Raw genomic sequence first — 115,343 nt, 5'->3', positions numbered from 1 at the left:
TCCGACCGCGCCAGTGGCCTGCACATCGCGCAGCAGTGCGATCGCCCGCAGGAACTCCGGATCCGCCTCCCGTGTCATCCCTGCAGCCGTTGAGCGATTGCGCACGCCGTTGAGCGATTCCACCGTCATGCCCAACAGAAAGTCCGCCGCGTAGCCGCTCTGGAGCAGGAAGAAGATGTTCTTGGGATCGATCGGCTCGAGCAACCCGCGCAGGAATTTCTGCCCGGTTGTCGGTGTATACGTGATGGTGGGCCGGTCCGTATAAACGCCTTGTACTCCCGCCGCAAGGAAATTGCCTTGCACCGCTCTCTCCGTCGAAAGGGTGCCGTTCACCGATACACCGGTTTGCAGCGAGTAACCACTGACAACGGACGCCACGTCCACGAATACCGGCAGATCCAGATAGCGCAGCTTGACGATATTCAGCAGCGTTTGCTGTTTCCAGGAGTCGGCGATCGCCGCGCTATAGTCGAAGCGGTCCGCAACAATAGTTGTGGGACCGAGCGATGTGCAACCCGAAAGTAGCGCGCACACCGCGAGGCACACGCGAAAGTGCCGGGTGACCTGGCGAGCGGGGTCGCCAGAGCTACTGTCGGACCCCTTGTGACGTACCGAATCCATGGCTATCCGGGTTCCCAGCGTATTCGTTGATCAAATGCTGCTCGTCTTCCCAAATCGGAATCGGCTTCCATCCTGAGAGCCCCGTCGCTGCATGCGCCGGACCCGCCCATAATGCACTTGCACGGTGGTGGGATTCGAGGCGTGATCCCATCACAACGACGGCATGGGTGGCTTGCACCGCCGCGGCCTGCCTCACGGCGAGCACCGCACATGCAATTGCTTTTCAATGCCGCGTGTCGCCTTCCAAAATGAAATCGGTAAGCTGGTAGATCAGGCGCAAGTTTCCGAGGCTTCGAGCGCTACCCACGCACCGACGCTCGGGTAGCCACGCCTCCCTTGAACTCATAATCGAATCGGTCTACCGAGTAATTGATTCAGAACGCGACAATCTTGCCCAGAATTGCGAGGTAACGTCGACGTACTATCCTTATAGGCACCAGAAGAACATCCGCGATTCGCGCAACCTCGGTCACGAATGGTACGACTCGCTCATGGCTCAGCCTTGCAAGTCGCGAAACGAGAGTGGGCGTGCAGGCGGGGACGCCAACGACAGGAACAAGAACAGAGTTGTCAGCACCATGATCCATATCCGCCGCGAGCATGACGGGTGTTCCTGAGCGCAGTAGACCTACAATCTTCCTCGCGCTCGTTGCGCGTTCAATCATCTTTGCGACAAACCTGCCGTGTTGCCGCCTGGCGAGGTCGCACAGGCGTGTATTCGACATGTGTGTATACAAGGAGGCCGCAGGCTGGCGCATCGAGTAAAGGATGCACCGACCTCGATGGCCGCGAAGTTAAAGCCCATCGAAATGGCAAACGAGTCACGGACCCGGTGCAGTAGACCGAGCGGGCGCACGCAGCATCGACATGGCGTCGTTGAATACGTCTCACATATGATCACCGCTTTCAGACTAGTACATCTTGCAGCAAGTAGTCACGGGAAATTCGCATGATGACACCTTCTCGACCACAGCGATCATTGGCGCTCCTGGATCGGTCGGCACAGCATCGACCAGTAAGATCGCTAGCGATATCGCGCGGCGGAATGGAGACGAGCGTCCGTCACTCGACAACTCCACCGCTACGTCGAACTGTATTAATCACTCACTTGAGGTTGACCGCTGTGTGGAGAGGCGAATCGATCAACGCGGGCAGAATGAGTTGCTACGCCCTGATTCGGGGACAGCGATCGTCCATCGTTGAAGCGATTCATGAAGCGTCCGACGAAATCCCGCCGCTGGCGCTGTAACGTATTGCGCCAGGCGGCGGACCCCGCAATCGTGTTGGAGTCCCCGAAAAAAAATGACCGAAATCAAGAATCGCACCGAATAACGGTCTATGTTAACAAGAGAGGCAGAAGCGCAACGCTCACGCCTTCTGGGAGCCGACGCATCAATGCCCGGCACGTTTCACGAATCATTGCTCGATTGACCAGCCGGCTTGCCGGCGTGTAATTCGGTGGGAGGGGCAGATGCGGAATGAATGGCCGCCGCCCTGTTGCAATTGGCACGTTGCCTCTGGATATTCTAAGGCAAAGTACGGAGCGTTCGACCATGAACATCCCCGCGCAGGACCACGGAAATGTGGTGTCGGGAGTCGCGTCCGTTGTCCGGAGGCTCACGAACGCATTGGGTGCCCAACGCGGCGAGCAGGAACGGGGGCCTCCCGCGATGACTGACGGAGTCATCTCGCACGTGCCGGAGAGCGATTCAGCAGCGCGCGAAATCCCTGTTGCACGGCTGCGTGAACGCAGCGCGTCCCCACAGGAGACGATGCGCAGGAAGCAGTCTGGCGCGCAGGCACACAGGCGGCGCGCCGGAACGCGTTTTGGCCGGGCCAGGAGATTGACGGCCGCACTGGCCGGATACGTGCCATGGTCTGGCCGTCGCCTTCAAGGCGCGACTTTCGATCCTGCAGCAGCGGACTTGCTGCCATTGCTAAATTTGATGCCGGGTGCGGTAATCGTCGTCGATGACGATTTCAGGGTTGTCCTTGCCAATGAACCTGCGGTGACACTTTTCGGACATACGGCTTCGGAACTGAGTGACATGTCCTTCGTGCAGTTGTTTCCCCGGATGCCCGAAGACAGCGCGGGAGAGCGATCGGGCAGGTCTGAACCCGGCGCGCCGGATGACGGTCGAGCAGCCTCTTGTGGGCAACGAATGGCCATCGCAAGAAGCAAGGACGGCTCCGAACATACAGTCAGCGTGAAATGCACGCGGTACGGACCGGATGGCGCATCCGCGTGGATCGTGATGATCGCCGACCCGTGCTCGCAGGCGGCGGCCCGTCGGGATGACCAGCAACGTGTCCATTTTTCACGCGTGTCCGAGCTAGGCGACATGGCGGCCGCGCTGGCCCATGAGATCAACCAGCCGCTCACCGCGATCCTGAGCAACGCGCGAGCAGCACAACGATTTCTGGAGTCGACCCCGCAAGACCAGGTCGACTTGCGGGAAGCGTTGGCGGACATCGTGGCCGATAGCTGCCGGGCGACCGAAATCGTGCGCAAGCTGAGGCAGTTCGTCGGGGAGGCTCCCCCTGAAACGCAGCCGCTCGATATGGGAAACCTGGCGCGCGAGGTAGCGCACCTCATGCGTCGCGATGCGCTCGCGCGGGGTGTGCACCTGACGCTGGATATTGCCGGGCAGGTGCCGCTGGTGCACTGCGACAACATCCAGTTGCAACAGGTCTTGATCAACCTGCTGCGGAACGCATTCGATGCGGTAGAGGGATGCCGTGCCGAAGATCGCGTGGTGTCGGTGAAAGTCAGCGCCGCGCCGCAAGGAAAGGGGGTCAGCATTACGGTGAGCGATCGCGGCCCTGGCCTGAACACGGATCAGATCGGCGAGATATTCAAGCCGTTCTTCACGTCGAAGCCGCACGGGATGGGGCTCGGCCTGTCGATCAGCCGCATGATCGTCACCCGGCACGGTGGACACCTGTGGGCCGAAAGCAACAGCGATCGGGGCGCAACGTTTCACCTCCTGCTTCCATCTGCGAGCGCGGCTGCAGTATCCGAGCTGCGTCAATCATGATGAACGGGGTGGCTTCCGTAGTGTTCGTCGTCGATGATGATGAACACGTCCGTACTGCTTTTGCACGGGTCATTCGCTCAGCCGGGTATCGCGTGGAGACGTTCGGAAGCGCGGAGGCGTTTATCGAACGTGCCGATCTCGCCAGCTGCCCCGCCTGTCTACTGCTCGACCTGCAGCTTCCGGATCTGAGCGGACTGGAGTTGCAACATCAACTACATGCCGGGCTGCCCATCATTTTCATTTCGGGGCACGGAGACCTCCATGTGGCCGTCGATGCGATGAAAGCGGGGGCATTGGACTTTCTGTCAAAGCCGGTGAGCGACACCGTCCTGCTCGACGCGATCGAGCGGGCACTAGAGCAGGCACGCCAGATATTCGAATCCCGCGTGGAACTGGCGGACATCCAGAGCCGCATGGATCATCTCACGCCACGCGAACGCGAGGTGATGATGCTCGTGGTGGAAGGCCGTTTGAACAAGCAGGTTGCAAGCGCACTGGGTGCTGCGGAAAAGACGATCAAGATTCATCGCGCACGTGTGATGGAAAAGATGAAAGCCGGTTCGATTGTCGAGCTGGTTCGTCTTGCGGACAAGGCCAGCTCCGCCCCGCCGACGGACGCCGGCAGCTAGCCGGAGGCCTTGTCGAGCGTCCGACTTTCGCATGACCCGGCTCAGCGTGGTTTTATCTCGTTCGAGTCCTCGCCGGAGCGTCAAGTCGCGCCAGGAATGCTTTCGCGATCACCTGAAGCAGCCAGCAAACGCGTCGGCTCCAGGCAGGGCGGCGACACCCATTAGTCAGCGGGCCGGTGTCACCTTGAGACCATCGACTGCATTGCATTGGTACCGAGACAGCGCATCTTGCAGCCTCGCGTGCAGGTCATCGCACGCGGCGGGGCCGGTCGAGAAGCTGGAGAACGAGGCAGGCATAGAGGGTCACTGCGATAAAAAGCCCCATGCGGACCGCGAAGGCACTCTGGACATCCTTGCCGGCCACGCTGTCCTGAACGGACTGGCCGAGCAGGATAATCATCGTGACGAGGCTGTTCAGCCAGAAGCCGGGACGGTATCGCTTCGGACTGGTGGCATAGAGTTCGCGGGCCACCAGCAGCCCGAACAGCAACATCCAGAGGAAGAACATCCACAGATGCACAAAAAGCCTCAGGGCGAACCAGAATGCGATCGCCAGCAGGCCGCCAAGCAGCGTAGACCCAAGCAGCTCCCGTGCTGCACCGCGAGCCCTCGTGGTGCAGCTCTGTCTGCCGAGGCTGACCGACTTCATGATAACCGGCATATAGCTGGCTGGATCGGTCAGTGCCAACAGGAAGGCGGGCAGTACGACCAGAGTGGCGCGTAGTGCCACCCGGGCGGCCTCCTCATCCGGCAGGGCCTGGGCAGCCGGCCCTGCCGGATGACTGGCAGGTTCGGGAAACAGCCAGTGGCTAAAGGCCAGCACCAGTACGGCGAGCAGGAGTCCTTTCACGAGCGCCCCCACGACCGTGACGGCAAGCTGGAAATCAGCCGTGCCTGCTGCGGAAATCATGGTCAGTCCGGCCACCAGAAAAGTAGCGACCAGATTGTTGCCCCCGCGCAGACCGTAGCGAAACGCGAGGAAAAGAAACAGGCTGATCAGCAGCACGCCCGAAATCGCGTAGTAGCGCAGCAAGGGGATGAACAGCAGGCCGCAGCCCGTCGTCAACATCACGATCAGCGCGAGGCCCAGCCCGGCCTTGAGTGATAGGGGGCGGTTCAGCGAGGCGAGGAGAAAGACAGCGAACACCGGCGCCACTACGGGAATCGGCAGGTCCAGCGCGAAGCTGATCGCGAGGCACAGCGCAGTCCCGCAGGCAAGACGCAGTGCGCGCTGATCGAGAGCCTCACGCTCATTGGGCACGGACGCCATTAGTAGATGTAGGAAATCCAGCTCATCAGATGCAGGAACAGGCGGCCCGGGAAATTGAGCGGGTTGCCCGGACTGGGAAACGCCATGACTTCGGCCTGGCCGCCGACGCGGATACCGCGGAGCGTGGGCACCTCGCCTGGAGCAAACTCGACGATCACCGGGAAGCGTTGAGCGGGACGCAGCCAGTCGCGGCTATTCTGCACGGTCGGCAGACTGCCGGGCGGCGTGCTCTGACCGGCGCTGATACCGTACCCGACGCTGCGCACGCGACCTTCATATACCTCGCCCGGCAGGGCGTCCAGCGCAATAGCGACCGGCGTACCGGGCTCGATATGGCCCAGGTTGTTCTCGGTCATATCCGCACTCACCCACACATCGTGAATCGCGATCAACGTCATGACCGGGCTGCCCGCGGCGGCGAACTGGCCGACGTCGGTGCGCAGATCGGTGATCAATCCAGCCGAGCGTGCCCGTACCTGCGTATTGGCAAGGTCCAGTTCGGCCTTTTCCACGGCGGCCGCCGCGCTACGAAGCTGGGCGTTTTCTGCTTCACTGCCCCCCTGCTGTTCGCGCGCGCGCTCCACCTCCGCGCGGGCCGCGGCAACCTGACTGACAGCCTGTTCGTGCGTTGCTCGCGCTATCTCGAGCCGGCGCAGCGAAACAGTCCCCTCGTCTTCGCGGTACAGCCGTTCGAGTCGCTCACTATCCTGACGCGCCTTGACTTCATTCGCCATGGCGGCACGCAACGAGGCCTGCGCTGAATCGATACCTGCGGTGCTGGCTCCGATCTGACGCCGGGTCGATTCGAGGTCGGCCCGTGCGCGGTCAAGCGTGATCCGGTACTGCTGCGGATCCACTTCGAAGAGCGTGGCTCCAGCCTTTATTTCCTGATTGTTGTGCACGAGCACCCGGATGACCCGCCCCGAGACTTCGGTGGCCACCGGAACAACGTAGGCTTGCACCCTCGCCTGCTGCGTGTATGGGGTGAACCGGTCGGCCAGCAGGTACCAGACGAGGCTCACGCCGATCAGACAGACGACCCACTTCACCCCCTTCCCCGCCCGGTCGGCGGTGGGCGCGGGCTTCTCCGGCGGCGTGGCCGCAGGGGGTTGCGGGGTGTCACTCACCGGGACCTCCCTGCGGCGCGGCATGGCGGGTGGTAATGGACGGCGGGTCCGACTCGTTAAGCATGTCGCCCCAGTCGGTGCGCTGCTGCATCTGTCGACGGGTGTCAGGGTCGACCAGCGGCGCCCCGGTGTACCAGCCACCGCCGACGGCTGTGTACAGGGCGATCAGACTGCCCACCGCATTGCTGCGGTTCACCAGGTAGGCGTCCTGCTGCGAGGAGAGCGCACTCTGGGCATCCAGCACCCGCTGGAAGTCCGAATACCCCTCGCGGTAGATGGTGTTGGCGAGTGTCAGCGAGCGCCGCGCGGCCATTTCTGCGTCGTGCAGGATGCTATCGCGCTGCAGTGCCATGATGAGTCCAGTGGCGGCGTCGTCCGCCTCGCGCGCCGCCTCGCGCACGGTATTCTGGTATGCAACGATCAGTTCCTGCAGACGTGCGTCCTGAACCCTCACGTTGTTCACGATCCTGCCGTGGTCGAACAGGTTCCAGCTCACGCTGGGGCCGGCGAACAGCGCTAGCGTATTCGGCGCGCCCGCCGCTGACGATGCGGTCCAGGCAAGGGTGCCCAGGAGGGTCACCGAAGGGTAGAGATCGGCCTCGGCCACGCCGATCAGCGCCGACTGCGAAGCCACCTGCAGTTCCGCCGCGCGGACATCGGGGCGTCGCAGCAGTAGATTGGCGGGTACGTCCTGCAGCACCGCATGATCGACGAGTGGAATCACGCCTTCTTTCTCCGGCTGCTCCGCTAGTTCGGGGAGGGGTCCGGGTGGCCGGCCGATCAGCACGGACAGCGCATGCTGGGCGAGCACGATCTGGCTTTCGAATTCGGGAATGCTGGCGAGCGTGCCCAGATACTGCGTCTTGGCCTGCTGAAGATCCAGTTCATCACTTTCGCCGCTCTTGAACAGGCGCTCGGTGATCTCATAGCTGCGCTTTTGAAGCTTTGCGTTTTCCCGGGCGATGCGCAGACGCGCCTCGGCCGTGCGCAGCGTGAAGTAGGTGGTGGCGACCTGGGCGTGCAGCAGGACCAGCACATCGTCGTGGTTGGCCCTGGCCGCGAAATAACCGGCATCGGCTGACTCGATGGCGCGGCTGAAACGCCCCCAGAAATCAAGCTCCCATGCGAAGTCGAAGCCCACGCTGTATTGCAGGACGCCGCCGGAGCGCGGGCGGTCCCCACCGGATCGCTTGCGATCGCCGTACAGAACATCGGCATTGGCTTGCTGCACTTGGGGGTAGCTTCCGCTCAGGGCAATCCCAAGCTGGGCGCGCGCCTCCATCACACGCAGGCCGGCAATCCTTACGTCAGCGTTGTTGGCATCGGCCTCAGTAATCAGGCGCTCGAGGTTCTGATCCGAGAACACATGCCACCACTGCCGGATATCGGGTTGTGAGCCTTGCGTGGTGGCCTCCTCGACAGCCCGGCTGCTCCAGTGTTCGATCCACGCCTCGCGTTGCGGATGAAAGTCAGGTCCCACCCGCACGCAACCGCTGACACAGATTGCGCCAATCAGCAGCAAACGTTCGGGGCGGCGGGTAAAGAGCGACACGGGGCGAACCTTTCGGCATCACGGCTGCTATCGTTCTCGTGACCGATCTTCTTGCGGCACATCCTCAACCCATCGCCAGAACAGTTGATAACCAACTGCGAGTACCACTGGACCAATGAACAGCCCAATCACCCCACCCGTCACCATGCCGCCCAGTGCACCGATCAACACCACCGGCATGGGCACGGCGACGCCGCGACCCAGCAGCAACGGCTTGAGTACGTTGTCCGCGAGCCCTGCGATGAAGACATAGATGGAGAAGACGATCGTCGCCACGGTTACCCCCTCGGTAGCAATGACGAAGGCGATCACAGGGATGGTAATCAGCGTGGCCGGTAGCTGCATGATCCCAATCAACAACACGGCGAGCGCCAGCAGGCCAGCGGCAGGAATGCCCATCACCACGAAGGCAACGCCAACCAGCAGCATCTGGATGAACGCGATGCCGACGACGCCCTGGGCCACCGCGCGGATCGTGGCGGTGCACAATGCGGTGATCTTTGGACCGTTCTCCGGGCCCGAGATGCGCGATGCAATCTGCACCGCACTGCGACTGCCGGCCTCCCCGTAAGCCATGAAAATGCCGGCAATGATCAGGGCCATGAAGAATATCAAGAGCCCTGCGCCAACGCTCGTCACGGCCCCCAACAGCGCGACGCCGGCCTCCTTGAGCTGAGGGGCGTGCTTCTGCGCGAGACCGGTCAGATCGGTTGCGGCTTGCAGCCAGAAGTCATGCAGTCGTTGACCCAACAGCGGCCACGCGGCCACCGACTCGGCCGGCGGTGGAATGCGAAAGCTCCCGCTCTTCGCGATGGCCAACGCGCGCTCCGCCGAATCGACCACCGCGTCGCCCAGCAGCCAGGTCGGCACGAGGACAATGCCGAGCGCAACAATGACGATCAGCGTGGCGGCACGACCGTCGCTGTTGAGCACTCCGCCCCGGAGTCTGACCTGAAGCGGATAGAGGGTTACCGCCAGGATCAGGGACCAGACAATCAGGTTAAGAAACGGGTAAAAGATCTCGAAGCAGGAAATCGCCAAAACCGCAATCATGCCGGCGCGGATCAGCACATCGAGCAGCCCGTGCGAGAGAAGTCTTTCGGAAGTAGGCGTCGGCAACATCGAGTCTCTCCTTGCGGGTTGTCGCCAGGTATCGGCGCGGTATGCCCGCCGTTCCTTTTCTCTTCGGGTAACCTGGACACGATTTCACGCCCATGCCATCCAGACGCCGCCTGATCGCGCACCGCCATTCACTATCGTCGTCGGGCAACCACCTCGCAATAGGACTTTAGGCTGATGGCACCGCTCAGCCGTCCTGATCCAGCGTGCCCGAGGCTCAACCACAGGTGGGCAACGCTCGCGCAGATCGGTTCGGCAAGTCGAGCACGAGACTCTAAACTTCAAACCCGCTGTTGCCGAACCGGACACCCCGACAGTACAGGCAATTGAACTGGCCGTCGGCGTGCTCTTCCGCCACGCCAGCGCGCTGCTGGGCGCCCATTGGAAACCGCATAGTGTGCACTTTACGCATCCGGCGCCGGCTGATCTCACCTTCCATCGCCGGTTCTTCGGCTGTCCGATCACGTTCGAGACCGACTTCAACGGAATCGTTTGTGCGGCGGCGGACCTCGATTATCCGAATCCGAATGCCGACCCCGTGCTGGTCCGTTATGCGGAAAGTCTCGCCAATCCGCTAAACGTTACAACGGCAGATTCGATTGCGTTGGAGATGCGCAAGGCGATTTACCTGCTATCGCCCCTCAGTCAGGCCTCGATTGAACTGGTGGCGCGGCAGGTGAATCTGACGGTGCGCACCCTGCAGCGCCAGCCCGATTCCGCCGGTTCCAGTTTCTCGGGCATCGCTGAAGAAGTACGGCGTGACCTTGCCGTGCGCTACCTGCTCAATCCACGCTATCCGATCGGCCGGGTCGCCGCCCTGTTGGGCTACACCAACCAGGGGTCGTTTTCGGCCTGGTTCCAGGCGCGTTTTCATATGACGCCCCGTGACTGGCGCAGCCGCCACCGAAAGTGAAAATGTACGGGTTCGTGGTTGCATCTGCGACGATATAGTTGCGAAACCCAATCATATTCCAGGCCGTCAGGCCACAAAGCCGCGTTCGCGCGGCACATCGCAAGCCGGATTGCGACAGGTGAATTCACGGCGCGCGTCGATACTTTTTTGCGACGCAGCCTTGTTGCTCCTGGCAGGTACTTCGACCTTATCGATGAGATGGACTGAGCGGTCTCTCGTCACATCGCGGCGAGCGGAAATTCGGCGCCCCTGTTCATCCCGTTTTCGGCATCATGCCTGCCATGCGGTGCCTGACTGCGCCAGCCTCGTCCAAAGCTGCTGCCCCGAGCGGCGCTCGACACCCCTCCCGCCGTGGGAGGGGGCAAACGCGAACGCTCGCACTATTGTCTCGTATCAGGAGACAACACTTCCGCAATCCGCCGGCCACGCCGGCGCTTCAACGGCGTTGCCGCATCCACTCCGGCCTCGATTGCCAGGTATGACGGCAAAATTTTTCTACCACATCCTGGGGTCTCGCCGCGCAATTGACGCTGCGAGGAAGCAGCGCTTCCGAAACAGGCAGGGTTGCAAATTTGGCTGCCCACGCGCCCCTGCCTGCCGAAGCCCGTGTCATCGAGTTGCACACATCGATTCAACCCGAGGCCTTCGTCAGCGTTTATCGCGGCCTGCGTTATCGCCTTTTCGTATCGACATGCCGACCTACGTGCTGGCAACCGAGGAAGATCACATCGTCCCATGGCGATCGGCTTATCGATCCACACAACTGGTTGGCGGCCCGACTCAGTTCGTTCTCGGCGCGAGCGGCCACATAGCTGGGGTCGTCAATCCTGCGTCGAAGAACAAGCGAAGTTTCAGGGCCAGCGGCGATTCGACCGGCGATCCGGACGCGTGGCTGGCGTCAGCCGAAACGCGGCCGGGCAGTTGGTGGAACCACTGGATCGAGTGGCTCAAGCCGTACGCTGAAGAATCGCTCAAGGCGCGCACGAAACTGGGAAGCGCCCTTCATAAGACGGTCGAGCCGGCGCCTGGGCGCTATGTGAAAGTGCGCACGGCATAGTTCCCGGTCTGGACTGGGTATATCCGCTCGGGGTGAGTTCCGAACGACCAGCCCGGCCACGGAACGAGCGCGCCGCGCTGAAGGTGATTGACCGGCAATGTGACCTGTTATACGGCTGCCACCAGATGGAGCAATACGCTTCGGTTGCTGTCTACCTTGCGTCCGACAATCACTGTCCGGCGGGTCAGATCGTTTTACCCAACGGCGGCGCCGCCTGAGCCCCACGCGTTGCCGGAGACCGCCAGCCATGATTGCCCCCTGCTGCATTACACCACATAGGCTCGCAGCATATTGATCAGGTACGAACTCCCATACAGCGCGAATCCGATGAAACCACCCACCATGGTCCCGTTGATGCGGATGTACTGCAGGTCCTTGCCGATATTCAGCTCGATCTGCCGGGACATTTCGCGGGAATCCCAGTTTTTTACCGTGTCGCTGATGTGCCGCGTGAGGAACTGTGCAAAGTCTGGGGCCATCGCCCGCGCCGCGTCCTCCATGTGCTCGTTTAGCGACTGGCGCAATTGAACGTTCTGCGCCAGTGTGTCTCCTACCCACTTGCCCATCGCCACGGTTTTCGCGTGCATCGTCGAATCCCTGCGGGCCAGGTCCTGCTTGAGCCAGGCGCGCAATTGCCCCCACAGGTCCTTGATGTACAGATTGAGCGTTTCGCCGTCCTTCAGGTAACGCTTGAGTTCCTCGCCTTTCTCCAGAAAGACCCGATCGGTCTTGAGACGGACGATCAGGCGCCCCACCACCTCATCAAAGCTCTTGCGAAGGTGATGATCGGGGTCTTCGCTTATCTGGATGAGCACCGTGTCGACGGCATTGGCAATCATCACCGCCCCGTTTTCGCCAACCCAGTCGGTGGGCAGGAATTTTTCCATCGTCGGGTATTCGCTTTTGAGCCAATCGACGATACGCGCCGCAATGAAGCTACGCGTGCCCGGTTCGCGCAGGAGCGCAACAGACTTCGCGATCCCTTCGTCCAGCAACGCCTGATGTCGACCGTCCTTCGTCAACGTATCCAGAATGGCGCCCATCGACTTCGACAAATCGACCTTGTCAATGACAGTGTGGAAGCCTTCCTTGATGAAAGCCTGGAGACGGACGTCGTCCGCCAGATCCAGAATGCCGCCCAGCAGCTTCATCAGGTAGCTGCCCAGCAGATCGGTATTGGCAGGCGCGGTCAACCATTCGCTTATCCTCTGCGCCGGATCGTGCTTTCTGATCAGTCCGACAATAGACGGGACATCGAGAAACTTCTCCTGAACGAAGCTTGCCAGGTTGTCGGCGATCTTTTCCTTGTTCCTGGAGATGATTTCCGTGTGCCTGGAGACAAAAGGAATGGGAACCCGCCTGAACAGCGCTACGACTGCAAACCAGTCGGCGAGTGCGCCAACCATTGCTGCTTCTGATACCGCCTTGATGCCGTCTACCCAGAAACCGCGCGGAAGAAGCGCCGTTGTCACGAAAACGCAGGTCACGATCAACAGCAGAAGGAGTGCCGTGTTCTTGCTCTTCTTCAGGTCCAGTTCTCTGTTCATTTCTGTCGCTTTGTCCTGTGGCATCGAACTCGCAAGGCACGCTTCGGTCAACCGATGGCTCGTGCGACCTGCTCTTCACGGACGCCATGGTAATCGATGCCATTGAGCTAAACGCAGGCCATGAAATCAGCACAGCGCCGCTTGCGTCCAGAACGCAGCGTCGATCGCCCCGCCATGATTGCCCGTCGTGCAGCGTACTGCGAGCGTGCGGTGATCTCGAGTCGGGCGACATGACTTGCGTCGAACGCTATGGTCGGGTCACAGTGGGTGGCTACGCGGCCTTCATGATCGCTGCGTTGGTGGCTTTTCGCGGAAACCACGAGGCGCGCGGTTGAATCTTTGCGCGCGGTGGCCGGCGACTAACCGGGTTCCCGGATGGAAGCCCAGTGAACTACCGGAAAGAATAATGACAGAAACGTGGCCTGGAGGGCCGATGGCTCGATGTCCGCAGGTCCATCAGGCCAGGACAGGCTGACGGGGATCAATCAGCTGGCACCGCGTCCCCATGGAATCCGCGCGGCGGATATCCGGCCGCCGCCGGCCTGAGGTACTGGCGGCGCGATCCTACTGACTTCCAAAAGGTCGCCTTTGGACGCTCAGCTTATTGGTTACGGACGTCACCCCTGGGACACCTTTCGTGATCTCCGCGACCTTGTCGATCTGTGTCGCGTCCGTTACCGTTCCGTTCAGCGTCACTGCGCCGTCGCGCGCGACGACGCTAATATTGCCCGCGCTGATCTCCCTGTGCTGCGAGATGGCGGCGTACACCCTCCGGCGCAGCGCGCGATTCGCCTTTCTGCCCGTTTCCGGCGTCGCCGCACCCGACGCAACCATTGCGGATGCGCCTGAAGCGCTGGCCGGCACACTGGATGCCGCGCCATTCTGGGCCCATGCGTTTGCGGAAACTGCGACGACGAATGCGCCGACACTCACCCCGAGTCCTTTAATTTTCTTCACTGAACCTCTCCTCTTGTTGACGTGAATAACAGAATCAGAAGCTATGACGGATGCCGACCATCACTGCGGTGGTTGATACGCCCGGGGCGACAGGTGACCCATAGATGATGGTCTGGTTCATGGTGCCCCGGTTGTCCACATACCCGACCTGCGCATACGTGAGGGTTGTCTTCGACAGGCTGTATTCAGCACCGAGCGCGACTTCACTGGAGTGATTGGCCGAATTGTTCCGGTCCTTCAGGTAGTAGAAGCCGGATGTGACCTTGAAGACCGAGGAGAACTTGTATCCGAGGCCGCCCGACAGCATTTCAAAGTCGACGTGATTTGTGTTCGCCGGATTTCTGCCAAGGCCGTATGAAGCGGAGACGGAAAAGCCTCCAATCGTATAGAGCGCGCCCAGATAGTAAAAGCGATTATTGTTGAGGCCCGTTGCCGGCGCGGCCCCCGCCGTCGGATAAGTCAGTGGGAATGGATTGGTGTCGTGCCCGTTGTAATACACAGCGGCCAGATTCAGGCCGTAGTTCGAATACTTGAGCACCGCCGACTCTCGTGTGCCACCCTGAATCTGGCCACCGACTCCGCCTGGCGCGTACTCGAGCGCGAGCGACGCACCGTAAAATTTAGGCGACTGATAAACCAGCGCGTTGCTGTCGTACAGCGCGCCAATCGGCGCATTCGTACTGGTGCCCGGCCAGCCCGCAGCCTGGTTGATGCCCAGCCACGCCGTCAGGATACTGCCGAAATATTGCGCGGAACGGACATCGGTGTCCGCCATCGCGTAAATCATCGGTACGATCTGCCGGCCGGCATCGACGGTACCGAATGGTCCCGACACGCCCACGGCGGCATACTGGTTGAACATCGCCGTGACGCCCGGCGTGTCGGACAGGCCGAACTTCCCGTTGGTGCTGTTGAACACGCCCTGCAGCTTGAAATTGACCTTGTAACCGCCTCCGATATCCTCGGTTCCTTTGAGTCCCCAGTTGCTGGCATAGATGCCGCCATCCTTCAGTGCAAACACGGAACCCGTGTTGGGCGCCTTCGGCAGGAAGGTGCTGGCGGACGTGCTTTGGTAAAGCAGTCCGGTATCGATCGTGCCGTAGAGCGTCACCGACGACTGGGCATGCACGGCGCTCGCGAATAATGCGAGCGCTGCTGCGCTGCTCAACTTCAACTTCATTGTGGCCTCCGAACATGGGATTACCCGGTGAGCCGGGTTTATCCTTTATTGATGAAGAAAACGGTTGTGGTAATCCCCTGTCTTGCGTCAAGCCGCCAGGTAGTCGTTCCTGTAATGATCCTCACGATTGGCAGCAAGGACCGCTCGTCCCACTTCGAATGCCTCGCTGCCACACACACACCGCACCGCCTACTTCGTCCATGGCGGAAACTCGGCCATGCTGCCGTCGGGTTGCAGGATGGCCGGATACGACTTGTCCCGGCAGTCGAACAATCCGATGACGGTCATCGGTTCGCCGCATCGAGAGTGAGACGGATGCCGGATGCCCCCATCATCGCAACGATGATGAGCTGCGTGTTGCGGGCTCGCCGGGAACGCAACGAAGGGCAAAGCGCCGTCGGTGGCGAAGACGGGTTTGCGTAAGCGCGGCAGCCCTGCGGTCCGGCACGAATCAGTTCGGGTATCGGACAAGTGCAGGCCGGCGGCGCCGGGACAATCACGGTGTCGAACCTGTCGATCTCTTGCGCGGAAAGACACTCCTGCACGAAAGTCGTCGCGGCACGGCGTCGCGTCATGCAGGCAAGATTACGTAAAGGGTGTCGGCGGGACCCCTCCCACGGCGGGAGGGGCATGGAAAACACGTAGACACCGCAATTGTGAAAGATCCGGGCTACCCGACCGCTCTCAGGCGCCTTCCAGCAGACCCAGCACGAGCGCCCGGCGCACCGCGTGCTTGCGAGAGCTGGCGTCGAGTTTGCCGAAGAGGTTTTTCAGGTGCCACTTGACGGTTCCTTCGCCAACCGTCGCTGCGACAGCGATCTCCTTGTTCGACAGATTTCGTGCAAGCAGCTCGAGGATTTCCCGTTCTTTGGGCGTCAGGACGACACTTGGCACTGCCCGCGGTCCGTTTGATGGCCCGCGTGCCGGCGGCAGCGCAACGCGTGGCGCTGCAATCGCGTGAGTAGACTCCCCCGCGTCGGCCCGCTCTTCGCTCACTCGCCTTGCCCAATCCGCGAGGGCGGGATGGGCGTCGGCCAGTGTGCGTGTCAGATGGAAGGTCTCCGCGAGATTCATCGCCTCGTTCAGCAAAGCGCGTCCTTCGCCGCCTGTCTGCTCCAGCGCGAATGCGCGTAGCGCCATGATCTCGATCCGGTAGCGGCCCATTTTCATCGCCTCAGCCACTTTCGCGGCCTCCGCGAGCCTGTCGGCAGCCTGCTGGTAGCGCCGCGCGGCAATAGCTTCGCCCGCGTGCGCCAACCCTGTTAGCAGTCCCACAGACTGCCGCCACAGCGCCCCGTGGTGAACCGCTTCACACTCCACGATCTCGTCGATGCGTCGGGTCAGCGCGGCGCACGTCTGCGCACGGTAACGGCCCGCGTGAATACGAACCTGTTCAGCAATGCTCGCGATACAAAGGCGCGGAAGGCGTCGGCTGACTCCCATCGCGTACATCGCTTCAAGCAGATCCAGGGCCCGGTGCTCGCCCCCCTTGATCGCGGCAATCCGCGCCGCCGTGCAGTAGGCGAGCAACACCATGTCCGGCGTGCCGCCACGCTCCAGGACGTCCAGCCGGTTTGCCAGCAAGGCCGTCGCTTCGTCGACTCGATCGGCTTCATAGCTCAGCGCGGCACAAATCGCCGCAAACATGCAGGTGAGCGGATGGCGCCGGCCAAGGTCGGACTCCGCACTTGCCAGCGCGGGCCGCAACGCTTCTTCGGCCAGCCCCAGTTGACCTTCCCACATGTAACTCAAGCCGAGGATATGATCGCCCCAGCGCGTCACGTAGCCGAAGCCCTTGCCGACCTCGCCACGCGGCACGGATTGCAGGAAGCGCCGTGCCTGCGCTGGCTCGCCAAGCGCGATCGCGCGGGCCGCGAGCCGGTTGGCATGAACCTGCGTGAGCCAGGATTTGCCGCTTGGGGGCGACTCCGCCCAAGGGGCGAACAGCGCAACGAACCTGTCGATCTCATCGGCGTAGTAGGCAGCGGCGCTAAGGATGAGTGCACATTCGTAACGTAGTTCGGCGCCGGCCTCAGGACTCGCCAGGATGCGCTCGATCTGGAGTTCTGCTTCCTTGTGACGCTCGCCGAGCGCCAGTGCCCAGGCAGCGGCAAGCCGCAGACGCGGACGCTGCTCCAGTTCGCGCTCGGGAAGCAGGTCAAGCCAGTCGAGCACCGCGCCAATACGCCCCTGCTTGACTGCGTCATGCAGGCACCGCTCGGCGAGTTCGTAGGCGAGTTGACGCTGGCCCGCGGCATGCGCATGGCGCGCGGCCTCCTCGATCATGCCCTGCGCGGTCAGCCAGGCCGCTGCGCGGGCGTGCAACCCGGCCGGTTCAGCCGCCGGCAGCAGCGCCAGGCGGGCTTGCAGGACGTCGCGCACGAGCGTGTGCAAGCGGCACCAGACACCGTCCTCGGAGGTAATGAACACCGGCGTGTCGCGCACGAGGCGCGCGAGACGCGCCGGTGACTCCGGGTCGCCGGTCAGCGCAAGGCAAAGCTCCGGGTGCAGCATGTCCACTATGCTGACGTGCGTCAGGAAGGCGCTATCGTCCGACGAAAGATTCGCGATCAGGGCTGCGACCAGGTGCTCACGCAAGCCCCCCTGATTGGCCGCCATCGTCTCGACGACCTGTCGAGGATCCGCCGCGCGCGTCATCGCCGAGATCGCGAGCTGCAACCCCAGCGGCCAGCCGTCGGTCAGTTCGAACAGATGGGCGCAAGCATCGGGATCAAAGCGTGGCCCGAAGCGGTTGGTGATGAGCGCGATCGTCTCATCGAGGCGAAAGCGCAGCATCTCCGGCCCGACCAGGATGCATTGACCGTACGCGAGCAGATCCGCCGCGGCGGTATCGAGGCCACGCCGGGCGCCTACCACCACGCGCAGATTCTGCGGTGCGTTATGCAGGACATACGTAAGCGCATCGATACCCGCAGGGGGCAGGCGCTCCGCTTCGTCGACGATCAACAGTACGTCCCGTGAAAACTGCGCGACTTCCGCCAGCCAGGCGGTCGTCCCGTCGAGCGGGCCAACCGAGCCCATGGCGCCATCAAGCAGCAATCGTCCAAAGGCAGGGCGGGCGCAGCCTGCCCTCATTGCATGGACAAGGCCGAGCAGCAGCCGCTGGGGATCGTCCCGTTCATCCACCGACAAAAACGCAACCGCGACGCCACGCGCCAGGTATTCACGCCGCCACTGCGCGAGCAGCGAGGTCTTGCCGTAGCCCGCCGGCGCCTGCACGAGCGCAACGGGATGATTGAGGAAATTGGGCTCGCTCGCGCTCAATCGCGGACGCGCCAACAAATGCTGGGGCGTGCGCGGCGCAATGGTTTTGAGGACGAGTTCAGTAGGAACGCTGTCGGCGTCGGTATGGGTTGATGCCATTTGGCGAGGCCTGTCGGGGCCACGGAATGCCCGATGCAGGCTTTCTTCCGAAGCGGATTTGCGTACAAGAATGGAGCGTATCACCCGCGTGCGTCAACCCCCTCCCTTCGCGGGAGGGGTGCGCGAGGCACCGCCGCTCTATGATCCGTTTCAACAGCCGTCCGACCCCAGGGCCTGTTCACGCTAATGACGGGCTTGCGCTGGCCCCAGCAAAGACGCTTGACGTCAAGACTGGCCAGGCCGGCCACGCGGACGTTGAAAGCAGCAAAGGAATCCCATGTATCGTCACTTTCTCGTTCCCGTGGACGGCACCGATGCCTGCATCGAAGCGATCGGCCAAGCGGTCGAGTTCGCGCGATCGATAGGCGCGCGCATCACGTTCCTGGCCGTGCCGCGCGAAGATACTGCACTGCACCGAAGCGAGAACGCTGATCCGCAGGCGCCGAGGCATCCCATGTCGGACGCCGGTAAGAGGGAGGATCGCAACTGGGAACTGCTGGCCAGAGCCGAGGCAGCCGCCCGCGCGCAAGGTGTGCCCTGCTCGTCGTCCGCCGCAGGTGACGAAGCGTCCTTGCAGCCCATCGTTGCGGCTGCACGCGAACATGGCTGTGACCTGATCTGCATGGCCCCGCGTAAGCAACCGGTCGACCCCGTTGAACCGGGTGCGCGGGAGCGCGACGTCTTCGACGGCGTTGAGGCGGCAATATTGATTTGCCCAATCGACAGGCGTCCCACGCCTTCACGAGCGATGGGCATTCTTCTGGACGAGCATCGGGCCATTGCCGACGAACTTCACGCATGGTTGAGCATGTTACGCACTGCGCAAACACGCGGGATCTCGCCCGAGCAGGCGCCGATGCGGGAGGCCATTTGCCGCCTGCGCGATCTTCAGGCACACCGGCGTCGACCGAAAAAAGACGAATGGCTGTATCCACGGTTGCGAGAACGCACTTCCGCAGTGGACGCGGAACTCGACGAACTCGATCAACAACGCCAGTGCCACGAACAGTTGCTCGACGAAGTGGCCGGGATGATCGAACGGGAAATGGAAGCGGGCTCCTCAACCGGGCGCATCGAGCAGGCGGTGAAAGCCTATGCGCAATTCACCTGGGAACATATGGGACGCGAGGAAGGCGTGGTACTGCCGGCTGCGCGGCGACATCTGCGCGACGAAGACTGGCTCGAGATCGCCGCGGCATTCGACGCGATGCTCATGGAGCCTGTCAAAGCGCACGGTAAAACCAGCGGGCCTCGAGGCTCGGATGCGTGACTGGAGACATGAATGGCACGTGCCATCCGCCTCTACAAAACCGGCGGCCGCGCGCCGCGCGGCGAGCAGACTTGAGCAATGAATTTTTAATCAGGAAACAACGAAATGTCGCATTACAAACGAAACGAAGTCGAGGGAAACGCAGGCAGTCACGCTGGACCTCGCGTCCCGGCAACTGCCGCTGAAGAGAAAAGCGGTCAACCTGAAGGCAGTCAGGCCGCACTGCGCAAAACGTCCAATTGGGCGTGGTCGGAGAGTCCGGGACACTTTGACTGGATGGACCTGTATACCCCGTCTGGTGGCCTGAACCTCGCCGATTTCGGCCTGTAAAATGTATTAGCCTGGACCGGACCTGACAGGTAGTCGGGGAATCTGCAGGCACTAACGATGTCGCCGGCCAACAGTTCCGCCACGTTGCGATTGACGTGCGGCCGGACGACGACCCGCAGGCTCGTTACCTCCTCCTCGTTCGGCGGCATGGTGTAAGCCGCCAGCACCCAGCCTTTCTCGCGCACCTTGTTGGACACATCGAACTCGTTGAACTTGGTGATCTTCTTGTCGAGCGTAACCGCTACTACGGGTATGCGCTGAGCTTCATTCATGACGGTGAAGTACCCGCTGTTGACCAGAATTCCACGTAACGCGATTGCGTTGTCCAGCGTCTGTTGCATGACCCTCCTGTAGCCTTCAAAGCCGAGCCGGAGAAACATGAAGTACTGCACCGCGATCTGAAAGGCGTCGCGACTGAAGTTCAGTGTCGCGGTCGGCATTTCGCCGCCCTGATAATTGACGTAGAAAACAAGGTCCTCGTTGAACACCTTGCGCTCGCGGAACACGATCCACCCAGGGCCCGGCGGCACGAGGCCATACTTGTGCCCCGACGCATTAATCGACTGCACGCGCGGCAACCGGAAGTCCCACTTGTAGTCGGGATACAGGAACGGGTTGACAAAGCCGCCCGATGCACCGTCAATATGCATTGGAATCGACACGCCGGTTTTCTGCTCGTACGCGTCGAGCCAGTCATGAATACCCTGGATGTCATCGTCCTCGCCGGTGAAGGTCTGCCTGGCAATCGCCACGACGGCGATCGTGTTTTGATCGACGTACTTGTCGAGGCTTTCGGCGGTTAGCCGATCGTTTCCCGGGCTGAGCGGTACGATGCGCGGCTCGACATCAAAATAGCGCAGGATTTTCTTCCACACGATCTGGACGTTTCCGCCCGTGACCATGTTGGGCCTCGTCGCATGCTTCCCTTACTTTCCCGCTTCTGCCGCCAGTTCCACTTGTGTGCGAGACCGGCCAGCATGCAGGCCTCGGACGAGCCTACAGTCGCCGTACCGTAAGGCTCTACGCCTTTGGGGCCATTCCAGAGCTGATGCAGCCACTTCACCATCCGCGTTCCCATGGCAAACACCTGCGGATACATGTCGTGGTCGACGACGGCATGAAGAAAAATTCACCGGCCGCCGTGTCAATCACCTGACACGCCACTGCCAGCGGAATCGTGGCTTTCCGGACTCAAAAGGCTGCGGCAAATTGCTTTCAATCAGGCTAGCAGCGCCTGACTGCTCGCAAGCCGTCTTGCACAGAACACGTATGCGCAGCGGCCGGGGGCATAGCCGGAAGACCACAACGCCGCGTCAGTAGACAGGATCGGACCCGTCACCTTCACGACAGCGTAGTCGGTCGCACTCATGTGCGGCTCCCACTCGTCAGTCTTCCGATTCATGCACAACTCACGTTTGCATCATCGCGATGCATTGCGTTGCAGATTTTCCCGGCCCTGTTTCATGGCTTCCGGCCGGTACCGATTCACGCGGGATTCCTTGGAGATAGCAGATCGACACGAAGAGTCGCTGACCGGTACTCGTGCCTACAGCTCAGGCAATTGCCCGGGCCGAATTCACGCGTCCGAACACAAATTGTCCCAGGTACCAAACCAGTTCCGAATTCGCGAGGATTTCCTCCTCTGTCACAGTCGAGGCCTCGAACTTCATCCGTCGCAGCATGAGCTTGCCTTCTCTCGACGCAACCCACAGGCGGACCAGCTCTTTGCGGGTTTTGGCGTCAGCCGCGCTGAAGTGCTCGCGGCCCCTACGCGACTCTTCGTTCAGGCGCGCACGGACTTCTTCATCGCGCGAGGCCATACTGCGCGCAACAGAATTCTGCGTCTCGAATTGTGCGACCTTCGCTTCCGTCTCTTCGGTAATCAACTTCGCCTGAACCTCGACCATCTTCCGCTCGGCTTCAGACATCTTCCAGTTATCGCGCAGGGCGCGCATCAGGTACCCAGCGGGACTCTTTTTCACCTGTCCACGATTGAGCTTGAATCGCGTGTATTCGACAGCCTGCAGGATGTGTGCATCGGTCCAGACCTCGCGGTTCTCGGAAATGTCGCTGAATTGCTTGGTCGACAGGTTGAATTCGTCCTTGAGAATCTTGTACAGATGGCTGGCGTCGGCGAGGCTGGCCAAGGCGGCGTCGGCGGTATCTTTGCGCTTGAGCAGGAACCTTATACGGTCGATTTTTTTCGACGTGCTGGACTCGGTCCTGGTCTCATACGACAACTCGATGTCCGACACCTCATTGATTTCGCGCACGGCGGGTTCAAGCCAGTCGCGCTTGAAGTATTTGAAGATGGCCGCGTTCGCCCCCATCCTGCCGGGCCAGTTTCGCATGTCTTCAAGCCGTATCCATTCGGTTCGGCCATCCGGGACATTCGGTAGTACCTGGTCATATATCGCGCGCGCCAGGCTGCGCGTAAATGCGGTCGAGATGCGCAGGCTCAGCCAGTGGGACTTCTTTGGGTCACGGATGTGCGGCACCAGGCGAGGATGCACGTCGAATCGAATGCGGCCTCTGTGAAAGCCCACCATCCCCATCAGCTGGACTGAGACCCATAGGTCGTCTTCATTGGGGTTCCGGTCGAGCGGTGTGTCGGTGACCTGGATTTTCGCGTCCTGGGCTTCTTCTGCGATAGTGCGCAAGTGCTTGAGGTTGCGGCTGTCATAACGCATCAGCCACTTGAAGTAGTTCAACTCGACGTCGTACTGGTCTCGTGCTTCCTGCTCTTGTGCGACGATGAAATACGCGGCGTCAAGAAAGCGCCGCGCCGGCAACCCCATGTTGACGATTTGGGTGAAGAAGTTGTTGCGCTGGTAACCGATTTCACGATTGGCTTCGGTGATGGGGATGCCAAGGTCGAACATGTCCTCGAACAACGCGAGCGCCATCTGGCGAGGTGTCACTCTCGACTTGCCGTCTTCCGAATTGTCCTCCGCCATGTTTTCGTCCGTTCTTCATTTTCGCTTTCGGGAATGTAGGCATGCGTGAGTGAGCTGTCAACACACACAACCTCACCTTCAGCGGACAACAGAGGCTACTAGCGACGTATCCTCCCCTTTCCTGCACAACGAACCTCACCATCGCACAATGAACCTCACCACGATGAACCGGCTTTCCCCGTCGAACCCTTATCGGTTGGGGCTGGCAGCCGCGCCCGCTGCGCGCGGCACAACTAACCTCACTTCAGTATGATCCGGCTTTTTGCGCACATCAGACCTCACCTTTGTGTAGAACGGACCTCACCTTCCCCACACAAGGAAACTCACCCTCGTGCACAGCAAACCTCACCTTTGGCACAATGGACCTCACCTTGCTCAGGTTAAGTTGTTGAACATTAAAGATGTTGTGGCCGTCTGTTGGTAGGTTGGTATGTTTCATCTTTTTAAAAAACAGACCAACGGCCACCAGGGAGTAAGTTTCTGGGATACCACCATGGTGAGGTTGATTGTGCAAAATAAGCGCTGCGGTCACATGGTGAGGTTCATTGTGTTGGAATCATGGAAAGGCTGATTGTGCAGCGCAGTAGCGTCGGTCCGTGCTCATGTCCCTTTTCACAGAAAGACGTTTTTGACGTCCGGAATCTCCAATTGAAGGTGAGATCCATTGTGCTGATTTGGTCTTGGGGATTCGTCCGCGTCCCTTCATGGCCCCTCTAAGCCTGTAGATTGCGAGTGAAGGTGAGGTTCATTGTGCAGTTTCAACGAGGGCGGACGTCGCAGACGCATTTACAGCACAACTGACCTCACCTCTTGCCTTCTTTTTGTGCACTTCCCCGTTTACACCGCGACATCTGACTCAGAAACAGCACAAGCGACCTCACCTTGGCGGTTCTGCCGGCTAGACGCATTGCCTGGACTTGTGAGATTTCGGACGAGCGACGGGTCGTTTTCGCAAAAACTTCCTATAATAAACAGCAATTTATCGAGCTATTTTCAAGTGTTTCCTGTATTCTGAGGTTTGTCGAATTTTCAGGAAAAACCTCAGAATGGTGAAAACTAGCCAACTTCCTGCTGTAGACCGAACTGTTCCTCTTGAGCAAATTAGCCAGTTTGCTGAAAAGGTCTCAATTTTCACGGATGAGCTTCGTGACACCATTCTTGCACCCCGGCCACGGAAGGCGCCGCCTGTATTCAAGACAGGGGAGATTGCGGAGATGTGCAACATTTCTCACTCTCAGGTGCAATACCTCGCCACCAAGAGCGACGGTGAGTTGCCGTCGGGAACCGCCGCGGGGACCGGCCGTACTCGCACCTTCACGCTGGAAGATGCGCGCATCTGGGTCCAGAAAGTATCTGACATTTATCAAACCCCTCTCGTCACAGGTACGCGCGAGCCGGAGGGGAAAATCGTCATAACGGCCCAGTTGAAGGGCGGGTCGGCGAAAACCACCACGACCATGTGCCTCGCCCAAGGGCTTACGTTGCGCGGCCGCAAAGTACTGGTGGTCGACCTTGACCCGCAGGCATCGCTTTCGGAATTGTGCGGCTTGTACGCGGAAAAAGATGTGACGCCGGAGGACACCGTCCTGCCGTACATATATGACCAGGAGGTCGAGGGTGGCCTGGAGGAAAGGGTTCAGTCGACGTACTGGGACGGCCTCGACGTGATTCCGGCACACACCGAATTGATTGGTGCCGAGTTCCATTTGCCTGCCATGCAGAAGATGAGGCCAGGGTTTCGGTTCTGGACGGTGTTACGTCAAGGTCTCGAGCCGCTGCGCAAGCGCTACGACTACATACTGATGGATACGTCGCCGTCCCTGTCTTACCTCAACCTGAATGCTCTGCTGGCGGCAGATGCGATGGTCATGCCGATGGTTCCTGAGAATCTGGACTTCATCAGTTCGCTGTCGTTCTGGAGACTGTTTTCGGATGTGTCCAAGAGTTTCATCAAGTACGAGCAGGACAAGAAATACGACTTTATCTCGCTGATGCTTTCGAAGGTCGATTATGGCCGCACCTCGTCTGCGCCTATCGTTCGCGCATGGGCACAAAGCGCCTATGAGAATTGGCTGCATTCGATTGAAGTGCCGGCCAGCTCGGTAATGAGCACAGGGGCGCTGGCGTTCTCAACTGTTTTCGACGTCAGCAGTACACACAGCGCGGCCAAGTCGTTGCAACGCGTAAAGCAGCCGCTTGTCGACTACTGCCGATGGTTGGATGAAATTTATGCAGAAAAATGGAGGAACGCGCAATGAGCAACATGCGTGAACAGCTGCTGGCTAAGACGGCCGGAATTCGGGCGACTTCTTCTATCAAGGAAGATGAGGTTAAACGTAGCAACCGAACGCAGACGGCTCCTGGGCTCGCGGGCGCGTTGGCGGTAGCGCAGCTCCGGGTCCAGGAACTGGAGTCAACTGGCGCGGCGTCGCAATTGTTGGTGTCGGACATTGTGCCGAACCCTTGGCAGCCTCGGAGAATATTCAACGAGGCGAAGCTGTCGGAACTGGCTGAGTCCATTCGTGAAGTCGGACTGATGCAGCCGATCGTCGTCCGCCGCTCCGAGGAAATTTATCAGATTGTGGCGGGCGAACGTCGGTGGCGCGCGCACAAGATGGTGGGACTCGACACCATCAAGGCAGTGGTCGTGGAGTGCTCCGACGAGGACATGGCTGTGCTGGCCCTGGTCGAAAATATCAGTCGCGACGACTTGTCTGACTATGAAGTCGCCTTGTCTATCCGGCAGACAGAAAAGGAATTTCCGGACCGCAAACGGATGGCTGAGGCGCTCGGCATGTCCAGAACGGGGCTGTACCAGTTTCTCTCGTTCGAGAAACTGCCGGACTTCATCCAGAAAGACCTCGACCTGCACCCGCGCCTGCTTGGCGGCAACGCAGCAGATTCTATCGTTGCCGCTATCCGAAAACATGGCGAGGCGGGTCTCGATGCAGCGAGGGAAATCTGGCCGCTCGTCGTTGCAGGCAACATGGACCAAGGGAAGATAGCCTCTGCGATTAAGGCGCTGGCGACACGTCGCGTTACGACGAACTCAGCAAGGGAGCGCAGCATCGACAAGTTTTTCGCGGGCAAAGAGCATGCAGGCTCCATCACGAAGGATATCAACAGCTTTACCGTGAAAATCAAGGCCGGTGTGCTGACTGAAGCGCAGGAGACGCAAATTCGCGAGCTAATGAGCCAGATGTTTCATCCTCAGCCAAACTGAAGCTTCAGCGCTCTGCAACAACAGCCCGCCGCGAGCGGGCTTTCTTTTGCCATTGCCAGGCTGAGACCGCTGGCCGAATCTGCGAGGTCGTGTACATACTATGGACGCGGAGTAGACATGACCCGCCTGATTCGCTCGCATACCTTGCGATGACAGACGATGCAGTCGCCCGCCGGACTCTTGTGTCCATACTATGTACATGGAGATTCGGCGCATGGCAGCCGCCACGCATTGCTTCAATTAGCTGCACAAGCTCGGCGTGTACATAGTATGGACACCGTCTTTGGGAGTGTAGCCCGCCGAATTCAGTGTGGCATCCCCGCGTCTCATTGGGCAGCCGGAGCCACCTGTTCCCTTCAACTTCAAATCGCAGCCCCGGATAATGCGTGTACAAAGTGTGGGCTGGCCGCCAGCATTAGACCGGAGGAACTGCTCGAGTCCCGTGTCCATAATATGTACACAGGAGGCATCGCAGTCTCGGACAAGTCGGTCGCCGGAGCGCCACGTGATGACTCACATGTAAACAGCGCGGCAGCGACCTGAGTACCTCAAGGGCCTTAAACACAGGCGTCCAATACTTCTGGAGACCTGCGGTCCCCGACTTCATGCTGACGAGAACGACTTGCCGCCAGCAAGAAATAAACGCTCCTCGTCCCATCTTCGTCCCGGAAATCGTGGATCTCTCAGCAAAGCCACCTCTCCGAGCTTGGTCTGGGCATTCCTGGTCGCCGTTCATCCGCTTCCAGATGTGCGTGCCGACAGGCCAGACAAGGCGTGCCCAGCTCATGAGCAACAGCGCGCATTCAATCAAATGAACGACTGCGAATATCCAACTCAAGTCTGTCTGAACCAGTCAAGCCGCCACGCCCCGCAGCGACTCCCCAAATAGCGACGAACCAGATAGCAGTAGTCACCACGGTGACCAGCGGCAAGGCTGTTTCGGCGGCCTGCTTCTTGATCACCTTGCGCGTCAAACCTCGTCCTTCAGGGCTCAGGATTACCCACAAGTCTGTAGGTGACGGTGTGTGTTTTCGCTTGTAAACGGGTGGAGTCAATGTCAACTTCGGCCCATCCTGTTTGCAGCGGCATTCGAGATTGGTCAACGAGAACGACACGGACGACTGGGCAAGCACCGAGTTCGGCGAGGCGAATCTGGGCGACGCGCGTCTGGCGCAGCGTCTGGTTGCGTTGGCGCGCCGGCTTGCCTGCAGTCCGCAGGGATCGTTTCCACAGTCGCTCAAGGCCGCCGAGTTGAAGGCCGCGTACCGGTTCTTTGACAATACACAGGTCGATACCGACGGCATTCTGGCGCTGCACATTGCGCAAACGCTGGATCGCATGAGTCAGGTACCTGTGGTGCTGGCGATCCAGGACACGACCGAACTTAATCTGTCGCATCTGCACGCGACTGAGGGACTGGGCTATGGTACCGGCGGCAATGAGCGCGGCTTCATGATGCACAGTCTGCTGGCCGTCACGCCCGAGGGTCTGCCACTTGGCGTGTTGGGCATGAAGACCTGCGTGCGAGCGCAAGAAGAGGCCGGCAAGGGACGCCACCGCAAAGCGCGACCGATCGCAGAGAAAGAGAGCATCAAATGGATCGATGGCATCAGGCACCTTGCCGCGCTCAGGACGCGTTGTGCCGAAACCCGGTTTGTCTGTGTGGGCGACCGCGAGAGTGACGTGTATGAACTGTTTGCGACCGAACGTCCGGATGGGGTGGACTGGCTGATTCGGGCAGCGCGCAATCGCCGCGTCCGTCATCCCGCGCAATATCTGTGGGAGTCCGCTCAGGCCACGGCACCGCTTGGTCATACAGACCTGCTGGTGCCCGCCCGGGGCAGCATGCCACAGTGTACAGCGCGTCTGACGTTGCGTTGCGCGGCGGTACGACTGCGGCCTCCGAAAGCGCGTGCCAGCTCTCTGGGCGAACTTGACGCATTTGCCATTCACGCTATCAGCATGATCATTCAACTTGTGGGTAATCCTGAGTCCTTCAGGGCGGGGAAGGATAGCGCGGAGGCCGAAGGCTTCCTTGACAAGGCCCGCATGCTGATACGATGCCCATATGCTACGACTTCAAGCCTTCAAATACGAACTGATGCCGACCGGCGAACAGCAGCGCCAGATGCGCCGCTTTGCCGGAGCGTGCCGTTTCGTGTTCAACAAGGCACTGGCGATGCAGAAGGAGAACTACGAGGCAGGCGGCAAGTTCATCGGCTATGTCCCGATGGCGAAGCATCTGACCGCGTGGCGTAACGGGCGCGAAACGCCCTGGCTCAAGGATGCCCCGATGCATCCGCTGCAGCATGCGCTCAAAGACATGGAGCGCGCGTACAGGAATTTCTTCGCCAAACGCGCGGCGTTCCCCCGTTTCAAGAAGAAAGGTCAGGGCGATAGCTTCCGTTATCCGGACCCGAAGCAGATCAAGCTCGATCAGGACAACAGCCGAATCTTCCTGCCCAAGCTCGGCTGGCTCCGGTACCGCACAGCCGGGACGTGCTGGGAGACGTGCGCAACGCCACGGTATCTCTCAGCGCAGGCAAGTGGTTTGTCTCGATCCAGACTGCCCGTGAAGTCGACGTGCCCGTGCCGCACGCAACCAGCGCCGTAGGCATCGACGTCGGCATCGCCCGTTTCGCCACCCTCTCGGATGGCACCTTCTACGCTCCGCTCAACAGCTTCAGGAGGCATGAGACTGCCCTGCGCAAGGCGCAGCAGGCGATGAGCCGCAAGGTCAGGTTCAGCAACAACTGGACCTGGTCGGCGGCGGGCTCAGGCAATGCACCGGGCAGGAACGTCCGGGGCAGATCCGGTCTGAACAAAGCCATCCTCGACCAGGGATGGGCCGAGTTCCGCCGTCAGCTCGACTACAAGCTGGCATGGCGCGGCGAGTATCTCGTTGCTTATCGCGTAGCGCCGTAGGAATCCCCTTCCTTTAGGGAGGGGTAGATGTCAATACTCCGACGCAGGCTGCCCCGGCGCATGCGCAGCACCGGTGTCTTGGGTGCTCCGCCCACAGGAAGCAGTAATCCGAAACATTCGGCGGCTTAAGCAGAAGCTGGAGCGAAGAATCCGGCCCAGATGATCTGAAAGTCGCAAGCAGATAGCGGTTCGAGCCGCTATGAGAGGTCGCTGCCTATATATTTACAAATAGCTTTCATGCTGCGTTGGAAGTCACGCTAAATTGAAAAGGCCTAAAGCAACGTGTCACGCGCGTCGCAGACGTTCGATACTGAAAATCGGATCGGCGGCGCTGATTAACCAATGTGCCGCAGCAGGAATTCGAAATCGACTGCGAGAAGATCTGAAGTAGGGGAGGGTGTAATGTCCGAGTCTTGTGATGCAGCGGTGACCTCCCAGATCTTTAAGGGAATCGCGGCAAGAACAGCCTCTATTCTCACGCGCGGCTCGCGCGCGGCCGCTTTTTGCGTACTCGCTGGGAAACAGAGGTTCTATGAGTGCTACACCGTTAGTTGCGTAGTCTAGCGTACGGTGAGCTCGATTCGCAGTCTCCGGACTTTTTTGGTATCGAGACGCTGTTGCTGTCCTGAGTTGCCGGGCTGGGCTCGGCGTGCCCACAAAAAACTGACCGCCGCCGCTCAGCATGCAGCAATTTCAGGGGCGACGGGCGGAAAGAGACGTGTGACATAGGCGGCACGGAAGCAAACTAAAGTCTTGTCGAGCAATCAGTTAGATTGCATTCCGTGAAACAACTTTAAGAAAACCATCTATTCCTATAAACCTTTACAATGCAATTGGTTACGCCGCTTGTGCGTGAAATGTTCCACGCGCATTCGACAGAGACTCGCATTTCCTTTGCGAAAATCCTACATCTCCGCAAGTTTCAATCCTCCGGCAGGTGTTTGTGATGTTTAGTACGTATTTTGTGATAACCGTTACGAACTGCTCGAGACGGTTGGCGGTGCTGCCGGCAGCCTCCGCCCTTAGATCACTCACCTCACATCATCACCGAATTGTCTCCCCCTTCGCCCCACTACGTCGCGTGGCTTGCCGAGCTCAGGACCTGCATCGGGCAGGCGCGAGAGCTCATCGACCAGCTTGCGCGCGAGCTGAAGTCCGCTTTTCCTGACATGCGCGGGTTCTCTCAGCGCAGCCCCAACTCCATGCACGCGCGCGCTTCGGCGGGCCCGCCGCTGCTGTTAGGTGCGACAGCCGATGCCTCAGGTCGCTACTCAGACGACTGTAAGGCGGGACGCATGCGATCTCGGACCCGAGCGTCGGTTCCGATAGGGCCGGATTCGTACCCGCTGGCCCGCGACTGTCGGAAGAGCGGGGCGCCTCCGGCGGCCCGACGCTACTGTCGGTCGTCGATCGTGTTGTCGGTTCGTTGCGCGATTCGGGCGTCCCGACCGCTACGCCCGACCGCTACGCCCGAGGGCGCGCTTGTCCGCGAGGTCACGGAAGGGGGTTCGCTATCCGGCTGCGCTATCTGATCTGCACGCGGTGGCGACTCTTGCGGGCTGGACAGCTGCCAGGTGTGTGAGCGTTTCGTAGCACGATGGCTTGTTCGGGCCGGAAGGCGAGCGGCCGGCAGCGTCGCCTGGAGCCGCGTAAGCGGCAGCGCGCTTACAGTGCTTCTCTACTGAATATCGGGATACGTCGGCGATCGAGTGCACGGAGAGATAAGCGGCAATGTCGGTGCAGTTGCAGCCCATCTGTATGAGTTTGCCGATGAGTTGGGCGTGCGACTCGAGCTTCCGGTTCCTGACTCCATCCAGCAAGGTCTGTTCAAAATTCGTTCAAAACCATCCTCCAGCCTTTGCCGTCCGGACCAGGACGAGGCGTGTCGATGGCGGTATCGCTGTTCGCCCCGGGCTACTGCGAGACCTCCTGTCGCCTGGGATGCAGTGGATCGTGAAGCACGCCTTCGGACCAGCCGCCCCCGAGGTCGCCGATCAGCGATGCCGCGTCGAGCAGCCGCTGTTGCTGCACGTTCAACGCCGTCTGCTGGACGGTCAGTTGAGCCGTCTGCGCCGTCGAGACGGTCGTGTAGTCCACGGTGCCGGCCTGGTATTCGTTGAGCGCGATCTCGGTGCCGCGCGTTGCGTCGCGTACGGCGCGCTCCAGCACATCGGCCTGCTGCGCAAGGACGCGCAAGCCGACGAGGTCGTTCTCCACCCCCTCGAAGGCCGTCAATACGGTGCCGCGATAGTTGGCCACGGCCGCGTCGTACCTTGCCTGGGCCGAGGCGACCTGTGCATTGCGCGCGCCGCCATCAAATAGCGTCTCGCTGGCCGAGGCGCCCAAAGACCAGACGTGATTGGCGATATGCAGCAGGCCCGACAACGGCGATTGCGTGAAGCCGTCCAGTGCCGACAGCGAAATCGTCGGGTAATACGCCGCCACGGCGACGCCGATCGCGGCGTTCTGCGCGGCCATCTGCCGTTCGGCCGTGGCAATGTCCGGCCGTCGCTGCAGCAGCGTCGACGGCACCCCGACCGGAATCGCCGGCAGCGTCGGCAAGGTCGGATCGTGTGGCAGGTCCAGGTCTTCGGGATTCTTGCCGACCAGCACGGCGATCGCGTGGGCATTCTGGGCGCGGGCGACGCCAAGCGCGATCAGGCTCGACTGCGCTGTATCCAGCTGGGTCTGCGCGGTCACCAGGTCGGACGGCGGCACGGTGCCGGCCCTGTCCTGGTCGGAAACGACGCGAAGCGCCTGCTGGAACGCCTCTACGGTGTGGGTCAGAAGGTCGATGTTCGCGTCGGTCACCCGCAGATCAATGACCGCGTTCGCCAGCGCGATCTGCTCGGACAACGTCGCATTGGCAAGCGTCGCTTCACTGGCCTGAGCGGTGGCGGAACTCGATTCAATGTTGCGACGCACCTCCCCCCACAGGTCGGGCGCCCAGCTCGCGTTGGCCTCGAGCGAACCGGAATTGTTGACGCTTTGGAAGGTGCCCGCACTGCTGCTGAGTGAACTGCTGCTGAGGTTACCCGTCGGCGAGCGCCCGCGGGTCACCGAACCGGTGACGCCGAGCGTCGGAAACAGCGCGCTGCGCGCGAGCCGCACCTCGGCCAGCGCCGCCTGATAGTTCGCGTAGTCCTGGCGCACCGTCTGGTTCGACACCGACACCAGCGGCTCGAGGTCATTGAGCAGCGGGTCGTTGAACGCGGTCCACCAGTCGCCCTTCGGGCTCTCGGCGGCGGGCTCCGCCTCGGTCCAGCCGGGCAGTTCCTTCCACGTGGCGGGCGTCGGCACAGCGGGACGGTGATAGTCGGGGCCAACCATGCATCCGGCCGTGAGTGAGGTGAGCAACGCCAGCGAAGCGGTGGCCAGCGTGGTGCGGGAAATCGTCATCATCATGCGTTTGCATCCGGGGCTTCGGGGCGGCGATTCCACGGCAGGCGAGCGGACCACTTGACGAGTCGCGCGCGCAGCCGGTCGAGATACAGATAGATCACCGGCGTCGTGTAAAGGGTAAAAACCTGGCTCAGGATCAGCCCGCCCATCACGGTGACGCCAAGCGGCTGCCGCAGCGACGCGCCCTGGCCGATGCCGATCGCGAGCGGCACCGCGCCCAGCACGGCGCCGAAGGTGGTCATCATGATCGGGCGCAGCCGCACCACGGCGGCCTCGTGGATTGCCTCGCGGGCGTTCCTGCCTTCGTGGCGTTGCAACTGGATCGCCACATCGACCATCATGATGCCGTTTTTCTTGACGATCCCGATCAGCAGAATAATGCCGATCAACGCGATCACCGAAAACGGCGTGCCGAAGATCAGCAGCGCGAGCGTCGCGCCGATGCCGGCCGAAGGCAGCGTCGACAGGATCGTGAGCGGGTGGATCGTGTTCTCGTACAGCACGCCGAGCACGATATAGACGACCACCAGCGCGGCGAGGATCAGGAGCGGCACGGCGCCCATCGACTGCGCATAGGCCTGCGCCGCACCCGCAAACGCGCCGTGCACGGAAGCCGGCATGCCGATGTCGCGCCCGGCCTGCTCGATGAGCTTGCCGGCCTGGCTGAGCGAACCGCCGGTCGGCAGGTTGAACGAGATCGTGCCAGCGACGAGGCCGCTTTGGTGGTTCACCTGGGTCGCGGTGTGGCTGTTCACGAACGTCATCATTGCGGGCAGCGGCACCATCGTTTCGGCCGCCGTGCTGTCCGCGCTGCCGCTGGAGTTGCCGCCCTTGCTGTTCGAGATGCTGTTGGTCTGCTGGTTCGCTTCGGCGTCGGCATTCAGCGAGTTCGTATTCGCGCTGGTACTCGAAGCGCTGCTCACGGCAGCTCGCTGCGTCACGGGTGAGACGGTGCCGCCGGGCATGCGCGTCTGCTGCGTGCCGCTCGGGTTGCCGGCCGCCGTGCTCAGGAATACCTGGTTAAGCGACTGCGGAAATTGCCAGTAGGGCGGCGCGACTTCCATCACGACGAAGTACTGGTTCAGCGCGTTATAGATCGTCGACACAGTGCGCTGGCCGAATGCGTCGTACAGCACGTTATCGATCTGGTTTGGCTGGAAGCTGTAGCGCATCGCGGTCGCGCGGCTGATGTTCACGTAGGACTGCAAGCCGTTTTGCTGCAGATCCGAGTTCACGTCTTCCAGTTGCCCGCGATATTTGCCGAGTTCGGTCACGAGCTTCGGCACCCACTTGAACAGCACGCTCGCATCGTCGCTCGTCAGCGTGTACTGGTATTCGGCGGCGGCCTGGCGGCCGCCGATCTGCAGATCCTGCTGAGCTTGCATGAAGAGGCGAGCGCCAGAGACCGCATTGAGTTTGGGACGCAGGCGGTTGACCACCTCGGTGGCCGACAGGTGGCGTTCCGCAAGCGGCTTGAGTTCGATAAACACGTTGGCCGTGTTGAGCGCGCGGCCGCCGGTGAAGCCGGCGACCGACGCTACCGCCGGGTCTTTCTGCACGAGCGACTGCAGTTGCGCGAGCTTCTTCTCCATCGCCGTGAACGAGATGCTCTGGTCGGCGATGATCTGCCCGATCAGGATGCCGGTGTCTTGTTCCGGGAAGAACGTCGCGGATAGCAACCGGAACAGGAACACGTTGAGCACGAGCAGGCCGATCAGCAAGAGGACGATCGCGAGCGCATGGTCGAGCACGGCGGTCAGCGAACGCGAGTACGCATTCCTGAACCGCTCGAACTGCGCTTCGATCCATCTCGCCCAGCGTCCCTTCGCATGCTGCGCGTGCCCGCGCCTCAACACGTATGCGCACATGGTCGGCGTGACCGTGAGCGAGATCAGCAGCGACAGCAGGATCGCGATCGACAGCGTGACGGCGAACTCATGAAACAGCAGCCCGACGATGCCGGGCATCAGCAGGATCGGCAGGAACACCGCGATCAGCGACAGGCTCATCGAGATCACCGTGAAGCTGACTTCGGCGCTGCCGCGCAGCGCGGCTTCTTTCGGGTCGAGGCCGGCTTCAAGATGGCGCATGATGTTTTCCAGCACCACGACGGCATCGTCGACGACGAAACCGGTGCCGATCGTCAGCGCCATCAGCGAGAGGTTGTCGATGCTGTAGCCGAGCAGATACATCGGTCCGAAGGTGCCGACGATCGACAGCGGCAACGCGACCGCCGGGATCAGCGTCGCGCGCGGCGACAGCAGAAACACGAACACCACACCCACCACCAGCAACATCGCGATGAACAGCGTGCGCTCGGTATCGGCGACCGACGAACGCACTGACTCGGAACGATCGATCGCGACGTTCACGTGGATCGTGCTTGGCAGGGCCGCTTCGATGATCGGCAGACGCGCCTGGATCTGGCCGACGGTTTTCACCACATTGCTGCCCGGCGTCGGATAGACAATCACGAGCACCGCTGACTTGCCGTTATAGAGCCCGGCGTTGCGGATGTTCTCGTTCGAGTCGCGCACCTGCGCGACGTCGCGCAACAGCACCGGCGCGCCGTCGCGATACGCGATGACGACGTCGCGATACGGCGCGGCCCTGCTGATCTGGTCGTTCGAGAGGATCTCGTAGCGCTGGTCGCCCTGGTCGATGTGGCCTTTCGCGCTGTCGGCGTTCGCCGCGCCGATTGCCGCGCGCACGTCTTCGAGGCCGATGCCGTAACTGTTCAGCTTGCCCGGCTCCAGTTCGACGCGCACCGACGGCAACGCGCCGCCGCCAAGCGTGATCTGCCCGACACCGTTGACCTGCGACAGCTGCTGCTGGATCACCGAATTGGCGGAGTCGTAGAGCTGGGCTTTGGTGAGCGCGTCGGAGGTCAGCGCGAGCACCATGATCGGTGCGCCGGCCGGATTGTACTGGCGATACGTGGGGTTGCTGCGCAGCGTGGGCGGCAGATCGGCGCGCGCGGCCTGGATCGCCGCTTCGACGTCGCGCGCCGCGCCATTGATGTCGCGGTTAAGCCCGAACACGACAATGATCAACGACGAACCCACATAGCTGATCGACGTGAGCTGGTTCACGTCGGCGATGGTCCCGAGGCGCCGTTCCAGCGGCTCGGCGACGGTCGCTGCCATGGTTTCCGGGCTCGCGCCCGCCATGTTGGCCTGCAGCGCGATGACGGGATAGGCAATGTTCGGCAGCGGCGCAACCGGCAGACGGAAATACGCGAGTATCCCGGACAGCGCAATCGCGACCGCGAGCAGCGTGGTCGCGACCGGGCGCCGGATGAACAGCGCCGAGATGTTCACGGCGCGCTCTCCGGCGGCGCGGCGGCGTCTCCACGCCGCGCCCGGCGCCGCGCGTTGACGCGTTGCGCGAGCCGGTCGAAGAACAGATAGATGACCGGCGTCGTGAACAGCGTCAGCATCTGGCTAAGCGTGAGGCCGCCGATGATCGCAAGACCCAGCGGGCGGCGCAGCTCCGAGCCGGTGCCCGAGCCGAGCAGCATCGGCAACGCGCCGAGCATGGCGGCGAGCGTCGTCATCAGGATCGGCCGGAAGCGCAGCAGCGACGCTTCGAAGATCGCTTCGCGCGGCGGCTTGCCGTGCACGCGCTCTGCTTCGAGCGCGAAATCGACCATCATGATGGCGTTCTTCTTGACGATGCCGATCAGGAGCACGATGCCGATGATACCGATCACGTCGAGATCGCTGCCGGCGATCATCAGGGCCAGCAGCGCGCCGATGCCGGCCGAGGGCAGGGTCGAGAGGATCGTCACCGGGTGAATGTAGCTCTCGTACAGCACGCCGAGCACGATGTACACGGCGACGAGCGCGGCGACCAGCAGATACACCTCGCTCGACAGTGAGTCTTCGAATGCCTGCGCGGCGCCCTGGAACGTCGACGTGATCGAAGGCGGCAGGTTCACCGAGCGCTCGGCGTCGCGAATCTGCCGCACGGCCGAACTGAGCGACGCGTCCGGCGCGAGGTTGAACGAGATCGTCACTGACGGGAACTGCGCGAGATGGCTGATCATCAGCGGCGAGCGCGTGATGTGGATCGTCGCGATGCCCGACAGCGGCACCTGGCCGCTGCTGCTCGTCTGGCTCGGCAGATACAGGTTGCCGAGTGACTGCACGGTGGGCACCGCTTCAGGTTTGGCGACAAGGATCACGCGGTACTGATCGGACTGCTGGAAGATGGTCGACACGATGCGCTGGCCAAGCGCGTCGTACAGCGCGTTGTCGATCGTGGCCGCCGTGATCCCGTAGCGCGCCGCCAGCTGCCGGTTGACTTCGACGTAGACGCTCAGGCCGTCGGTGTTCAGGTTGCTCGTGACGTCGGTGATCGCGGGAATCTGCTTCATCCGCTCGATGAGCGCCGGCACATACTGGTTGAACGCCTGCTGGTTCGGCCCGCGCAGCACGAAGTTGTACTGATTGCGCGAGATCGACGTGTCGAGCGTCAGGTCCTGCTCCGGCTGCAGATACAGCCGTATGCCGGGCACGTTGGCGACTTCCTGCTGGATGCGGCGGCCGATTTCCTCGGCGGTCAGCGAGCGGTCGTCGCGCGGGCGGAGATTGATCAGGAAGCGGCCATTGTTGAGCGTCGGATTGGTCCCGTCGATGCCGACGTACGACGTGATCGAAACGACGTCGGGGTCTTTCAGGATCGCGTCGGCAAGCGCAGTTTGACGCCGGACCATCGCCGGGTACGACACCGAGGTGTCAGCGACGCTGATGCCCTGGATCACGCCGACGTCCTGCACCGGGAACAGACCCTTCGGGATCACGATATACAGAATTGCCGTGAGGGCGACCGTGCCGAGCGCGACCAGCAGCGTCAGTGTCTGGTGATCGAGCACCCAGCTTAGGCCGCGCTCGTAGGCGGCGAGCGTCTTGTCGAAGATCCCTTCGCTGAAGCGCTCGAAGCGGCTCGGATGACGTTGCGCCTGCGCGCGCAGAATGCGCGCGCAGAGCATCGGCACGACCGTCAGCGAGACGACCGCCGAGATCACGATCGTCACCGCGAGCGTGATCGCGAACTCGCTGAAGAGCCGGCCGATCACGCCGCCCATGAACAGCAGAGGAATCAGCACCGCGATCAGCGATATGGTCAGTGACAGGATCGTGAAGCCAATCTGCCCGGCGCCTTCGAGCGCCGCTTCGAGCGGCGTCCTGCCTTCCTCCAGGTAGCGGACGATGTTCTCGATCATCACGATCGAATCGTCGACGACGAAACCCGTTGCGATGATCAACGCCATCAGCGAGAGGTTGTCGATCGAATAGTTGAGCAGGTACATCACGGCGAGCGTGCCGATCAGGGATACCGGCACCGAGATGCTCGGGATGACGGTGGCCGGCACGTTGCGCAGGAACACGAAAATGACCAGCACGACCAGCACGACCGCGAGCACCAGTTCGAACGCGGCGTCCGATACCGACGAGCGGATTACGCCGGTGCTGTTCGATACCACCGTGATCTGCATGCCTGCCGGCAGTGTCGATTCGAGCGTCGGCAGTTGCTTCGTGATCTGGTTCACGGTCGCGATCACGTTCGCGCCCGGTTGACGCTGCACGTTCAGCACGATCGCGGGCGTGTGGTTGTACCATGCACCGCGCTCGACGTCCTGCGCCGCCTGGCTCACGTGAGCGACATCGCGCATGTACACCGGTGCGCCGTTTTGATACGCGATGACGGTGTCCAGATAGTCTTTGGGATCTACGATCTGGTCGTTAGCATTGATCGTGTAGTCGAGTTCCGGGCCGTCGAAATTGCCCTTCGGCTGACTGACGTTGACGTTCGCGAGCAGCGTGCGCAGATCGTCGATGTTCAGACCGTAGGCGGCGAGCTTCTGCGGATCCGCTTCGACGCGCACGGCTGGCACGTTGCCGCCGGCTGTCGTCACGAGACCGACGCCGGGCACTTCCGAGATCTTCGTCGCGAGGCGGTTGTTGGCCGCGTCCTGCAACTGGGTGAGCGACATCGACTTCGACGTGACCGCAAGCGTGAGGATCGGCTGGTCGGCCGGGTTGATCTTGGCGTAGACCGGCGGCTGGGGCAGGCCGCTCGGCAGAAAGCTGTTGGCCGCGTTGATCGCCTGCTGGACGTTCTGCTCGGCGATGTCGAGATTCAGCGAGAGATCGAACTGCAGCGTGATGACCGACGCACCTTCCGAACTGTACGAGACCATCTGCTGCAGACCCGGAATCTGGCCGAGCTGCACTTCGAGCGGCGCGGTGACCGTGGTCGCCATGACGTCCGGACTCGCGCCAGGGTAGAAGGTCTGCACCTGGATGGTCGGATAATCGACGGCGGGCAACGATGAAACCGGCAGGAAGCGCACCGCGACCAGCCCCACGAGCACGAGCGCGATCATCAGCAGCGACGTCGCTACTGGCCTCAGGATGAACAGGCGGGAGATGTTCATCGATGGATGGTCTGCACGCTATGACGCGTGCGACGCCGCGTCTGGCGCGTGCGCGTGAGGGGTGTGGCTCGCCCCTGAGGCGGGCGCCTCTCCAGGTGCTTCGGAAGCGGTAGCGCCCGACGCCGCGGCTGCGCTGCTGGCGGCAGCCGGCCGGGCCGCGGACGCCGAGATCTTCGCGCCATCGCTCAGCCGGTCCATGCCGTCGGTGACGACCACGTTGCCGGCGGACAGCCCTGTCGTGATCACCGTGTGCTGGCCGTCGCCCGGTCCCAGCGTGACCCTGCGGACCGAAACGGTGTTGTCAGTGTTGACGAGATACACGTAGTCGCCCGGCGCGCCGCTCTGCACGGCGGGCGCCGGCACCAGCACCGCGTTTTGCAGCGTGTCGACCAGCAGCTTCACGTTGACGAATTCGTTCGGAAAGAGCGCCTCGTCCTCGTTGGGGAAGGTCGCACGCAACGTGACCGTGCCGGTGGCGGTCGCCATCTGGTTATTGATCGCGTACAGCATGCCGGTGGCGATTTTGCGGGCGTTGTCGCTGCGGTACACCGTCACGGGTAGCTGCGCCCCTGAATTGACGCGCTGCAGCACATTGCCGAGGTCGTTTTGCGGCACCGTGAACTGGACTGTGGTCGGCTTCATCGTCGTGATCACGACGATGCCTGGCTGGCTCGATGCGGTCACGTAGTTGCCCGGATCGACGAGGCGCAGCCCGACCCGCCCCGACACCGGCGCTGTGATGTGGCAGTAGGCGATGTCGAGGGCGAATTGTGCGATGTTGGCCTCGTCGACCTTGACCGCGGCTTCGTCCTGCTGGACGAGGAACTTCTGGTCGACGTAGGTCTGCTCGGCGATCGATCTGCGCTCGTTCAGCTGCGTGAAGCGGGCGAGGTCGGAGCGGGCCTGCGCAAGTGCGGCTTTATCCTTCGCCAGTTGTGCTTCGGCCTGCTGTTTGCTGATTTCGTACTGGCGTGGATCGATCTGCGCGAGGAATTGCCCCTTCTGGACGTCCTGCCCTTCCTGATAGCCGACCGCGGTCAGGTAGCCGCTCAGTTGCGTCAGCACGGTCACAGTGGCGACGGGGGTGACGGTGCCCAGCTCGCTCAATACTACCGGCATCGGTCCCGTCGTTGCGGCGGCAACCGTCACCACTTGCGGCGCCACACTGGGCTTCGGCGCCTTTGAGCGGAGCAGGTGCACGATCACGAGTACGACCAGCGCCAGCGCCACAACCGCGAACACGATGAGGCCCCGCCGCGGGCTCTTTGCATGGTTTGGCGACACTTCGCTCATGGCCGCCTCCCGTCGCGTCTGTCGCTCTCGACGCGCACCGTCCACAGCGGGCGCGGGCAGGGGGAGTGGAGCCGGGCGCGCTCACGGGCCGTTCTTTGACGGGTAGCAGCGCCCCGAGTCGATGACGCCGGTTGCAGTTCGCGAGCAGGGGGCGGCTGTCTGGGGTGCAGACGGCCTGGCCGGTTGCTGTCGAAGAGCCGCATAGAAACTCCCAGGATTGGGCGCCGTCGCCAACGGCAAGAATCCGGATATTCAGCAAGCGAAGTCTATCCGACTGCAGGGCGATCTTTGCAGCATTGCATTTTCGGGAGATTCCGATTTGTTACGAAGGTGTGTGCGTTGCGCCGCGTCATCCGTCTGCAAGACTTGCCGCTACGCTGTCGCGAGAACAGCGATGCAGGATCTGGGGTGGCCGGTGCCCAGTTAGTGCCATCGCTTTTTCGGAATGGGTCGGGCAGGACTGCACGACAGCCCTCATCAGCTCACGGTGAAGCTTACGAATATCCTTTCGTAAACGCTTGCTGAATCGTTTTGACGAGGCGTTCTGCGCGCTGCAACTCGACCCGCCTGCAATGGCCGATCTCCCGGCAGACAGGCGCCAACGATGCGGACGAACTGACTCCCACCGCGCTCGATCACTACGGCATCGGCCTCGAAGACATGCGGACAACGCTGGCGTCGGCGAACGCCAACATTCCCAAGGGCACTATCGAAAGGTCCGGGCACACCTGTCCAATAGAGCATGCAGTGTTTGCAGCAATCGGTAATGGGCGCGCGCCGGGTGCGGCTGGCACAGATTCCGCGCCGCAGTTCGGGTTACTGCTGCGCCGATGCGGTGCCGGTGGAGTCGGAACCGGTCGACGATTGTCGATGCCGATGACCGCGGATGCCGCCTGTCGGCGCGACCGAACTCGCTGGCACGGGCGGCGGGGGATGATTGATGAATTGAAAATTCTGCGCGATGCTGGAATTCGCGAATGTTCCACTCGATTGTGCGAAGACAGTAGACATGCCGGCGACGGATGCGATTGCCGCTGCGAAAACAAGTCGATTCATCCAGTGATCCTCCGTTGTGTTGACGAGTCCGATGCGGAAGACGAACGCCAAAAGCCGGATCGTCGCTTAATGGCGGGCTCAGGGAGGCCGGCGGGCGGAGTATTCCGTTGCCGACACCTGTCAATCAGCCATCGGGTGTATGCCGCAGTCGGAGAGGCGAGTGAGTGTCGCGACAAGAATCCAGCCGACGAGGCCTAACAAAGCAAAAAGTACAGTTAGGCGAGCCATGGTTTTGCTCCTGATGGCGCGGTTCGAAGGAATGGTTCACGCGAAACGCACGGGCCGCGCCACTGCACGGGATTAAAAAACGTCGTGGCGTTAGCGCAGCCAGTTTAGGCCCTGCAGGGTGCAATCAGATTGCGGCTTCGCTTACAAGCGTTACCTCATATAACGGCGCGTGGCGCGTTGCGGACATGGCCGCTGGCCGGTCTTGTCGCCGACGGTAGTCGTCGACGGCGTTACGCAACGCTGTATCGAAGGGCCGAGTGTTACCCTGCGTCCAGGCATCTACCATCGAAGACAGTTTCGAAAAACCGGGATCACCTTCGGTTCGCATGTGCCTAAGGGTTACATCTACGCTGCGATTGCATTCCCGGCGTTTGTCGCGGCATCAACATGCTATCGCGTCGCGCGAAGGTATCAAGGCGTGTGTCATAGCGCGTCCATACGGAACCTATGCAGTACTCACGGCGGGAGCGACAAAGTGCTCGCTGAAGCGCTGCCGCAGCGTCAGTTCTTGAACCTTCCCCGTGCCCGTGAGCGGGAGGTCGGCAACGAACACGACATCGTCGGGGATGCACCACTTCGCGACCCTGCCCGCGAAGGAGTCCGGTCCTGTCGCACGGAGGCCATTCACCTTGCGCTGCTGCCGGACGATGGATCGGGCGGAGGGTTCTGCAGCATAGCGGGACCGGATCCCTGGGAACTGACCCCCTCCCGGCGCACCGGTCACTCGTGCGTATAGGTCTTGCTGATCGGCGTTTTGCGGTTCGCAAAGAAAGATTTCACCTTTTGAGCGAAGGACTTCTTCGGCGTCAGCTTGCATTCCTCAACCAGAGCGGCAACGGTTTCGTCCTGACCGACTATGACGACATCTTCGGGTTGCAGCTTGCCTTTGTTGTTGTAGCCGTCCATCCAGTACACCATCTGTGGCTTGTACGCATCATCCATCACGATGAAGTCCTGGCAAGTCATTTTGCCTGGTTTCATTTCCTTGTTGGAATCGGCAAGGCAGGACGCCGACAGGATGACACCAATGAGACAGACAGCTGCTTTGCTCGTGTTCACGTCTCTCTCCTCCAGTAAGCGGTAACAATCGGTTCCAGCATTGAGCGATGGCGACATCCGCAAACGGCGGCGCCGGGGTCATCGCTCCTGTCGAGATGGCGTGGTCGCTGATTTCCTCGAGCACTTCGTGCCGGAGCGCACCCTTCGACCACGTTCACGTAGGCAATAGACTACATGGCTAGTGGGGATGCCGATATGACACAAAGGTTCAATGGCGGCGGTGCCTGGAAGGTGATAGGCTGAGCAGCCGAGACATCGGGTCTGTGGCCTTTCGGGCACAGACCGCTGCTTCAGAATGCGACTAAGTCGCCCGATGCGACGATCGTGGCGGCAACGCGCCCTCAAGTGCCGAAGGCGAACGACGGCGTACTCGTCCGTGAGAATGGCTGCCCAGCCCTGCATTTGATGATGCTTTCCTACTTACGCGGCTAGATAGTCATGGACCACCGTGCCGAGGCCGAGCGTCAGGTCGGACAGGATGTGCACGCCGGAGATCACTTCCCGCACCGGCAACACCGCGACGGGCGCGAGCGCGTGATGGAACAGTTCTAGCGCAGCGGGCCCTTCCCATGCACCCTTCACGGTGATGTCTTCACAGTAGTAGCGCACCAGTTCACAGATGCGGGCGGTGCCATCCACGTGCGGAATGATCTTGAGCAGAAAGTTCGGCGCGGAGAGCGACGCGAGCACCTTGTCATGGGGCAGCGCGCGATGCTTGTAACCCATGGTTGCGACCGCTATTGGCACCGGCCCGTACCGGAGGACGCCGCCTATCGTGTCCTTTTCGACGCGCAGTTGCGGCGAGGCGAGTTTCTTGGGAAAGCCCCAGATTTCACGTCCGCCCGCGATCGGCGGTTCGTCGTCCAGAAACATAGCGTGCACATAACCCCCCACCTGCCCCTGGAAGCGGACCGGAATCACCTGGCCGCTTTCGGTGTAATCCCCGAAGCCGGTCGAATCGGGCATCCGGATGAATTCGAATTTAACGATCGGATCGGTCATTTCCAGCGGGGCGGGAATCATTTCGGCCAGTACATCCGGATCCGTCCGATAGGTGATGATGAGAAACTCGCGATTGACGAAACGATAAGGGCCCGGTGGAAACGCGGGGCTCGTGAGCGGCATCGCAAATGCGCGCTCTTTTACCTCTGCTTCGGTCATGATGGGTGTTCCTCCTGCATAGGGTTTCGAGGGGAGAGGTCGTAGACGTGAATGCCCGGGGCGACTTCCAGTGCGTTCCGCCATTCCGGATGGTCAATTGCGTGGCGCACGTCGCCGTACCCAAAGTCCCACAGGTCCATCACGGTGGCGCGAGAAAATTCATAGTCCTTGAAATTGGCCGACTTCGTATCGTGCCGGTTGATGAAGTGCACGATGGCAACCGCCCCTCGCGTGCTTATCCCGGCGAGCCTCTGTACATCCGGGTCGGACTGGAGCGCTGGCGGTAGCTTGTCGAGCAAACGGCGCAGAGCGCCGCGCAGTTCCTCGATCTCCTTGATACGGGTCGCGTTGAGTCGCGTCTTGCTCGCGTACTGTATGTCCTTGGCGCGCTCCTGCACCTCATTGAGGTTCTTCGGCAGTTCACCGACGCCGCTAAACACATCGATTTGCAGGACCAGCCCGCTCGCCCTGTAGTCCTGGTCGACCACGTACCACAGCGGTGTATTGGAGGAGATTCCGCCGTCCCAGTACCACTCGCCGTCAACGCTCACAGGGGGAAAGCCCGGCGGCAGTGCTCCGCTTGCCATAATGTGCTCGGGACGAATCTCGATCTCCTTATTGTCGAAATACACGGAGTTGCCCGAGGTCACATTGACCGCGCCGAGCGAAAGGCGAACCGCCTTGCGGTTGATCAGATCGAAGTCGACCAGTTCCTCGAGTGTCGCCTTGAGCGGCTGCGTATCGTAGAAGCTGAGCGCGCCCAGGCTCCCTTCGGGCGCCATGAAAGGCGGGGGCATGCGAGGCGCAAAAAAACCCGGTATGCCGAGTGTGAGCGCAGATGCTGCGCTCATGAAATTGAACACCTGCCGGATCGGATCCAGCGACGCTGGCGGCACAAACGGCGACTGCCCCGACACGCGTTCCCAGAACTCACGCAACCGCCCGACGCGCCGGTCCGGCGGATTTCCCGCTATCAACGCGGCATTGATCGCTCCGATCGACACGCCGGCGATCCAGTCGGGGACCACGCCAAGTTCAGCCAGGCCTGCAAATACACCCGCCTGGTAAGCACCCAGGGCGCCGCCGCCCTGCAGGACGAGGATGGTATGGTCGAACTTGCCCAGGGTTGGCACCGCTGTGGGAGGTTTGCTCGTACGTACACGTGCCATGGATGTCCCCAGTAGTCAGCGAAGAAACGATCGCCGTACGAAGCCGCCGACGCCTCCGGGCACGGCCAGGGCGACGCGTCGGGTCTGCGCGGCACCTCTTTGCCGGTCCTGCATGTCACGGTTCAACCAGCCGCAGGAAGACTGACCTGACCGCCAGCTCTACTGGCCGATTGCGCGGATCTCATAGCCTGTAGGCACCGATACGCAGGCCTGAGTACCCGACAGGAATCACTGATTGCGCTGTGCAGATCGGGCCTGGGCGAGCGCGTCCCCGCAAGGCGCGGAAAGCATTCTTCGAGCCGATGGCCGGCACCCTTAACTCGATCCAATTCCATCAATCTAGATCTCGCGAATTCCGCGCGCAATTAGACTTTGGTCGCATCCGCCGCTCATACAGGCAGCCGCCAGGCTTTCGCGCACGAAGTTCCGTGCTCAATTTCGCGAGTGCCCTGATAGTCCATGGTCTTTTCCGCTTGAGAACTCGACTGGCTTCTGCCGTTGCGTCGTTCGACAAACGATCAGAGGAGGAGTGCTTGACCGCGCAATCCACGTCGCTGGCCAATATGACAGTTTTCCGTACGTTCGATCGTCGCAGAGAATGCGCGAGAAATCTCTATGTGGCTCTTGACTGACTATCGGGTTGAAGCCGCTATTGATGAAGGTGTTACATATCTCATGTCATCGGCGGTTTCAACGTGGCAATACACGTAAAAGTGCCGCAAAGGCCCGGTTGTGATGCAAATTCGAGCAGGTCCCGGGACAGCCTGACGTCGGCCGTCTTTACCGGCATGACCGGGTAAATTGAGTAAAAACGATTGTCTTGTCGATGGGCGTGCCTAGAATAGAAGGACTTTGATTGGCGAAAATGGATCGGCTCCTGGTCGTTTATTCTGTCCGCCGTTAATAACCCGCTGCGTTGATTCGATTCGGTAAATTGTCGATCGAATTGATAGCGTCGGCGCACACGGTATTTTTGACTACCGTTTCAGCTGTCTGGCGATACGCAGTCTGATTTATCTTCGTCTGCCTGTTGTTCGACAAATGTTGTGGGACCGTGCGTGCCCGGTGATGTTCTGTTTTCGTGGTTCCGCCCGTTCGCTGTATGAGTTTTGTTTCGCCCGGTCAGTACCCGAAGTGTGGCGTAACCCTGTTTATCCTCGCGAAGAAGACGGCGTTTGTCACGCACGGTTGCAGCAAGCGTTTCGCAGTTAACCGCTCACAACACGACGCCTGTACGTTTTGTATTGGCACATTAGTTCGCATCGTGACCTCGGGCCATCTTGCCGTGTGAGCACCTCAGGGGAAACATTTGCCGTGGCTATCATCTTGCCGGCAGTTGTCCTTGCGCTGGCAGCGATCATCCTGTGGCTGCTGACCGCGCGATCGCGGCGGAACCGGCTTATGCCGTCGCGCAATGGACCCGGACAGGAAGATGTTCCTGCCCGGATGGCTCAGCCTTTGATGACCGGCGTCGGCGCCCAACGGTTGCCCGTGTGGTCGATGACAAGGTTTGCCAACTTCTTCGCGACTTCGAAGGAGCGCGGTAGATCGGATGCCTCGCATGGTAAGCCAGCTCATGACGATGTATCGGGTCCGGAGACAATGCGGTCCCATCAAGGACAACCTGCGAAGCAGGCGTTTGAGGGGAGATGCCGCGTGGCCACAGTTCAGGCTTTTCACTGGGCTACGGCCACGGGGCGGCGGTCTCATACACACCACGACGGCACGCCGCAGCGGCCCGTCCCGACCGGCAGAATCTCCGGGAAGCAGTTTCTGGAGGACTGTTTTCCAGAGCTATGGGAATTGTTGCCGCTCGGGATTCTGGTGCTGGACGACCGGGGCGAGATCCTGCTGGCAAATTTGCACTCGGAAAAGCTCTTTGGCTACGGGCGCGGTGAATTGATCGGGGAACCGGTTTCCCGACTCATTCCCGAACTGTGGATCAACGGCAAATCCGCCTATCAGGATGGCTTTCTGTCGACGTCGGACGGCCTGCCCGCCAGTTCCATGCACAGCCTCAATGCGGTACGCAAGGACCGATCGGCCTTCCCCGGGGAAATCCGTTTCCTGCGAGCTTCCATTAAGGGTAGCGGGGCGATCCTGATGTTCATCGAGGACAGGACGGATCACTATGCGCTGCTCCGAAACCAGCAGGATCTCGCCCACGTGACGCGTGTTTCGACCATGGGCGAACTCGCTGGATCGCTTGCGCACGAACTGAACCAGCCGCTGACGGCGATCCTCAGCAACGTGCAGGCGGCGCTGCGGTTCATGTCGGCCGATCCAATCGATGTCGCCGAGGTCCGCGAGATTCTGAATGACGTCGTCCAGGACGACTATCGCGCCAGCGAGATCATCCGGCGCATTCGTGCAGTCGTCAGGAAGGGGGACGCGGAGTTCGCGTTACTCGATCTGGCTAGCATGATCCATGACGTCGTTCTGCTGCTGCACAGCGATGCCATCCTGCGCCAGATGCGGGTGACAACCGATATACGCGACGATCTCCCCGCCGTGTATGCCGACAAGGTGCAGTTGCAGCAGGTCACGCTCAACCTTCTTCTCAATGCATTCGATGCGATGAGCGCGGTATCGCCGGGCGAGCGTGTGGTGTTGATTACGCTAAGCCGGGAGCGTGACGACATGGCGCGCATTGCCGTGCGCGACTGCGGCCACGGGCTCACGGTAGGCAAGCTGGATACCATTTTCAAGCCGTTCTATACATCCAAGCCCCATGGCCTCGGGCTGGGATTGTCGATCAGCCGGTCGATCGTGGAACTCCACGGTGGGCGGCTATGGGCCGAGAACAATACTGATCGAGGCGCGACGTTCTATGTCACGTTGCCAACAGGTAACGCGGCAGGGCACCAGGAGTCGCGGTAAACGCTATGGGATACCCTGAGCCGGTGGTGTTCGTCGTCGACGACGACGATTCCGTACGTACCGCCCTTGCGCGATTGATCCGGTCCGCAGGTTACCGTGTCGAGGTGTTTGCCTCAGCAAGCGAATTCCTGGCCACTGCCAGCCTTGCCGCATGTCCCTCGTGCCTGGTGCTGGACGTTCAGTTGCCGGACGTCAACGGTCTTCAACTGCAACGCGAGCTGGATGGAGCATGCCCGATCATCTTCATCACGGGGTACGGCGACATTGCGATGACCGTCCACGCAATGAAGGCCGGTGCGTCCGATTTTCTTTCCAAACCTGTGCGCGACGCCGACTTGCTGGGCGCGATCGAGCTGGCGCTCGAGCGCGCCCGACAGCTTTACGCCATGCGTTGCGAACGGGATGCGCTCTGCTGCCGCTTCGATCGTTTGACGCCACGTGAACGGGAAGTCATGGCGCTCGTCGCCGAAGGGCGCCTGAACAAGCAGGTAGCGAGCGAACTCGGTACGGTCGAACAGACGATCAAAGCGCACCGTGCGCGAGTCATGACGAAGATGGAAGTCACGTCGGTGGCGGAGCTCGTGCACATCCTGGACAGGATCGACATGCTTTCCGCAGCCGACAACCGGCCGTTCCGGTAGGTCCTCGCGGCCGCACGGTTTTTCAGCGCACACGCCGGGTGTCATGTCTCGCGCCCGCATATACGACCAAAGTCCAATACCGTGATCCGTTCGCGTCCCTTAGTCTAGTGCTTTAGGGTAGGCGAGTGCTCGCTTATCCCCGACACTGGACCATTCAAAATGGGAAATACCACGCCATTTGTCGTCGTCGTCGATGACGATGAGTCGGTGTGCCGGGCGATCAAACGACTATTGCGCTCCGTCGGTTTCACGACCGAGTCGTACTCGAGCGGCGAGGAATTCCTGAACACGCTGTCGTCGATGCCCTCGTACCGGCCAGATTGCGTGATTCTCGACATCCAGATGCCGGGCTTGAACGGACTGGAGGTGCAAAGACGTCTGGCAGGAAGCGGCTTGCCTGTCGTATTCATCACGGCGCATGACGACATCAACATGAGGGCGCAGGCGCTCTCGGGAGGCGCGGTGGCCTATCTGCCAAAGCCGTTCAACGACGAGCTATTCATCAAGACAGTGCGTGCGGCCATACAGGGCACGCCGTAAGCATGGGGAGCCCGCGTGCCGGTTGCCGTATGAGACCAAAGTTCAATTGTCGTTGGTTAAGAAGGCAACCAATATTAAGTTCGCGGGATGAAAAATGGTGCGTAAGGCGCATCGCTGGCCGCTACGCAACGCGATCAGGCATCGAAGATTTTTGAATGGAGCGCGTCATCATGTTCAGATTTTTGCGTCTTGTGGCAATGGTCCCGATCGTTCTCGCTGCTGTCGCGTGTTCGAACATGGGCACCTCCAGTTCATCGACCAGTTCGCCGGCCAGTTCCGGGCGCCCGGAACTGGAACAGAAGGCACGCGATGCGTACAAGACACTGATTGCGACCACACCAAAGGCCGACGACCTGAGAAACAAGGCAACGGCTGTCCTGGTGTTTCCGGGCATCGTCAAGGCAGGTCTGCTGGTAGGCGGACAGGAAGGCGATGGCGTGCTGTTCGACCCCAGCGGCAAGGTGCTTGGCTACTACAACCTGACGGCGGTTTCATACGGGCTGCAGGCTGGCGCACAAAGCTTCTCGCAAGCGATGTTCCTGATGACTCCCGCCGCGCTCAATTACCTGAACAGCAGCCAGGGCTGGTCGGTTGGCGTCGGTCCGAGTGTCGTGGTCATGGACGAGGGTACAGCCCGAACGATGACCACGACTACCATGCAGTCGGACGTCTATGCGTTCATCTTTGGTCAGTCAGGCCTGATGGCTGGCATGGGCGTGCAAGGCCAGAAGATTACGCCACTGAGCCCCTGACACGTTGAATGATCCGCACGAGTGAGCGCGGTAGTTTGATCTGTGATGGGTGTGAACAACCTGAACCGGAGTGTCCTTACGGAGGGCCGGGTCATGAAAGTATCGCCGCGCGTCACAACTGGACTGGCCGTCCTTCTGGTGGCATGGCCGGTATTCGCCCAGCAGCCGATTTTCTATCCCTCCAAGGGGCAAAGCCAGCAGCGTCAGCAAACCGACCTCGGTGAGTGTCAGGTCTGGGCGAAGCAGAACACGGGTGTCGATCCTGTCGCACTTGCACAGCAGTCCGGTCAACCGACTGCTCCGCCGCAGCAGGGAGGCGCGGTCAGGGGCGCTGCCGGCGGCGCCGCCGTGGGCGCTGTGGGTGGAGCTATCGGCGGCAACGCGGGCACGGGCGCGGCGATCGGCGCGGCCACGGGGGCGATGGTTGGCGGAGTGCGGCAACGCCGTAACAACCAGGCTGCGGCCCAACAGCAGCAGGCGGGTCAGCAGCAGGTCTCCCAGCAGATGGCGACCTTCAACCGGGCTGTGGGGGCCTGCATGTCTGGCCGCGGCTATACGGTCCAGTAGACATCGTTCGTTGCGGGAGGGATACCCCATGAACAGACAGTGCCTGCGCTTCGCGTCCGGCTCGCCTTGCTGGTCCGGTCTGGTTTGCACGCCCAATTAGCCGTGACAGGTGATGCCATGAAATGCGCGCCGCTGAATGCCTGCCTGCAACGATTCTCAAGGGGTGATCTGAGACTGGTGCTCGCGTGTGCCACGCTGGCGCTGTGCGCCGGTTGTCACAAGCCGGCAGGACTGCCTTCAACTGGACCTGTCGAAGTGACGGTGATGACAGTCGAGCCGCACGATACGCCGGTCGACTTCGAATTCACCGCCCAGACGGAAAGCTCACGGGAGGTGCAGATTCGTGCGCGCGTCGACGGCTTTCTCGACCGACGTGTGTACACCGAGGGTCAGCTGGTCCACGCCGGGCAGACACTCTTTCTGATGGATCACAAGCCTTTCGAAGCGGCGCTGCAGACAGCAAAAGGGCAGCTTGCCCAGCAACAGGCGAGGCTCTATGTGACGAAAGCCAATCTGGCGCGAGTGGTCCCGCTCGCGAGGCAGAACGCCTTGAGCCAGAAGGATCTTGACGATGCGACAGGCAATGAAAAGCAGGCAGAAGCTGCCGTGATCGCCGCTCAGGGCCAGGTCGAGACTGCGGAGCTCAATCTCAGCTATACGACGATCAAGTCACCGCTGAACGGCCTGTCGAGCTTCGCCAAACAGCAGGACGGTAGCTATGTGACTGCCGCCGCAAACGGATTGCTGACTACCGTCTATCAACTCGACCCGATGTGGGTCAACTTCAGCGTCTCCGAAAACGAGTTGCTCGGGTATCGCAGTCAGATAGAAAAGAAGCAGCTCGTGTTTCCCCCTAACAACGATTTCGAGGTCTCGGTCATTCTGGCCGATGGCACGGTGTTTCCTTCAACCGGCCGCATCAATTTTGCCAATCCGGCGTTCAGCACCGAGACGGGCACGTTCCTCGTGCGCGCGTCGTTTGCCAACCCGCAGGGCACCCTGCGTCCGGGCCAATTTGTGCGGGCGCGCGTCTCGGGCGCAATCCGTCCGAATGCGATCCTCGTGCCTCAGCGCGCGGTCCTGCAGGGGGCGAAGAGTCATTTCGTGTGGGTGGTCGATAACGAGTCCAAAGCCCGTCAACGCGTGGTCGAACCCGGTGAGTGGCATGGCGACGACTGGTTCATCACCGACGGATTGCATCCCGGCGAACGCATCGTGGTCGATGGCGCGATCCGGGTTATCGCGGACACGCCGCTCAAGATCACCGGCGCGCCCAAGCCGGCCAGTCAGCCGGCTGCCTCCAATGCGCCGCGAGAAGAGCCACAGCATCTCGCAGCGCGGCAGTCCGGCCAGACCGTGACGAAGTGACGGGCGGCCGATATGAACATCTCCCGCTTCTGCATCGACCGGCCGATTTTTGCATCAGTCATCTCGATCGTGATTACGCTCGGGGGTGCATTGGCGATGCTAAGTCTGCCGATCGCGCAGTATCCCGACATCACGCCCCCGCAGATCACGATTTCCGCCACTTACCCGGGGGCCAGCGCGGATGTGGTCGCGAACAATGTGGCGGCGCCGATCGAGCAGCAGGTCAACGGCGCGGACAACATGATCTACATGTACTCGTCGAGTTCGTCGACGGGCAACTATACCCTCAACGCCTTCTTCGAGATCGGCACGAACCCCGAGCTGGCGCAGGTCGATGTGCAGAACCGCGTGAACCTGGCTTTGCCCCAATTGCCGTCCTCGGTGCAGTCGCAGGGCATCCAGGTGCAGAAGAAGTCCTCGGCGTTCATGATGGTGATTGCCGTCTATTCGCCGACTAACCGTTTCGACGCGACCTATATCGCCAACTACACCAACATCTATGTGCTCGATGCGCTCAAGCGCATACCGGGCGCGAATCAGTCGAGTATCTTCGGCACGCCCGACTACGCGATGCGCATCTGGCTGAAACCGGATCGCATGGCTCAACTGGGCGTCACCGCGGCGGATGTGCAGAGGGCGGTGTCCAACCAGAACCAGCAGTTCGCGGTGGGGAGCATCGGCCAGTCGCCAACTGGCACACCCGTCGAGCAGTCGTTTGCAGTCACCACGACGGGCCGGCTGACCAGTCCGGCGGAGTTCGACAACATCATCATTCGCGCCGAAAACGGGGGCGCGGCGATCGTGCGGCTCAAGGACATCGGCCGGGCTGAACTTGGCCAGAAAGATTATTCGATCCGCAGCCGGTTTCAGGGCAAGCCCGCCACGGTCCTCGCGGTGTACCAGCAGCCGGGCGCCAACGCGCTCGATGTGTCGAAGCAGGTGCGCGCCACGCTCGCGGAGTTGAAGAAGCAGTTCCCGGAAGGCATCGACTACGACATCGCGATGGATACCACGGACTTCACCCGCGCATCCATCTCTGACGTGGTTCACACTTTCTTCGAAGCGCTCGTGCTGGTCGTGATCGTGGTGTTCGTGTTTCTGCAGAGCTTCCGCGCGACGCTGATTCCGGTGCTCGCGGTGCCGGTGTCGATCATGGGCACGTTCATGGGCATGCTCCTGCTCGGTTTCTCGATCAACATGCTGACGCTGTTCGGCATGGTTCTGGCGATCGGCATTGTGGTGGACGATGCGATTGTGGTGGTTGAGAACGTCGAACGGAACATGAGCGTGTACAAGCTGAGTCCAAAAGACGCGGCCAAGCGGGCGATGGACGAAGTCGCCGGGCCGGTCGTGGCGATCGTGCTCGTGATGTGCGCGGTTTTCGTGCCGGTGGCGTTCCTGAGCGGCATTACCGGACAGTTGTACAAGCAGTTCGCCATCACCATCGCTATCTCGGTGGTGTTCTCGGGGCTGGTTGCACTCACGCTGTCGCCAGCGCTGGCGGGCATATTGCTTAAGCCGGGGCACCACGAAAAGAAGGGCTTTTTCAAATGGTTCGACGGCTGGTTCGAGCGGATGACGAACAGCTATTCGAACATGGTGCAGCTGGTGATCAAACGTTTTGTCGTGGCGCTGCTGCTTTTTGCGGGCATGATCGCGCTTGCGGTTGTCATGATGAGGTCGGTCCCCACATCGTTCCTGCCGCCCGAGGATCAGGGCTACCTGCTTGGCGCGGTCATCATGCCGGATGCAGCGAGTCTCGATCGCACGGGGGCCGTCTCCCAGCACGTCATCGACTATTTCTCGAAGCAGGACGGCGTGAGCAGCGTCACGACTATCGACGGGTTCAGCCTGCTCGACAGCCAGAACAAGAACAACTCCGCCACGTTTTTTATTGGTCTCAAGGGTTTTGATGAGCGCTACAAGTTTGCCAACATCAGAACGCAAAATGCGCGCGCGTTGCTGATCGGCGCATACGAAAACCTGTCGAAGGTCCAGGAGGGGATCATCCTCCCGGTTAATCCACCGTCGATTCCAGGCCTCGGCACGACCGGCGGCACGGAGGTATGGATCCAGGCCCAGGGTGATGCCACGATCGCGCAACTGGCCGGCGTGGTGGACCAGTTCATCGCGAAAGCCAAGGCGCGGCCCGAACTGCAACGCGTGACATCGACCTTCAATGGCTCATCGCAGCAGTTGCTGGTCAACGTGGACCGCGACAAGTCGGAGACGCTGGGCGTGCCGATACAGGACGTGTATAGCGCGATGCAGACGATGTTCGGCTCGCTGTATGTGTCGCAGTTCAACCGTTCGAGCCGGTTGTGGCAGGTGATCCTGCAAGCCGAACCCTCGTACCGACTCACGCCTCAGGATCTCGACCGGATCTACGTTCGCAGCCAGACCGACAACATGGTGCCGCTCAAGTCGGTGGTGACCTCGGAGTACACCACCGGTCCAGTTCTGGTGACGCGCTTCAACAATTTCCTGGCGGTGAAACTCACCGTCAATGGCAAGCCCGGCGTCAGCTCGGGGCAGGTGCTGTCCACCATTGAAGAGCTCGGCGATGAGGTGTTGCCACCGGGCTATAACCTCGGGTGGAGCGGCGAGGCGTACGAGGCGAGGAAGGCGGGCAGCACGTCGGGGCTGGTGTTCGTATTTGGCCTCATCATGGTGTTCCTGATTCTCGCTGCGCAATACGAGAAGTGGAGTCTGCCGTTCGGCGTGCTGATGGCGGTGCCTTTCGCGCTGTTCGGCGCGCTGCTTGCCATCATGCTGCGCGGCCTCGAAAACGACGTGTACTTCCAGATCGGCTTGACGATGCTGGTGGCGCTCGCCGCGAAGAACGCGATCCTGATCTTCGAGTTCGCCGTGATCAACCGCGAGTCGGGCGAGTCGGTGTACGACTCGGCGGTCTCCGCGGCGAAGGAGCGGCTGCGCCCGATCGTGATGACCTCGCTCGCGTTCATTCTCGGCTGCGTGCCGCTGGCGATTGCACTCGGCGCATCGCAGAACAGCCGCCACTCGATCGGCACAGGGGTGATCGGCGGCATGCTCGGCGCCACCGCGATCGCCGTGTTCTTCATCCCGATGTTCTTCTATGTGCTCGAGACGATGTCCGAGAAATCGGGCGGCAAGAAAACCCCGGGGCCGAGCGGTGGTGCATCGGGCGATGGACCTTCGGCGGGTGTTGACGCGGGCACGGGCGGGCCAAAGGTCACGCCGTCCGCGAGACGCGAGGACGAATGACATGCGTCGCTCAGTGTTCCTGCCGGTACTGGTACCCGTCCTTGTGGGACTGGGGGGGTGTCTGCTTGGTCCCAATTACGTACGGCCGACGATCGATACACCGGCGACGTTCCGTTTCGAATCCGGCGAAGCCGCCGAGGTTGCCAACGCCGCATGGTGGGAGCAGTTCCAGGACCCCGTGTTGAACGAGCTGATTGCCACCGCGCTCGCCGACAACAAGGACATCAAGATCGCGGCCGCGCGCGTGGACCAGTTCCTCGGTCAGTTCGTCACAACCCGCGCGGGGTTGTTTCCGCAGGTGAGCGCGGGCTTCCAGGCGGGACGCCAGCGGGAGTCGCAAGCTGGACCTTTGCCGCTGCCCGCGGGGGTGTCGCCGGTCTTCAACGACTTCCAGCAGACGCTCTCGGCGGCGTGGGAAATCGATCTGTTCGGCAAGGTGCGCCGTGAGACAGAGTCGGCGCGCGCGAGCCTGCTGGCGAGCGAGGAGGGGCGCCGCGCGGTGATCCTTTCGCTGGTGGCGTCGGTGGCGACCGCCTACATCAATCTGCGCAGCCTCGACCAGCAGCTTGCGATCGCAAAGGCCACCACCGAAAGCCGGCTGGAGTCGGTACACGTCTTCACGTTGCGGTTTAAGGGCGGCGACGTGTCGCAGATGGAGCTCGCGCAGAGCCAGTCGGAATACGAGGCATCGGCCGCGACGATCCCGCAGCTGGAGGCGCAGATCGCCCAGCAGGAAGACGCGCTTTCGGTGCTGATGGGCCATAACCCGGGCGACATCCTGCGCGGTCGGCAACTGTCGGAACTGGCGATTCCTGTCGTGCCGGCGGGGCTGCCCTCAGATCTGCTCGAACGGCGCCCCGATCTTCTTCAGGCCGAACAGAACCTGGTTGCCGCGAACGCGCTGATCGGTGCGGCGCGCGCGCTTTATTTTCCGTCGATCTCCCTGACTGGGCTGTTTGGTTCGGCAAGCGGGGAGTTCTCGAATCTGTTTAAAGGGCCGGCGAAGATCTGGGCCTATGCCGGCTCGCTGACGGTGCCGATCTTCACTGCCGGCAGCATCAGCGGGCAGGTCAAGCAGGCCGAAGCCCAGCAGCAACAGGCATTGATCCAGTACCAGCAGGCGATCCAGGTGGCGTTTCAGGAGGTCGACGATGCGCTTATCGGATTACAGAAATCGCAGGAGCAACTGACGGTGCTGGGTCGCCAGGTGGATGCCCTGCGTGACTATGCAAGGCTTGCGCGGCTGCGCTATGAGGGCGGCTATACGAGCTACATCGAGGTGCTGGACGCCGAGCGCAGTCTGTTTAACGCCCAGCTCAGCTATACCCAGACCACCGGCACAGTGTTCAGTTCTGTCATCGCGCTATACAAGGCGATGGGCGGCGGCTGGGTGGTCACAGCAGAAAAGATGACGCACAAGGATTCACAACAGCCCGCCGATGCCGGGCGGAAAGTGAACCAGGCAGTTGCGGGGCTGGCGCGATGACAACCGGACCGCTCCTCGCCTGTCACGAATGCGACCTGTTGCAGCGGGAGACGCCGTTGCCACCCAACGGCGTGCTGCGCTGTTGCCGGTGCCGTGCCGAGTTGTACCGGAGTCATCCCGACAGCCTCGATCGCGCGCTGTCCTTCACGCTCACGGCGATTGTCCTGTTTATCGTCGCTAACGCGTACCCGATCGTCGGCCTGGCGGTGAACGGTGACCTCGTCCAGACCACGTTGATCGGCGCGGTGCGCGTGCTGTACCGCGACGGGATCTGGCCGCTCGCGGGCCTCGTGTTTGCTACCACCATCCTGATGCCCGCCGTGCAGACCGTTGCGATGGCGTACCTGCTGGTGCCACTGAGACTAAGGCGTGTTCCGTATCGGGCGGACCTGGTCTTTCGCCTCCTGCATCTGGCTCAGCCATGGGGCATGACCGAGGTGTTGATCCTCGGGCTGCTGGTCGCGCTCGTCAAGCTCGCGCATATTGCGAGTGTGGTGCCTGGTGTAGCGCTATGGTCGTTCGGAGCGTTGATGCTGTTGCTGGCGGCTGCCAGCGCGGCGTTCGATCCCCGCGAGCTGTGGGCGCGGATCAATCATGGTGAGCAGAGTGTCGGCCCGGGGGCAGGCGGCGCGACAGCACTGCCGGCTCCTTCCGCGGCCGGTTGTGGCTTGATGGTCTGTCATAGCTGCGGATTGCTGTCGAAACCTGCCGCGCATGCGCATGATGCGCGCTGCCCGCGTTGCGACGCCCAACTTCATTTTCGCAAGCCGGACAGCATCACCCGCACCTGGGCGTTTCTGATTGCCGCGATGGTTCTATACATTCCGGCGAACGTGCTGCCGGTCATGAACACCAGCTCCCTGTTCGGTAGCGAAAAAGACACGATCATGAGCGGTGTCGTCTACCTGTGGACGTCAGGCTCCTGGCCGCTCGCAGTCGTCGTGTTCATCGCGAGTATCGCGGTGCCGATGCTGAAGATCATCGCGCTGGTGTACCTGACGGCTTCGACCCAGTTTCACTCGAGGTGGCAACCCGAGCAAAGGACGCGCATCTATCGTGTCGTCGAGCTGGTCGGACGCTGGTCGATGCTCGACATCTACGTCATCACGATGCTCGTCGCGCTTGTCCAGTTCAATGCGCTGGCGACCATCCAGGCCGGTCCGGCAGCGATTGCCTTTGGCTCGGTCGTCGTTCTTACCATGTTTGCCGCGATGTCGTTCGACCCGCGCCTGATCTGGGACCGGGCGGAGAAGAATCATGTCCAGGCCTCCCGGTAACATTCCGCCCGAGATCCCCGAGGCGGTCGCTACGCCGCGCCCGCGCTGGCGGCTACAACTGATCTGGCTGGTGCCGATCATCGCGGTGCTGATCGGCTGCTGGCTTGCCGTGAAGGCGGTCATCGAGCAGGGCCCGACCATCACGATCACCTTTGCAACCGGCGAAGGGCTCGAGGCAGGCAAGACCAAGATCAAATTCAAGAACGTGGACATCGGGGTCGTCAAAAGCGTGACGCTGACGAGGGACCACACACGCGTCGTGGCGACCGCCGAGATTGTCAAGGATGCCACGGATATGCTTGTCGACAACACGCGCTTCTGGGTCGTGCGTCCACGCATTTCGGGGGGCACGGTGTCCGGCATTGGCACGCTGCTGTCCGGCTCGTTTATCGGCATGGATAGGGGCAAGTCGACAACCAGCCAGCGCGACTTCGTGGGCCTCGAAACACCGCCTGTTTTTGCGAGCGACGTTCCGGGACGGGAGTTCGTGTTGAAATCGGATGACATGGGCTCACTCGATGTGGGCTCTCCCATCTTCTTCAGACGCCTGCAGGTTGGTCAGGTCACGGCCTACAAGCTTGATAGCGACGGCAAGGGCGTGACGCTCAACGTGTTTGTCAACGCCCCCTACGACCGGTTTGTGACCAGCAATACGCGGTTCTGGCACGCAAGCGGTGTCAACGTCTCGCTCGATGCCACGGGCGTCAAGGTCAACACCCAGTCGCTGGTGTCCATCGTGATCGGCGGCCTCGCGTTTCTGACGCCTCCGGATACGGCAGACATCTCCGAGGCCGCTGTGAAGACGCAATTCGAACTGTTCGATAACTTTGCCGATGCGATGAAGCGCCATGACAACATCGTGGATACCTACGTGCTGAATTTCACCGAATCGGTGCGCGGGCTGACGATCGGCGCACCGGTCGACTTCCGCGGGATCACCGTGGGCGAGGTGACGGCGATCTATACCCGCTTCGATCCGGTCACGAGGCAGTTCAGCATTCCGGTCGAGATCCACCTTTATCCGGAGCGCTTCACTTCGCGCTACGAGTCGGGCGCAGCAGGAGCCGGCAGAGTCACAAGGGACCCCCGGAAGCTCTCGACCATCCTCGTCGACCGTGGGCTGCGGGCGCAATTGCGAACAGGAAGCCTGATTACCGGGCAGTTGTACATCGCGCTCGAATTTTTCCCTAATGCCGCGAAGGCCTCAATGAATTGGGACAAGACCCCGCCTGAATTTCCGACCACGCCGGGCAATCTGCAATCGCTGCAGGACTCGTTGACGAATCTGATGACCAAGCTGAACAAGATCCCGTTCGACGCGATCGGCAAGAGCGCGCAACAGACGCTTGTCGAGGCGAATACATTGCTCAAGCGGCTCGATACTGAAGTTACGCCGCAGGCGCGCGAGACGCTCATCGCGGCTCATAAGGCGCTCGACTCGGCGAACAACGCGTTGCTGCCCAACTCGCCGTTGCAGCAGGGTGCAGGGGACGCATTGAGCGAGCTGGCGCGCACGGCGGCTGCCTTCCGGACGCTCGCGGATTATCTCGAACGACATCCGGAAGCGCTGATTCGGGGAAAACCGGAGGATCAGAAATGATGCGTTCACTCCTGTGCCTGCTTGCTGCGCTCGAGATCGGGACGCTTGGGGGCTGCAGTTCGCCGAGGGCTGGCTTCTACACACTGAGTTCCGATGCCACGCTCGAGCGCAGCGGCCCCGCCGTGCCGATCGGCATCGTGGTTGGTCCGGTGACAGTGCCGGAACTCGTCGACCGTCCGCAGATGGTGACGCGCGTCTCAGACAATCAGGTCGCGGTGAACGAATTCGCGCGCTGGGGCGAATCGCTCAAGAGCAATATCCCGCGGGCGATCGCGGGCAATCTTGTGCAGTTGCTGGGTACCGGCAACGTGTCCGTTTTTCCGCAAGGTGGGGAGGCAGGGGGCTATCGAGTTAGCGTCGCCATCCTGCGTTTCGATTCGGTGCCCGGTGACTCGGTCACCATCGATGCGTTGTGGACCGTGCATCCTCCTGAACAGGCTGCGCTGGTAACCGGTCATACCGTCGCGCACGAACCGGTAACGGAACCGGGCTACATCGCCATCGCGGCCGCCCACAGCCGCGCACTGGCTGCGGTGAGCCGAGACATTGCCGCAGCCATACGGCAAACGCTACCGCGATGAATCGTAAGCGTCTCAGCGCATAAGCTGGATCTTTGCCGGTCGGATGGCGTGGCATCGGTTGCCGCGGACGGCGGTATGGGGAGATCTGCTGATCGCATTTCATGCTCTCATCCGGGCGAGAAGGCTTGAGCGTGCGGGGATAACGATCGGTCCCATCGCACCCATGTAGTACCAAGGTCCAATAGCGGCATCCGTACGGGATGAGTAGTCTTTAACGTGGGTGCATGTGTTTAGTCGGATGGAGCCGGAGGAGGCGCACGGAGTCATGCGGGAAACAGGTTGCTTCTATGGGAGCGATGATCTTCCCGCTTTTCCATACTGCGGACCGTTCTATCACTGTTGAGGGCAAGGTCATGACCAGGCGTTTTCTGCGGCTTGCGCTGGGGTCAGCGCTGCTGTTTTCGGGTGTTGTCAATGCCCAGCAGTTCCCGATGCTGGACGAGGTTGCAGGAAAGATCGTCCAGAAGTACCAGAACTCGACTTGCGAGCAACTGTGGCAGGAGAAATCCCAGAAACAGAGTCAGCCGAAGTCGCCGGCCGAACAGCGTGCCTTGCAACTGCTGCACACTGATCCGCAGATGCGCGCTGAGTTCATCAACAGGGTGGCAGCGCCGATCGCCAACAAGATGTTCGAGTGCGGCATGATTCCGTGATTGTCTCCGGGGGCGCCGCAAAATGAGTTACTCAGCGAGGTCACGATGACCTTTGAGAAACTGAAGTGGGCTATAACCGCCGTCGTGCTGGGCGCGTTTCTCGCAGCCAGCGGCAACGCCCAGCAGACGCACAAGGCGGCCAAGCCAGCGGCGAAGGCCGCGGCGCCGGCGTATCAGGCCGGACTCGAGCCACGGGCGATCGAAATCCTCAAGGCGGCCAGCGCCCGCCTTGCGGCGGCCCAGTCGATGTCGTTCACGGCGGTCGTCTCCTATGAGAGTCCGAGCCGTCTCGGCCCCCCGCTCATCTATTCGACCAAATCAGAAGTCACGTTGCAGCGGCCCAACAAGCTCAAGGTCATCACCCTTGGCGACGGGCCACCATCGGAGTTCTACTACGACGGTAAGACCATGATGGCCTTTGCGCCGAAGGAGAACCTGGTCGCCGTCGCCGACGCGCCACCGACCCTCGACGCCGCGCTGGAGGCTGCCTACGTCAAAGGCGCGATCTATTTCCCGTTTACCGACGTGATCGTCACGGATCCCTACAAGGATATCGCCGACGGGTTGAAGCTTGCGTTCTATATCGGTCAATCGATCGTGGTCGACAACACGACGACGGACATGGTGGCCTATATTACGGGCGATGTCTTCGTGCAGGCCTGGATCGGCACAGAGGACAAACTTCCGCGGCGGATCTACGCTGTCTACCTCAACGATCGCGCCCGCCTGCGCCACGTGCTGGCACTCACGAACTGGAAGCTGGATGTCGCCGTTTCCGCAGACGCCTTTGCTTCTCCCCAGGCGGCCAGCGCGTCGCGGATCGCGTTCGCGCGCCCGGACGCCACGGATGCGCCGGGAATGAAGCCACCGCCGAAGATGCAGGCGAAGACTCAATGAGGAGAGGCGTCATGAGACAGGTCGTCATTCGTCTGGTCGCGCTCCTTGTTCCGGCGCTCGCGGCAGGGCCAGCCGGCGCGTGGTCGCATGCCGGCGCTTATGGAAGAAGCGTATCGCACGTTCCGGGTTCGGGGTCTACGACCCGTAGCAACTTTGCAGGGGGCAGCGAAACGCATACTTACGGTCAGGGCACGACGGCGACCGGCCGCTACGGCGGCACGGCGACGCACGCTCAAGGATCGGGGCAGACGACTGCAAGCAATCAATACGGCAGCGCGACGCACACCTACGGCCAGGGCACGACCGCTACCAACAACTATGGCGCTACGGCGTCGCACGCCACGGGATCCGGTTACACAACCTACACCAACTCCTCGGGCGCCACTGCGTATCACAATACTTATTACGGCGGCAGATACCCTGCGTACCATCCACCGGTCGTCGTGAATAACTACGGCTCCGGATGTTACAACTGCGGAGGCTGGTCCACAGCGGGTGCGGCTGCCGCAGGCGCAGTGGTTGGAGTGGCGACCGGCGCGGCCATTGCCAACGCCAACAATGCCGCAGCGACATCGAACGCCTACAACGCGGGAGTGGTCGCCGGAGCAACGGCAGCCCAACCTGTAGCCGTCCCGGTGAGTACGAGGTTTGCGATGGGCGCGGTCTACGCGGCGCTGCCGGCCGGCTGTGCGCAGCCCACGGTTCATGGCAGTGCATATTACCTGTGCGGCAACACATGGTTCCAGCCCGCCTACGGTGCCAACGGCGTGTACTACCGTGTGGTGCCGGCGCCTTGAGGGGCACGGCGCCGACCGGCTGCGTTCGCACAACCCGATCGAACGGGTGTTCATAGTCGGCTATACGGCGTCGCTTCAGGTACTTGCTTCCCGCGACTGTTCGCAACTAGCTGGACCTGGAAGCTCAGAGGCAACCGCGCGGGTGGAAAATCTGCAGCCCAGGCTGAAAGCCCTCTCACCACGCAGCAGCCGGGATCAGCGATTGAACCAGGGGTATTGAAGAGCGACCAGAGAATGTCTGGAAGTTGCCGCCCACGCGTGTTGTGAGTCCATGCGACCATGCAAGCTTCGCCGACCATTGCGTAGCAAGCGGCACCGAAAGCGTGATGCCGTAGCGAGTATTGCTTTGCAGATCACGGTCATTGACGCCATTCACGCTGGTCTGACCGCCCGTGAAATACGTGAAGTCCGCAGCAATCCACAGGCCGGGTAGAAAGTTATAGCCGCCGTGCCATTGGAACGTAAAGAGCGGATCCTGACTGCGCTGCCGGCCGCCAAAAAAAATCAGTATTGTCGGTGAAGAGCCACACGCCCACCGCGCCCTCCACGAACCAGTTGCCGAGCGGTTGTGACAATCCGATCTCAGGCTTGAACGACCAGCGGTTCGAACCGATATTGATCAGCCGGGACGGCACGTACTGGCCCGTTGGCGCAATCACGCTCAGGCTGACACCCAGGATAGTGGAAGGGTTACGTCGCGCGAATTCCTCCGGTGTGAGCGCGGGGTCCCCCAGTAGATTCACGGCAACCCTGAAACGCACATCTCCCAGTCCTGACCGGTAAGCTTGTCCAGGCGCGCCCTCGACGTTGCCAGTCAGATCCGCATTGGCATAAGGCGCCGACACTGCGAAGCTGACGGTATGCCCCGCGATGCCAAAGCTGTGGGAATAGCCGAGTGAATACGTATTGATTGTGGCTTCTAGCCCGGTAATGGGCAGCGCGGGGTCGAGCGAGACCCCGCCACTCGATCGTGCGTAATCCGCCACCACAAAGTTGGTTCTGATCGGGACGGCCGAATAGGCGCGCGGCTCCATTTCCTGTGCGGACGTCAAAGCAGACCAGAGCAGGGCCACACCTGCAATCGCGTGCCGAATGCTGCTGACTTTCCGCGACACCGCGTCGATCGATGCTCCAAGCATTTACGTGACCTTTGTCTCCGATCGGTCGGGAACTGAGCGACATGCAGACTGTTCATTATGATCCGAGCTGTGTCCTGGAGGCTATGTCGGACTCGTGAAGAGTCGAGCAATTTTTCGCACGAAGATAGATGAATCAGTTGCGAATATGGTTCTACGAAGTGGTCGCCGAATGACGGACAGGAAGTGAGCCAAAGTCGCCTACCATTAAGTAACGCGACTGGTCGGTGCGACGACTTCGCGTCGGTCAAATCAGGAGGCGGTCATGAGAATTCTAGTTTTGTTGGCATGTGTGCTGCTGTCTTCGAGCGCATTCGCGGAGTGCACCACTAACGCACGCGGTGTCACCGTTTGCGGCAACGGACAGACAGCTGGTGGCTATAACCCGAACACGGGTAACGCGTGGAAGGCTCAGAAGAATCAGGCCGGAGTGACGGCGACCCGGACAAGCAATGGCGGTGAGGCCAAGACAAAGAATGGAAAGGGCGTATACAGGAGCCCGAGCGGAAAGACCTGTTACAAGACCGCAAACAGTCAGGGATGCAATTGAAGATATAAGAATCCCGTGTGGATCAACTCAGCATGGCGGACGAAGATGCAAATACTTCTGAAATCTCCCGCTCACCCGCCAGCGTGATGTTCCAGCGATTCGGGAAAAGGAACCGGCGGCGCTGCGCCCATGGGCGCATAGCGCCACTAACGACACCCCGACGAGGGCGCGCATGTAAGCGTGTGTTGCGGTTGGACTATCGCCAGAATAGCGGGGGAGAAAGGCTGCTTTCAAGCGTTTGCGAAGGCACGATTGCACTAAAGTTCAATTATGTTGACGGCAAGCAAGTACCAATATTGACGTGACTCGAGAAGAACCCTGGGCGGGAGTGCGCTTTGCACCGCTAGTTACTTTTTCGAACGGAGCTCGCGTCATGATCAAGTATCTTCGACTTATTCTGTCGAGTCCTCGTTTATGTTTCATTTGCGGATCGAGTATGCGATTCATGACGCCTGCCAGAGTTGCCTGGATACCGATACGCGATACGTGCACGACTGCAAACGCAGAATAGAGAAATGATCCACCTTGTCATCGCGTTGATCGTATTTGTATGCGTATTCGGCAGCGCGCTACTTGGGCTGTATGTGCGTGCTCTGCTGCCGGCCCATCATCTTGGCGAAGAATCGATCGGTGTCGTCAAACTGGCAACCGGGCTGATCGCCACAATGGCCGCGTTGGTGCTTGGCCTGCTGATCTCGTCGGCCAAAGGTTCGTTCGATGCGGTCAACGGCGAGCTTGTGCGCAATGCCGCAAGTGTCATTCGTCTTGACCGGGTGCTCGCCCACTATGGACCGGAAACGCAGGAGATCCGCGGTTTGCTTAAGAGGAGTTTCGGGCAGCAGATCCAGATACTTGCGTCCGGCGACCCAGCGCAGATGGCGAGACTCGGTAGCGCCGAGGCAGTGGCCCGGGTTGAAGACCTGCAACGCAGGCTGGATGATCTCTCGCCAGCCACTGCGAAGAAGCACGAACTGCAGGCACGCGCCATTCAGTTCGCGGATGAAATACAGGCTGTCCGATGGCTGGCAATTTTGCAGGCGCAGGGCTCAACCCCGATACCGTTGCTGATCGCTCTGGTGTTGTGGCTGTCCATTATCTTCGGCGCGTTTGGTCTGTTTGCTCCTTTCAACGGGACGGTCATTGCAACTTTGTTTCTTGGCGCCGTCTCGACTTCCGGGGCGATTTTTTTGATCGAAGAGATGAACACTCCGCTCGACGGGTTGATCAGGCTCTCGCTTTCTCCCTTGCGTGCCGCGCTGGCTATTCTCGGTCAGTAGATGCGGCCAGTTTAGAAAATGCGTCGCGGGCCACACTTCCCTTTTACGAAGCCGCATTTTTTACGCGAACTTAACGCCAATTTGGGTAACCTGAAAGCAGGTAGCGGACGACGGGGGCGATATGACGCACGCTTTCGCGGGCCTGCGGGCTCGCCTCGGATTAGGCAAGGGCCCGGCCTGCGGCCGACCACTTCTCGAGTCGGGCCGCAATGTGATGATGCACGTCACGCTCGACGCGCAACATGCCACGCCACTACGCCAGGCGCTGATTCGTGACTGCCGTGGCCAGCCCTGGACCATCCGGCTCGCTCCGCTGCACGGAACCGGCCGGGTGAGGTTATCGCTCTATCTGCCCAAGGCTGCGGTGAGCGGGCCTCGCGGCGCGCGAAGCGTTGGGTTCGACCGGGCTGGGGCAGGGGGTCGCCGTTCCCCACGGCCAGATCAAGGGGCTGCGTCGGGCATTGGCGCTGTATGTGCGCCCGACCACGGCCATTCCGTTTGATGCGCCCGACGGCAAGCCGGCAAGTGACGTCGTCGTGCTACTGGTCCCGATATGGACTAACAGCACGCATTTGCAACTGCTGGCTGAGGTGGCGCAGCGCTTCTGCGATCATCACTTCCGCGAGTTGCTCCACGCGTGTGTGGACGCACAGGCCGTGCGCAAACTGTTCGTCGGCTATGAGGCACTCGACGAAGCCGGGCGCTAAAGGCTTGCTCCGCGCGGATCGTTATCGCAGCCATCACGATGAACATGACGGTCATCGCCGCGAGCAGGGCCCATCCCTGGCGGCGATCGCCGACCATCACGCCGACCGCATGGCAGCGTCCCGCCGGAATCAGCAGGATGGCGAGCATCTGCAGGAAATTGGTCAGCGGTGTCGGATTTTAATACGGGTGCGCGGAGTTGGCATGGTAGAAGCCGTCACCGTCCCCGCTTAACAGCTTGATGGAGGCTACGCGCCGGCCACTGCAGGATCCAGCTCGATACGCAGGATCACGAGCCATTGCTTCGGACAGTCCGCAGTCAACCTGCACAATTTGTTCTGTGTCCTCGGGGGACCGATAAAAGCGCCCCGTTTACACCAATCAGGTCGCCATCCTCTTCCGGATTTACGACATTTTTATCCGCTGCGCCCTATACCTTAACCAGACCTCAATAGCAGGTTTCGGCGCCACCGGCCACACGCTGGCGCGGCGCCGTGTCGTCTGTCGAAAACTGGGGATCGTCATGAACTGGATGATCTGGCTGCCGCTCATGTTCGTGCTCGGATTGGGCAGCCTTGCACTGTGCCTTGCGTTCGTCGACGCATGCGAAAGGATCTGAGGAGACCGTCATGGCCTGGCTCGCCGCCGCGATTTCTGCGTTGACCTTCGTCTATCTGTTCGTCGCGCTCGTTCGCCCCGAGTGGTTCTAAACAACCCGACGCACTCTGCTGTCCTTCCGCGTGGAAGGGGGAAGCTCATGTGGACTCTACCGATCCTGATTCTGGTGGTGGCAATCGCCATCTCTATTCCGCTTAGCCGCTACATGGCGTGGATTCTCGACGGCCGCTACCGGGCGCCCGGGCCACTGCGCTGGTTCGAGTCGAAGCTGGACAGCGGTCCGCAGGACTGGAAACAGTACACCGTCGCGCTGATCGTCTTCAATGCGGTCCTGTTCGTGTTCGGCTTCGTCGTGCTGTCGCTTCAGCCGGTGATGCCGCTCAACCCTCTTGGCCGCGGCATGCTTGCCCCGTCGACGATCTTCAACACGGTCATTTCCTTCATGACCAATACGAACCTGCAGCACTATTCAGGCGACCAGCACTTCTCGAACTTCAGCCAGATCTTCTTCATCCTGCCGAACATGTTCCTGTCGGCATCTGTCGGGCTATGTGCGTTGACGGCGATCATCCGCGCACTGCGTGGCGAGCAACTGATCGGCAATTTCTTCGTCGACATGTGGCGGGTGGTCGTCTACATGTTCGTGCCGATCGCGCTGATCGTCGGCGTGATCTTCATTCAGCAAGGTATGCCGATGACCTATGCGAGCGACCAGCAGGTGACGACGCTCGAGCCCGCTGCGATGGGCACCGCCGACAACGGCCAGCCGAAACGGCAGACGCTGGTGGTCGGCCCGGTCGCAGCGGTGATCCCGATCAAGATGCTTGGCACGAACGGCGGCGGCTTCTATGGCATGAATTCGGCACACCCGTATGAAAACCCGAGTGCCGGCTCGAACTTCGTCACGACGCTTGCGATGATGGTGTTCCCATTCTCGCTGGTGCTGATGTACGGACGCATGCTCGGCCGTCTGCGGCATGCGGTGGTGATCTACAGCGTGATGTTGTCGATGATGATTGGCCTGATCGTCTGGGCGGTCTACTGGGACACGCTCAAACCGAATCCCGCGTTTGCGGCGCAACCAGTCTCACGTAGCTATGAGCTGGCCGGCGCGCATCGAACGCTAACTATTGCGCCGCTCGCCGCATTGCCCGTCGATCAGCATCTCGGCAATCTGGAAGGCAAGGAGTTGCGGTTCGGCACCTCCGCAGGTGCGACGTTCGCCGCGATCACAACCGACGTCACGTGCGGGGCGGTCAACGCGGAGCACGACAGCCTTAACCCGCTGGCTGGCCTGTCTCCGTTCATCGGCATGTGGCTGAACTGCGTATTCGGCGGCAAGGGCGTCGGGATGATCAACCTGCTGCTGTTCCTGATCGTCGGCGTTTTCCTTGCGGGGCAGATGGTGGGCCGCACGCCGGAGTATCTGGGACGCAAGGTCGGCGCGCGTGAAATGAAGCTGGCGATGATCGCGCTGCTGGTGCATCCGATCCTGATCCTCGGTCCGAGTGGCCTGTTCTCCGCCAGCGATTGGGGCACGAAAGCCGAAAACAATCCCGGCGCGCATGGCTTCTCCGAGATCACGTATCAGTTCTCGTCGGCGTCCGCGAATAACGGCTCGGCATTCGATGGACTTGGCACGACCTATGGACTCGCCAGCAATCCGAATCCGGCGCCCACCGCAGTGCAATGGGATACGGCAACCGGGCTCGTGATGCTGTTCTCGCGCTATCTGCCGATCATCGCGCCGATCGCGATGGCTGCGTATCTCGGCCGCAAGAAGACTGCGCCCGCCACGCTCGGGACGATGCGCGATAACACGGTGACATTTGGCTTCCTGTTGCTCGGCACGATCCTGATCGTCGGTGCGCTGCTGTTCCTGCCTGTCGCCGCACTCGGGCCGCTAGCGGAACACCTGGGGCCGATTCCATTCGGCGGATGACGCACCGGCTGCAATACACGCAAGCCCTTCAGGTTCATTGGATTGAGGAACTCCATCATGGAAACCGCAAAAGTCGCGCACGGACCGGCACCCGGCATGGCGGCCGGTCCCCGGCCGCCGCGCCAGTCTCCGCAGCAGGGGCTCTTTGCATCAGCGCTGGTGCGCGCCGCGCTGCGACAGTCAGTGGTTGCGTTGCGGCCGGACATCCAGTGGAAGAACCCCGTGATGTTCGTGGTCGAGATTGGCGCCGTGCTGACGCTTGTTTTCATCATCCAGATGGCGCTTGGCGCCGCGCACAGCCAGGCGCCGCTGACCTACTTCATTGCGCTCGACGTATGGCTTTTCCTGACCGTCATATTTGCGAATTTCGCCACGGCGATCGCGGAAGAGCGCGGCAAGGCGCAAGCCGATGCGCTGCGTCGCGCGCGGCGTGACACTATCGCATACCGCCTGCATGCCGACGGCTCGCGCGAGACGGTGTCGTCGATCAGGCTGCAACGCGGCGATCTTGTGATCGTAGGAGCAGGGGAGGTGATTCCGAGCGATGGCGAGATCATCGAAGGCACCGCGTCCGTCGACGAATCCGCGATTACCGGCGAGTCCGCGCCTGTCATCCGCGACGCGGGCGGCGACCGCTCGGGTGTGACGGGCGGAACCACCGTGCTGTCCGACGAGATTATCGTGCGGGTATCGGCGGAGCCGGGCGAGACCTTCCTCGACCGGATGATCGCGCTCGTCGAGGGCGCGGTGCGCCAGCGCACGCCGAACGAGATCGCGCTGACGCTCGTGCTGTCGGCATTTACGCTGATCTTCCTGATCGTCGTCGTGCCGCTGTGGCCGATGGCGCTCAACGCGGAACAGTACATGACGAGCTATCTTGGGCTATCCGAGCCGCTCCATAGTCTCGGTACTGACGTGCCCACGCTCGTCGCGCTCCTCGTCTGCCTGATCCCCACCACGATCGGGGCGCTGCTCGCCGCGATCGGTATTGCGGGGATGGACCGCGCGCTGCGCGCCAACATCATCGCGAAGAGTGGCAAGGCCGTCGAGGTCGCGGGCGACATCGACACGGTCGTGCTCGACAAGACCGGCACCATCACGATCGGCAACCGCCGCGCGACGGGATTCATGCCAGTCGGCGCGTACGACGAGGGTGAGCTGAAACGTCTCGCGGCGCTCGCCTCGGCGGGCGACCAGACGCCCGAAGGAAAGAGCATTGCGGCGGTTATGTCGCCGCTTGCGCCGTACTCATCGGTTTCCGGCGTGCCCAGCGAAGCAAAGGTAATCCAGTTCAGCGCGCAAAGCCGCATGAGCGGCATCGATCTATCGGACGGGCGGATGATACGCAAAGGCGCACCAGACGCAGTGATCGCCTGGGTGCAGCAGCACGGCGGCGAGGTGCCGTATGGGCTCGAGCCGATTCTGAGGCACACGGGCGAACTGGGCGCGACGCCGCTCGTTGTCGCGAACGGCAATGAGATCGTCGGTGTCGTGGTGCTCGAGGACATCCTGAAGCCCGGCATCCGCGAACGCATCCAGCACTTGCGCAAGATGGGTCTCTATACGGTGATGGTCACCGGCGACAATGCATTGACCGCCGCGACGCTTGCCCGGCTTGCGGGGGTCGATCATTTCATCGCCGAGGCAACCCCGGAAGCCAAGCTCGCGTATCTTCGCCGCGAGCAGGCCGAAGGCAAACTCGTTGCGATGATGGGCGACGGCACCAACGATGCGCCAGCGCTCGCTCAGGCCGACGTTGGACTCGCGATGAATTCGGGCACCCAGGCCGCGAAGGAAGCCGGCAACATGGTCGACCTCGATAGCGATCCGACCAAGCTCATCGAGGTGATCGAGATCGGCAAGCAACTGCTGATGACGCGGGGCGCACTGACTACGTTCTCGATTGCGAACGACGTGGCGAAATACTTTGCGATCGTGCCCGCGCTCTTTGCCGGCACGCTGCCCTGGCTCGGCGCAATGGACGTGATGCATCTGCATTCGCCAACCTCGGCGATCCTGTCGGCGGTGATTTTCAACGCGATCATCATTCCGCTGCTGATTCCGATCGCGCTCAAGGGGGTCAAGTACCGGGCATTGGGCGCCGACGCGTTGTTGCGTCGCAATCTCCTGGTCTGGGGGCTTGGCGGTGTCATCGTGCCGTTCGCCGGGATCAAGCTGATCGACCTGTTCATGGTCGGGTTGCATCTGGTCGCCTGAGGGTCGCTTAACGATCGTGCGGGAAGGAGCAAGTCATGCTGCGCCATCTGTCGAAAAGTCTCTGGCTGCTGGGACTCATAACCGTGCTTGTCTGCGGTGTATATCCGGCCGTGCTTTGGGTGATCGGCCAGACTGCGTTTCCGTTCCAGGCGAACGGCAGTATCGTCGACGGGCCGGACGGCAAGCCGGTGGGTTCACTGCTGATCGCGCAGCCGTTCACAAAGGACGAGTATTTTCAGGCACGTCCGTCGGCGGTTTCGTATGACGCGTCGGCATCCGGTTCGTCAACGCTCGCTGCGTCGAACTATCTGTTGCGCGACCGTGTTGCACGGCTGCTCGGGCCGATTGCACGCTATGCCAGCGGGCCGCAGGCCGGACAACTGGTGGCGCCCGATGTCGAGCGCTGGTTCCAGGCGGACCGCGCAGGTGGCCAACCGCATATCGTTGCGCAATGGGCGGACGCTCATAACGGGCTCGCGCAGGCGTGGGTGAGTGCGGACCCTTCACACGGGAAGTACGTGGACGACTGGGCGAAGCAGCATCCCGCAGTCGTAAAAAAATGGATTGCCGCCAATCCGGCCACGCCGAATCCGAAGGCCGCCGATCTGGCCGTGGTGTTCTTCGAGACTTTCTCCGCGGAGCATCCTGGGCAGTTTCCGTCGGGCGTGACGCATACGGATAGCAATGGCAAAAGCATCACGACGATCGAGCCGGTGAAGGACGGTGCAGACGTGCAGTCGATCTTCTTCGACATGTGGCGGCAGGATCATCCGGGTGTCGCGTTACAGGACGTTCCGGGCGATTTCGTTACGACGTCCGGTTCCGGCCTCGATCCCGACATTACGCTCGCAAACGCCACGTACCAGCTCGATCGGGTGGCGGCTGCGTGGGCGAAGGATACGAAGCGGGATCCGGCACAGGTGCGCAGCGAAATTGGCACGCTGTTGCAGCAGTCGGCACACGCGCCGTTTGGCGGGCTGGTCGGCGAGCCACTAGTGAATGTGCTCGAAGTGAATCTGGCGTTGCGCCGGCGTTTTGGTGCGCCGGCCTGATCGTATCGTTTGCGAGGGTCGTCTGTATCGCGTGACGACCCTGGCGCGTTGATTTCGAGGCAAGCATGTCTTCCACTACCCAGCCGCCGGTTCATCAGCCGGGCAATCTCGGTCAGGCACGCACTGCGGCTCATTCGATGTTCGATCCGGCGATCGTCAAGCCCGCAGTCGTCGATTCGTTCAGGAAGCTCACGCCGCGCACCCAGTTGCGCAACCCGGTGATGTTTTGCGTGTACGTCGGCAGCATCCTGACGACGATCCTCTGGATCGCCGCGCTCAAGGGGCAGGCCGAGGCACCGGCGGGCTTCATTCTCGCAGTCACGCTGTGGCTGTGGTTCACGGTGCTCTTCGCCAACTTCGCCGAGGCACTTGCCGAAGGCCGTTCGAAGGCCCAGGCGGAATCGCTGCGCGGCGCAAGGCACAACGTGGTGGCAAAGAAGCTGAACGGCACGCATCCGAAGGCACCGGTTCGAGTTATGGAAGCGAGTGATCTGCGCCGCGGCGACATCGTGCTGGTCGAGACCGGCGACGTGATTCCGGCCGACGGCGAAGTGGTCGAAGGCGTCGCGTTGGTCGACGAATCGGCCATCACCGGCGAATCCGCGCCGGTGATCCGCGAGTCGGGCGGCGACTTCTCGTCGGTGACGGGCGGCACGCGCGTGCTGTCGGACTGGATCGTCGTGCGCGTCACGGCGAATCCGGGCGAGGCCTTCCTCGACCGGATGATCGCGATGGTCGAAGGCGCGAAGCGTCAGAAGACGCCGAACGAGATCGCGCTGACGATCCTGCTCGTCGCGCTGACGATCGTGATGCTGCTCGCCACGGCCACGCTGCTGCCGTTCTCGATTTTCTCCGTCGAAGCGGCGAAAGCCGGGCATGTGGTGACGATCACCGCACTCGTGGCACTGCTCGTCTGCCTGATTCCGACGACGATCGGCGGCCTGCTGTCGGCGATCGGCGTGGCCGGCATGAGCCGCATGATGCAGGCCAACGTGATCGCGACCTCGGGCCGCGCCGTCGAAGCGGCCGGCGACGTCGACGTGCTGCTGCTCGACAAGACCGGCACGATCACGCTCGGCAACCGTCAGGCGTCGCTCTTCGTGCCGGCGCCAGGCGTGACCGAGGAAGCGCTGGCCGACGCCGCGCAACTGTCGTCGCTCTCCGATGAAACGCCGGAAGGCCGCAGCATCGTCGTGCTGGCCAAGCAGCGTTTCAACATCCGTCAGCGCGACATGGCGACGTTGCATCCGGTGTTCCTCGCGTTCAGCGCGCAGACGCGCATGAGCGGCGTCGATCTGTCGCCCACGGGGACGTCCTCCGGGGCGCCGGGACGTGAAATCCGCAAGGGCGCGGCCGACGCAGTCCGGCACTACGTCGAGGCGCACGGCGGCCGTTTCCCTGCCGAGATGAACAACGCGGTGACGGAAATCGCCCGGCGCGGCAGTACGCCGCTCGTGGTGGCGGAAAAAGGCGAGGGCAACGCGCGCGTGCTCGGCGTGATCGAACTGAAGGATGTCGTGAAGGGCGGCATCAAGGAGCGCTTTGCCGAGTTACGCAAGATGGGCATCAAGACCGTGATGGTGACCGGCGACAACCGGCTGACCGCCGCGGCCATCGCGGCCGAAGCGGGCGTCGACGACTTCCTCGCCGAAGCCACGCCGGAAGCGAAGCTCTCGACGATCCGCGCGCACCAGGCCGAAGGGCGCCTCGTGGCGATGACGGGCGACGGCACCAACGACGCCCCCGCGCTGGCGCAGGCCGACGTCGCCGTGGCGATGAACACCGGCACGCAGGCGGCGAAGGAAGCCGGCAACATGGTGGACCTCGATTCGAACCCGACGAAGCTGATCGAGATCGTCGAGATCGGCAAGCAGATGCTGATGACGCGCGGCTCGCTCACGACGTTCTCGATCGCCAACGACGTCGCCAAGTATTTCGCGATCATCCCGGCCGCGTTCGCGACCACCTATCCGGTGCTGAATACGCTCAACGTGATGCATCTCGCGACGCCGGCGTCCGCGATCATGTCGGCGGTGATCTTCAACGCGCTGATCATCGTGGCGCTGATTCCGCTCGCGCTAAAGGGTGTGCGCTACCGGCCGCTGGGCGCGGCGATCCTGTTGCGCCGCAATCTGCTGATTTACGGCCTCGGCGGGATCATCGTGCCGTTCATCGGCATCAAGCTGATCGACATGGTGCTGGCCGCGTTTGGCTGGGTGTGACGCAAGCCGCGCGAACCTCATGGTCAGAACGTCTGGCGGAAGATCGGTCGAGGCGCCCGCGCCTCATTCATTCGGTCATCCGGTGTGCCGATCGATTGAACCAAAGCGTTTCGCGAGGGCTATATAGCGACGAACGGAGGCAGTCAGCAACAACGTCATGACCCAGTCGAACACAATCGTTGTTCTGATTGACGGCGACCGATACATTCGCCGTTTCGTGCATGTTTCGCTGGAAACGGCTGGCATGACGGTCTTCGATACGGGGACCGGGACACAGGGACTGGCTGAAGCAGCAACGCGCCGGGCCGATCTCGTGATCGTCGATCTCAGCTTGCCGGACAGGGAGGGTATCGACGTGATCCGGGAATTGCGGGCATGGTCCGACATGCCGGTGATCGTGCTGTCGGCGCGAAGCGGGGAACAAGACAAGGTTGCCGCGCTGGACGCCGGCGCCGACGACTACCTGACCAAGCCGTTCGGGATGGCGGAACTCGTGGCACGTATTCGCGCGCACCTGCGCCGGCAAACTTCCGGTGGCCGGTCCTGGGGCGCCCGGATTCATTTCGGCGAAGTGACAGTTGATCTCGGTGAGCGCAAGGTGGTCCGCGACAGCCAGATCATTCATCTCAGTCCGATCGAATTCCGCTTGCTGTCGGCACTCGCGCGCCATCAAGGGCAGCTCCTGACGCATCACCAGCTCTTTCAGGAGGTATGGGGGCCGCTGCGTGCGGACAACTACCACTATCTGCGAACCTACATGGTGCACCTGCGCCAGAAGCTCGAACGCGATCCGGCGAGGCCCGAGCACATCGTCACCGAGACGGGCGTGGGCTATCGACTGGTTGGCGTGAGCGAAGTCCAAAGTCCATAGCGGGTCTGTGACGCGCCTTGTTTTCGGTCGGCTTATGGGTGTCGCTATTGGCCGCCCGGGTTGCCGTTGTGCCGGCAGGAGCGACTGCGCTGCCGGTTCGCCGCTCCGGCGCAGGTATGCCGGAGGCAGTAGTGGATTTCCTTTCAAACCGTCGGCTTCACCCCGCCCGGGTAACGCCGACTGGCATACGGTACGGAACTGCCCTACATTGCAACTGGAAGGATGTCGACGGCCACCCCGTACACGTGCTTCGCCGAGGCTACGGAGCCTCGACGCCGCCACTCGCGACGACATTACCGCAGGTTGATTTGCCAGGAGACACCATGGCCGGTCTCGCCAGGATGTGGCAGTTAATCGTCGGCAAGCCGCTCGATCCTCTGGACCCCCGCACCCGCCACGCGATCGCCGTGACGCCGCTGCTGGCCTGGGTCGGCCTCGGCGCGGATGGCCTGTCATCTTCATGCTATGGCCCGGAAGAAGCGTTCCTGGCACTCGGCCAACACACGTCTCTCGCACTGTTTCTCGCCGTGGCGACCGCTGCAACGGTCTTCATCATCGCGATCGGCTACAACCAGGTCATCGAGCTTTTTCCGACCGGCGGTGGCGGGTACCGCGTCGCGACCGCACTGCTCGGTCCACGCCCAGGCCTTGTGTCAGGCGCAGCACTTCTCGTCGACTATGTGCTGACGGTTGCGACGTCGCTCGCAAGCGGTGTCGACGCGTTTTTCAGCTTGCTGCCCGTTAGCGCGCAGGCGTTCAAGCTTGCCACCGAACTCACGTTGATTGTGCTGATGACCGGGCTTAACTTTCGCGGCATGAGGGAATCGATACTCGTCCTGCTGCCGATTTTCCTTGGCTTCGTCGTGCTGCATCTCGTCCTCATCGTTTATGGCGTGGCCGCTCACGGCGATCATCTGGGCGCCGTCGTACCAGGCGCGATCGGCGACGCGCGCAGCATGTCGCATGCCCTCGGACCACTCGTGGTCATCGCGCTGCTGATGCGCGCGTTCTCGCTGGGCGGCGGCACCTATACCGGCCTTGAAGCGGTGTCGAACAATGTCAACATGCTGGCAGAGCCGCGCGTGCCGAACGGCAAGATCACGATGTTCTACATGGCGTCGTCGCTCGCCTTCACGGCGGGCGGCATCATCCTGCTCTACATGCTGTGGCACGCACAACCGGTGGAGGGCCAGACGCTCAACGCAGTCGTGTTCGGCAGTGTGATCGATCACCTCGGGCTTGGCTCGGCGCTTGCGCGGCACGGCTTGCTCGCGGCGGTACTGGCCTTCGAGGCCGGGCTGCTGCTCGTCGGCGCGCAAACCGGCTTTCTCGACGGTCCCGCCGTGTTGTCGAACATGGCCACCGATTCGTGGGTGCCGCGCCATTTTCGCGACCTGTCGACGCGGCTCGTCAGGCAGAACGGCATCGTCGTGATGGGCGTCGCGAGCCTTTTGATCCTGCTGTGGACACGCGGCGACGTTTCGATTCTTGTGGTTCTGTACAGCATCAACGTGTTTCTGACGTTCAGCCTGTCACTGCTTGGCATGTGCACGTACTGGTGGCGGCACCGCCATGATGGCGAAAACTGGCTGCGGCACTTCGCGTTGTCTGCGCTTGGTCTGTCGGTGACGAGCACCGTGCTGGTCATCACGCTGGTCGAGAAATTCACCGAGGGTGGCTGGCTGACGGTGCTGGTGACGAGCGCAGTCGTTGCGCTGTGCTTCCTCATCAAACAACACTACGACGATACGCGTACCCAGCTTGCGAAGGAGGATGCACTCTTTGCCGGGTCGCCGCCGGAAGTCGACGAGGCGACCGCCCCCGGCAAGCCGGACCCATTGCAGCCTGCGGCCATCCTGCTGGTTGGCAAGCACCGCGGCGCGAGCATGCATGCGCTGCTGTGGGTGAACCGGCTCTTCCCAGGGCACTTCAAGAATGTGATCTTTCTCGCGGTCGGAGAAGTCGACGCACAAAGTTACGAAGGCGCGGAGCACCTTGAGCGGTTGCGGAAAACCATCTCGGCAGCGCTCGAGTACTACGTGGCGCACTGCCGCCGGCACGGGATGGCGGCGGATTACCGCATCGCTTTCGGAACGCATCCAGTGGGCGAGTTCATGAAGCTTGCCGAGACCACGATGGACGAGTTTCCGAACAGCGTTTGCTTCGCCAGCAAGCTGATATTCAAGCGGGTCAGTTTCCTGACTGCGTGGCTGCACAATCAAACGCCGGTCGAGATACAGACGCGCCTGCATCTGCAAGGCAGGCAGATGGTGCTGTTGCCGATGAATGTCGGGTGAAGAACGGATCGCGGTTGCAGTCTGTGCCCGGTGGGCTTTGTGGTGGAAAGATCAGATAGTGATCGGTGGCGCCCGAGAGAATTCCGCGGGAAGACCGCCCCTTTAACCGGGGCGGAGGACTGCTCCGCGCCCGGACAGGACTGGTCTGGGCGGCGACCTCCAGTCGCCGCCGTTTGCGCTCACGGCAAGGTGATTTTGCGGGTGAATTCGGCCGTCACATTGGGACCTGTGGCTATACCGAATACCGGGTACACGTTATCGGGTCCGCTAGCAGCCAGGCCCATGTAATCGCCGAGGAAATGGCCACCCGCTACTGGAGCGTTCAGTATGTTGAACGAGGTTGTGGTCAGCCGCTTCTCATGGACCCAGTTGGCGGGGTTTGCGCAGTCGGTGGCGGTAGAGCAGAAGAGCGCGAAATAATCAGCGCCCTCGAAGCTGGCAGGTGTGTTCGTGTCGTGACGAAAGTCGTAGTAGGTCACCACGATTGCATTGCCGTCGCCCGTCGCCACCACCGCAGGGATGAAAGCCTGCTGCCGGCACGGGTTCGTGGCATTCGCCGGCGTCTTGTTGATCATCACCGGCGCTGACCAGGTGGCCCCGCGGTCATCCGACTTGCTGAAATAGATTCCGTCGACAGGGATTGACCCTGTGGGCGTGGTGCAGGTGGCTGTCGAAAAGCGATCGTCCTGCCAGGCGAGATAGATCGCCCCCGTCACCCGGTTCACAGCGACACTGTAGAGAATGGAGGCATCGCGTACCGGCTGACCAGTGTCCGGAGTGACCACCCCGACCACTTGAATGTCGCTGGCGAACGCTGGCCCGCTCCAACTCCCGCCCTTATCCGTGGACCTTATATAGCCGATGTCGAGACCTGTTGCCGTGACACCGATCGCGGTGAAGAAATCGAGCACGGTGCCATCAGGCAGCACCTGCACGATGTTGTCGATCGTCTGGTTGTTCGTGCCGGGCTGATAGATCGGAGCGGCCGTGCTCCAGGTCACGCCATTGTCAAGGGATCGGGAGAAGAACGTCGGTCCGACAGTATTAAACGTGACGGCCTGGGCACTGGCGGCCTTGCACGGCGACTTCGTAACCGGCGCGCACACCAACGACGCGCCCGCCGTAGATTTAAGCAATTTGCGCGCGATTGCGACACCGTCGTCTTGCGCGAGCAACTGGGCGCCGGCGGTGGTTGCCGGGAAGATGCGTAGCTGATCCCACACCGCATAGACTAAACCGTTCGCGGTCGGATCGGCGGTGAGCGAGTTCTTGTCATTTAGCACGTCCTGCGTGCTGTTGTTGATCAGCGTAACTGGAGCTTGCCACGTCGCGGCGTGGTCGACGGAGCGGCTGACGATCATCCCGCTTCTTCGTGTCCCAAACGGTGTCGTCGGCTTCGCGGGGTCCACCACCAGGGAGAAGAAGAAGGCCGTTCCGTCCCTCGCAAAGTCTACCCAGGGGTCCGAGGAGCGACGGAATTTACCCCCGGTGCAATTGGTAACGCCGAACGGGATCGTATCGGCCCAGGCGCCGCCCGCATTGTTTGAGACGACGCCGATGGTCCCGCGTGCGCCACCGTCGGTCCAGCGGTCCTGCTGGTGACCGACAAGGAGACGACGCGTGTCGGTCGGATCGGCTGCCACCCAGGGCTCGATTGACGTGGCTGGATAAAGGACGCTCCCGAATGCGGTCTCCTGCGCGTGCACATCGTCGGCAGTGCATCCGCTGAATGGATCGCCCGCGGCCACCTGGACGAGCGGGCCGAGCACCTGCGCCTGGGCGCCTGGACCGATTGCGCACGTGAGCGCGATGACGCCGCTGCCTGCGATACCCTGGGAAACGAAACGGGATAGGCGTCTGAAAATGGATTTCATTCCGTGCCTCGCGAAAAAGGGTAAAACGCCTTTGCACTGCCGGCAGTACGTCACCGGCACCATGACTCTCGCGCGGTGATGATCCATGTGCGAAAACGACTTGCCCCAGCAGCAAAACCAACGCTTGCCGCCGCCCGCCGAGAGATCCACTACAGAAACACACTAGGTCGCGGCAGCCGCATTTGTGTGAATAATTCGTTTCGGATGCCAGTTCATCACGTGGCGTCCGCCCCTCTATTGACGTGGTATAGGGCTTGCAGAAGAGCGGTCAGAGCATGTATGTGCTTGCAGAAAGCACGGCGCCCCAGAGTTGTGGCCAGAGCGATGGCGGTCAAGTCGCCGTGCATCGATGTGTCCGCCTTCGACGGCAGAACCGGGCTCTGCCCCGGCTGCTTTCGAACCCGAGATGAGATCCGTGGCTGGAAGAAGATGACCGGCCACCGGCGCCATCAGGTTCTGAACGACAGGTCCCGGCGACAGGCAACGAAACCCGTACGCAAAACCGGTTCAAAGAGAGATAAAAAAACTGAACCACGACGTCGTTCTATGGATGCAGCCGAGCTGATTTCGGGTGCGGTCACGAGCGCTCCGTTACATGTGGCTTGAATCTCTTATCCTTGGTTGAGACGAAAATGAGCATCCAGCGCACCTCGGTCGTCAACTCTGTCGGCCCCACGTCCGGCAACTTTCTGTCCAATTTCCTGGATCCGCGCGACGACCCTTCGAACCATCCCTCGGGGCTCGTGGTGATCACCCTGACGGCGCTGGACAATACGTTTTCGAACTTCACGTTTCTGGTCGCCGACGGCCTCACCAATACCGTGCTCGCGACCGCGCTGGCCGCGATCAACACCGGCGACCAGGTGCTCGCCGACGTCGATTGGCCGCAGCCCGTTATCTCCAGAGATCAGGACGGAAATCCCATCTACGGACCCGCATACTGCTACTCGCTCTGGCTCAATGCGGGCTGAGCGACTGGCTGGCGTTTCAGCGCGGCTCGCTTCCCGGGAAACACGGTTTACGCCGGACCCATTCCTTTGCTGAGAGGATCGAGATGATCTGCAATCGAGCCGCCGGGACCGGCAATCCACTCCCGGATACGAGCTTTACGAACTGGTCGGGTGACATTCAAATCAACCCGACAAACATCTTTCAACCGGGCAGCGTCGACGAGCTGGTCGCGATCGTAAGGCAGGCCGAGCAGCGGAATCTGTCGGTTCATGCCGTTGGCAGTGGATGGTCCTTCAACGACAACTTTTCCACGCGCGGCTTTTCCTCGGGGAGCGGCAGTGAACCGGGATTTCTGATACGAACCGATTCGCTCAATCGAATCCTGAGCAATGCTATGGGCGCAACGGCGAGCGCAGACGCCGGTGACCCATCATCGGGCGATCCCGTCTTTCAGGCGCTCACGGGCTCTGCTCGAGGTCTGAAGCTCGTTCACGTCGAAGCCGGCATCAAAGTCCACACGCTCTGCGAAACACTCGACAGCCTGAAGTTCATTAACGGGACGTCTCGCGGATTCGGATTTGCCGTGCCCACGCTGGGCGGCAGCGGCGGACAATCGATTGCTGGCGCCATCTCGACGAGCACGCACGGCGGCGACGTGAACAATCCGCCGCTACCCGACATGGTGGTGGGCATTCATCTCGTCGCCCCGGGAGGCGCCGAGTACTTCATTCAGCGAGGCGGCCTGCAGGCTATCGTCGATACCAACCAGCTCGCCCAGACGATGCCTTGCGTCGCGGGCAAGATCATCTCCAACGACGACGTCTTTAATGGTGTGCTCGTCTCGATGGGTCGAATGGGCGTCATCTATTCGATGGTGATTCAGGTCGTCGACCAGTTCGTCCTGAACGAGAACCGATACCAGGCCGGCTGGAACAATGTCAGCTCCAATGTCATGTTGGGCGCTCCCGGCGGCTCGGGGACGATCGGCGATCTGAGAGCCAACCATTACTTTCTCCAGGTGGTCATACTGCCCTATACGAACTCTTCGGGGGACCACGACTGTTTTGTGACCACGCGTTCGTGGCAGCCGCACGACGCGCCGCTCAATCCCGATCCGAACAAGAACGATTTATTCTCGGTCGCCTGCCGATTGCAGCCGCTGGAGAAGTCCCTCGTCGTCCTCGGCATCATTGCCGCGGCCAACGCCATCGCCGCGGCGGCCGACGCGCTGGCGGCCGGGCTCGCGCTGGTCCCGATCGCGGGCGAGATCGCCATAGCAGCAGCCGCCGCGGCGGACGCTGCCGCGATTGCGATCAGCATCGCGCTGGCGCCGCTGCTGGTGCCGTCGATTACGATTGGCGACTATATCGCCACGGTAACCAACCTGTTGACGAAGTTCGGATTGCTGGGCGTCGCCAAGGACACGGTCAATGGACTCTTGAGTGGGAACCTGTCGCCCCATACCATCGCCGACTTGAGCTACAAGGTGATGGATACGTACGATTACCAGGCCAATTGCTATAAAGCCCGTTCTCTCGAAGTCGCCTTCAACGCCGACGAGCCGACCTATATCACTTATGTGACGACTGTTTTCGGATTGATCGACAACTTCGCCTCTCAGAACATCCTCTACGGCGGCTATATCTCACTGCGGTATTGCGGAAAGTCGGAAGCGCTTCTAGCGATCGAGCAATGGCCGCACACCGTTTGCATCGAGATGTCTACGCTAAGCGGGCTCGACAGCGAGATGCAAGTGCTCAATGCGTTTGAAGCGGCGGCGGCCCAACTCGGTGCGGCGATTCATTGGGGGCAGCTCAACAATCGGACGCGCACCGACATCGAGTCCGTCTTCGCGGGGACGATCCACACCTGGCGTCAAGCGCTCTCGCGCCTTGCCGCACGCGGGAAGATCAGCACCTTCGACAATGACTATTGCAGCCAGCGGGGCCTCGAGCCGGACGCGGAGGCGACGAAGAAGACTCGCGACATCTCGTACATCTTTCCCGTGACGCTCGGCTGAAGCCAGGCGTGCCGCTCAGCCCGCCAGCGCCAGATGCGAGCTGACGCCGTTCAGGAGCCACCGAACCAGTTGTAACCCTGGTTCTCCCAGTAACCACCGGGATATTCGTTCGTCACACTGATCGCGACGATATGCTTCGGATTCTTGTAGCCGAGCTTGGTCGGCATACGCAGCTTCATCGGGAAGCCGTATTTCGGGGGCAGCACCTCGCCATCGTACGTGAGTGTGAGCAGGGTCTGTGCATGCAACGCAGTCGGCATGTCGATGCTGGTCCAGTAGTTGTCCGCACAGTGCAGCGATACATACTTCGCCGTGGTGTCCGCGCCCGAGTGTTCAAGGAAATCGGAGAAGCGCACGCCGCCCCATCGGCCGATCGCACTCCATCCTTCGATGCAGATATGACGCGTGATCTGGCTTTCCTGCGGCAACGCGCGAAGTTCGTCGAGCGTCCAGACACGTTTGCCATTTGCGAGGCCGCCCACCTGGAGCCGGTATGTAGCGGGGTCGACTTCGGGCACATCATCGATGTCGTAGAACGCGTTGAACGGAAACGGCCGTGTGATCATCGACTCCGGATAGGTCGGAGCCATCTCGTTCGGATTGAACAGCAGGGCTTGCACATCGTCGTTGAAGAACGAGATTCTGCGCAGCATGGTGTTCACCGACTTGTCATTGGACAAATCGCAGCCTGACAGCATCGCAATGCCGCCGAGCGTGAGAACTCGCTTTCCGAGCAACCGGCGCGCCGGATTTTTCAGTTCGTTGCGCGCATCCTTGATGATGGATTCAGCGTGAGACGAAAGAAACGTATCGGGCTTCACAGCCCTCTTTCGAAAAGTCATGGTTACCGTCCACGAATCATCAAAAGCAGCGAGCGCTGCACAAGCGCGACCATGACGACGTGCACGACGAAGAATGCCACCAGCACGCTCATTGCAGCGAAATGCACGACGCGCGCATTGTCGTATCCGCCCATCAGCGTGCGCAGTAGCGGGAACTGCACCGACTTCCATATCGCCAGTCCCGACAGGATGACGAACGCGATATCGAGGATGATGGCGAGATAGGCGAGTTTCTGTACCGCGTTGTAGCGTGTGAGGTCCTCATGCCCGAGCGTGCCACGCAGGGCGGCGGCGAGATCGGTTGCAAGTGACCTGACGCTGATCGGCAGCAGCTTTCGGCGCAGACGTCCCGAAGCGATATTCAGCCCGACATAGACGACGAAATTCACAACCAGCATCCACATGATCGCAAAATGCCATTGCAAGGCCCCGCCGAGCCAGCCGCCCAATGTGATAGCCGAAGGAAACCGTAAGGCTGGAAAGATCGGCGAGGCGTCATAGATCTGCCAGCCGCTTGTCACCATCAATACGACAGCAAGCGCGTTAATCCAGTGCGTGATGCGGACCCAGGCGGGTTGAATCGTCATGTGGCTCAAAGCGATCTCGTGATTTTGATCAGGTTGCCCATCATCGGAAAACGCATGGTGAATCCTTGAATAACGGAAACGAAACAATCGATTAGGATCATTGAATGAATGGAAAAGAAGACCGTAGTGTCAGCGGCATGAGGCGACTCGAAGTCGCTGTCGCAGCATCCGCGATCCCCAGCACCCTATCGCGCCGGCTCCGTGGCCGCCCGCGCTTGCAGCAAATGGGGCCGCTCACCGCCGCGAGCGGCCTCAGTGGACCGACATCATGCGTTAGAACTGCGGCACCAAGCCATCCTTTTCGACGAACAGCACGTGAGCATCATAAACACCGTTCGCACCCGGTGTTACCACGAGGAACACCTTCTTCCCCGCCGTCAGATCCGCTTTGCTCGCCGGAACCGGTGTCACGACGGGCACGTTTGCCGGCACTGTCACCGTGCTGGTGCCGCCCTTGTATGACAGATTCAGTTCACGGCCGCTGGTGCCGGTGACAACCGACACCACGTTTGCATTCGTCATTGTGCTGTTGGGACCGAAGTCATAAGCGAAATGCCCTTCGGCCGTACCGCGTGCCGCCTCAGGAAAAACGATCATCGAAGTGGCCGTTAATTTTCCATCGCTGCCCGTGAGTGCTGGCGTCCCCACGTACGAACCGACTTTGGCGTCGGAAAGCCTGGCGGGCTTGAAAGCCGACACCCCGACGTCCGGCTTGACATCGATCGATACGGTGTCGCCGCTGTTCCGGTGTACGGTCAGAATTTCGCCTTTGAACGACACGACATCGCCACGAATTCGTTCCGGTTTGACGTCAGGCGTTTGCGCAAAAGATGCACTCGAAAGCGCAAGAGCAGCGAATAAGGCAGCTAGTTTGTAATGAATCGACACGAGTTACTCCATCTATGTGAATGCGATTGAATTGGAGCGCCAGACGCTGGCGGACGCCACGGTTGCAGCAACCAACTTGCATGGGACCGGATTAAGCGCTAAAGCGCCGACTCCGGTCGACAGCTTTGCATGGGACCGGATTAAGCGCTAAAGCGCTAACTCCGGTCGACAGCTTTGCATGGGACCCGAGTAAGCGCTAAAGCGCTAACTCCGGTCGACAGCTTTTGCATGGGACCGGATTAAGCGCTAAAGCGCTAACTCCGGTCGACAGAAGACAGGCTTCCGGCGGCAGGATTTGTGCGCTGCCGGGGCGCGAACGACTCACGCCAGCTGATTCTTCATGCCCAGGACGTCGATCGACTCGATCGACGGGGCGCTCACCAGCAGCTCGTCAGCGCGCGCCATCAGGCTGTTGGCAATACTTCCGTGCAGGTGTGCCTGACGATCCTCTTCATTGGCGAAGGCGTCGAAGACGCCGAACGTTGTCGGCGACAGCTTGAGGGCAAACCAGATCGGCGTGGCCGCCTCCCGGCCTGCCATTTCAAGGCCGGCGGCAAGAAAGTCTGCTACCGCCTGCTCCTTTCCCGGTTTAGCTTCAAGTCGGACAAATAACGCGTTCCTGATCATCTTCGCTCTCCAGTGTCCGCGTGAGGGGGGCTCATGCGGTGAGTGACACTGTACAAACAGAGTGCGCAGGGGAATACTGTCTCAATCGACAATTTTGGTATCAATTCCGCCATGCGAATTTTTGTCCTCGTGCTCGAGGGGGTGTTCGATACGGGTCTCACCACCGTGCTCGATAGCTTGACGATGGCCAACAGCCTTGCGTGCGCGACGGGGATGGCAACAGCGGGCTTCGACATCACCGTGGTGGGGATGCGGCCCGAGGTGCGTACCGCGCTTGGGATGCAAGTGCCCGTCCGCGATATGACCGACGCCCCTGCGCCGGATTGGGTCGTCTTACCGGCGCTCAACCGCACGACGGCCGAGGAGCTTGTGCCTGTGCTCGGTCGGGACGATGTGGTCGACGCACTAGGTGCTTTGCGCGCCTGGAGCAGTGGCGGCGCCCGCGTTGCAGCCGCCTGTACGGGTACGTTCGTGCTGGCTGAAAGCGGCTTGCTCGACGGTGGCGAAGCCACGACCACCTGGTGGCTCTCACCGCTGTTCCGGCAGCGCTATCCGAACGTGCACCTGGATGCGCACCGGATTGTCGTTCCCAGCGGCAGCGCGCTAACGGCAGGGGCGGCCCTGAGCCACCTCGACCTTGCACTCTGGTTGATCCGCAACAACAGCCCTGAGCTTGCGGCGCTCGTGGCCAGGTACCTCGTATTCGATTCGCGACTATCGCAGTCTGCCTATGCAATCTCCGATCACCTCTCCCATTCGGACCCGCTCGTCGAGCGGTTCGACCGCTGGGTGCGTGAACACCTCGACACGGCAATCGCGCTCGACGTCGCCGCGGAGGCATTGGCGACCACCACGCGGACGTTGACGCGACGTCTGAATGGGGTGCTTGGTAAAACGCCCGTCGAGTACATTCAGGATCTGCGGGTGGAGCGCGCCGTTCATCTGCTCAAGACGAGCAAGCTCACCGTTGATCGCATTGCTGAGCAGGTCGGGTATGCGGACGGCCACACTTTGCGAACGTTGCTGCGGCGGCGGATAGGTAAGGGAGTACGTGAGTTGCGGGCATCGTGAGTCGCTGTGGCCACTCCAGAGTTGTTGTTCGTGCGGACTGGAGGGTTTTGGCGGACAGGCATTCTTGTGACATTATTGGCCAGCGCAGACGTTGCGAACGTCGATGGGCAATCCACGTCGCGTAGCCAAACCTTCAAGATGCAGCACGTGCTTCGAGGCAGACAGACCCTCGCACGTCAAACTGTCATTTTTTCAGAGGTAAAGCCATGAAGTCGACAATCGTCCTCCCGTTTTTGATCATTTCGTTACTCGGCACATCCGTTGCCGCTTTTGCGCAGCAACACGACGAAAATCACGGCGGCGGGCAGCCTTCGCACGACAGACCAAACCCGGGGCACGACGTTCAGCATGGACATGGTCGAGGGCCTGCGCCACGCGACGCATCGATGGGGGGGCCGGGCGGCCCCGTTCCTCACAATGACTGGCACAAGGGTGAGCGGCTTCCGGCAGAGTACCGGGATCGTAATTACGTCGTAGACGACTGGCGCGGGCACGGCCTGCAACCGCCGCCGCGCGGATATCAGTGGGTAGGCGTGAACGGGGACTATGTACTCGCCGCCATCGCGACGGGTGTCATTGCAAACGTCCTGCTTACCGGGCACTAGCCCACGAACCGGAATCAATTGCTTCCCGTACTGACACACGACCTTTCATTCTGCGGATCGTAAGCGCGGTGGCCTGCGACGACGGGCCAGCGCGCTGCTGTATCGTGAATGGGCGCATACGCTGTTGTGACGGTTTCAGTGCGGCCAGACACGGACGTCGGCGAGCGCTGTTGCATAGACAGTCGAACGTCGCCGGCACCGAGACAACGGACCTTCGCGAGGATTTTGTGTCTGGAGGGTCATTGGCCTTTCCAGGCACTCGCGGATCGTAGACAAAGACTGGCTGGAACCGTTCTCTTGATATCCGCTCCTCAAAGCACGGACAGGTTAATTATGGCCTGAACCTGGTCATCCAAGCCCATTGGGTGCGCGTTCTGACTCCGCCTTCAACTCATTCCTGGCGCGACGTCTGTTCAACTTGCATCATTCCGATCCCACGGAGGCACCCCGCCGAAAGCATCGACCAGGAAATCGATCATCACGCGTACTCTGGCACTCAGGTGTCGACGGCTCGGGTACAGCGCGAGTATGTCGATATCAGGCAGGCGATACTCAGGTAACACTTGAACGAGCTTGCCCTCGCTTAGATCGTTGCCGATCAGGAAAGTGGGTTGCCAGATCACGCCTTGCCCGGCGAGCGCTGCTGCGCGCGCCGTATCACCGTTATTGGTATGCATGTGACAGTCGACCTTCACCGAGTGAGACTTGCCGCGAGCGTCGGTCAATTGCCAGTCATCGCCGGTGGCCGCATACGTGTACCCGATACAGCGGTGCTCGACCAATTCCGCTGGGGCTGTCGGAAGTCCGAAGCGAGCCAGATAGGTCGGCGACGCACACAGAATGTTTTGCGATGTCGCCAGCTTGCGGGCTGCATGACTAGTCGAACCCGCGCGTGAGATGCGAATGGCGAGATCGTAGCCTTCATCGACGATATCGACGACGCGGTCGATCAGTCCAACGTCGAGTTCGATTCCGGGGTATTTCCACATGAACTCGGGCCATAGTGGCGCCAGATACAAAATGCCAAAGCTCACGGGGGCATTGATGCGCAGCCGTCCGCGCGGTTCGACCGATGCGGATGACACCAGCCCCTCGGTCTCGGCGACATCGTCGAGGATGGATTTGCAGCGGGCGTAAAGCGTCTCGCCACCCTCGGTAAGAGAAAGCGTGCGCGACGAGCGATTCAGCAAACGCGTGCCCAGATGCGCCTCCAGTTCATTCACATAGCGGGTGACATTGGCGGGCGACGTGCCGAGGGCATCCGCGGCGCGCGTAAAGCCGCCACGGCTCACCACCGTCACGAAAACCTCGAAGGCGCGAAGGCGATCCATGTATGCCTCAAATCATTCACAAAAGCTGAACGATAGGACCATGTTTTATGCCTTTCTGCAATCAGAACTGAAGCCTATATTGTTTCCACGGGCCAACGCATAGGGCACTGGCCGACCAGGTGCATCAGGAGATTGAAAATGCAACGCTTGACAGGAAAAGTCGCCATCGTGACAGGTGCCAGTGCAGGAATTGGCCGTGCTACTGCAAAGCTGTTCGCGAAGGAAGGCGCCAAGGTGGTCATTGCGGCGCGCCGCGCGGCGGAACTTGAAACGCTCGCTGCGGAGATCGTTAGCGAAGGCGGCGAAGCCGCGTATCTGGCGGGCGACGTGCAATCTGAGGACTTCGCGAAGGCGCTGGTCGCGCTCGCAGTGAGCCGCTTCGGCCGGTTGGACATTGCCTACAACAACGCCGGTACGCTCGGCGAGATGGGTCCGACCACCGGTATTTCCGAAGCAGGCTGGAACGCCGCGCTGGCGACCAATCTGACGAGTGCCTTCCTGGGCGCGAAACACCAGATTCCCGAAATGCTGAAGCAAGGCGGTGGATCGATCATCTTCACGTCGACATTCGTCGGTTACTCGTTCGCGTTTCCTGGCACCGCGGCCTACGCGGCGAGCAAGGCGGGACTGATCGGCTTGACGCAGGCACTCGCTGCCGAGTACGGCGCGCAAGGCGTGCGCGTCAACGCAGTGTTGCCGGGTGCGGTCGACACGGAGATGTATCGCGGCATGAACGACACCAACGAATCGCAGGCGTTCGTGACGGGGCTGCATGCGCTCAAGCGGGTTGCAAAGCCAGAAGAACTTGCGCGGTCGGTGCTGTATCTCGCGTCGGACGACTCGTCATTCGTGACCGGTACGGCTTCACTGGTCGATGGTGGCGCGTCCATCACACGGACGTGACCCCGCTCTGGCGGCATCCGACGTGCAAGCGCTGATGCCGCCAGTTCTACGTCATCCACGGAAAGGAGATTACTCATGGACCTGAATCTGAAAGGCAAACTCGCACTGGTGAGCGGCAGCACCGCCGGCATCGGCCTCGCTATCGCCAGTACTTTGGCGCAGGAGGGCGCTCGTGTGATCGTGAATGGCCGCTCTCAGTCATCAGTGGATGACGTGGTCGCGCAACTGAAAGCGGAGACGGGCAGCGATGTACATGGCTTTGCGGGCGACCTTAGTACAGCCGCGTCGGCCGACGAACTCGCAAGACGCTACCCGGGTGTGGAAATCCTGATCAACAACCTCGGTATCTTCGAGCCTAAGCCGTTTGAGGAGATCCCCGACGCGGACTGGTTGCGTTTCTTCGACGTCAACGTCTTGAGTGGAGTACGCCTCGCTCGCCTGTTTCTGCCTGCGATGAGGCGTGCAAACTGGGGGCGCATCATTTTCATTTCGAGCGAGAGCGGGGTGCAGATTCCAGCCGAAATGATCCACTACGGGATGACGAAAACCGCGCAGCTTGCGGTCTCGCGCGGGCTTGCCGAAGCCGTTGCCGGCACCGGCATTACAGTCAATAGCGTACTGCCGGGGCCGACGAAATCGCGCGGCGTGGGCGAGTTCGTGGAGGCCCTTGCCAGGGCCGACGGCAAATCGTTTGAAGTGTTCGAAAAGGAGTTCTTCGAGAAGGTCCGTCCCACATCGCTCATCAAGCGATTTGGTTCGCCGCAGGAAATTGCGTCCCTCGTGGCCTACATCGCCAGTCCGCTTTCGTCGGCAACGACGGGAGCTGCATTGCGGGCCGATGGGGGAGTTATAAAGAGTGCCTTCTAGAGTCACGCCGGTGTTACGCCGGCGTTTCCCAAACTTTTCTCGATCAGTATTCTGATGCGATCGGCCGGGACCTCTCTTTTTTAGCACCGTTGACGGTAAATGGCTCTATCAGGTTGGAGAGCAGGCCGTTGAACTGCGCGATCAACTCCGCGCCGCTCGCATGCGATGCGCCATCCTCAGTGAAGCTGGACACGCGGTCCGGTCGACGAGTCGCGTGCCCACTTTCTTTTCGAGCTGCCGCAGACGCAGCGATACCACGGAAAGCGAGAGGTTCAGCTTCCGCTCTGCCGGATCGTTGGCGGCAGGCGAATGTCAGCGGTGTCCGTCATGTCGATGCCGTCCGGTCAAGATCCTTTGACGCCTCGCAGCGCATCGTGCGCCTCGCCCGCCACGGCCGCTGGCCGGATCTCGACCGCGAGCCTCAACACCGTCCCGCCTCCGGTCGAGCGGACCGTCAGGTTGCCGCCGAGCCGCGCCGCACGCGTCTGCATACTACGCATGCCGAGCCCGCGGCGCACCTCGACCGCGGCTGGATCGAAACCCGTGCCGTTGTCTTCCACGACGAGCCGCAGCGAGCCGTCGAGATGGCGCAGATCGATCCGCACGCACGTTGCGCCGCTGTGTTTGAGGACGTTGGTCAAGCTCTCCTGGAGCACGCGCAGCACGTCGAGATTCTGCGAAGCGGTGAGCCCGACGGTCTCGAGCCCCGACACGTGCCACGCACATTCGATGCCACGTCCTTCGAACAGACACATCATCCGGTGCCGCAGCGGTGCGATCAGGTCGTCCAGTGCATGCTCGCCGAGCTGATGGCTCGACGCGGTATCAATGATGATGCGCAAATCGTCGCGCAGCTCCTTGAGAATCGACAAAACGCGCCCCGGCGTGATGCTCTCGGGCGTATGCTCGAGCATCGCGATGCTGCTGACGAGGGTGCCGCCGAGCCCGTCGTGCAGATCGTGCGCGAGATCGAGCCGTTCGCCGAGCCGCGCGTTCACGACTTCGAGCTCATGTTGGCGCTGCAGCGTGGTCACGAGGTCGGCGCGCGCTTCGTCGATCCGTTCAGTGAGTTCGTCGTTGAAACGCTCGATGCGGCGCACGTTCGCAACGAAATGCCACGCGAGCACGAACGCCATGCCGACCATCAGGAACTGCGACGTGAATGCCGTGTAGTAGTGGTTGTCGCGCAGCACGCTGAACACCGTCAGCAGATCGTGGATACCGGCCGCGATGAAGATCACGATGCACACCGACAGGATCCGGTGGTCAGTGCGCTGGCTTTTCACGGCCAGCCACAGGAACACGAAGCAGCTCGCGAAAAATATCAGCGCCGACGCGGGAATCAGCACGATGCGCAGCGTCCCCAGTTGCGCTTGCGGCAGTGCGACGACCGCTGTGACGCCCACGGCCACGCTGAGCCACAGCACGCGCTCGATGCGCTGCGCGCGGCGATCGCAGAAGCGCAGCACAAAAATCGAAAAGGACACGCAGAACACATGGAAGAGCAGCGCGTCGGCCGCCTCCCACATGTCGTTCGATGCGAACGGCCAGGTGGTCGTTACGATCTCGTTGACGGCCCAGCACCACCACGTGAGTGAAAGGAACGCGAACCACCCGTAGGCGGTCTCCCTGGATCGCATCGACCACAAAGCAAGGAAGAAGCAGCCGAGCGTTGCGGTCACGGCAAGGCTGAAAAGCTGCAGATCGTGACGCACGAGCCGCGCGTGCCGGTAGATGTCCCACACGGCGTCCGGAGCGCCGATCGTCAGCGGGCCGAGGCCGGGCTGGTAAGCAGAGAGGCCGGATACACGGACCAGCAGCGCGTTCTCGCCCGGCTGCAGCTCCCGCGTAGACAGCACGCGATACCACGGCGTGTTCCACATCCGGCTGATCGGCTCGACGAGGTGCTCGTCGCGGCGCAGCAGCGCGCCGTTCAGCCAGATCTCGCCGGCCATGTTGAGATAGTCGAGGGCAACGGCGGCCGGGTGCGATCCCGGCGTCTGGTTCCAGCTCACGCGGTACCAGACAACGCCGTCGAAATGCGGCCATCGCTGGGTCCAGATATCCGGCAGGGTTACCGCGGTCCAGCCGTCCTGCGGCGGCATTTGCGCCTGCCAGTCCGAGCGCGCCGCTTCGACATGCAGGCTTGCGATGGCGTCGGTTTCGGCTGCGGGCGGCGGCTCCGGCGCGGCGCGTGCCGCGCCGTGATGCAGCAGGCCGATGACGACAATCAGGGCAACAAGCCACGCGAACGCGCTTCGAAGACGGCCTGGGTGCGCGAGTTGACCGCCAGTTTCTTGTAGATATTCTTGATGTGACATTCCACGGTCAGCCTGGACAAGGACAACAAACTGGAAATCTCCTGATTGGTCAGCCCTTTGCTGACGAAGGTCAGGATTTCAGCCTCGCGCGGACTCAGCAGCGCCCCCGACGCCTGCGGAGCCAGGTGGCCGGGCGGCTTCGTGCCGGCGGCGCCGAGCAGCTCGAGAATACGTTTCGCAATGAACGGGTCGATCGGCGCGCCACCCCGCAGCGCGCTGCGCACCGACAGCGAGATCTCCACGTCGTCGCGCTCTTTCAGCAGATAGCCGGTCGCGCCGGCCTGCAACGCCGAGACGATCACTTGCTCGGTACTCCACGCGGAGATTACCAAAATGGGCAGTGCTGCGTCACGTTGATGCAGCGCGCGGATCAGGTCGATGCCGTTGCCGTCCGGAAGCCCAACGTCGACGAGGGCGAGCGCGAACGGCTGCTCGTCGAACATAGCCTGAGCCTCCACGATGCTTGCGGCGAACGACAACGCGTCGTCGGTGTAGCCGAGCGTCGTGAGGATTGCGCGCAGGCGCAACTGCATCATCGGCTCGTCTTCCACGATGGCGACCGGACCGGGCAGCACCGGCTCCTGAAACAGCGAAAGAGGCTGGGACATTGCCTGAAAGCGGAAAACGGAAAGTTGATGGAACCCGCAACGGAACCCGAGGCAGCGCCGCCGAGTTGCGCAACGCCGACGCCCGACAACATGACACGCACGTGGCGTCCGGGCCATACCTGGAACCTGGTAGGCGCCACCCCGTTACCAGGTTCCAGGGATTGAAGGCACGCACCCGCCGGGCCCACACTGCGACCGTTCGCCGATGATAAATCACAACACGCAGCGCAACGGGGGCCGTGCATGGACCACCATTACATCGAGAAGGAAATCGCGCACCTCGAACGGGTGATCACGCGCATTTCCGCAGTCGACCGTATCCCGCTGTCATACTGGCGCGCACGTATCAACGAGATCGGCACGGCGAGGCTTGCCGCTGCGCAACACCGCCGCTGGTGTCGCCTGCAGGAGAAGTTGCGGCAGATCGAGGCGCTGCATGCGCACGGGCCCGCCGATACCGATCCGCCGCTTCGTCGCGAAGCGACCGGTTAGCGCCTCGCTGTCGGTTCACCTCCGCGGATGCGGTGCGAACGATCATCGCGCCGCGACGCCCTCAAGCACGAGATGAACCCGCAGACCCGTCGTTGCCGAAACCATCACGTACAGCATCCTCGAAGACCTCATAGTGACGCACGACCCGATCGACGTCGTCGGGCAACGCGTCCACAGCGGGATCGACTATCCTGGGCCGCCAACCGTCGAAAAATGCTGCTACAGTGCCCGGCTATCTCTTCGTCATCCCTTCGATGACATGTGCGTTCCGACCGATATCCATGCGAAACCGTACTGCCCGCTCTCTTCATGAGCGCGTCCTCCTTTTGATCCATGCCGTTGCCGCCGCATGCTGCGCGGTTGCCGCAGCGCCGCTCGCCGCTCACCCACATGTGTGGATCACCTACGCGGGCGTTGCGCGGATGGATGGCTCGACACTGGGCGCTGTGCAGGAGAAATGGACCTTCTCGCAGGGGTTTCCGGTATCAATCGTCGGCGACCTGACGGATATACCGAAAGCTGGACCGCTCGGCCCGAAGTACATCCGCCTCTTCAGGCAGCAGGCGTTTGATTCGCTGAAGGGGGCCGACTACTTCACGCATGTCTTTGTCGACGGCAAAGCTGCGCACTTCGGCGAGGTCCGCGACTTCGCCGTCTCGATCGAAGACGGCCGAATTGTCTACACGTTTGTGCTGCCGCTCGCGGATAAAGTCGACGCGAAGCTCGCGAAGGTGCAGCTCGGCATTTGGGACGAAACCTTCTTCGTCGATTTTCAGGCGCCGTCCCAAAACGGAGCCCCGATCGTCTTCAATGCGACAGCGAAAAAGACCTGCACCGCGCAACCGTTCGAAGATAAAGCTCACGCCATATTTGGCGGCGCCATTTTTCCGCTTTCCACGAAGCTCTCATGTTGACCTCTTCGGTGCGCCACAGTATTCGCCGTAGCGCGTTTGCGCTGATGTTCCTCATGATCGTGGCCGCGCAGGCCGTAGGCGCTCAGACGGTCGATGTCTTCGGAAGGACGCCGTCAGGGGCGCCAGGTGTAGCCAATGGACAGGCGCCGGCTCAGCAGAACGACGCTGAGCCGCGCGTCGAGATGCCGGAGCCTGTGCGACGCGCGATTGCAGCAGGCGTCGCTCTCCAGGGGCGCCTGAACGCGCAGCTTCAGGACCAACTCGTCGCGCAGCGCAATGGCGCGGGCAGACTGGCCGCGTGGACCCTCATGCTGCTGTCGTTCGGCTACGGCGTCCTGCATGCGCTCGGACCGGGACATGGCAAGACGGTCGTGAGCATGTATCTGATGTCGCATCGCGCTCGCGTTGGACATGCCATTGCGCTAAGTGTATGGAGCGCCTGCGTGCAGGCGATCTCGGCGATTTGCCTTGTCGGCAGTGCGGCATGGCTCGCGCGTGAGGGAATCGGCGGCGTGCTGACGCGTGCGGCGACGCTTGATCTCGTCAGCTATATCGCGCTTCTCTGCGTTGGTCTCGTCACCGTCTGGTCAATCGTCACGCGTCGCGACTGCTGCGACGAGCGGCGCATTACGCTGATCCCTAAACGCGGCGCGGGCTTGTTTGCGACCAGGCGTGACAATAACGACGTTCAGCACGGCCGTTACCTTGGTTCAAGCTCGCTGGCGAGCCGGCGCGCGTCCAGTTGGGCGCGCGTGGACGAGAGGGCAGGGAACGTCTGGATCGCGCGGCAGATTGTTATGACGGGACTGGCGGTGGGCGTGCGGCCATGTGTCGGCGCGATCTTTGTACTGATTGCTGCGCTCGCCAACGGCATTTTCATGGTGGGTGTGTTGTCGGCGTTGGCCATGGCCGCGGGGGTTTCGTTAACGGTATTGACGATTAGTCTGGCAAGCCTCGGCATCAACCGGGTGGTGTCCAGTCGTAGCGTCGCTCGCAGACAGGTACTGGAAACGATCCGCACGCGCTTCGCGCTCGCGGGCGCACTTATCATCACGCTGTTCGCTGCATGGCAGGTGTTCGCGTTGCTGTCTGGCCGGCAACTGGCCGCGCTCGCCTGAGGGTCTCCAGCCTTGTAGACAGGCAATTGCTGCAACCCCGATTCAGAAGACCCGCCCTCGCTGCTCAGATCGAGCTGCTAGCCGATCACGGGCAGCAACACCCATTGAGCCGCCGGGACAGCGATCAACCGGACCTGACAGGCACATGCTTAGTCCCTCCCTTCTTACGAAGCAGCCCTTTTTAGTGCAACAACCTCGCGTCGCGGTGGCGCCCCGAACATGCGCGAATATTCCCGACTGAACTGCGAAGGGCTTTCATAACCGACCTGAAACGCGGCGGTTTCGACGTTAGCAGTATCGGCTGTCATCAAGCGGCGCGCCTCCAGCAAGCGAAGCTGCTTCTGGTACTGCAGCGGCGTCATCGACGTCAGTGCCTTGAACTCTCGATGGAACGCCGAAGGGCTCATCTGGGCAGTGCGCGCCAGATCCTCGATGCGCACCGGTTCTGCAAAGCGTTCACGCAACGCATGGATTGCACTGATCACGCGTTGTGAACGACTGCTGGACAGCGTCAGCCCCGCGATCTCGCCGCCGTGCGGCCCGGTCAAGAGCCAGTAGCTGATCTCACGCATGAGCAGCGGATAGATCATTGGGACTGCGTTGGGCGTATCGAGCAGGCGAACCATACGCAGCGCACAGTCGGCCAGAGGTCCATCGAAATTCGTAACGAAGACCCCCGAACGGGCGTCACCGCTGGATTTCGGAAATGTATCCAGCGCTTCCATCACCTCGCGCATGATTGCCAGATCGAATTCGATGATGACGCCAAGAAACGGCTTCTCGGGACTCGCCTCGACGACCCGGCCGAACGCTGGCGTCTCGACGCTGACGACGAGTGCCTGTCCCGCCCTGTATTCGAACCGCCTGTGGCCGAACGTCGTCCATTTGGCGCCCTGGACGACGATACAAAGCGCCGGCTTGTGAATCAGGTGATTGGGCCGGGTCTCCTGGTTCGAACGGAGAATCGTAAGTCCTTCGACCGCCGTAACAAACGGGCTTTCCCCGGTTTGCGCATCCGTGTAGCGGGTAACTGCGTCCATCAGCGCATCGGACATATCCAAACCTCTCGGTGTCGATGTTTCCCGACGTTATAGTCGCGCGAGCAGGATTAGGCAAGAAACAGGTGAGTTCCGGCATTCAACCGAACTGACGGCAGGGCTATCGTTACCCCCACGCCAAACTACAGGAGCGCGCAATGCCCACCGAAATCACCTCTACTTCAAGTCCACGGATTGCGATCGTTACCGGCGGCAGCCGCGGTATCGGCCGAAATACGGTGCTCAGTCTCGCCAGACATGGCGTCGATTCGATTTTTACCTACCACTCGAATCGCGCAGAAGCTGGGCAGGTGGTTGCCGCGGTCCAGGAAACAGGACGTCGCGCCATCGCGCTCCGACTCGACACCGGCGACGTCAGTTCGTTCGACCAGTTCGTGCAGGATGTTCGGCAAGCGCTGGCCAGCCTGCGAGCCGAGCGTTTTGACTACCTCGTCAACAATGCGGGAACCTCGCTGCACAATGCCTTCGACCAGACAACCGAGGACGAACTGGACCAGGTCTACCGCGTCCATTTCAAAGGCGTGTTCTTCCTCACGCAAAAACTTCTGCCATTCATCAACGACGGCGGGCGGATCGTGAACATTTCTTCGGGGTTGGCCCGCGTAACGCTTCCCGGTTCTTCCGCGTATGCGTCAATGAAGGGGGCTGTCGAAGTGCTGACCCGCTATATGGCGAAGGAACTCGGCGCACGCGGGATCGCTGCCAACACCGTCGCACCCGGCGCAATCGCGACCGACTTCAGTGGTGGCATGGTGCGCGACAATCCCGAAGTGAACAAACGCGTGGCGGACATGACCGCGCTCGGCCGCGTCGGCGAACCCGAGGACATTGGCCCGATGATCGCGGCGCTGCTCTCGGATGACAACCGCTGGATCAACGGGCAGCGCATCGAGGTCTCGGGCGGCATGGTCCTCTAACGGCCAGGCAGGGACGTTCAGGGTCAAACGTCCCTCCAGCTAAGGCGCGGCGGCCATATGAGCCATCGCCTTTCCGACATGTTCGGCGAATGCTTTGACCTTGGCCGAATGCCGGCGCTCCAGAGGGCTCACTAGATGAATCGGGATAGCGATCGTTTCCCAGTCCGGCAACATCCGCTGCACTTCGCCACTGGCCAGTTCGTCATCGAAAAGCCAGGTCGGCGAATATCCGATCCCCATACCCGCGAGGACCGCCGCCCGCATGACCTCACTGCTGTTGGTTTGCAGATTGCCTTCGACTCGCACGATGCGCGTGGTTCCCACCGGATCCACAGCGCCGGGCCCTGCCGTAAAACGCCACGCGTTGCGCATCGCCAGTTCGGTGTAGACGAGACAGTTGTGTTCGACCAGGTCGTCGGGAACGCGCGGCGCCTTCGTTCCTTTGGGCAGTGAGCGCACGTAGCTGCGATGCGCCATCAGCATCCGGGAGGCCGTTCCTACGCGACGGGCGATCAGGCTGCTGTCCGCCAGATCGCCAAGCCGCACCGCGACGTCGATCCCCTGTTCCACGAGATCGATTAAACCATCGCTCAGGCGTAGGTCGATCTTCACGCCGCGATGCTCTGCCAGAAACGACTGAACCAGTGGCATGAGCTTGAGGCGCCCGAAGCCGACCGAAGCCGCGATCCGCAGCCAGCCCGTCAGTTGCTGCTCGCCGCGTCGCAGCGTACCTTCGGCCTCCGCGATCTCCGCGACCAGGCGGCGCGCCTGTTCGAAATAGTGTTCACCTTCTTCCGTCAGTGCAAGCGAACGCGTGGTTCGCGTCAGCAGCCGCGCGCCCAGCTCGCGCTCGAGTGCCGAGACCTGTTTGCTCACTGCGCTCTGCGTCGTGTTGGACTCGTGTGCGACCGCCGAGAAACTGCCCGCCTCCACCACGCGCACGAAAGTCTTCATTGCCTGCAGCTTGTCCATTTTGCTGAATATATTCCTGTATGGAATCAGTCATATGAGCATACACCCTCTATATCGCTCATCTGGAATCAGTCAAAGTTCAGTCATCGCAAACGCGACTTCACCCAACCCGAAGGAGCACTGACATGAACCAACCCGTCGTCCTTATCACTGGCGCGCTGACCGGCATCGGCCGCGCTACCGCTCTTGCTTTTGCTCGAGAAGGAAACCGCGTGGTCGTCAGCGGCCGTCGCGAAGAGGCAGGCCAGGCGCTCGCCGCCGAACTGCGCGCCCTCGGCGCGGAAGCCGAATTCCTGCGCGCCGATGTGCGCTTCGAAGCCGAAGTGCGCAGCGTCGTCGAGCGGACCGTTGAGCGTTTCGGACGCATCGACGTGGCGGTCAACAACGCCGGTACTGAAGGCCAACTGGCGCCGATCGTCGAGCAGACGGCGACCAACTACGAAGACACGTTCGCGGTCAATGTGCTCGGCACGCTGCTGTCGCTCAAGCACGAGATGCGGGCGATGCTGGCGCAGGGCGCCGGGTCGATCATCAACCTCTCGTCGGTCGCGGGCCAGGTCGGCATCGCGGGCGCGTCTGTCTACGCGGCCAGCAAGCATGCGGTCGAAGGCCTCACGAAGAGCGCGGCGCTCGAAGGCGCTGCCGCAGGCGTGCGCGTCAACGCCGTGGCGCCTGGTCCTGTAGCCACCGAAATGCTCGACCGCTTTGCCGGCGGCAGCGAAGAGGGCAAGGCAGGTTTCCTCTCGACGATACCGGCGCGACGCGCCGCGACCCCGGACGAGATCGCCCAGACCATCGTCTTCCTTGCGAGCGATAAGGCGCGCTACCTCACCGGACAGAACATCGCAGTCGACGGCGCCTACACGGCGCAATAACACGCGGATTTTTTCACCCGACTTATCCACCGCTTCATCTTTTTTAATCAGGAGCATCACCATGACCACGATCAATGTCCCGACGCGCGACGAAGTTTCCCAGGCTAACCAGGCCATCTTCGACAAGCTCAAGAGCAGTCTCGGCACTGTGCCCAACCTGTACGCGACGCTGGCCCATTCGGAGCATGCGCTCGGCAGCTACCTCGCATTCCAGAACGCGAAGAGCAGCATCAACGGCAAGGCGCGCGAAATCGTGAACCTCGTCGTGAGCCAGGTCAACGGCTGCGAATACTGTCTGGCTGCACACACCGTGATCGGCAAGATGAATGGCTTCACCGACGAACAGATTCTCGAAATTCGCGGTGGCAAGGCAAGCTTCGACGCGAAGTTCGACGCGCTTGCACGGTTGGTGAAGAACATCGCGGTCAACCGCGGGCACGCCGATCAGGCGCTCGTCGATGCGTTCTTTGCCGCGGGCTGGACCAAGGCCAATCTGGTCGACGCGATCGTCGCGATCGGCGACAAGACCGTCACCAACTATCTGCACGCAACGACGCGCGTTCCGGTGGACTTCCCCGCTGCGCCGCAACTACCTGCCTGATGGCTGCAGCCGGACAAGGCGCGGAGCTCGCACGATGCCCGCCTTGCCCGGCCCTCGATGGCGAGGCCTTTCACGCGGCCTCGCCATCATGGCTCGCTCCTGCAATCAGGGTGCAGGAGCGAGCTTGCGATCGATAAAGCGTATGCCCCACTCGACGCCATCGCGCACGGCTTCGGCCTCGGTCAGCCATTCCGGCTGAACCGTTTCCGGCCGAAACTCCGCTATCGTGTCCGAGGCCTTGCGCACGCTTACCTTCGCCTGCCACGCGCCGAACGCGTTCTGCTCTGGTTGCACCGCAATCTCGTAGCCACGATGTTCAAGAATGTGCTTCGGCATAGGCCGCCTCGATCCTCGTATAGAACGCAGGCTTCAGGCGTGCCGAGCTTCGTACCCGTGGGAGAGCCGTTCGCGCTATCGCTGCAAGAAACCATGGCCGACAAGGCTCCGGCCTGGGACGAACTGGTCGCAACGCATTCGCTTCGTCCGTATGCGTACCGGGATATCGTAGCGTGGAAATTCGGCGACGCCATCTTCAAGACTGGCTACGACAACATCACAAGGACGATCAAGGCACGTCGTCACGGTTTCGTTGACTGCATTGACACCGAAGAGATGTATGTCGAACTGCTTCGGGAGCTGCGCGAATCGCGCGTCATTCCTTGAGAAGGGGCCGCCTGACTTGCCATACTGCAATAAGCGCCGTGGCGCAAAGGAAAGACTCTCGGTGAGCACCGTTGGAAACGGTCCCGAAGCCGCGCGATGTTCTTTGGGGCATGCAGGCTGACCGTTGGCTCGGCTACCGCCTGGCTCGATATGGCAACCTTGGTCATTGAGTTCGCTCGCTTGTCATGCAGCCAGGCATGCCGGTTGATGGCTGAGCACATCGAGCGAGGCGTATTGGGTCGCCGGCCGCTGAGGACAGGGTCGTTCCGCTATTTGATCGTATCGGCGGCGACCTTACACACAGAAGCGTCCTGATCGCCTGTCCCGCCACTACAGCCAATAGCGCCGACAAGCTTTCCTCCTGCTACGAGCGGGAACCCTCCGGGCGATGCCACTAGCCCCGCATCCAGGGTGCTCACGTATGCATGTCCGGTCTCAAACTGGTTGTAGAAGGCCCGGGTTTCACGACGGAATCTTGCTGACGTGCGGGCTTTGTTCTGCGATATCGCGATCGACGCGTACTGCGCACCGTCCATGCGTTCGAACGCGAGCAGTTCGCCATGCGTGTCGACGACAGCAATGTTCATTTTCCAGTCGTGTTTCCTCGCTTCGGCTTCTGCAATCGCGAGTAAGCTTTTCGCGGTGTCCAGACCGATCGCATTGCCATAGGGAATGTCGAATGGGATCTTGTCGGGCGTCCCGCCCGCAGAGGGTTGTGAGGCTGGGGTTTGCGCCGTCGCAGCGGTTGCGACGACGAGGCAGGCTGCGCACGCGATCCGGATGAGGTTTTGCATCGCACCATTTCCCATTGGCTGGCCGAATGGTTGCCAACGTAACGCGAGCGGGACCGGGACGCAAGGGGCATTTGCTCATCACGGGCGCAAGCGGATTTGCCCTCCAGCTCCAACCAGGCAACGGACCTTCGCGCACCGGCCAAGCCTGTTGCATCGCCGGCCATCCCCGCCGCTCGTCAAATCAAGATTGCGATACGCCGCTCACCAAGATGCAAGTCGCGGCGAAACATGACATTGCATGAGACTGCACCCGGAACGCCTAGCGCCACTGCCCGGATAGTTCGTCGGCAAGCGAGAGCTTCTCGCCGATAAGCTTCGCCACGCCTGTCTGCGAGTCATGCGAACCGTCGATTTGCGACAGCAGGAATTTTTGCGCCACATAATTGATGGACCGTATCGATTGACCGTCAATTCCCTTTATCCGCGTGACACATCGCCTCGTCTCGTCGACCAGGTCTCGTGCGCCGCTAAAATCTGGCGTCACGTTGGCCTGCGCACGAAACTGTGCACGGAGTTCGGAGGTGTACACAGGAGACTGTCCGAGCCGATCCATGTCGATTACCAGATCCGCACCGTCCTCTATCCGCGACGCGCAGAGAATCCACAACGCGACAAACGCCCGGTATGCATTGCTACCTTCGGCCGTATGCGCATACTGTTCGCAAGCCGCCGCATACTCTTCGACCGAAGCACCAGCAAACGACGGCAAGCTCACTTCGCACGTCTCGATGACCTGCTTTACAATTGGTTCGGCCTGGTTGAGACCCAAGACGCGAAATGGTGCAGCAACAAAGAACGGGTTGTTCCATTCCTGCTTTAACAGCCACCCAGATGCGAACTGCGATGCGGGGTTTCGCAAGACAACCGCGTGCATCGCGTGCGGAAACGCGCTCTTGAACCACGGCAAACGACCCTGCGAGCGACAAAACTTGAGGACAGGCATTTTGCCTTGATCGATCGACCGATCGCAGAGATTTTGCAAATAGGCCACCAGTGCCGGAAATTCGTCGTCCGGCACGCCTCCAAAGCGATCGATACCGAAGCGCTTCCGGTACCCGACCACACCGCGCCCGCGTTCCTGCATGAACGACCGGTATTCTTCGTAGTAAGGCGTACCGAGTGGCGGGTGACCGGAGGACGACGTAGGCCGTACGGCGGGAATATCGGCGAGGCTTAGGTCGCCGAGCAGGTTGCTCAGCGGTTCATAAAAAGCCCTCACCGACTCCAGAGCCCGGAAGCGCGACCATACCCAGGTTCCCGCGCTCCTCCAGCCGGTGTGTAAAAAAATCCCATGCGGCCGCTCCCTTTCCTGCGGGACGGCGCTCCGCTCGCTGGCGGGATCCTCTGACATGCCCGCAGGGTCGGTTGCATGGCATGATGTATTTTCACGTATCGGCATCATCGGTCTTCTCTTCAAATTTTGCCGCTGCCATGTCATTAGTACCGTTAGTTGTAAGCTAACGATGAGCAACGGGTCCCGCTGAGGACGCGAAGCCTCTCAGAGAAAGCAAGCGTAGATTGCCCGGATCCGGATTGCGTTTCAAGCTGGATTACAAGCCTTACCTTAAATGACGAACTAATGCACAGTGGTTGTTTCGGGTCGGGTAGTGCCCATCGCTCAGGACCAGACTGGATCTCCCTTCAATCGAAAGGAGATTGTCATGAGCACATTAACCGAGACAGGCCTGTCGCGGGTCCCGTGGAACAAAGGAAGATTGATCGGCCAGAAGCCACCGCTAAAGCTGAAGGAGATCTGGGCGATCCGCGTGCGCCTGCAGCTTTCATCCCAGGTTCGGGATCTGGCCATGTTCGATCTCGCCATCGACAGCAAGCTTCGCGCATGTGATCTGACGAAGCCGCGGATGCGCGACGTTTGTCACGGGGAACATGTAGCCAGCCGAGTCCGTTGACGATTTGAGTGACCGTTGTGGAGGAGGATTGCAGTCCGATTCGGGTCGGACTGAGCCTCCTGCGTTCGGCAGAGTCCAGCCACGTACCGGGACGAATTCGTCGTCGGCCATATTGTCAAAGTAACGTTGCTGGAGTTCACACCATCATGAAGCCCTTTTGCTTCGCAGCGGCCGTCGTCGTACTCACCGCCGGCTGCACCTCGACATGGTCGCCCGCGCATAATCAGACCACCCGGCCAGGTCCGGCCGACACGGATACCTACATTCTGCACACTACCGACGGTGCGACGCCCGGTGACTCCACGTCTAAGCCACCGAGGCTCAGCGTCGGCGTCAGCTATCCCGATACGCAATTGATTCTGCCGTGGTTCCTCAATGACATCATCAACTTTGTTAACTATCGCTAGTCTGACCGCGACTTGCTGCGGTGTGACTGGAAGCGGCTCCTGACGATCTTGTCTGGGGCTGGCAACGCGGATCGGAGAATGTGCCAGTGCGGCCAGGAAGCGACGTCCATCCGTGACGTCGGTTGGTCACTCAGCCGTCGGGTCGTCCTCAGCAACCGGCCATTCGATGCGTGGGATATGGCGGCATGCGCACCGCGAATGCCGAGTGCATTGATCCCGCACGCGGTGTAGTGGTCGGTGTGAAAGAGTTGACTACTCAACAATTGTACAGGTACGCGACCGCGCCGTACCCCGCCAGCCACGCGGAGGTCACGCATGACAGAACAATTGAAGTGACATGGCCGGAATAAAACTTGACGTGGTAACGGATCGGGTCGATAGCGTGGTACGCCGACCCGCAGGTTCACGCAGCGTTCGCTGGGCGCTTGCCGCCCATAGGGATACGGAAGCGCTGTTGCCAGAACCAGAAATAGCAATCCCTCCGGCCCAATATCACACTTGCATCACCTAGAATTCCCGAGATCAGTCTAAAACTCCAGGAGCGTGCGCCATGGAAATGTGCAAAGAGGACATCGAAGCCATGATTGCCGACCGGGCGGGGGACAAGTTAACAGAGATCGAGGTACTTCGGGTTGGGGGGGAAATCCCTGCAAACGAGCAGAAAGGACCGACGTGCGGGATTTATGCGCTGGATGCCGCCCTAAAGATCCGGGGGGTAGATGTCGCACCTCGCAGATTGCATTTCAGCGTGGACGACAAGATCGAAGGAAAAAAACATTCTATACGGCGGGTCGCCAAGGATAAGGGCCTCAGCAAGATCGGTGAAATTGGCGGAGCGAGAGACATCATGGACCTGGCGGCCGCATTGGGCGTCGTAACGACGATCGAGAAGTTTGACTCCGTGGAAAAATTATGGGAGGTCGTAAAAACCGCCGTGAAATCGGGCCACGGAATTGTCATGCCCTACTCGTGTGAGGGCAACGATGGTGCACCCGCCTGGTCGACGAACGCCGATGGTTTCGCACACTGGTGTTTGTTGTTCGGCTATTTCGAAAGCGAACGCTTTAAACGCGTATTTATGACCACCTATGGCAGTTATCATAGGATCTCCCCTTCCCGCCTCTTCAACGCCAACCAGAGCGTTCAGGATTGGCCGCGCCAGACCTGGGTCAAAATCGCCATCTGGTTCAAAGACACCGAACCCGATTGCAAATGGCAGTTTTGAAAAAATGACTGGCGGCCCGAGAAGGGGTTGAAGGAAAGCATTGAGGAAACCGCCCGAAGCACAGGGGAAGGTATGTCGCTCGGCCTTGGCGACAAGAACGGCGTGCTTCACGTCGTGCGCGATCCCGGCAAGCCGGGCTTTAATCTCGAATTCGGGCCGATGCTGCATAAACTGATACTTAAAAATGCAATACTCCGACAAGTCAGATACACGAGAACCATGCGAGGTGAATGTGTCGTTGTTTGAACATGCTTAACCTAATATCACGATTCGCTTTTAGGCACCGGTCGCTGCTGCAATTTTCGGAGCGCTTTCGCCACATTGATTTCGCCTGGACCATTCGTCTCGGCTAGCGGCTTAGAAGGCTCGGGCGTGCCGAGCGCAAAGTTGCTTTCCCGATGGTCAAAAGGGTGGATCGTCGGAGGCGGAGAATGATTGTGCTTGCCTTCGTTGCATCCGATGGGGTCGTGCACCTGACACATTCGTCAGCCGCTTCGTCCAGTTTTCTGGACGTTCGCAGGCCGACGATGGACGGCGTGCGCGCCTGAACACTTTGACCCTGAGGGGCCGATCGGAACCAGCTTGTCGGCCTGCAATCGGTCGATCCAGCATCTCGCGGCTATAACCCATCGGGCTGGCGAACGTGCGGCGCAGGTACACGCTGAACTCGCGATCGCCGTTGTTCGTCGGACCCTTCGCAATTCGGATAGGGGCCGTCGTCATAGTCTTGATGTTTGTTCGACGCCTGCCCATGTATGCAAGTTCCGTAACCCATCATGCGGCGTGCCGGCAGGCGTTGAATAGACCGGAAGGGAGGAAACCGCGGGTGTAACAATCAGATGACCACTGTACCGCAGCAAGAGGTCGCCCCTTTCGAATGGCTGGCCGCAAAGCCTGGTGTTGGAAGCTGATGATTGATCGATCGATCCACACAGAAAGACCGGTTAGCGAATCGCAACGATTTCTTGCAAGGTTTGCGCCGGCAGCCGCGGTGCGCACGGGCAGTTCGAGCTGAGTGGGCAACCGACGCTTACGTCTACTCAGTTCAAAACGTTGCAGATCAACATGCTGGCCAGTTCAATGTTCGTGCCGCGCCTTGCCTTGGATGTTCCGTCCACTTTGAAACGCGCCACTCGGGCCACGGTGCGATCAAGGACCGCAACGGGTCGAACAGAGACTTTCGGGGAGCGATGCCGAGGCACGGATGCGGACCTCGCGTGAGCATTCGCGGCGCGCTTCGCTGATCTACACTGCTAATAGCGGGGCGGGAACAATGCTTGCGTGGCGCAAGTCAGATCAACAGAAGGGTCCCAGACGTCTGATCCTTCTCGCCGGGTTTGTGCTGTTCGGCCATGTCACGCTCCTAGGTATCAGGCGGCAGCACGACGGCATCGTCACTCGAAGGACGAAATGACTTGACGACGAGACGCCGGGCGCGGCGGCATGCCACCGGGCGGGCTGCCGCCGTCGTAGGGAAGGACACTTACTATGAGAAGGGCGCCTGGAACACGGTCAATACTTCCCGCTCTGGTGCTTTTGCTCGCCGGCTGTGCCGTCGGCGGCAGGCCGTATGCCGGGCCGCACCTCAGTCCAACAGAGTGCCGCGACCTGGCGGCGCTCAGGACCAACGCGCCCCCTACGATGGCGCAACACCATAGCGAACTGGCTGCCCTGAGGAAAGCGGGCTACGACCCGTCACCGTGGTATGACCCATATTACCCGGAAGACCTACAAGCGGCACAGCGTCTGGTCGACTACTGGTTCCAAACGGAGTGCCAGCAGCCTCAACCCAGCTGAGAAGCCAAGGTGAATGCGAACCACTCCAGGCTCAGCGCGTACTAACTGCACGTCGCATCGCGGCCGTGTTCCCTTGGCGCGTGCGGTGGAAATCATCCAATGGTCCGTGCTCAACGAGTCCATCCGATGCGGCAAAGTTTTGATTGTCCACTGGCCCGCCCTGTCAATGTCGCCGAGTTGAGACGGTCTCATCAAGTCCAGTCTCGCGAAAGTTCGCTTCGCCTTTCGCATCCCTGCTGCGATCAGCGATCGTTCGAGGTCCGCATCGGACCGGGTTCGGCCACAACCGGCCGGTCAGTTCGGACGCGCGAATCGTTTTCAATCGGGCATCAATTCCATCAATTTCACCAATTCGAAGAACTCGATTGTTGACAGCCATTAGCAAGGCGGATATGGGTTGGCTGCGAACGTAGCACTGGTTGGTCCCGGAATGACCTCAGGATCGCTGCACTCCATTCGGCCCTTGCGACCCGACTCCTTCACGTCACGGTTCCAATTCCAGACTGCGGCAATGGTATTCTCGGCGTGACGCGCATATGAGCTTCCCGATCCGAAGGAAGATAACCAATGATCTCGATTACCAATTCGTTTGTGGCATGGACCGTGGTATTAGCCTCGGGGCTGCTGGAGATCGTCTTCTCCGTGGCCATGAAGTTGTCCGATAGTTACACAAGGTTGGTACCGGGTGCGCTGTCTATCATTGCAGCAATAATGAGCATTTGGTTGATGAGCTTCACGCTCAAAATTCTTCCGCTCGGGACCGCATATGCTGTCTGGGCCGGGATCGGTGCCGCTGGCACAGCCTTAGTCGGATTGATCTGGTTTCACGAGTCGGCCTCGCTCGGTCGCCTGTTATGTGTCGGCCTGGTTATCGCAGGTATCGTTGGATTGCAGTTTCAGGAAGGCTCTTGATGTCGTTCCGCGCCGGACGAATGGCGGCTTCCGGCGATCTCAACTGTCCGTAGCGGGTCGGGTGCTGTCGGTCATGACAGGCAGCAGGCGGCCAAGAGCGCCTGGTCGAGAACATTGTATGCGCCGCGTGCCGCCGTGAACGGCGATTCCCCCACCTCGGCGCAGACGACGATGCCGTCGCGTTGCTAAGAGCCGGCAGCGCCGGCGAGGTCGGCGCGCTACTCGAATACGACGAGACTTTGCGGCGAAGGCGGCAGCGGCGCAACGCTCACTTTGGAAAAGCCCGCTTCACGGCCCATTTGCTCGAACTCGCGCGCGGTGTATGCGTCGCCTCGTGGTGTGGACGCGAGCATCACGAAGGAGAACGCGGCGGCGAACGGCGGCGACACACGATCCTCGTTAGGAACGAAATCCACCGCGAGTGCTCGCCCTCCGGGGCTGAGGCTCCCGCGTACCTTCGAGAGCATTTCCACGCAGGTTGGCGGATCGAAGTGGTGGAGGAAATTCGTGATCAGCACCAGATCGAAATCCGTTCCCCATTCGACTTCAAACGCGCTGCCCGCGATCGTGTGGTAACGCGCGCTCACGCCGGCCGCCACAGCGTTCTCCTTCGCGACCTCTAGAACCGCTTGCCAGTCGGTCGCCACGACGTCCGCACCGGGGGCCGCCTTGGCGATAGCGATTCCGAATACCCCGTGCCCGGCCGCAATGTCGAGCACGCGCTTCGGCGCCGTCGGCCATGTGCTCACTTGTTGTGCTATGTCCTGTGCGGTTTGCGTCACGAAGGGCACCATCGCGCGCGCGAATTTCACCCAGACGGGATTGTCGGGGGCCATGTTGCCCAGCCCCACGGATCCTCCATTGCGAACGAACGCAACCGGGTCCTCCAGCCACAGTGTCGTCATTTCGGGCGCCGCGATAAAATCCACAATGCTTCCCATCCAGGCCGGCGAGGAACTCGTAAGGAACGCGGAAGTCGAGGGTGTCAATCGATAGCGCCCCACCTCTTTCTGCAGGAACCCCTGCACTGTCAGGTAGTCGCACAGCATGCGCACACCGCGCTCGGAGGCCTGCACACGCTTGGATATGAGCTCCAGCTCGCCGTTCTCACTCGCGATCGCGGTGAACAGATCGAGCGCAAGCGCGGCTTTCATCGCAGCCGTCTTCTGATATCCGCTTACGGCATCTACGAAGGCGTCTGGAGAGATGTCATCCATAGTCAAAGTCCTTTCGCGAGATATCCTGCAAACAGAATTCAAACCGAGTCTTTCCTGGTGAAAGATCGGGGATCAACGCGCGGCTCTTCCGCACGAGCAGGTAGGATAGTACTCCCGGTTGCTTATGATGAGCCGCTAGCCGACGAACGGCTTCACGGGACGGGCCTTCGGTCGTGAGAGGCAGCTAGCGGCCAAGAAGGGCCCTTCGGGTTGGGCCGGTGAACGTCTGCTGATAAGCTGCAAGCTGTCTTCTCGGGACTTGCGCCAGATAATTTGTGGACTTGTTTGCGGGTGCAGACCTTTCTGTGGCCAAGCCCTCACGGTGGTGGGACCAGTCCAGCTACCTGATACCCCTGAACTGAGTTCTCACTGGTGCTGCATTAGACGCTCGGCGCGCACCTCAAGCATGCCGCCGGCATCCGCGCCGACTCCCCGCGGTTAGTCAGTCAGCAACCAATCGCCGGTGCTGGCGTGCCCGATCAATGCCCGGAGTCGAAGGTCATTCATCCGCTTGTCGCAGATAGAACGCGTCGAGAAACTCGTTCATCAGTGCCGCTATGTCATCCACTTTTTCATCAAGTGCAAAGTGGCCTGCGTCGAGCAGATGGACTTGCGCATTTGGCAAATCACGCTGGTAGGCAGCAGCTCCGGCCGCAATGAAGGATCTGTCGTAGCGTCCCCACAGGATGAGCGCGGGAGGCTGTTGCGTTCTCATCCATTCTTGCCAAGCTCCATAGGCCGCCACGTTCGTACGGTAGTCATAAAGCAGCGCGGCCTGGATTTCAGACTGGCCCGGACGATTGAGAAACGCGTACTCGTCCGTCCAGGTGTCCGGGCTGTAGCGTTCGGGGTTCGGGCTCTCACCGTCGTGACGATATTTTGTACTTTCGAACGATGTGAACGCGGTGAACACTTCTGGACGCGCGGCAGGATCAGCCCAGTACTCCTTGATGGCCGTCCACTTTTGCCCGAGACTTTCCTCGTGGCTATTGGCGTTCTGGATCACTAGCGCTTCAAGACGCTCGGGATGTGCCAGCATGATTCGGAATCCGATCGGACCACCGTAGTCCTGCAGATAAAAGCTGTAACGGTCGATGCGAAGCTGTTCGAGTAGGCCATCGATCGTCTCGGCGAGGTGATCGAACGTGTAGGCGAACTGCGAAGGCGGCGGTGCGTCGCTGTGGCCGAAGCCAGGATAGTCCGGTGCGATAAGGTGGTAGTGTGTCGCGAGCAGCGGAATGAGACTATCAAACATCCGCGACGACGACGGAAACCCGTGAAGAAGCACGATGGTTGGTGCGTCTTTGGGCCCCGCCTCTCGATAGAAGACGCCAACACCTTTAACTTCCGCTCGGTGATAAGTGAGGGTCGATGAGGACGATCCGCTCGGATCAGTCCTGCGTGGGCGGGAATCGGTAGGCGGACTCTTTGTATTCATGGTGACTCCGTTATTAGGCAACGTTGGAGCGGCAAGTTAAGTCTGCGCCCTTCATTCCTTCGAAGCAGACGACATTGCTCGTCAGTGCGCGACATCAGATGGCGATGTCAAGGCTACGGCGCAATTGAATCAGATCAGCCCGCAATTGTTCAAATGACTGACGGTTGATGCCGGTGGCCGTTTGAGGGGGCGAAGTGATGTCATACTTGCAACAATTGGCTGACTGCGTCGCACCGCTACGCAAGGCGAGCATGGGCGTGCTTTTGGTGCTCCTTGTCATTGCTGTGTTCGGCGTCCCGTTCTTCGCGGAACCGGGCCTGATAGGCCGTATTGCGCAAGACATGATGCTCTCGCTGGTCCTCCTGGTCGGCGTGGTATCGGCAACAGAGCGACCTAGAGCCTTCCTGCTGATCGCCCCGGTCGCTCTCCTTGCCATTGTCGTGCGTTGGGCCAGTTGGTTAGTTCAGGCCAATCTCACACTGGAAATACGTGACGCCACCACGCTCGCTGCGGTCGCGCTGATTAGCGTAACCATTGGAATGAATGTGTTCGGCCCAGGCAAGGTGACATTTGACCGGATCCACGGAGCTATTGCTCTTTATATATTGGTAGGCGTGGCTTGGGCCCAAGCTTACCAACTCGTCAGTATCCTCGTTCCCAAGGCATTCTATAGTGCGTCCCTCCACACAAATTCACTGGATCGCTCGACCTGGATCTATTTCAGTTTTGTCACGTTGACCACAGCAGGTTAAGGCGACATTCTGCCCGTCGCGCCTCAGGCGAGATCACTCACGAATCTTGAGGCGCTAGTTGGCCAGCTCTATCCTGCTATCGTGCTCGCGCGAATTGTGTCATTGCACTTAGGGGGCGGTGAATCCGGCTCATCCAAATCCTGACGGGATAGTCCGCGCGATCCCATTTTTCAAAGGATGACATACGTATGGGCCCGCGGCGGCGTAGCATACTTTTCTGATCACCGGGCTCATGCTAAGAGCCTGTGGCCGCTGTGCATTCCATTGCCGCCCTTACCTGAATGACGGTTCGACTGGGTCGGGTATCGCCCATCGGTGGAGGTAGTTTCCTAGAACCAGTTGCTACCTTTCGACACTTCGGGTCTCGCCTGCAAACCCGTTTGGCAACGTTTTCATCGGTCAGAGTGGCACGCGAGATGCGAAGAGATCGAGTCTTTCATTACGACTCTTTGTGTTGCACGATCACATGAGCCGTGAGCGTTCGGCCCTTCCAGAATACGGCGTGCACACGCGGTTGCAGGTGACGCAGCAAATTCGCGCCCACGTTGTCGAATCCGAGCAAAACTGCGGGACTTCGGCCCGTTCCAGCCAACCGCTCTATCGTATCGAAACGTGGAAACCCATAGCCGCACAGGAATTCCATGATTTCATTATCGGTGGTATCGGTTTCGACATTGGCTATCCAGAATATGGCCATAGTGACGTCCTCCGGAGCATAGCCTTTACCTCGTCTCATTGTAGACGGTAAGCCGCGTACTATGGCGACAAGCGTCGCTTGCCGACGCATGGTCTCGCGAGACGCTTATATCAGGCCCAGCGGCGGCGTTAGTCGGCAGGCGCGATGGCAACGTTAGGCACCAGCACGCGTCCGAATGGCCGCTGTACTTTTGGAAGCAGCCGCCGTAGTTGCACCAGACCGGACCGAGCGGCAGAAACGGGTCGGCTACGGTCCTCCGCGCGATGCGCGGTTTGGGAGTTCGGGCGTTCGGCGTCATCGGGCAGAATTCGGCCAGGAGCCGCCCGCAGCGGATTGACAAACATTCCCTTTCGGGCGACCGGAGATCTTCGGAAAGGAGACATTTGCGCCGATTCCCGTGTCGCGGGCACATCTGCCATACAGACCATTCTCCGTTTTTCGATAGGGGCCAGCCGCGATGTCTGTTTCTGCGTGCCGCGAACTGGCGCAATCGACGCCACGCCATGCTTTCCCTCGGATCCCAGAGAAGCGAATCGCGCGTAGGTGGCAAGCGGTGCGCTCCGTTGCGCCGACATGCGACCAAGGTCCAATAGCAGCGTTGCCACTGGTCATATATGATCTATCTGTGGATGGCAGCCGTTGATCGTGACGTCGTCCCGGGAACGCGCCTGATCCTGCCGGACGGCGGCAAGCCGCGTTGCGGGGACTCGCGGAACCCTTTACCGGACACACTGTGCGGCGCGTTCGTCCCATGACCGGTAGCCGGCGCGAACTATTGGACCAAGATTCCTATACCCCGTGACCGAGCTCACTGATACGCTGGGTCAATCACGTCGCGGTTCCCACTCCGATCGCGCCGTGCATCGTCGCTGTCGCCGGCCAGTCATGTAGACCTGACCATGAGGGGTCCATTCATCCACTGGACGCTTCGGCACGCCGGCGCCGTCGCGCTCCTGCTTCTGGCGATCACGGCGCAAGCGCAGGAGCTGGAGCCGCGCAGCTATTCGCCCTCACCGATCGGCACGAACTTTCTTGTCGCCAGCTATGCATATCTGTATGGCGATGTGCTGACGGATCCGTCTCTGCCCATTACCGGCGTGCAGGCGAAGATCAGCATCGTGTCGCTCGCCTACTCACGCACGTTCGCGCTGGCTGGCCACACGGCGTCGCTCGCGTTCGCGATGCCCTTCAGCAGCGGCAATCTCAGCGGCGTCCTCATTGGCGCGCCAACCGAAGTGCATCGCGCCGGCATTGGCGATCTGAAGCTGCGTTTCGCGTGGAACTTCATCGGCAGTCCGGCGCTTACGCCCGAGGAATTCGCCCGGCGCGAGCAAGCGACCTCGGCCGGCATCAGCCTGACGATGTCGGCTCCGACCGGTCAGTATCTCCCTTCCCGGCTGGTCAACATAGGCACCAACCGCTGGGGATTCAAGCCGGAGATCGGCATCTCGCAGCCCTATGGAAACTGGTTCTTCGACGCGTCGGCCGGTGCGTGGTTCTTCACCCGCAACAACGATTTCTTCAACGGCAACACGCGAGGCCAGGATCCACTCATGCTGCTGCAGCTGCACGCTGGGTACAGCTTCCGTCCGGGGTTATGGATCGCAGCCGACATCGGCTACGCCACGGGAGGCCGCTCGAGCATGAACGGGGTGCCCAATGAAGATAGGCAGGCCAACACGCGCTACGGCCTGACGTTCTCTGCGCCCTTCGCACGCGGTTGGTCCGCGAAACTGGCGCTTTCCAGCGGGTTCGTCACGCGCGCAGGCGGCGACTACAAGTCTGTCACGTTTGCGCTTCAATATCGCTGGTTCGATCGTTGAGGCGCGTGTCACCTGTCACCTGTCACCTGTCGGCTGCCTCTTGCCTCTTGTCGCCTGTCGCGCGATTCATGAGCGCTTGCGCCGCCTTCTGTGTTTCCTGTAACGGGGTAGGCGTAAGGATTCGTGCGCAAATGCGTATCATCGCCCGCCAAGCCTTTCCAGACGTGGAACTGTCGAACTGTCGGCACGCTTCGCCTCGGCATTTGGGGATCAATGGAACGGCAACTGCACTCATCTTCACTAACGCTGCAGTACACGACGTGATTAGCGAATTGGCTTGCGCAGCCATCGACATAGGCTCAATGGCTGCAACGCAGTTGACAGCTGACATCGAGCTCACCCCAGTTCGAAGGGCCGAATTGGGTCGGCTACGGTCCGAAGCGCGATGGGCGGCCTGCGAGTTCACGCGTGTGAGACATCGGGCAGGGTTCGGCCATAGAGCGCATTCACCTGAGAGCCCACCCGCACGCGCGAACGGCTGGTCTACTCCAGTAGCCGACGTTGCCAGATCAGGCTCGTTGCGTCGTCGACCGACATGGGGCGGTCACGTCGGGCGCACTCCTCTTCAACGGCTGCCGTCGATCTGCGCCGAAATCTATCGTCTCGTTCAGCGATACAATTGGGCGGGCCTCGATGTAGCCCACTCCAAGCGCTGCGAACGGTGGAACGGTCGTTGCGGCTAGATCCGTTGTTCGGAAGTATTGTGCTGGCACGGAATGCTGGTCCCGTGGAAGACAAAGAAACGACCTAACTGACAGGGGTGGGTCATGCGTGTTCGGTACGCGGTGCGGCAGCTTGCAATCGCGCGGCCAAAAGGCGAGGTCGCTTGACAATGCCTGCGCTGCGGATGCATCGGTCCTGCCGCGCATCATGCGCGTGCGCCGCTCTCGCGTTCGCCCTGTTGCCTTGCCCGTCGAATGCGCAGACCGAGCCGAGCCAATTGACGAGCAATACGGTGATCGGCGGCAACGTGAAGCAGCATGCCAACGCCGTGCTCGCGATCATGACCTACACGACAGTCCCCGACGTTACGACCAGTAACCTGTCGGTCAATAGCGGCGCCACCGGCAATCCCGGTTTCGGTCAGACCCAGTTTGGCGGCGGCTTCACCCTCAGTAAATCCTTCCCGTTGTACCTGGAGGGCACGCTCGCCTACAGCCGTTACGATCCTATCTTTATCGCTACGGATGGCGCCGAGCAGCGTGCGGTGCCGACAAAATGGAACACTTTCAGTGGCACGGCCGGCGTCGGCTGGGATTTCCGGATCACGGATGAACTGGTGTTCCGTCCGATCCTGAACGGTACGATTGGACGCGTCTCAAGCGATCTGAAGGTGGGGCAGACGCTCTTCAATCACGTCACTGACAGCAACCTACAGTTCCTCGAGAATGGCTCGCTGGACGCGTACGGCTACGGCGGCTCGCTGATGCTCGACTACGAGCACTACCGCGAAAACTACGAAATCGATGCCGAATTGCGTGCGACTGACATTTACCTGCGCAGCTTCGGTGGTTCGTCGGAAGCCGTTCAGGGTTCGGCCATGGCGCAGCAAGTGAGCCTGTGGACACGCTGGCGAGCGCCGACCGGCTGGCACGCGCTGGACCGGCCGGTCCGCTATGTTCTGGAAGCCGCGTATTCCCACTATTTTGGCGACAGCGCCGGCGTGCTGGGGTTCAACGACCTCACGTCGTTGGGAGTCGGGCTTGAACTCGATAGCAGCAAGTATCCCATCATCATCACGCGCACGCGCGCGATGGCGCGATACGTGTTCGGACACAACGTGCACGGCGTGTCGTTCGGGTTTGCAATGAGTTTCTAGCTTTTCCGGACCCCCCGGTCCGCAGATTCTGGTGTGCACGTAGCCACCCGCTAGCGCGTGGCCGTTTCTCCGCAAAGCAGGCCATGTCGCCAAGCCCTATTGGGTACCTTCCCGAACGCCGAACACGTGTCGGCCACGACTGAGCAAGTGACTGTTCCACCTTGGGTGCAGACCTCGACAGGACGCCCGTGACCGTCTCCTTGGGTCGCGTGCTGCCGATCTCGACCGTGCGAGATTCGGGCAGTCTATGCGGTTTGCATGAGGCAGTGATCGGCCCAGAGTGTGTCAAAACGCATTTTTGGAGCGCTAAAATTCTTCATCCGATAGCGGAGGATGAGCAAGATGAAGCGGTTCGTTCAAGGCGAT

At 61.1% G+C, this 115,343-nt stretch carries 90 protein-coding genes and 8 pseudogenes (1 of these 98 running past the window's edge); 56 read left to right on the top strand and 42 right to left on the bottom strand.

Translation table 11 applies throughout. The features are described 5' to 3' along the window. Together P3T23_RS33480 and P3T23_RS33475 are read right to left on the bottom strand one after the other, a co-directional pair. A protein-coding gene (locus P3T23_RS33480) for a hypothetical protein (protein WP_429320348.1) crosses the window boundary here: on the bottom strand, nt 1–621 show its 5' portion. The gene continues 93 nt to the left of window position 1, outside the view; the window shows 621 of its 714 coding nt (coding positions 1–621); the start codon lies at nt 619–621; the stop codon falls past the left edge of the window. A gap of 461 nt (nt 622–1,082) precedes the next feature. Next, nucleotides 1,083–1,432 (bottom strand): annotated as a pseudogene (locus tag P3T23_RS33475) (lipid A biosynthesis lauroyl acyltransferase); the annotation flags it as partial. 1,135 nt (nt 1,433–2,567) lie between these two features. Here P3T23_RS33475 and P3T23_RS33470 point away from each other — a divergent pair. Further along, on the top strand, nt 2,568–3,659 hold the full coding sequence (locus tag P3T23_RS33470; protein ID WP_429320361.1) for an ATP-binding protein: 1,092 nt from the start codon (nt 2,568–2,570) through the stop codon (nt 3,657–3,659). Beyond that, nucleotides 3,659–4,288, top strand: coding sequence for a response regulator transcription factor (locus tag P3T23_RS33465; protein WP_429320360.1), 630 nt, complete (start codon nt 3,659–3,661; stop codon nt 4,286–4,288). Before P3T23_RS33470 ends, P3T23_RS33465 begins: the two co-directional genes overlap by 1 nt. A gap of 247 nt (nt 4,289–4,535) precedes the next feature. On the opposite strand, the gene P3T23_RS33460 is transcribed toward P3T23_RS33465, so the two are convergent. Genes P3T23_RS33460 through P3T23_RS33445 form a run of 4 tightly spaced genes read right to left on the bottom strand, consistent with a single transcriptional unit; the run spans nt 4,536 to nt 9,359 of the window. Continuing rightward, the gene (locus P3T23_RS33460; RefSeq protein ID WP_429320347.1) at nt 4,536–5,558 is read right to left on the bottom strand and encodes a DUF2955 domain-containing protein; all 1,023 of its coding nucleotides are present in this window, start codon (nt 5,556–5,558) and stop codon (nt 4,536–4,538) included. Then, complete coding sequence (locus tag P3T23_RS33455; RefSeq protein ID WP_429320346.1) at nt 5,558–6,685, bottom strand: HlyD family secretion protein; 1,128 nt, start codon at nt 6,683–6,685, stop codon at nt 5,558–5,560. The genes P3T23_RS33460 and P3T23_RS33455 overlap by 1 nt, the downstream gene beginning before the upstream one ends. Further along, the gene (locus P3T23_RS33450; RefSeq protein ID WP_429320345.1) at nt 6,678–8,237 is read right to left on the bottom strand and encodes a TolC family protein; all 1,560 of its coding nucleotides are present in this window, start codon (nt 8,235–8,237) and stop codon (nt 6,678–6,680) included. The genes P3T23_RS33455 and P3T23_RS33450 overlap by 8 nt, the downstream gene beginning before the upstream one ends. A 27-nt stretch (nt 8,238–8,264) precedes the next feature. Then, complete coding sequence (locus tag P3T23_RS33445; protein ID WP_429320344.1) at nt 8,265–9,359, bottom strand: AI-2E family transporter; 1,095 nt, start codon at nt 9,357–9,359, stop codon at nt 8,265–8,267. Between the two features lie 193 nt (nt 9,360–9,552). Between P3T23_RS33445 and P3T23_RS33440 the strand changes: the two genes are divergently transcribed. Both P3T23_RS33440 and P3T23_RS33435 read left to right on the top strand, forming a co-directional pair. Further along, nucleotides 9,553–10,269, top strand: a complete 717-nt coding sequence (locus tag P3T23_RS33440) for an AraC family transcriptional regulator ligand-binding domain-containing protein (protein WP_429320359.1) — start codon at nt 9,553–9,555, stop codon at nt 10,267–10,269. 691 nt (nt 10,270–10,960) lie between these two features. Beyond that, nucleotides 10,961–11,326 (top strand): hypothetical protein, encoded by a 366-nt coding sequence (locus tag P3T23_RS33435; RefSeq protein WP_429320343.1) that lies wholly within the window; start codon nt 10,961–10,963, stop codon nt 11,324–11,326. A 266-nt stretch (nt 11,327–11,592) separates the two neighbouring features. Here P3T23_RS33435 and P3T23_RS33430 read toward each other — a convergent pair whose 3' ends face one another. From P3T23_RS33430 to P3T23_RS33415, 4 genes are all read right to left on the bottom strand, one after another. Then, nucleotides 11,593–12,873 (bottom strand): DUF445 domain-containing protein, encoded by a 1,281-nt coding sequence (locus P3T23_RS33430; RefSeq protein WP_429320342.1) that lies wholly within the window; start codon nt 12,871–12,873, stop codon nt 11,593–11,595. Nucleotides 12,874–13,437: 564 nt separating this feature from the next. Further along, nucleotides 13,438–13,830: a BON domain-containing protein gene (locus P3T23_RS33425; protein WP_429320341.1), complete on the bottom strand. Its 393-nt coding sequence runs from the start codon at nt 13,828–13,830 to the stop codon at nt 13,438–13,440. 34 nt (nt 13,831–13,864) lie between these two features. Further along, nucleotides 13,865–15,010, bottom strand: coding sequence for a porin (locus tag P3T23_RS33420; RefSeq protein WP_429320340.1), 1,146 nt, complete (start codon nt 15,008–15,010; stop codon nt 13,865–13,867). Nucleotides 15,011–15,694: 684 nt separating this feature from the next. After that, nucleotides 15,695–18,394, bottom strand: a complete 2,700-nt coding sequence (locus tag P3T23_RS33415; protein ID WP_429320339.1) for a LuxR C-terminal-related transcriptional regulator — start codon at nt 18,392–18,394, stop codon at nt 15,695–15,697. Nucleotides 18,395–18,671: 277 nt separating this feature from the next. On the opposite strand from P3T23_RS33415, the gene P3T23_RS33410 reads away from it, so the two are divergent. Further along, the gene (locus tag P3T23_RS33410; protein WP_429320338.1) at nt 18,672–19,664 is read left to right on the top strand and encodes a universal stress protein; all 993 of its coding nucleotides are present in this window, start codon (nt 18,672–18,674) and stop codon (nt 19,662–19,664) included. 350 nt (nt 19,665–20,014) lie between these two features. Here the strand turns inward: P3T23_RS33410 and P3T23_RS33405 are convergent. The 3 genes and pseudogenes from P3T23_RS33405 to P3T23_RS33395 form a co-directional block, all read right to left on the bottom strand. Further along, nucleotides 20,015–21,105: pseudogene (locus P3T23_RS33405) on the bottom strand (glutamate decarboxylase); the annotation flags it as partial. Nucleotides 21,106–21,213: 108 nt separating this feature from the next. Continuing rightward, a complete protein-coding gene (locus P3T23_RS33400) occupies nt 21,214–21,396 on the bottom strand; it encodes a hypothetical protein (protein ID WP_429320337.1) in 183 nt (60 codons plus the stop codon). A 151-nt stretch (nt 21,397–21,547) separates the two neighbouring features. Beyond that, complete coding sequence (locus P3T23_RS33395; RefSeq protein ID WP_429320336.1) at nt 21,548–22,951, bottom strand: RepB family plasmid replication initiator protein; 1,404 nt, start codon at nt 22,949–22,951, stop codon at nt 21,548–21,550. Between the two features lie 1,046 nt (nt 22,952–23,997). Here P3T23_RS33395 and P3T23_RS33390 point away from each other — a divergent pair. Continuing rightward, nucleotides 23,998–25,209 (top strand): ParA family protein, encoded by a 1,212-nt coding sequence (locus tag P3T23_RS33390; protein WP_429320335.1) that lies wholly within the window; start codon nt 23,998–24,000, stop codon nt 25,207–25,209. After that, nucleotides 25,206–26,174 carry a ParB/RepB/Spo0J family partition protein gene (locus P3T23_RS33385; RefSeq protein ID WP_429320334.1) on the top strand — a complete coding sequence of 323 codons (969 nt, stop codon included), beginning with the start codon at nt 25,206–25,208 and terminating at the stop codon, nt 26,172–26,174. The genes P3T23_RS33390 and P3T23_RS33385 overlap by 4 nt, the downstream gene beginning before the upstream one ends. Nucleotides 26,175–26,977: 803 nt before the next feature. Here the strand turns inward: P3T23_RS33385 and P3T23_RS33380 are convergent. Then, nucleotides 26,978–27,148 carry a hypothetical protein gene (locus tag P3T23_RS33380; RefSeq protein ID WP_429320333.1) on the bottom strand — a complete coding sequence of 57 codons (171 nt, stop codon included), beginning with the start codon at nt 27,146–27,148 and terminating at the stop codon, nt 26,978–26,980. A gap of 103 nt (nt 27,149–27,251) precedes the next feature. Between P3T23_RS33380 and P3T23_RS33375 the strand changes: the two are divergent. Further along, nucleotides 27,252–28,070, top strand: a pseudogene (locus P3T23_RS33375) (IS4 family transposase); the annotation flags it as partial. A gap of 172 nt (nt 28,071–28,242) precedes the next feature. Then, nucleotides 28,243–29,081: pseudogene (locus tag P3T23_RS33370) on the top strand (RNA-guided endonuclease InsQ/TnpB family protein); the annotation flags it as partial. A 1,932-nt stretch (nt 29,082–31,013) separates the two neighbouring features. Here the strand turns inward: P3T23_RS33370 and P3T23_RS33365 are convergent. The 4 genes from P3T23_RS33365 to P3T23_RS33350 are packed head-to-tail and all read right to left on the bottom strand — an operon-like array spanning nt 31,014 to nt 40,236. Then, nucleotides 31,014–32,504: an efflux transporter outer membrane subunit gene (locus P3T23_RS33365; protein WP_429320332.1), complete on the bottom strand. Its 1,491-nt coding sequence runs from the start codon at nt 32,502–32,504 to the stop codon at nt 31,014–31,016. Next, nucleotides 32,501–35,821 carry an efflux RND transporter permease subunit gene (locus P3T23_RS33360; protein WP_429320331.1) on the bottom strand — a complete coding sequence of 1,107 codons (3,321 nt, stop codon included), beginning with the start codon at nt 35,819–35,821 and terminating at the stop codon, nt 32,501–32,503. The genes P3T23_RS33365 and P3T23_RS33360 overlap by 4 nt, the downstream gene beginning before the upstream one ends. Next, the gene (locus tag P3T23_RS33355; protein WP_429320330.1) at nt 35,818–38,943 is read right to left on the bottom strand and encodes an efflux RND transporter permease subunit; all 3,126 of its coding nucleotides are present in this window, start codon (nt 38,941–38,943) and stop codon (nt 35,818–35,820) included. The genes P3T23_RS33360 and P3T23_RS33355 overlap by 4 nt, the downstream gene beginning before the upstream one ends. Nucleotides 38,944–38,961: 18 nt before the next feature. Next, entirely contained in the window at nt 38,962–40,236 is a 1,275-nt protein-coding gene (locus tag P3T23_RS33350; protein WP_429320329.1) for an efflux RND transporter periplasmic adaptor subunit, read from the bottom strand. 1,600 nt (nt 40,237–41,836) lie between these two features. Between P3T23_RS33350 and P3T23_RS33345 the strand changes: the two are divergent. Then, nucleotides 41,837–41,949 (top strand): annotated as a pseudogene (locus P3T23_RS33345) (TerC family protein); the annotation flags it as partial. Nucleotides 41,950–41,965: 16 nt separating this feature from the next. Here the strand turns inward: P3T23_RS33345 and P3T23_RS33340 are convergent. The 4 genes from P3T23_RS33340 to P3T23_RS33325 all read right to left on the bottom strand — a co-directional run bounded on the left by P3T23_RS33340 (nt 41,966) and on the right by P3T23_RS33325 (nt 44,909). Next, complete coding sequence (locus P3T23_RS33340) at nt 41,966–42,148, bottom strand: hypothetical protein (protein WP_429320328.1); 183 nt, start codon at nt 42,146–42,148, stop codon at nt 41,966–41,968. A gap of 92 nt (nt 42,149–42,240) precedes the next feature. Continuing rightward, on the bottom strand, nt 42,241–42,579 hold the full coding sequence (locus P3T23_RS33335) for an HdeA/HdeB family chaperone (protein WP_429320327.1): 339 nt from the start codon (nt 42,577–42,579) through the stop codon (nt 42,241–42,243). A gap of 420 nt (nt 42,580–42,999) precedes the next feature. Continuing rightward, on the bottom strand, nt 43,000–43,740 hold the full coding sequence (locus P3T23_RS33330) for an acetoacetate decarboxylase (protein ID WP_429320326.1): 741 nt from the start codon (nt 43,738–43,740) through the stop codon (nt 43,000–43,002). Continuing rightward, nucleotides 43,737–44,909, bottom strand: coding sequence for a patatin-like phospholipase family protein (locus tag P3T23_RS33325; protein ID WP_429320325.1), 1,173 nt, complete (start codon nt 44,907–44,909; stop codon nt 43,737–43,739). The genes P3T23_RS33330 and P3T23_RS33325 overlap by 4 nt, the downstream gene beginning before the upstream one ends. 1,656 nt (nt 44,910–46,565) lie before the next feature. Here P3T23_RS33325 and P3T23_RS33320 point away from each other — a divergent pair. From P3T23_RS33320 to P3T23_RS33255, 14 genes are all read left to right on the top strand, one after another. Next, nucleotides 46,566–47,789 (top strand): ATP-binding protein, encoded by a 1,224-nt coding sequence (locus tag P3T23_RS33320; RefSeq protein ID WP_429320324.1) that lies wholly within the window; start codon nt 46,566–46,568, stop codon nt 47,787–47,789. A gap of 5 nt (nt 47,790–47,794) precedes the next feature. After that, nucleotides 47,795–48,430: a response regulator transcription factor gene (locus P3T23_RS33315; protein WP_429320323.1), complete on the top strand. Its 636-nt coding sequence runs from the start codon at nt 47,795–47,797 to the stop codon at nt 48,428–48,430. A gap of 159 nt (nt 48,431–48,589) precedes the next feature. Beyond that, entirely contained in the window at nt 48,590–48,970 is a 381-nt protein-coding gene (locus P3T23_RS33310) for a response regulator transcription factor (protein WP_429320322.1), read from the top strand. 170 nt (nt 48,971–49,140) lie between these two features. Continuing rightward, complete coding sequence (locus P3T23_RS33305) at nt 49,141–49,722, top strand: YSC84-related protein (protein WP_429320321.1); 582 nt, start codon at nt 49,141–49,143, stop codon at nt 49,720–49,722. A 93-nt stretch (nt 49,723–49,815) separates the two neighbouring features. Next, a complete protein-coding gene (locus tag P3T23_RS33300; protein ID WP_429320320.1) occupies nt 49,816–50,289 on the top strand; it encodes a glycine zipper family protein in 474 nt (157 codons plus the stop codon). A 117-nt stretch (nt 50,290–50,406) separates the two neighbouring features. Continuing rightward, a complete protein-coding gene (locus P3T23_RS33295) occupies nt 50,407–51,657 on the top strand; it encodes an efflux RND transporter periplasmic adaptor subunit (RefSeq protein WP_429320319.1) in 1,251 nt (416 codons plus the stop codon). 12 nt (nt 51,658–51,669) lie between these two features. Further along, nucleotides 51,670–54,903 carry an efflux RND transporter permease subunit gene (locus P3T23_RS33290; protein WP_429320318.1) on the top strand — a complete coding sequence of 1,078 codons (3,234 nt, stop codon included), beginning with the start codon at nt 51,670–51,672 and terminating at the stop codon, nt 54,901–54,903. A 1-nt stretch (nt 54,904) separates the two neighbouring features. Further along, entirely contained in the window at nt 54,905–56,389 is a 1,485-nt protein-coding gene (locus P3T23_RS33285; RefSeq protein WP_429320317.1) for an efflux transporter outer membrane subunit, read from the top strand. Then, nucleotides 56,386–57,666 (top strand): paraquat-inducible protein A, encoded by a 1,281-nt coding sequence (locus P3T23_RS33280; RefSeq protein WP_429320316.1) that lies wholly within the window; start codon nt 56,386–56,388, stop codon nt 57,664–57,666. Before P3T23_RS33285 ends, P3T23_RS33280 begins: the two co-directional genes overlap by 4 nt. After that, nucleotides 57,647–59,266 carry an intermembrane transport protein PqiB gene (locus P3T23_RS33275; RefSeq protein ID WP_429320315.1) on the top strand — a complete coding sequence of 540 codons (1,620 nt, stop codon included), beginning with the start codon at nt 57,647–57,649 and terminating at the stop codon, nt 59,264–59,266. Before P3T23_RS33280 ends, P3T23_RS33275 begins: the two co-directional genes overlap by 20 nt. Beyond that, nucleotides 59,263–59,847 carry a PqiC family protein gene (locus P3T23_RS33270; RefSeq protein ID WP_429320314.1) on the top strand — a complete coding sequence of 195 codons (585 nt, stop codon included), beginning with the start codon at nt 59,263–59,265 and terminating at the stop codon, nt 59,845–59,847. Before P3T23_RS33275 ends, P3T23_RS33270 begins: the two co-directional genes overlap by 4 nt. 287 nt (nt 59,848–60,134) lie before the next feature. Beyond that, nucleotides 60,135–60,500, top strand: coding sequence for a hypothetical protein (locus P3T23_RS33265; protein WP_429320313.1), 366 nt, complete (start codon nt 60,135–60,137; stop codon nt 60,498–60,500). Between the two features lie 84 nt (nt 60,501–60,584). After that, nucleotides 60,585–61,397, top strand: a complete 813-nt coding sequence (locus P3T23_RS33260; RefSeq protein WP_429320312.1) for a DUF2092 domain-containing protein — start codon at nt 60,585–60,587, stop codon at nt 61,395–61,397. A gap of 11 nt (nt 61,398–61,408) precedes the next feature. Further along, entirely contained in the window at nt 61,409–62,194 is a 786-nt protein-coding gene (locus P3T23_RS33255) for a hypothetical protein (RefSeq protein ID WP_429320311.1), read from the top strand. Between the two features lie 437 nt (nt 62,195–62,631). Here P3T23_RS33255 and P3T23_RS33250 read toward each other — a convergent pair whose 3' ends face one another. Then, entirely contained in the window at nt 62,632–63,333 is a 702-nt protein-coding gene (locus P3T23_RS33250) for a transporter (protein ID WP_429320310.1), read from the bottom strand. Between the two features lie 1,062 nt (nt 63,334–64,395). Here P3T23_RS33250 and P3T23_RS33245 point away from each other — a divergent pair. Then, the gene (locus tag P3T23_RS33245) at nt 64,396–65,157 is read left to right on the top strand and encodes a hypothetical protein (RefSeq protein ID WP_429320309.1); all 762 of its coding nucleotides are present in this window, start codon (nt 64,396–64,398) and stop codon (nt 65,155–65,157) included. A 392-nt stretch (nt 65,158–65,549) separates the two neighbouring features. Next, nucleotides 65,550–65,864, top strand: coding sequence for a PTS sugar transporter subunit IIA (locus P3T23_RS33240; protein ID WP_429320308.1), 315 nt, complete (start codon nt 65,550–65,552; stop codon nt 65,862–65,864). A gap of 1 nt (nt 65,865) precedes the next feature. On the opposite strand, the pseudogene P3T23_RS33235 reads toward P3T23_RS33240, so the two are convergent. Then, a pseudogene (locus P3T23_RS33235) lies at nt 65,866–66,108 on the bottom strand (potassium-transporting ATPase subunit KdpA); the annotation flags it as partial. Nucleotides 66,109–66,491: 383 nt separating this feature from the next. Here P3T23_RS33235 and kdpF point away from each other — a divergent pair. The 7 genes from kdpF to P3T23_RS33200 all read left to right on the top strand — a co-directional run bounded on the left by kdpF (nt 66,492) and on the right by P3T23_RS33200 (nt 77,081). Beyond that, nucleotides 66,492–66,572: a K(+)-transporting ATPase subunit F gene (gene kdpF, locus P3T23_RS33230; RefSeq protein WP_429320358.1), complete on the top strand. Its 81-nt coding sequence runs from the start codon at nt 66,492–66,494 to the stop codon at nt 66,570–66,572. A 47-nt stretch (nt 66,573–66,619) separates the two neighbouring features. Next, nucleotides 66,620–68,422 carry a potassium-transporting ATPase subunit KdpA gene (gene kdpA, locus P3T23_RS33225; protein ID WP_429320307.1) on the top strand — a complete coding sequence of 601 codons (1,803 nt, stop codon included), beginning with the start codon at nt 66,620–66,622 and terminating at the stop codon, nt 68,420–68,422. Between the two features lie 96 nt (nt 68,423–68,518). After that, nucleotides 68,519–70,639, top strand: a complete 2,121-nt coding sequence (gene kdpB / locus P3T23_RS33220) for a potassium-transporting ATPase subunit KdpB (protein WP_429320357.1) — start codon at nt 68,519–68,521, stop codon at nt 70,637–70,639. 35 nt (nt 70,640–70,674) lie between these two features. Beyond that, nucleotides 70,675–71,691: a potassium-transporting ATPase subunit C gene (locus P3T23_RS33215; protein ID WP_429320306.1), complete on the top strand. Its 1,017-nt coding sequence runs from the start codon at nt 70,675–70,677 to the stop codon at nt 71,689–71,691. A 137-nt stretch (nt 71,692–71,828) separates the two neighbouring features. Next, nucleotides 71,829–73,913, top strand: a complete 2,085-nt coding sequence (gene kdpB, locus P3T23_RS33210) for a potassium-transporting ATPase subunit KdpB (RefSeq protein WP_429320356.1) — start codon at nt 71,829–71,831, stop codon at nt 73,911–73,913. A gap of 157 nt (nt 73,914–74,070) precedes the next feature. Further along, the gene (locus P3T23_RS33205; protein WP_429320305.1) at nt 74,071–74,784 is read left to right on the top strand and encodes a response regulator; all 714 of its coding nucleotides are present in this window, start codon (nt 74,071–74,073) and stop codon (nt 74,782–74,784) included. A 323-nt stretch (nt 74,785–75,107) separates the two neighbouring features. Further along, a complete protein-coding gene (locus P3T23_RS33200; protein WP_429320304.1) occupies nt 75,108–77,081 on the top strand; it encodes an APC family permease in 1,974 nt (657 codons plus the stop codon). Between the two features lie 179 nt (nt 77,082–77,260). Here the strand turns inward: P3T23_RS33200 and P3T23_RS33195 are convergent, their stop codons facing one another. Continuing rightward, on the bottom strand, nt 77,261–78,955 hold the full coding sequence (locus tag P3T23_RS33195) for an exo-alpha-sialidase (RefSeq protein ID WP_429320303.1): 1,695 nt from the start codon (nt 78,953–78,955) through the stop codon (nt 77,261–77,263). A gap of 324 nt (nt 78,956–79,279) precedes the next feature. Here P3T23_RS33195 and P3T23_RS33190 point away from each other — a divergent pair. The 3 genes and pseudogenes from P3T23_RS33190 to P3T23_RS33180 all read left to right on the top strand — a co-directional run. Next, nucleotides 79,280–79,438 (top strand): annotated as a pseudogene (locus P3T23_RS33190) (DUF1289 domain-containing protein); the annotation flags it as partial. A 149-nt stretch (nt 79,439–79,587) separates the two neighbouring features. Continuing rightward, entirely contained in the window at nt 79,588–79,926 is a 339-nt protein-coding gene (locus P3T23_RS33185; RefSeq protein ID WP_429320302.1) for a hypothetical protein, read from the top strand. After that, entirely contained in the window at nt 79,836–81,926 is a 2,091-nt protein-coding gene (locus P3T23_RS33180) for a hypothetical protein (RefSeq protein ID WP_429320301.1), read from the top strand. Before P3T23_RS33185 ends, P3T23_RS33180 begins: the two co-directional genes overlap by 91 nt. Nucleotides 81,927–81,976: 50 nt before the next feature. On the opposite strand, the gene P3T23_RS33175 is transcribed toward P3T23_RS33180, so the two are convergent. From P3T23_RS33175 to P3T23_RS33160, 4 genes are all read right to left on the bottom strand, one after another. Further along, nucleotides 81,977–82,768 (bottom strand): molybdopterin-dependent oxidoreductase, encoded by a 792-nt coding sequence (locus P3T23_RS33175; protein WP_429320300.1) that lies wholly within the window; start codon nt 82,766–82,768, stop codon nt 81,977–81,979. Nucleotides 82,769–82,770: 2 nt separating this feature from the next. Continuing rightward, complete coding sequence (locus P3T23_RS33170; protein ID WP_429320299.1) at nt 82,771–83,355, bottom strand: cytochrome b/b6 domain-containing protein; 585 nt, start codon at nt 83,353–83,355, stop codon at nt 82,771–82,773. A 273-nt stretch (nt 83,356–83,628) separates the two neighbouring features. Then, the gene (locus P3T23_RS33165; RefSeq protein WP_429320298.1) at nt 83,629–84,243 is read right to left on the bottom strand and encodes a hypothetical protein; all 615 of its coding nucleotides are present in this window, start codon (nt 84,241–84,243) and stop codon (nt 83,629–83,631) included. Between the two features lie 321 nt (nt 84,244–84,564). Continuing rightward, complete coding sequence (locus P3T23_RS33160) at nt 84,565–84,870, bottom strand: putative quinol monooxygenase (protein WP_429320297.1); 306 nt, start codon at nt 84,868–84,870, stop codon at nt 84,565–84,567. Nucleotides 84,871–84,981: 111 nt separating this feature from the next. Here P3T23_RS33160 and P3T23_RS33155 point away from each other — a divergent pair, with 111 nt between their 5' ends. After that, the gene (locus tag P3T23_RS33155; protein ID WP_429320296.1) at nt 84,982–85,941 is read left to right on the top strand and encodes a GlxA family transcriptional regulator; all 960 of its coding nucleotides are present in this window, start codon (nt 84,982–84,984) and stop codon (nt 85,939–85,941) included. Between the two features lie 206 nt (nt 85,942–86,147). Beyond that, nucleotides 86,148–86,546 (top strand): RcnB family protein, encoded by a 399-nt coding sequence (locus P3T23_RS33150; RefSeq protein ID WP_429320295.1) that lies wholly within the window; start codon nt 86,148–86,150, stop codon nt 86,544–86,546. Nucleotides 86,547–86,959: 413 nt separating this feature from the next. On the opposite strand, the gene P3T23_RS33145 is transcribed toward P3T23_RS33150, so the two are convergent. Then, on the bottom strand, nt 86,960–87,877 hold the full coding sequence (locus tag P3T23_RS33145) for a LysR family transcriptional regulator (protein ID WP_429320294.1): 918 nt from the start codon (nt 87,875–87,877) through the stop codon (nt 86,960–86,962). 138 nt (nt 87,878–88,015) lie between these two features. Between P3T23_RS33145 and P3T23_RS33140 the strand changes: the two genes are divergently transcribed. Further along, nucleotides 88,016–88,780, top strand: a complete 765-nt coding sequence (locus P3T23_RS33140; RefSeq protein WP_429320293.1) for an SDR family oxidoreductase — start codon at nt 88,016–88,018, stop codon at nt 88,778–88,780. A 75-nt stretch (nt 88,781–88,855) separates the two neighbouring features. After that, nucleotides 88,856–89,647 (top strand): SDR family NAD(P)-dependent oxidoreductase, encoded by a 792-nt coding sequence (locus P3T23_RS33135; protein ID WP_429320292.1) that lies wholly within the window; start codon nt 88,856–88,858, stop codon nt 89,645–89,647. A gap of 43 nt (nt 89,648–89,690) precedes the next feature. Here the strand turns inward: P3T23_RS33135 and P3T23_RS33130 are convergent, their stop codons facing one another. The 4 genes from P3T23_RS33130 to P3T23_RS33115 all read right to left on the bottom strand — a co-directional run bounded on the left by P3T23_RS33130 (nt 89,691) and on the right by P3T23_RS33115 (nt 92,576). After that, nucleotides 89,691–89,840, bottom strand: a complete 150-nt coding sequence (locus P3T23_RS33130; RefSeq protein ID WP_429320364.1) for a hypothetical protein — start codon at nt 89,838–89,840, stop codon at nt 89,691–89,693. Beyond that, the gene (locus tag P3T23_RS33125) at nt 89,789–89,905 is read right to left on the bottom strand and encodes a hypothetical protein (protein ID WP_429320291.1); all 117 of its coding nucleotides are present in this window, start codon (nt 89,903–89,905) and stop codon (nt 89,789–89,791) included. Before P3T23_RS33125 ends, P3T23_RS33130 begins: the two co-directional genes overlap by 52 nt. Nucleotides 89,906–89,991: 86 nt before the next feature. Next, on the bottom strand, nt 89,992–91,968 hold the full coding sequence (locus P3T23_RS33120) for a 7TM diverse intracellular signaling domain-containing protein (RefSeq protein WP_429320290.1): 1,977 nt from the start codon (nt 91,966–91,968) through the stop codon (nt 89,992–89,994). Further along, nucleotides 91,878–92,576 carry a response regulator transcription factor gene (locus P3T23_RS33115; RefSeq protein WP_429320289.1) on the bottom strand — a complete coding sequence of 233 codons (699 nt, stop codon included), beginning with the start codon at nt 92,574–92,576 and terminating at the stop codon, nt 91,878–91,880. Before P3T23_RS33115 ends, P3T23_RS33120 begins: the two co-directional genes overlap by 91 nt. 243 nt (nt 92,577–92,819) lie before the next feature. Here P3T23_RS33115 and P3T23_RS33110 point away from each other — a divergent pair, with 243 nt between their 5' ends. From P3T23_RS33110 to P3T23_RS33100, 3 genes are all read left to right on the top strand, one after another. Then, nucleotides 92,820–93,068 carry a hypothetical protein gene (locus tag P3T23_RS33110; protein ID WP_429320288.1) on the top strand — a complete coding sequence of 83 codons (249 nt, stop codon included), beginning with the start codon at nt 92,820–92,822 and terminating at the stop codon, nt 93,066–93,068. Between the two features lie 281 nt (nt 93,069–93,349). Then, on the top strand, nt 93,350–93,982 hold the full coding sequence (locus P3T23_RS33105) for a DUF1007 family protein (protein ID WP_429320287.1): 633 nt from the start codon (nt 93,350–93,352) through the stop codon (nt 93,980–93,982). Continuing rightward, entirely contained in the window at nt 93,976–95,100 is a 1,125-nt protein-coding gene (locus tag P3T23_RS33100) for a nickel/cobalt transporter (RefSeq protein WP_429320286.1), read from the top strand. Before P3T23_RS33105 ends, P3T23_RS33100 begins: the two co-directional genes overlap by 7 nt. 164 nt (nt 95,101–95,264) lie before the next feature. On the opposite strand, the gene P3T23_RS33095 is transcribed toward P3T23_RS33100, so the two are convergent. Further along, nucleotides 95,265–96,155 carry an AraC family transcriptional regulator N-terminal domain-containing protein gene (locus tag P3T23_RS33095; protein WP_429320285.1) on the bottom strand — a complete coding sequence of 297 codons (891 nt, stop codon included), beginning with the start codon at nt 96,153–96,155 and terminating at the stop codon, nt 95,265–95,267. 140 nt (nt 96,156–96,295) lie between these two features. Between P3T23_RS33095 and P3T23_RS33090 the strand changes: the two genes are divergently transcribed. Continuing rightward, a complete protein-coding gene (locus tag P3T23_RS33090) occupies nt 96,296–97,075 on the top strand; it encodes an SDR family NAD(P)-dependent oxidoreductase (protein WP_429320284.1) in 780 nt (259 codons plus the stop codon). Between the two features lie 39 nt (nt 97,076–97,114). Here P3T23_RS33090 and P3T23_RS33085 read toward each other — a convergent pair whose 3' ends face one another. Next, entirely contained in the window at nt 97,115–98,047 is a 933-nt protein-coding gene (locus P3T23_RS33085; RefSeq protein ID WP_429320283.1) for a LysR substrate-binding domain-containing protein, read from the bottom strand. Nucleotides 98,048–98,172: 125 nt separating this feature from the next. On the opposite strand from P3T23_RS33085, the gene P3T23_RS33080 reads away from it, so the two are divergent. Continuing rightward, nucleotides 98,173–98,922 carry an SDR family NAD(P)-dependent oxidoreductase gene (locus P3T23_RS33080; protein WP_429320282.1) on the top strand — a complete coding sequence of 250 codons (750 nt, stop codon included), beginning with the start codon at nt 98,173–98,175 and terminating at the stop codon, nt 98,920–98,922. A gap of 61 nt (nt 98,923–98,983) precedes the next feature. After that, nucleotides 98,984–99,523 (top strand): carboxymuconolactone decarboxylase family protein, encoded by a 540-nt coding sequence (locus P3T23_RS33075; RefSeq protein ID WP_429320281.1) that lies wholly within the window; start codon nt 98,984–98,986, stop codon nt 99,521–99,523. A gap of 105 nt (nt 99,524–99,628) precedes the next feature. Here the strand turns inward: P3T23_RS33075 and P3T23_RS33070 are convergent, their stop codons facing one another. Further along, a complete protein-coding gene (locus P3T23_RS33070; protein ID WP_429320280.1) occupies nt 99,629–99,859 on the bottom strand; it encodes a DUF6566 family protein in 231 nt (76 codons plus the stop codon). A gap of 39 nt (nt 99,860–99,898) precedes the next feature. Between P3T23_RS33070 and P3T23_RS33065 the strand changes: the two genes are divergently transcribed. Next, entirely contained in the window at nt 99,899–100,186 is a 288-nt protein-coding gene (locus P3T23_RS33065; protein WP_429320279.1) for a hypothetical protein, read from the top strand. 269 nt (nt 100,187–100,455) lie between these two features. On the opposite strand, the gene P3T23_RS33060 is transcribed toward P3T23_RS33065, so the two are convergent. Both P3T23_RS33060 and P3T23_RS33055 read right to left on the bottom strand, forming a co-directional pair. Next, a complete protein-coding gene (locus P3T23_RS33060) occupies nt 100,456–100,980 on the bottom strand; it encodes a GlcG/HbpS family heme-binding protein (protein ID WP_429320278.1) in 525 nt (174 codons plus the stop codon). Between the two features lie 259 nt (nt 100,981–101,239). Continuing rightward, on the bottom strand, nt 101,240–102,382 hold the full coding sequence (locus tag P3T23_RS33055; RefSeq protein ID WP_429320277.1) for a hypothetical protein: 1,143 nt from the start codon (nt 102,380–102,382) through the stop codon (nt 101,240–101,242). Nucleotides 102,383–102,641: 259 nt separating this feature from the next. On the opposite strand from P3T23_RS33055, the pseudogene P3T23_RS33050 reads away from it, so the two are divergent. The 6 genes and pseudogenes from P3T23_RS33050 to P3T23_RS33025 all read left to right on the top strand — a co-directional run. Beyond that, nucleotides 102,642–102,881: pseudogene (locus tag P3T23_RS33050) on the top strand (integrase); the annotation flags it as partial. Nucleotides 102,882–103,036: 155 nt separating this feature from the next. After that, complete coding sequence (locus P3T23_RS33045; protein ID WP_429320276.1) at nt 103,037–103,297, top strand: hypothetical protein; 261 nt, start codon at nt 103,037–103,039, stop codon at nt 103,295–103,297. A gap of 550 nt (nt 103,298–103,847) precedes the next feature. Continuing rightward, the gene (locus P3T23_RS33040) at nt 103,848–104,522 is read left to right on the top strand and encodes a hypothetical protein (RefSeq protein WP_429320275.1); all 675 of its coding nucleotides are present in this window, start codon (nt 103,848–103,850) and stop codon (nt 104,520–104,522) included. A 27-nt stretch (nt 104,523–104,549) separates the two neighbouring features. After that, entirely contained in the window at nt 104,550–104,768 is a 219-nt protein-coding gene (locus P3T23_RS33035) for a hypothetical protein (RefSeq protein WP_429320274.1), read from the top strand. A 1,242-nt stretch (nt 104,769–106,010) separates the two neighbouring features. Next, nucleotides 106,011–106,319 (top strand): DUF4148 domain-containing protein, encoded by a 309-nt coding sequence (locus P3T23_RS33030; RefSeq protein ID WP_429320273.1) that lies wholly within the window; start codon nt 106,011–106,013, stop codon nt 106,317–106,319. Nucleotides 106,320–106,886: 567 nt separating this feature from the next. After that, nucleotides 106,887–107,231, top strand: coding sequence for a DMT family transporter (locus P3T23_RS33025; RefSeq protein ID WP_429320272.1), 345 nt, complete (start codon nt 106,887–106,889; stop codon nt 107,229–107,231). Between the two features lie 218 nt (nt 107,232–107,449). Here P3T23_RS33025 and P3T23_RS33020 read toward each other — a convergent pair whose 3' ends face one another. Both P3T23_RS33020 and P3T23_RS33015 read right to left on the bottom strand, forming a co-directional pair. Next, the gene (locus P3T23_RS33020) at nt 107,450–108,448 is read right to left on the bottom strand and encodes a class I SAM-dependent methyltransferase (RefSeq protein WP_429320271.1); all 999 of its coding nucleotides are present in this window, start codon (nt 108,446–108,448) and stop codon (nt 107,450–107,452) included. 499 nt (nt 108,449–108,947) lie between these two features. Then, the gene (locus tag P3T23_RS33015; RefSeq protein WP_429320270.1) at nt 108,948–109,886 is read right to left on the bottom strand and encodes an alpha/beta fold hydrolase; all 939 of its coding nucleotides are present in this window, start codon (nt 109,884–109,886) and stop codon (nt 108,948–108,950) included. A 197-nt stretch (nt 109,887–110,083) separates the two neighbouring features. Here P3T23_RS33015 and P3T23_RS33010 point away from each other — a divergent pair, with 197 nt between their 5' ends. Beyond that, nucleotides 110,084–110,638, top strand: coding sequence for a potassium channel family protein (locus P3T23_RS33010; protein ID WP_429320269.1), 555 nt, complete (start codon nt 110,084–110,086; stop codon nt 110,636–110,638). 439 nt (nt 110,639–111,077) lie between these two features. On the opposite strand, the gene P3T23_RS33005 is transcribed toward P3T23_RS33010, so the two are convergent. Next, on the bottom strand, nt 111,078–111,335 hold the full coding sequence (locus P3T23_RS33005) for an RNA-binding protein (protein ID WP_429320268.1): 258 nt from the start codon (nt 111,333–111,335) through the stop codon (nt 111,078–111,080). A gap of 899 nt (nt 111,336–112,234) precedes the next feature. Here P3T23_RS33005 and P3T23_RS33000 point away from each other — a divergent pair. Next, nucleotides 112,235–113,158, top strand: a complete 924-nt coding sequence (locus P3T23_RS33000; RefSeq protein ID WP_429320267.1) for a transporter — start codon at nt 112,235–112,237, stop codon at nt 113,156–113,158. An 832-nt stretch (nt 113,159–113,990) separates the two neighbouring features. Continuing rightward, nucleotides 113,991–114,977, top strand: coding sequence for a hypothetical protein (locus P3T23_RS32995; protein ID WP_429320355.1), 987 nt, complete (start codon nt 113,991–113,993; stop codon nt 114,975–114,977). Nucleotides 114,978–115,343: the final 366 nt, after the last annotated feature.

Origin of the sequence: Paraburkholderia sp. GAS448 (genome assembly GCF_050435685.1) — a bacterium.
Taxonomy (GTDB): domain Bacteria; phylum Pseudomonadota; class Gammaproteobacteria; order Burkholderiales; family Burkholderiaceae; genus Paraburkholderia.
The sequence above is the reverse complement of the archived record's forward strand: the minus strand, read 5'-3'. Positions and strand labels throughout refer to the sequence as shown.

What these genes read in the sequence shown, in the direction of transcription:
- P3T23_RS33200 (WP_429320304.1), top strand. Translation starts at nt 75,108, where the DNA reads ATGGCCGGTCTCGCCAGGATGTGGCAGTTAATCGTCGGCAAGCCGCTC.
- P3T23_RS33080 (WP_429320282.1), top strand. Translation starts at nt 98,173, where the DNA reads ATGAACCAACCCGTCGTCCTTATCACTGGCGCGCTGACCGGCATCGGC.
- P3T23_RS33185 (WP_429320302.1), top strand. Translation starts at nt 79,588, where the DNA reads ATGAGCATCCAGCGCACCTCGGTCGTCAACTCTGTCGGCCCCACGTCC.
- P3T23_RS33330 (WP_429320326.1), bottom strand. Translation starts at nt 43,740, where the DNA reads ATGACCGAAGCAGAGGTAAAAGAGCGCGCATTTGCGATGCCGCTCACG.
- P3T23_RS33195 (WP_429320303.1), bottom strand. Translation starts at nt 78,955, where the DNA reads ATGAAATCCATTTTCAGACGCCTATCCCGTTTCGTTTCCCAGGGTATC.
- kdpB (WP_429320357.1), top strand. Translation starts at nt 68,519, where the DNA reads ATGGCGGCCGGTCCCCGGCCGCCGCGCCAGTCTCCGCAGCAGGGGCTC.
- P3T23_RS33470 (WP_429320361.1), top strand. Translation starts at nt 2,568, where the DNA reads ATGCCGGGTGCGGTAATCGTCGTCGATGACGATTTCAGGGTTGTCCTT.
- P3T23_RS33300 (WP_429320320.1), top strand. Translation starts at nt 49,816, where the DNA reads ATGAAAGTATCGCCGCGCGTCACAACTGGACTGGCCGTCCTTCTGGTG.
- P3T23_RS33430 (WP_429320342.1), bottom strand. Translation starts at nt 12,873, where the DNA reads ATGAACAGAGAACTGGACCTGAAGAAGAGCAAGAACACGGCACTCCTT.
- P3T23_RS33075 (WP_429320281.1), top strand. Translation starts at nt 98,984, where the DNA reads ATGACCACGATCAATGTCCCGACGCGCGACGAAGTTTCCCAGGCTAAC.
- P3T23_RS33205 (WP_429320305.1), top strand. Translation starts at nt 74,071, where the DNA reads ATGACCCAGTCGAACACAATCGTTGTTCTGATTGACGGCGACCGATAC.
- P3T23_RS33350 (WP_429320329.1), bottom strand. Translation starts at nt 40,236, where the DNA reads ATGAGCGAAGTGTCGCCAAACCATGCAAAGAGCCCGCGGCGGGGCCTC.
- P3T23_RS33365 (WP_429320332.1), bottom strand. Translation starts at nt 32,504, where the DNA reads ATGATGATGACGATTTCCCGCACCACGCTGGCCACCGCTTCGCTGGCG.
- kdpF (WP_429320358.1), top strand. Translation starts at nt 66,492, where the DNA reads ATGGCCTGGCTCGCCGCCGCGATTTCTGCGTTGACCTTCGTCTATCTG.
- P3T23_RS33325 (WP_429320325.1), bottom strand. Translation starts at nt 44,909, where the DNA reads ATGGCACGTGTACGTACGAGCAAACCTCCCACAGCGGTGCCAACCCTG.
- P3T23_RS33045 (WP_429320276.1), top strand. Translation starts at nt 103,037, where the DNA reads ATGAAGCCCTTTTGCTTCGCAGCGGCCGTCGTCGTACTCACCGCCGGC.
- P3T23_RS33275 (WP_429320315.1), top strand. Translation starts at nt 57,647, where the DNA reads ATGTCCAGGCCTCCCGGTAACATTCCGCCCGAGATCCCCGAGGCGGTC.
- P3T23_RS33135 (WP_429320292.1), top strand. Translation starts at nt 88,856, where the DNA reads ATGGACCTGAATCTGAAAGGCAAACTCGCACTGGTGAGCGGCAGCACC.
- P3T23_RS33170 (WP_429320299.1), bottom strand. Translation starts at nt 83,355, where the DNA reads ATGACGATTCAACCCGCCTGGGTCCGCATCACGCACTGGATTAACGCG.
- P3T23_RS33415 (WP_429320339.1), bottom strand. Translation starts at nt 18,394, where the DNA reads ATGGCATCAACCCATACCGACGCCGACAGCGTTCCTACTGAACTCGTC.
- P3T23_RS33120 (WP_429320290.1), bottom strand. Translation starts at nt 91,968, where the DNA reads ATGTCACATCAAGAATATCTACAAGAAACTGGCGGTCAACTCGCGCAC.
- P3T23_RS33410 (WP_429320338.1), top strand. Translation starts at nt 18,672, where the DNA reads ATGTATCGTCACTTTCTCGTTCCCGTGGACGGCACCGATGCCTGCATC.
- P3T23_RS33115 (WP_429320289.1), bottom strand. Translation starts at nt 92,576, where the DNA reads ATGTCCCAGCCTCTTTCGCTGTTTCAGGAGCCGGTGCTGCCCGGTCCG.
- P3T23_RS33160 (WP_429320297.1), bottom strand. Translation starts at nt 84,870, where the DNA reads ATGATCAGGAACGCGTTATTTGTCCGACTTGAAGCTAAACCGGGAAAG.
- P3T23_RS33285 (WP_429320317.1), top strand. Translation starts at nt 54,905, where the DNA reads ATGCGTCGCTCAGTGTTCCTGCCGGTACTGGTACCCGTCCTTGTGGGA.
- P3T23_RS33100 (WP_429320286.1), top strand. Translation starts at nt 93,976, where the DNA reads ATGTTGACCTCTTCGGTGCGCCACAGTATTCGCCGTAGCGCGTTTGCG.
- P3T23_RS33145 (WP_429320294.1), bottom strand. Translation starts at nt 87,877, where the DNA reads ATGGATCGCCTTCGCGCCTTCGAGGTTTTCGTGACGGTGGTGAGCCGT.
- P3T23_RS33040 (WP_429320275.1), top strand. Translation starts at nt 103,848, where the DNA reads ATGGAAATGTGCAAAGAGGACATCGAAGCCATGATTGCCGACCGGGCG.
- P3T23_RS33005 (WP_429320268.1), bottom strand. Translation starts at nt 111,335, where the DNA reads ATGGCCATATTCTGGATAGCCAATGTCGAAACCGATACCACCGATAAT.
- P3T23_RS33140 (WP_429320293.1), top strand. Translation starts at nt 88,016, where the DNA reads ATGCAACGCTTGACAGGAAAAGTCGCCATCGTGACAGGTGCCAGTGCA.
- P3T23_RS33085 (WP_429320283.1), bottom strand. Translation starts at nt 98,047, where the DNA reads ATGGACAAGCTGCAGGCAATGAAGACTTTCGTGCGCGTGGTGGAGGCG.
- P3T23_RS33465 (WP_429320360.1), top strand. Translation starts at nt 3,659, where the DNA reads ATGAACGGGGTGGCTTCCGTAGTGTTCGTCGTCGATGATGATGAACAC.
- P3T23_RS33175 (WP_429320300.1), bottom strand. Translation starts at nt 82,768, where the DNA reads ATGACTTTTCGAAAGAGGGCTGTGAAGCCCGATACGTTTCTTTCGTCT.
- P3T23_RS33095 (WP_429320285.1), bottom strand. Translation starts at nt 96,155, where the DNA reads ATGTCCGATGCGCTGATGGACGCAGTTACCCGCTACACGGATGCGCAA.
- P3T23_RS33255 (WP_429320311.1), top strand. Translation starts at nt 61,409, where the DNA reads ATGAGACAGGTCGTCATTCGTCTGGTCGCGCTCCTTGTTCCGGCGCTC.
- P3T23_RS33025 (WP_429320272.1), top strand. Translation starts at nt 106,887, where the DNA reads ATGATCTCGATTACCAATTCGTTTGTGGCATGGACCGTGGTATTAGCC.
- P3T23_RS33390 (WP_429320335.1), top strand. Translation starts at nt 23,998, where the DNA reads ATGGTGAAAACTAGCCAACTTCCTGCTGTAGACCGAACTGTTCCTCTT.
- P3T23_RS33060 (WP_429320278.1), bottom strand. Translation starts at nt 100,980, where the DNA reads ATGCAAAACCTCATCCGGATCGCGTGCGCAGCCTGCCTCGTCGTCGCA.
- P3T23_RS33295 (WP_429320319.1), top strand. Translation starts at nt 50,407, where the DNA reads ATGAAATGCGCGCCGCTGAATGCCTGCCTGCAACGATTCTCAAGGGGT.
- P3T23_RS33245 (WP_429320309.1), top strand. Translation starts at nt 64,396, where the DNA reads ATGATCCACCTTGTCATCGCGTTGATCGTATTTGTATGCGTATTCGGC.
- P3T23_RS33420 (WP_429320340.1), bottom strand. Translation starts at nt 15,010, where the DNA reads ATGAAGTTGAAGTTGAGCAGCGCAGCAGCGCTCGCATTATTCGCGAGC.
- P3T23_RS33015 (WP_429320270.1), bottom strand. Translation starts at nt 109,886, where the DNA reads ATGAATACAAAGAGTCCGCCTACCGATTCCCGCCCACGCAGGACTGAT.
- kdpB (WP_429320356.1), top strand. Translation starts at nt 71,829, where the DNA reads ATGTTCGATCCGGCGATCGTCAAGCCCGCAGTCGTCGATTCGTTCAGG.
- P3T23_RS33010 (WP_429320269.1), top strand. Translation starts at nt 110,084, where the DNA reads ATGTCATACTTGCAACAATTGGCTGACTGCGTCGCACCGCTACGCAAG.
- P3T23_RS33445 (WP_429320344.1), bottom strand. Translation starts at nt 9,359, where the DNA reads ATGTTGCCGACGCCTACTTCCGAAAGACTTCTCTCGCACGGGCTGCTC.
- P3T23_RS33355 (WP_429320330.1), bottom strand. Translation starts at nt 38,943, where the DNA reads ATGAACATCTCCCGCCTGTTCATCCTGAGGCCAGTAGCGACGTCGCTG.
- P3T23_RS33250 (WP_429320310.1), bottom strand. Translation starts at nt 63,333, where the DNA reads ATGCTTGGAGCATCGATCGACGCGGTGTCGCGGAAAGTCAGCAGCATT.
- P3T23_RS33290 (WP_429320318.1), top strand. Translation starts at nt 51,670, where the DNA reads ATGAACATCTCCCGCTTCTGCATCGACCGGCCGATTTTTGCATCAGTC.
- P3T23_RS33070 (WP_429320280.1), bottom strand. Translation starts at nt 99,859, where the DNA reads ATGCCGAAGCACATTCTTGAACATCGTGGCTACGAGATTGCGGTGCAA.
- P3T23_RS33315 (WP_429320323.1), top strand. Translation starts at nt 47,795, where the DNA reads ATGGGATACCCTGAGCCGGTGGTGTTCGTCGTCGACGACGACGATTCC.
- P3T23_RS33150 (WP_429320295.1), top strand. Translation starts at nt 86,148, where the DNA reads ATGAAGTCGACAATCGTCCTCCCGTTTTTGATCATTTCGTTACTCGGC.
- P3T23_RS33215 (WP_429320306.1), top strand. Translation starts at nt 70,675, where the DNA reads ATGCTGCGCCATCTGTCGAAAAGTCTCTGGCTGCTGGGACTCATAACC.
- P3T23_RS33055 (WP_429320277.1), bottom strand. Translation starts at nt 102,382, where the DNA reads ATGATGCCGATACGTGAAAATACATCATGCCATGCAACCGACCCTGCG.
- P3T23_RS33305 (WP_429320321.1), top strand. Translation starts at nt 49,141, where the DNA reads ATGTTCAGATTTTTGCGTCTTGTGGCAATGGTCCCGATCGTTCTCGCT.
- P3T23_RS33310 (WP_429320322.1), top strand. Translation starts at nt 48,590, where the DNA reads ATGGGAAATACCACGCCATTTGTCGTCGTCGTCGATGACGATGAGTCG.
- P3T23_RS33090 (WP_429320284.1), top strand. Translation starts at nt 96,296, where the DNA reads ATGCCCACCGAAATCACCTCTACTTCAAGTCCACGGATTGCGATCGTT.
- P3T23_RS33460 (WP_429320347.1), bottom strand. Translation starts at nt 5,558, where the DNA reads ATGGCGTCCGTGCCCAATGAGCGTGAGGCTCTCGATCAGCGCGCACTG.
- P3T23_RS33435 (WP_429320343.1), top strand. Translation starts at nt 10,961, where the DNA reads ATGCCGACCTACGTGCTGGCAACCGAGGAAGATCACATCGTCCCATGG.
- P3T23_RS33110 (WP_429320288.1), top strand. Translation starts at nt 92,820, where the DNA reads ATGGACCACCATTACATCGAGAAGGAAATCGCGCACCTCGAACGGGTG.
- P3T23_RS33030 (WP_429320273.1), top strand. Translation starts at nt 106,011, where the DNA reads ATGAGAAGGGCGCCTGGAACACGGTCAATACTTCCCGCTCTGGTGCTT.
- kdpA (WP_429320307.1), top strand. Translation starts at nt 66,620, where the DNA reads ATGTGGACTCTACCGATCCTGATTCTGGTGGTGGCAATCGCCATCTCT.
- P3T23_RS33000 (WP_429320267.1), top strand. Translation starts at nt 112,235, where the DNA reads ATGAGGGGTCCATTCATCCACTGGACGCTTCGGCACGCCGGCGCCGTC.
- P3T23_RS33280 (WP_429320316.1), top strand. Translation starts at nt 56,386, where the DNA reads ATGACAACCGGACCGCTCCTCGCCTGTCACGAATGCGACCTGTTGCAG.
- P3T23_RS33395 (WP_429320336.1), bottom strand. Translation starts at nt 22,951, where the DNA reads ATGGCGGAGGACAATTCGGAAGACGGCAAGTCGAGAGTGACACCTCGC.
- P3T23_RS33270 (WP_429320314.1), top strand. Translation starts at nt 59,263, where the DNA reads ATGATGCGTTCACTCCTGTGCCTGCTTGCTGCGCTCGAGATCGGGACG.
- P3T23_RS33155 (WP_429320296.1), top strand. Translation starts at nt 84,982, where the DNA reads ATGCGAATTTTTGTCCTCGTGCTCGAGGGGGTGTTCGATACGGGTCTC.
- P3T23_RS33020 (WP_429320271.1), bottom strand. Translation starts at nt 108,448, where the DNA reads ATGGATGACATCTCTCCAGACGCCTTCGTAGATGCCGTAAGCGGATAT.
- P3T23_RS33385 (WP_429320334.1), top strand. Translation starts at nt 25,206, where the DNA reads ATGAGCAACATGCGTGAACAGCTGCTGGCTAAGACGGCCGGAATTCGG.
- P3T23_RS33400 (WP_429320337.1), bottom strand. Translation starts at nt 21,396, where the DNA reads ATGAATCGGAAGACTGACGAGTGGGAGCCGCACATGAGTGCGACCGAC.
- P3T23_RS33265 (WP_429320313.1), top strand. Translation starts at nt 60,135, where the DNA reads ATGGGAGCGATGATCTTCCCGCTTTTCCATACTGCGGACCGTTCTATC.
- P3T23_RS33105 (WP_429320287.1), top strand. Translation starts at nt 93,350, where the DNA reads ATGCGAAACCGTACTGCCCGCTCTCTTCATGAGCGCGTCCTCCTTTTG.
- P3T23_RS32995 (WP_429320355.1), top strand. Translation starts at nt 113,991, where the DNA reads ATGCCTGCGCTGCGGATGCATCGGTCCTGCCGCGCATCATGCGCGTGC.